This window comes from Limnohabitans sp. INBF003, assembly GCF_055396645.1.
The window spans coordinates 2,764,340-2,877,880 of the sequence record NZ_AP029222.1; the positions used below are offsets into that span (position 1 = coordinate 2,764,340).

105 protein-coding genes, 5 tRNA genes, 1 pseudogene and 1 riboswitch (2 of these 112 only partly in view) are annotated in these 113,541 nt (G+C 59.9%); of the genes and pseudogenes, 36 read left to right on the plus strand and 75 right to left on the minus strand.

Features of this window, described 5'->3' with window-relative positions; all coding sequences use genetic code 11:
* The 17 genes from ACZ5VE_RS12725 to ACZ5VE_RS12805 form a co-directional block, all read left to right on the plus strand.
* A protein-coding gene (locus ACZ5VE_RS12725; RefSeq protein WP_464457500.1) for an aromatic ring-hydroxylating dioxygenase subunit alpha crosses the window boundary here: on the plus strand, positions 1-285 show its final stretch. Its footprint begins 1,002 nt before the window's first position; only the last 285 of its 1,287 coding nucleotides appear in the window; its start codon lies beyond the left edge, outside the window; the stop codon is at positions 283-285.
* Entirely contained in the window at positions 285-767 is a 483-nt protein-coding gene (locus tag ACZ5VE_RS12730; RefSeq protein WP_464455524.1) for an aromatic-ring-hydroxylating dioxygenase subunit beta, read from the plus strand. The genes ACZ5VE_RS12725 and ACZ5VE_RS12730 overlap by 1 nt, the downstream gene beginning before the upstream one ends.
* A 28-nt stretch (positions 768-795) precedes the next feature.
* Positions 796-2,442 (plus strand): AMP-binding protein, encoded by a 1,647-nt coding sequence (locus tag ACZ5VE_RS12735; RefSeq protein WP_464455525.1) that lies wholly within the window; start codon positions 796-798, stop codon positions 2,440-2,442.
* Positions 2,443-2,444: 2 nt separating this feature from the next.
* Positions 2,445-3,617 carry a thiolase family protein gene (locus ACZ5VE_RS12740; RefSeq protein ID WP_464455526.1) on the plus strand — a complete coding sequence of 391 codons (1,173 nt, stop codon included), beginning with the start codon at positions 2,445-2,447 and terminating at the stop codon, positions 3,615-3,617.
* Positions 3,614-4,867, plus strand: coding sequence for an SDR family NAD(P)-dependent oxidoreductase (locus ACZ5VE_RS12745; protein WP_464455527.1), 1,254 nt, complete (start codon positions 3,614-3,616; stop codon positions 4,865-4,867). Before ACZ5VE_RS12740 ends, ACZ5VE_RS12745 begins: the two co-directional genes overlap by 4 nt.
* A gap of 16 nt (positions 4,868-4,883) precedes the next feature.
* Positions 4,884-5,681: a cyclase family protein gene (locus ACZ5VE_RS12750; RefSeq protein WP_464455528.1), complete on the plus strand. Its 798-nt coding sequence runs from the start codon at positions 4,884-4,886 to the stop codon at positions 5,679-5,681.
* Positions 5,678-6,421 (plus strand): SDR family NAD(P)-dependent oxidoreductase, encoded by a 744-nt coding sequence (locus ACZ5VE_RS12755; protein WP_464455529.1) that lies wholly within the window; start codon positions 5,678-5,680, stop codon positions 6,419-6,421. Before ACZ5VE_RS12750 ends, ACZ5VE_RS12755 begins: the two co-directional genes overlap by 4 nt.
* Positions 6,422-6,432: 11 nt before the next feature.
* Positions 6,433-7,764: an aromatic ring-hydroxylating dioxygenase subunit alpha gene (locus ACZ5VE_RS12760; RefSeq protein WP_464455530.1), complete on the plus strand. Its 1,332-nt coding sequence runs from the start codon at positions 6,433-6,435 to the stop codon at positions 7,762-7,764.
* Positions 7,761-8,249 (plus strand): aromatic-ring-hydroxylating dioxygenase subunit beta, encoded by a 489-nt coding sequence (locus ACZ5VE_RS12765; protein ID WP_464455531.1) that lies wholly within the window; start codon positions 7,761-7,763, stop codon positions 8,247-8,249. Before ACZ5VE_RS12760 ends, ACZ5VE_RS12765 begins: the two co-directional genes overlap by 4 nt.
* A gap of 14 nt (positions 8,250-8,263) precedes the next feature.
* A complete protein-coding gene (locus ACZ5VE_RS12770) occupies positions 8,264-8,815 on the plus strand; it encodes a V4R domain-containing protein (protein ID WP_464455532.1) in 552 nt (183 codons plus the stop codon).
* Between the two features lie 23 nt (positions 8,816-8,838).
* On the plus strand, positions 8,839-9,990 hold the full coding sequence (locus ACZ5VE_RS12775; RefSeq protein WP_464455533.1) for an ABC transporter substrate-binding protein: 1,152 nt from the start codon (positions 8,839-8,841) through the stop codon (positions 9,988-9,990).
* A gap of 68 nt (positions 9,991-10,058) precedes the next feature.
* Positions 10,059-11,114: a branched-chain amino acid ABC transporter permease gene (locus ACZ5VE_RS12780; RefSeq protein WP_464455534.1), complete on the plus strand. Its 1,056-nt coding sequence runs from the start codon at positions 10,059-10,061 to the stop codon at positions 11,112-11,114.
* Complete coding sequence (locus ACZ5VE_RS12785) at positions 11,111-12,901, plus strand: branched-chain amino acid ABC transporter ATP-binding protein/permease (protein ID WP_464455535.1); 1,791 nt, start codon at positions 11,111-11,113, stop codon at positions 12,899-12,901. The genes ACZ5VE_RS12780 and ACZ5VE_RS12785 overlap by 4 nt, the downstream gene beginning before the upstream one ends.
* On the plus strand, positions 12,898-13,632 hold the full coding sequence (locus tag ACZ5VE_RS12790; protein WP_464455536.1) for an ABC transporter ATP-binding protein: 735 nt from the start codon (positions 12,898-12,900) through the stop codon (positions 13,630-13,632). Before ACZ5VE_RS12785 ends, ACZ5VE_RS12790 begins: the two co-directional genes overlap by 4 nt.
* On the plus strand, positions 13,625-15,277 hold the full coding sequence (locus tag ACZ5VE_RS12795) for an ATP-dependent acyl-CoA ligase (protein WP_464455537.1): 1,653 nt from the start codon (positions 13,625-13,627) through the stop codon (positions 15,275-15,277). Before ACZ5VE_RS12790 ends, ACZ5VE_RS12795 begins: the two co-directional genes overlap by 8 nt.
* A gap of 29 nt (positions 15,278-15,306) precedes the next feature.
* Complete coding sequence (locus ACZ5VE_RS12800; RefSeq protein ID WP_464455538.1) at positions 15,307-16,380, plus strand: NAD/NADP-dependent octopine/nopaline dehydrogenase family protein; 1,074 nt, start codon at positions 15,307-15,309, stop codon at positions 16,378-16,380.
* Positions 16,381-16,382: 2 nt separating this feature from the next.
* Positions 16,383-17,384: a 3-hydroxybutyryl-CoA dehydrogenase gene (locus ACZ5VE_RS12805; protein ID WP_464455539.1), complete on the plus strand. Its 1,002-nt coding sequence runs from the start codon at positions 16,383-16,385 to the stop codon at positions 17,382-17,384.
* A gap of 107 nt (positions 17,385-17,491) precedes the next feature.
* Here the strand turns inward: ACZ5VE_RS12805 and rpsI are convergent, their stop codons facing one another.
* Entirely contained in the window at positions 17,492-17,884 is a 393-nt protein-coding gene (gene rpsI, locus ACZ5VE_RS12810) for a 30S ribosomal protein S9 (protein WP_464455540.1), read from the minus strand.
* An 11-nt stretch (positions 17,885-17,895) separates the two neighbouring features.
* Positions 17,896-18,327 carry a 50S ribosomal protein L13 gene (gene rplM, locus ACZ5VE_RS12815; protein WP_089953382.1) on the minus strand — a complete coding sequence of 144 codons (432 nt, stop codon included), beginning with the start codon at positions 18,325-18,327 and terminating at the stop codon, positions 17,896-17,898.
* 211 nt (positions 18,328-18,538) lie between these two features.
* Between rplM and ACZ5VE_RS12820 the strand changes: the two genes are divergently transcribed.
* The 6 genes from ACZ5VE_RS12820 (at position 18,539) to paaE (ending at position 23,415) form a co-directional block, all read left to right on the plus strand.
* The gene (locus tag ACZ5VE_RS12820) at positions 18,539-19,426 is read left to right on the plus strand and encodes a 23S rRNA (adenine(2030)-N(6))-methyltransferase RlmJ (protein WP_464455541.1); all 888 of its coding nucleotides are present in this window, start codon (positions 18,539-18,541) and stop codon (positions 19,424-19,426) included.
* A 175-nt stretch (positions 19,427-19,601) separates the two neighbouring features.
* Positions 19,602-20,633 carry a 1,2-phenylacetyl-CoA epoxidase subunit PaaA gene (paaA, locus tag ACZ5VE_RS12825; RefSeq protein ID WP_464455542.1) on the plus strand — a complete coding sequence of 344 codons (1,032 nt, stop codon included), beginning with the start codon at positions 19,602-19,604 and terminating at the stop codon, positions 20,631-20,633.
* Positions 20,630-20,938, plus strand: a complete 309-nt coding sequence (paaB, locus tag ACZ5VE_RS12830) for a 1,2-phenylacetyl-CoA epoxidase subunit PaaB (RefSeq protein ID WP_464455543.1) — start codon at positions 20,630-20,632, stop codon at positions 20,936-20,938. The genes paaA and paaB overlap by 4 nt, the downstream gene beginning before the upstream one ends.
* An 8-nt stretch (positions 20,939-20,946) precedes the next feature.
* Positions 20,947-21,741 (plus strand): 1,2-phenylacetyl-CoA epoxidase subunit PaaC, encoded by a 795-nt coding sequence (gene paaC, locus ACZ5VE_RS12835; protein ID WP_464455544.1) that lies wholly within the window; start codon positions 20,947-20,949, stop codon positions 21,739-21,741.
* A gap of 9 nt (positions 21,742-21,750) precedes the next feature.
* The gene (gene paaD, locus ACZ5VE_RS12840) at positions 21,751-22,287 is read left to right on the plus strand and encodes a 1,2-phenylacetyl-CoA epoxidase subunit PaaD (protein ID WP_464455545.1); all 537 of its coding nucleotides are present in this window, start codon (positions 21,751-21,753) and stop codon (positions 22,285-22,287) included.
* 24 nt (positions 22,288-22,311) lie between these two features.
* A complete protein-coding gene (gene paaE, locus ACZ5VE_RS12845) occupies positions 22,312-23,415 on the plus strand; it encodes a 1,2-phenylacetyl-CoA epoxidase subunit PaaE (RefSeq protein WP_464455546.1) in 1,104 nt (367 codons plus the stop codon).
* Positions 23,416-23,498: 83 nt separating this feature from the next.
* On the opposite strand, the gene ACZ5VE_RS12850 is transcribed toward paaE, so the two are convergent.
* The 4 genes from ACZ5VE_RS12850 to ahcY form a co-directional block, all read right to left on the minus strand.
* Entirely contained in the window at positions 23,499-24,098 is a 600-nt protein-coding gene (locus ACZ5VE_RS12850; RefSeq protein ID WP_464455547.1) for an OmpW/AlkL family protein, read from the minus strand.
* 173 nt (positions 24,099-24,271) lie between these two features.
* Positions 24,272-25,102, minus strand: a complete 831-nt coding sequence (gene metF, locus ACZ5VE_RS12855) for a methylenetetrahydrofolate reductase [NAD(P)H] (RefSeq protein WP_464455548.1) — start codon at positions 25,100-25,102, stop codon at positions 24,272-24,274.
* Positions 25,103-25,118: 16 nt separating this feature from the next.
* Positions 25,119-25,967, minus strand: a complete 849-nt coding sequence (locus ACZ5VE_RS12860; protein WP_464455549.1) for a TlyA family RNA methyltransferase — start codon at positions 25,965-25,967, stop codon at positions 25,119-25,121.
* A 181-nt stretch (positions 25,968-26,148) separates the two neighbouring features.
* Complete coding sequence (gene ahcY, locus ACZ5VE_RS12865) at positions 26,149-27,582, minus strand: adenosylhomocysteinase (protein ID WP_464455550.1); 1,434 nt, start codon at positions 27,580-27,582, stop codon at positions 26,149-26,151.
* Between the two features lie 82 nt (positions 27,583-27,664).
* A riboswitch (S-adenosyl-L-homocysteine riboswitch) is annotated at positions 27,665-27,762 on the minus strand.
* 79 nt (positions 27,763-27,841) lie between these two features.
* Here ahcY and ACZ5VE_RS12870 point away from each other — a divergent pair.
* The 5 genes from ACZ5VE_RS12870 (at position 27,842) to ACZ5VE_RS12890 (ending at position 33,319) form a co-directional block, all read left to right on the plus strand.
* Positions 27,842-28,810: a hypothetical protein gene (locus ACZ5VE_RS12870; protein WP_464455551.1), complete on the plus strand. Its 969-nt coding sequence runs from the start codon at positions 27,842-27,844 to the stop codon at positions 28,808-28,810.
* On the plus strand, positions 28,807-29,556 hold the full coding sequence (locus tag ACZ5VE_RS12875; RefSeq protein ID WP_464455552.1) for a flagellar motor protein MotB: 750 nt from the start codon (positions 28,807-28,809) through the stop codon (positions 29,554-29,556). The genes ACZ5VE_RS12870 and ACZ5VE_RS12875 overlap by 4 nt, the downstream gene beginning before the upstream one ends.
* A 117-nt stretch (positions 29,557-29,673) precedes the next feature.
* On the plus strand, positions 29,674-31,302 hold the full coding sequence (locus ACZ5VE_RS12880; protein ID WP_464455553.1) for a peptide chain release factor 3: 1,629 nt from the start codon (positions 29,674-29,676) through the stop codon (positions 31,300-31,302).
* Between the two features lie 8 nt (positions 31,303-31,310).
* Entirely contained in the window at positions 31,311-32,093 is a 783-nt protein-coding gene (locus ACZ5VE_RS12885; RefSeq protein WP_464455554.1) for an HAD-IIB family hydrolase, read from the plus strand.
* A 62-nt stretch (positions 32,094-32,155) separates the two neighbouring features.
* Positions 32,156-33,319 (plus strand): 50S ribosomal protein L11 methyltransferase, encoded by a 1,164-nt coding sequence (locus tag ACZ5VE_RS12890; protein ID WP_464455555.1) that lies wholly within the window; start codon positions 32,156-32,158, stop codon positions 33,317-33,319.
* On the opposite strand, the gene ACZ5VE_RS12895 is transcribed toward ACZ5VE_RS12890, so the two are convergent.
* The 3 genes from ACZ5VE_RS12895 to ACZ5VE_RS12905 form a co-directional block, all read right to left on the minus strand.
* Entirely contained in the window at positions 33,320-39,565 is a 6,246-nt protein-coding gene (locus ACZ5VE_RS12895) for an excinuclease ABC subunit UvrA (protein WP_464455556.1), read from the minus strand.
* A 135-nt stretch (positions 39,566-39,700) separates the two neighbouring features.
* A complete protein-coding gene (locus ACZ5VE_RS12900; protein WP_464455557.1) occupies positions 39,701-39,889 on the minus strand; it encodes a hypothetical protein in 189 nt (62 codons plus the stop codon).
* Between the two features lie 89 nt (positions 39,890-39,978).
* A complete protein-coding gene (locus tag ACZ5VE_RS12905) occupies positions 39,979-41,739 on the minus strand; it encodes an MFS transporter (RefSeq protein ID WP_464455558.1) in 1,761 nt (586 codons plus the stop codon).
* 29 nt (positions 41,740-41,768) lie between these two features.
* Here ACZ5VE_RS12905 and ACZ5VE_RS12910 point away from each other — a divergent pair, with 29 nt between their 5' ends.
* Positions 41,769-42,236, plus strand: a complete 468-nt coding sequence (locus ACZ5VE_RS12910) for a DUF4212 domain-containing protein (RefSeq protein ID WP_464455559.1) — start codon at positions 41,769-41,771, stop codon at positions 42,234-42,236.
* A gap of 6 nt (positions 42,237-42,242) precedes the next feature.
* On the opposite strand, the gene ACZ5VE_RS12915 is transcribed toward ACZ5VE_RS12910, so the two are convergent.
* From ACZ5VE_RS12915 to ACZ5VE_RS12985, 15 genes and pseudogenes are all read right to left on the minus strand, one after another.
* A complete protein-coding gene (locus ACZ5VE_RS12915; protein ID WP_464455560.1) occupies positions 42,243-43,688 on the minus strand; it encodes a serine/threonine protein kinase in 1,446 nt (481 codons plus the stop codon).
* Positions 43,685-44,446 carry a metallophosphoesterase family protein gene (locus ACZ5VE_RS12920; RefSeq protein ID WP_464455561.1) on the minus strand — a complete coding sequence of 254 codons (762 nt, stop codon included), beginning with the start codon at positions 44,444-44,446 and terminating at the stop codon, positions 43,685-43,687. The genes ACZ5VE_RS12915 and ACZ5VE_RS12920 overlap by 4 nt, the downstream gene beginning before the upstream one ends.
* A 13-nt stretch (positions 44,447-44,459) precedes the next feature.
* Complete coding sequence (locus ACZ5VE_RS12925) at positions 44,460-45,101, minus strand: 2-hydroxychromene-2-carboxylate isomerase (RefSeq protein ID WP_464455562.1); 642 nt, start codon at positions 45,099-45,101, stop codon at positions 44,460-44,462.
* A gap of 16 nt (positions 45,102-45,117) precedes the next feature.
* Positions 45,118-45,375 carry a DUF1289 domain-containing protein gene (locus tag ACZ5VE_RS12930; protein ID WP_464455563.1) on the minus strand — a complete coding sequence of 86 codons (258 nt, stop codon included), beginning with the start codon at positions 45,373-45,375 and terminating at the stop codon, positions 45,118-45,120.
* On the minus strand, positions 45,372-45,884 hold the full coding sequence (locus tag ACZ5VE_RS12935) for a YbaK/EbsC family protein (protein ID WP_464455564.1): 513 nt from the start codon (positions 45,882-45,884) through the stop codon (positions 45,372-45,374). The genes ACZ5VE_RS12930 and ACZ5VE_RS12935 overlap by 4 nt, the downstream gene beginning before the upstream one ends.
* Before the next feature lie 3 nt (positions 45,885-45,887).
* The gene (locus tag ACZ5VE_RS12940; RefSeq protein WP_464455565.1) at positions 45,888-46,805 is read right to left on the minus strand and encodes a hydroxymethylglutaryl-CoA lyase; all 918 of its coding nucleotides are present in this window, start codon (positions 46,803-46,805) and stop codon (positions 45,888-45,890) included.
* Between the two features lie 112 nt (positions 46,806-46,917).
* Positions 46,918-47,913 carry an Abi family protein gene (locus ACZ5VE_RS12945; RefSeq protein ID WP_464455566.1) on the minus strand — a complete coding sequence of 332 codons (996 nt, stop codon included), beginning with the start codon at positions 47,911-47,913 and terminating at the stop codon, positions 46,918-46,920.
* Positions 47,910-48,641: a hypothetical protein gene (locus tag ACZ5VE_RS12950; RefSeq protein ID WP_464455567.1), complete on the minus strand. Its 732-nt coding sequence runs from the start codon at positions 48,639-48,641 to the stop codon at positions 47,910-47,912. The genes ACZ5VE_RS12945 and ACZ5VE_RS12950 overlap by 4 nt, the downstream gene beginning before the upstream one ends.
* Positions 48,638-50,953 (minus strand): N-6 DNA methylase, encoded by a 2,316-nt coding sequence (locus ACZ5VE_RS12955; RefSeq protein WP_464455568.1) that lies wholly within the window; start codon positions 50,951-50,953, stop codon positions 48,638-48,640. Before ACZ5VE_RS12955 ends, ACZ5VE_RS12950 begins: the two co-directional genes overlap by 4 nt.
* A gap of 123 nt (positions 50,954-51,076) precedes the next feature.
* Positions 51,077-53,176 (minus strand): DEAD/DEAH box helicase family protein, encoded by a 2,100-nt coding sequence (locus ACZ5VE_RS12960; protein ID WP_464457501.1) that lies wholly within the window; start codon positions 53,174-53,176, stop codon positions 51,077-51,079.
* 129 nt (positions 53,177-53,305) lie between these two features.
* Positions 53,306-53,659, minus strand: a pseudogene (locus ACZ5VE_RS12965) (type I restriction endonuclease); the annotation flags it as partial.
* 18 nt (positions 53,660-53,677) lie between these two features.
* Positions 53,678-54,598: a 2-hydroxyacid dehydrogenase gene (locus ACZ5VE_RS12970; protein WP_464455569.1), complete on the minus strand. Its 921-nt coding sequence runs from the start codon at positions 54,596-54,598 to the stop codon at positions 53,678-53,680.
* A 62-nt stretch (positions 54,599-54,660) separates the two neighbouring features.
* The gene (locus ACZ5VE_RS12975; protein WP_464455570.1) at positions 54,661-56,673 is read right to left on the minus strand and encodes an acetyl/propionyl/methylcrotonyl-CoA carboxylase subunit alpha; all 2,013 of its coding nucleotides are present in this window, start codon (positions 56,671-56,673) and stop codon (positions 54,661-54,663) included.
* Positions 56,674-56,683: 10 nt separating this feature from the next.
* Entirely contained in the window at positions 56,684-57,463 is a 780-nt protein-coding gene (locus tag ACZ5VE_RS12980) for an enoyl-CoA hydratase/isomerase family protein (protein WP_464455571.1), read from the minus strand.
* 10 nt (positions 57,464-57,473) lie between these two features.
* Positions 57,474-59,081: a carboxyl transferase domain-containing protein gene (locus ACZ5VE_RS12985; protein ID WP_464455572.1), complete on the minus strand. Its 1,608-nt coding sequence runs from the start codon at positions 59,079-59,081 to the stop codon at positions 57,474-57,476.
* 133 nt (positions 59,082-59,214) lie between these two features.
* On the opposite strand from ACZ5VE_RS12985, the gene ACZ5VE_RS12990 reads away from it, so the two are divergent.
* Positions 59,215-60,252 carry an AraC family transcriptional regulator gene (locus ACZ5VE_RS12990; protein WP_464455573.1) on the plus strand — a complete coding sequence of 346 codons (1,038 nt, stop codon included), beginning with the start codon at positions 59,215-59,217 and terminating at the stop codon, positions 60,250-60,252.
* Positions 60,253-60,266: 14 nt separating this feature from the next.
* Here the strand turns inward: ACZ5VE_RS12990 and ACZ5VE_RS12995 are convergent, their stop codons facing one another.
* The 11 genes from ACZ5VE_RS12995 to ACZ5VE_RS13045 form a co-directional block, all read right to left on the minus strand.
* Positions 60,267-61,475: an MFS transporter gene (locus tag ACZ5VE_RS12995; RefSeq protein ID WP_464455574.1), complete on the minus strand. Its 1,209-nt coding sequence runs from the start codon at positions 61,473-61,475 to the stop codon at positions 60,267-60,269.
* A gap of 4 nt (positions 61,476-61,479) precedes the next feature.
* Positions 61,480-62,127, minus strand: a complete 648-nt coding sequence (locus ACZ5VE_RS13000) for an HAD family hydrolase (protein WP_464455575.1) — start codon at positions 62,125-62,127, stop codon at positions 61,480-61,482.
* Between the two features lie 18 nt (positions 62,128-62,145).
* Positions 62,146-62,535, minus strand: a complete 390-nt coding sequence (locus tag ACZ5VE_RS13005) for a YchJ family protein (RefSeq protein ID WP_464455576.1) — start codon at positions 62,533-62,535, stop codon at positions 62,146-62,148.
* Entirely contained in the window at positions 62,535-62,966 is a 432-nt protein-coding gene (locus ACZ5VE_RS13010; RefSeq protein WP_464455577.1) for a rhodanese-like domain-containing protein, read from the minus strand. Before ACZ5VE_RS13010 ends, ACZ5VE_RS13005 begins: the two co-directional genes overlap by 1 nt.
* 13 nt (positions 62,967-62,979) lie before the next feature.
* On the minus strand, positions 62,980-64,107 hold the full coding sequence (locus tag ACZ5VE_RS13015; RefSeq protein ID WP_464455578.1) for an acyl-CoA dehydrogenase family protein: 1,128 nt from the start codon (positions 64,105-64,107) through the stop codon (positions 62,980-62,982).
* Positions 64,108-64,127: 20 nt separating this feature from the next.
* Positions 64,128-64,805, minus strand: a complete 678-nt coding sequence (locus tag ACZ5VE_RS13020; RefSeq protein WP_464455579.1) for an SDR family oxidoreductase — start codon at positions 64,803-64,805, stop codon at positions 64,128-64,130.
* Between the two features lie 103 nt (positions 64,806-64,908).
* Complete coding sequence (locus ACZ5VE_RS13025; RefSeq protein WP_464455580.1) at positions 64,909-66,090, minus strand: acetyl-CoA C-acyltransferase; 1,182 nt, start codon at positions 66,088-66,090, stop codon at positions 64,909-64,911.
* Between the two features lie 52 nt (positions 66,091-66,142).
* Positions 66,143-66,811 (minus strand): carbonate dehydratase, encoded by a 669-nt coding sequence (can, locus tag ACZ5VE_RS13030; protein WP_464455581.1) that lies wholly within the window; start codon positions 66,809-66,811, stop codon positions 66,143-66,145.
* Positions 66,812-66,857: 46 nt separating this feature from the next.
* The gene (locus ACZ5VE_RS13035; protein ID WP_464455582.1) at positions 66,858-68,039 is read right to left on the minus strand and encodes an isovaleryl-CoA dehydrogenase; all 1,182 of its coding nucleotides are present in this window, start codon (positions 68,037-68,039) and stop codon (positions 66,858-66,860) included.
* Positions 68,040-68,101: 62 nt separating this feature from the next.
* A complete protein-coding gene (locus tag ACZ5VE_RS13040) occupies positions 68,102-68,536 on the minus strand; it encodes a PaaI family thioesterase (protein ID WP_464455583.1) in 435 nt (144 codons plus the stop codon).
* A gap of 98 nt (positions 68,537-68,634) precedes the next feature.
* Positions 68,635-69,039, minus strand: a complete 405-nt coding sequence (locus tag ACZ5VE_RS13045) for a MerR family transcriptional regulator (RefSeq protein ID WP_464455584.1) — start codon at positions 69,037-69,039, stop codon at positions 68,635-68,637.
* A 130-nt stretch (positions 69,040-69,169) separates the two neighbouring features.
* Here ACZ5VE_RS13045 and ACZ5VE_RS13050 point away from each other — a divergent pair, with 130 nt between their 5' ends.
* Positions 69,170-70,294, plus strand: coding sequence for an MBL fold metallo-hydrolase (locus ACZ5VE_RS13050; RefSeq protein WP_464455585.1), 1,125 nt, complete (start codon positions 69,170-69,172; stop codon positions 70,292-70,294).
* Here the strand turns inward: ACZ5VE_RS13050 and ACZ5VE_RS13055 are convergent.
* The 8 genes from ACZ5VE_RS13055 to ACZ5VE_RS13090 form a co-directional block, all read right to left on the minus strand.
* Positions 70,285-71,202 (minus strand): M48 family metallopeptidase, encoded by a 918-nt coding sequence (locus tag ACZ5VE_RS13055; RefSeq protein ID WP_464455586.1) that lies wholly within the window; start codon positions 71,200-71,202, stop codon positions 70,285-70,287. The genes ACZ5VE_RS13050 and ACZ5VE_RS13055 overlap by 10 nt on opposite strands.
* 18 nt (positions 71,203-71,220) lie before the next feature.
* Positions 71,221-71,970: a lysophospholipid acyltransferase family protein gene (locus ACZ5VE_RS13060; RefSeq protein ID WP_464455587.1), complete on the minus strand. Its 750-nt coding sequence runs from the start codon at positions 71,968-71,970 to the stop codon at positions 71,221-71,223.
* 14 nt (positions 71,971-71,984) lie between these two features.
* Entirely contained in the window at positions 71,985-72,557 is a 573-nt protein-coding gene (gene gmhB, locus ACZ5VE_RS13065) for a D-glycero-beta-D-manno-heptose 1,7-bisphosphate 7-phosphatase (protein WP_464455588.1), read from the minus strand.
* Between the two features lie 13 nt (positions 72,558-72,570).
* Positions 72,571-74,772: a glycine--tRNA ligase subunit beta gene (gene glyS, locus ACZ5VE_RS13070; RefSeq protein ID WP_464455589.1), complete on the minus strand. Its 2,202-nt coding sequence runs from the start codon at positions 74,770-74,772 to the stop codon at positions 72,571-72,573.
* A 12-nt stretch (positions 74,773-74,784) separates the two neighbouring features.
* On the minus strand, positions 74,785-75,690 hold the full coding sequence (gene glyQ, locus ACZ5VE_RS13075; protein ID WP_464455590.1) for a glycine--tRNA ligase subunit alpha: 906 nt from the start codon (positions 75,688-75,690) through the stop codon (positions 74,785-74,787).
* Positions 75,691-75,758: 68 nt separating this feature from the next.
* Complete coding sequence (gene lnt / locus ACZ5VE_RS13080; protein WP_464455591.1) at positions 75,759-77,342, minus strand: apolipoprotein N-acyltransferase; 1,584 nt, start codon at positions 77,340-77,342, stop codon at positions 75,759-75,761.
* Positions 77,339-78,232, minus strand: a complete 894-nt coding sequence (locus tag ACZ5VE_RS13085) for an HlyC/CorC family transporter (protein WP_464455592.1) — start codon at positions 78,230-78,232, stop codon at positions 77,339-77,341. Before ACZ5VE_RS13085 ends, lnt begins: the two co-directional genes overlap by 4 nt.
* Positions 78,233-78,304: 72 nt before the next feature.
* Positions 78,305-78,985 (minus strand): N-acetyltransferase family protein, encoded by a 681-nt coding sequence (locus ACZ5VE_RS13090; RefSeq protein ID WP_464457502.1) that lies wholly within the window; start codon positions 78,983-78,985, stop codon positions 78,305-78,307.
* A 232-nt stretch (positions 78,986-79,217) separates the two neighbouring features.
* On the opposite strand from ACZ5VE_RS13090, the gene ACZ5VE_RS13095 reads away from it, so the two are divergent.
* On the plus strand, positions 79,218-80,903 hold the full coding sequence (locus ACZ5VE_RS13095) for an AMP-binding protein (RefSeq protein WP_464455593.1): 1,686 nt from the start codon (positions 79,218-79,220) through the stop codon (positions 80,901-80,903).
* A 15-nt stretch (positions 80,904-80,918) separates the two neighbouring features.
* A complete protein-coding gene (locus tag ACZ5VE_RS13100) occupies positions 80,919-81,842 on the plus strand; it encodes an MBL fold metallo-hydrolase (RefSeq protein ID WP_464455594.1) in 924 nt (307 codons plus the stop codon).
* A 75-nt stretch (positions 81,843-81,917) separates the two neighbouring features.
* On the opposite strand, the gene ACZ5VE_RS13105 is transcribed toward ACZ5VE_RS13100, so the two are convergent.
* Positions 81,918-82,247 (minus strand): high-potential iron-sulfur protein, encoded by a 330-nt coding sequence (locus tag ACZ5VE_RS13105; protein WP_464455595.1) that lies wholly within the window; start codon positions 82,245-82,247, stop codon positions 81,918-81,920.
* 425 nt (positions 82,248-82,672) lie between these two features.
* Here ACZ5VE_RS13105 and ACZ5VE_RS13110 point away from each other — a divergent pair, with 425 nt between their 5' ends.
* A complete protein-coding gene (locus ACZ5VE_RS13110; protein ID WP_108285888.1) occupies positions 82,673-82,966 on the plus strand; it encodes an RNA recognition motif domain-containing protein in 294 nt (97 codons plus the stop codon).
* A 68-nt stretch (positions 82,967-83,034) separates the two neighbouring features.
* Here ACZ5VE_RS13110 and ACZ5VE_RS13115 read toward each other — a convergent pair whose 3' ends face one another.
* From ACZ5VE_RS13115 to rpe, 31 genes are all read right to left on the minus strand, one after another.
* Positions 83,035-84,786: an ABC transporter transmembrane domain-containing protein gene (locus ACZ5VE_RS13115; RefSeq protein ID WP_464455596.1), complete on the minus strand. Its 1,752-nt coding sequence runs from the start codon at positions 84,784-84,786 to the stop codon at positions 83,035-83,037.
* Positions 84,787-84,875: 89 nt separating this feature from the next.
* Positions 84,876-84,951 (minus strand) — tRNA-Phe (locus tag ACZ5VE_RS13120).
* 53 nt (positions 84,952-85,004) lie between these two features.
* Positions 85,005-85,667, minus strand: a complete 663-nt coding sequence (locus ACZ5VE_RS13125; RefSeq protein ID WP_464455597.1) for a response regulator — start codon at positions 85,665-85,667, stop codon at positions 85,005-85,007.
* Between the two features lie 19 nt (positions 85,668-85,686).
* Positions 85,687-87,984, minus strand: a complete 2,298-nt coding sequence (locus ACZ5VE_RS13130; RefSeq protein WP_464455598.1) for a sensor histidine kinase — start codon at positions 87,982-87,984, stop codon at positions 85,687-85,689.
* 1 nt (position 87,985) lies between these two features.
* The gene (locus ACZ5VE_RS13135) at positions 87,986-88,624 is read right to left on the minus strand and encodes a DUF4390 domain-containing protein (RefSeq protein WP_464455599.1); all 639 of its coding nucleotides are present in this window, start codon (positions 88,622-88,624) and stop codon (positions 87,986-87,988) included.
* The gene (rsmB, locus tag ACZ5VE_RS13140; protein WP_464455600.1) at positions 88,581-89,936 is read right to left on the minus strand and encodes a 16S rRNA (cytosine(967)-C(5))-methyltransferase RsmB; all 1,356 of its coding nucleotides are present in this window, start codon (positions 89,934-89,936) and stop codon (positions 88,581-88,583) included. Before rsmB ends, ACZ5VE_RS13135 begins: the two co-directional genes overlap by 44 nt.
* 8 nt (positions 89,937-89,944) lie before the next feature.
* Positions 89,945-90,487, minus strand: a complete 543-nt coding sequence (locus tag ACZ5VE_RS13145; protein ID WP_464455601.1) for a LemA family protein — start codon at positions 90,485-90,487, stop codon at positions 89,945-89,947.
* Positions 90,488-90,587: 100 nt separating this feature from the next.
* Positions 90,588-94,802 carry a DNA-directed RNA polymerase subunit beta' gene (gene rpoC, locus ACZ5VE_RS13150; protein ID WP_464455602.1) on the minus strand — a complete coding sequence of 1,405 codons (4,215 nt, stop codon included), beginning with the start codon at positions 94,800-94,802 and terminating at the stop codon, positions 90,588-90,590.
* A gap of 23 nt (positions 94,803-94,825) precedes the next feature.
* On the minus strand, positions 94,826-98,950 hold the full coding sequence (gene rpoB / locus ACZ5VE_RS13155; protein WP_464455603.1) for a DNA-directed RNA polymerase subunit beta: 4,125 nt from the start codon (positions 98,948-98,950) through the stop codon (positions 94,826-94,828).
* Between the two features lie 300 nt (positions 98,951-99,250).
* The gene (rplL, locus tag ACZ5VE_RS13160; RefSeq protein WP_019428453.1) at positions 99,251-99,625 is read right to left on the minus strand and encodes a 50S ribosomal protein L7/L12; all 375 of its coding nucleotides are present in this window, start codon (positions 99,623-99,625) and stop codon (positions 99,251-99,253) included.
* Positions 99,626-99,665: 40 nt separating this feature from the next.
* The gene (rplJ, locus tag ACZ5VE_RS13165) at positions 99,666-100,172 is read right to left on the minus strand and encodes a 50S ribosomal protein L10 (RefSeq protein WP_464455604.1); all 507 of its coding nucleotides are present in this window, start codon (positions 100,170-100,172) and stop codon (positions 99,666-99,668) included.
* Positions 100,173-100,430: 258 nt separating this feature from the next.
* On the minus strand, positions 100,431-101,126 hold the full coding sequence (rplA, locus tag ACZ5VE_RS13170; protein WP_464455605.1) for a 50S ribosomal protein L1: 696 nt from the start codon (positions 101,124-101,126) through the stop codon (positions 100,431-100,433).
* Complete coding sequence (gene rplK, locus ACZ5VE_RS13175; RefSeq protein ID WP_019430860.1) at positions 101,127-101,558, minus strand: 50S ribosomal protein L11; 432 nt, start codon at positions 101,556-101,558, stop codon at positions 101,127-101,129.
* Positions 101,559-101,681: 123 nt separating this feature from the next.
* Complete coding sequence (gene nusG / locus ACZ5VE_RS13180) at positions 101,682-102,263, minus strand: transcription termination/antitermination protein NusG (protein WP_464455606.1); 582 nt, start codon at positions 102,261-102,263, stop codon at positions 101,682-101,684.
* On the minus strand, positions 102,263-102,646 hold the full coding sequence (gene secE / locus ACZ5VE_RS13185) for a preprotein translocase subunit SecE (RefSeq protein WP_464455607.1): 384 nt from the start codon (positions 102,644-102,646) through the stop codon (positions 102,263-102,265). Before secE ends, nusG begins: the two co-directional genes overlap by 1 nt.
* Before the next feature lie 98 nt (positions 102,647-102,744).
* A tRNA-Trp gene (locus tag ACZ5VE_RS13190) sits at positions 102,745-102,820 on the minus strand.
* 12 nt (positions 102,821-102,832) lie between these two features.
* Positions 102,833-104,023, minus strand: a complete 1,191-nt coding sequence (gene tuf / locus ACZ5VE_RS13195; RefSeq protein WP_100174243.1) for an elongation factor Tu — start codon at positions 104,021-104,023, stop codon at positions 102,833-102,835.
* Between the two features lie 78 nt (positions 104,024-104,101).
* Positions 104,102-104,176: transfer RNA gene (locus tag ACZ5VE_RS13200), tRNA-Thr, on the minus strand.
* 30 nt (positions 104,177-104,206) lie between these two features.
* Positions 104,207-104,280, minus strand: a tRNA-Gly gene (locus ACZ5VE_RS13205).
* Positions 104,281-104,366: 86 nt separating this feature from the next.
* A tRNA-Tyr gene (locus ACZ5VE_RS13210) sits at positions 104,367-104,452 on the minus strand.
* Positions 104,453-104,514: 62 nt separating this feature from the next.
* Positions 104,515-105,228, minus strand: coding sequence for a uracil-DNA glycosylase (locus ACZ5VE_RS13215; protein ID WP_464457503.1), 714 nt, complete (start codon positions 105,226-105,228; stop codon positions 104,515-104,517).
* 47 nt (positions 105,229-105,275) lie between these two features.
* Positions 105,276-106,064, minus strand: coding sequence for an indole-3-glycerol phosphate synthase TrpC (gene trpC, locus ACZ5VE_RS13220; protein WP_464455608.1), 789 nt, complete (start codon positions 106,062-106,064; stop codon positions 105,276-105,278).
* On the minus strand, positions 106,057-106,197 hold the full coding sequence (locus ACZ5VE_RS13225; RefSeq protein WP_464455609.1) for a hypothetical protein: 141 nt from the start codon (positions 106,195-106,197) through the stop codon (positions 106,057-106,059). The genes trpC and ACZ5VE_RS13225 overlap by 8 nt, the downstream gene beginning before the upstream one ends.
* Before the next feature lie 3 nt (positions 106,198-106,200).
* Positions 106,201-107,229 (minus strand): anthranilate phosphoribosyltransferase, encoded by a 1,029-nt coding sequence (gene trpD / locus ACZ5VE_RS13230; RefSeq protein WP_464455610.1) that lies wholly within the window; start codon positions 107,227-107,229, stop codon positions 106,201-106,203.
* 37 nt (positions 107,230-107,266) lie between these two features.
* Positions 107,267-107,947, minus strand: coding sequence for a LysE family translocator (locus tag ACZ5VE_RS13235; protein WP_464455611.1), 681 nt, complete (start codon positions 107,945-107,947; stop codon positions 107,267-107,269).
* A gap of 12 nt (positions 107,948-107,959) precedes the next feature.
* The gene (gene ltaE / locus ACZ5VE_RS13240; protein ID WP_464455612.1) at positions 107,960-109,027 is read right to left on the minus strand and encodes a low-specificity L-threonine aldolase; all 1,068 of its coding nucleotides are present in this window, start codon (positions 109,025-109,027) and stop codon (positions 107,960-107,962) included.
* Complete coding sequence (locus ACZ5VE_RS13245) at positions 109,024-109,605, minus strand: aminodeoxychorismate/anthranilate synthase component II (protein ID WP_464455613.1); 582 nt, start codon at positions 109,603-109,605, stop codon at positions 109,024-109,026. Before ACZ5VE_RS13245 ends, ltaE begins: the two co-directional genes overlap by 4 nt.
* A 2-nt stretch (positions 109,606-109,607) precedes the next feature.
* Positions 109,608-111,107 (minus strand): anthranilate synthase component I, encoded by a 1,500-nt coding sequence (trpE, locus tag ACZ5VE_RS13250; RefSeq protein ID WP_464455614.1) that lies wholly within the window; start codon positions 111,105-111,107, stop codon positions 109,608-109,610.
* Positions 111,108-111,128: 21 nt separating this feature from the next.
* Entirely contained in the window at positions 111,129-111,263 is a 135-nt protein-coding gene (locus ACZ5VE_RS13255; RefSeq protein ID WP_464455615.1) for a hypothetical protein, read from the minus strand.
* A 107-nt stretch (positions 111,264-111,370) separates the two neighbouring features.
* Entirely contained in the window at positions 111,371-112,105 is a 735-nt protein-coding gene (locus ACZ5VE_RS13260; protein WP_464455616.1) for an HAD family hydrolase, read from the minus strand.
* Between the two features lie 2 nt (positions 112,106-112,107).
* Entirely contained in the window at positions 112,108-112,788 is a 681-nt protein-coding gene (rpe, locus tag ACZ5VE_RS13265; RefSeq protein ID WP_312262140.1) for a ribulose-phosphate 3-epimerase, read from the minus strand.
* Between the two features lie 29 nt (positions 112,789-112,817).
* On the opposite strand from rpe, the gene apaG reads away from it, so the two are divergent.
* Together apaG and thiL are read left to right on the plus strand one after the other, a co-directional pair.
* Positions 112,818-113,210: a Co2+/Mg2+ efflux protein ApaG gene (apaG, locus tag ACZ5VE_RS13270; RefSeq protein ID WP_464455617.1), complete on the plus strand. Its 393-nt coding sequence runs from the start codon at positions 112,818-112,820 to the stop codon at positions 113,208-113,210.
* 27 nt (positions 113,211-113,237) lie between these two features.
* On the plus strand, positions 113,238-113,541 hold the 5' portion of the coding sequence (gene thiL, locus ACZ5VE_RS13275) for a thiamine-phosphate kinase (protein ID WP_464455618.1). 656 nt of this gene lie beyond the right edge of the window; only the first 304 of its 960 coding nucleotides appear in the window; it begins with the start codon at positions 113,238-113,240; the stop codon falls past the right edge of the window.

The window sequence follows — 113,541 nt, forward strand, 5'->3', positions numbered from 1 at the left end:
TGGACCTTTCGCCTCGTCGGGGCACCCGACATCCTGCTGGAGCGCACGCTCATGTACAACCGCCTGATCAACGCCCCCACTTCGGTCGTCGGGCACGATGATCTGGAAATGTACGAACGGGCACAAGAGGGCCTGCAATCCATGGGCCGCGACTGGGTCAATGTGGCCCGCCTGTTCGATCCGGCAGAAAAAGAGCAAGCCACCGCCGTGACCAATGGCACCAGCGAATGGCAGATGCGCAACCAGTTTCGCGCGTGGGTCAAGTACATGAGGAGCGACGCGTGATGACCTTCACCCACGAACAACTCATCGACTTTGTGGTCAACGAAGCGCGCATGCTCGACGAGCAGCGTTACGAGGAGTGGCTTGATCTTTTTACCGAAGACGGGCATTACTGGATGCCGCTCACACCGGGACAAACCGATCCACGGCTGCAGACCTCCCTGATGTACGAAGACAAGCTGCTGCTGCGTGTGCGCGTGGAGCGGCTCAGCGGCATCCGCACTTTTTCACAGCAACCGCGCAGCCGCTGTCACCACCTGCTACAGCGCCCCACCGTGGAATCCGTGGCATCGGCCGAAGACGGCCGCTGGGTGCTGCGCACGGCCTTCCATTACATCGAGACCCGGCTGGACCAGCAGACCTTGTTTGTGGGCTGGTTCCACCACGAGCTGGTGGCCATCGACGGTGCTTTGCGCATGGCCCTCAAACGTGTCGACCTGGTCAACAGCGATGCGGCTTTCGGCAACATCAACCTGTTCATGTGAAGCAGGCATGACCCACACCCACACCCCCATGCGCGCGCATTCCCGCTACCCATTCACCACCGTGGCCGCGACATTCAGCGATGCCGCTGCACGCTGGTCAGACCACAGCTTCCTGTGTGTCTTGCCCGAAACCGCCCAGTTGTACGGCATTGACACAGGTGAGCTGACCTATGCGCAGGCTCAGGCGCGCATCTTGGCCCTGCGCCAGCAATACGCCGATGCAGGCTATGGCCACGGCCACCGCGTGGGTTTGCTGCTGGAAAACCGGCCGGCTTTCTTTTTGCACTGGTTTGCGCTCAATGGCCTGGGCGTGTCGGTGGTGCCGATCAACCTGGACCTGCGTGCGGCCGAGCTTGAATACCTGGTCGAACATTCCGAAATCATTCTGGCGGTGGCCTTGCCCGAACGCCACGCCAGCCTGCTGGCGGCAGCGCACGTCAGCGGGCAAGCGCTGGCCGTGATGGCCGACGGGGAGGTGCCCCCTGCCGCACTGCAGTCCGCACCACAAGCCGACACCGCCCCCGGCGAATTGAGCGAGTGCGCGCTGCTCTACACCTCGGGCACCACCGGACGCCCCAAGGGTTGCATCCTGCCCAACCGTTACTTCCTCGAAGCCGGACACTGGTACGCGCAGGCAGGTGGCCTGGCCGCGCTGCAGCCTGGTCGCGAACGCATGATCACGCCCCTGCCGCTGGTCCACATGAACGCCATGGCCTATTCGGCACTGGCCATGGTCGTGACCGGAGGCTGCCTGATTTCGCTGGACCGCTTCCATCCGGGCAGCTGGTGGGACAGCGTGCGCACAGCGCGCGCGACCGTGGTGCACTACCTCGGCGTGATGCCGGCCATGCTGATGAAAGCCGCGGCCACAGCACAGGATACGGCACACCAAGTGCGCTTCGGTTTTGGTGCCGGAGTGGACCGCAGTCTGCACGCCCCGTTTGAGGCCCGTTTTGGCTTTCCCTTGCTGGAAGCCTGGGCCATGACCGAAACCGGTGCAGGGGCCGTGGTCATCGCCAACCATGAGCCCCGGCAAGTCGGCACCAGTTGCTTTGGCATGGAACGCGGCGGCGTGCAAGTTCGACTGCTGGCCGACGATGGCAGCGAGCCCGCCCCTGATCAGCCCGGTGAATTGCTGGTGCGCCATGCTGGCCCCGACCCGCGTTATGGTTTCTTTGCAGGCTACCTCAAGGACCCGGTGGCCACCGAAGAAGCCTGGGCTGGTGGCTGGTTCCATACCGGTGACATCGTGCAGCGTGACCACCAGGGGCAACTGCATTTCATTGACCGACGCAAAAACGTGATCCGTCGCAGCGGTGAAAACATCTCCTCGGTCGAGGTCGAAAGCGTGCTGCTGCAACACCCCCTGGTGCGCAGCGCAGCGGTGGCCCCGGTGCCCGATGCGGTGCGTGGCGATGAGGTTCTGGCCTGTGTGGTTGCCCCCGATGTGGCTGCCGATCCGGCCGCACGCCAGGCGGCCGCCGAGGAACTGGTGCGCTGGTGCCTGACACGTCTGGCCTACTACAAGGCTCCGGGCCATGTGGCCTTTGTCGACGCCTTGCCACTGACCACCTCGCAAAAAATACAGCGTGGCGAACTGCGCCAATTGGCTGTGGCCATGCAAGGCCAAGCCAACTGCGTGGACACCACCGCACTCAAAAAGCGGAGCCACTGAGCATGGGCCAACGACGACAATCCTACGAAGGCGTGGCGGTGGCAGTTCCCGTCACCGTGCCTTACCAGCGCTACGCCACCCAGGGGGCGCACTGGTTCATTGGACAGGCGCTGAATGCGCTGGTGCAGCAAAGCGGCATCGACAAATCACAGATCGATGGCCTCACCGTGAGCAGCTTTTCGCTGGCGCCAGACACCGCCGTCGGCATCACGCAACACCTGGGTCTGTCCCCACGCTGGCTGGACCACATCCCCACCGGCGGCGCTTCGGGGGTGATGGCCTTGCGCCGCGCCGCGCGTGCCGTGCAGGCGGGCGATGCCGACATCGTCGCCTGCATTGGTGCCGACACCAACCATGTCAACTCCTTTCGCCAGACGCTGGGGGCGTTCAGCGACTTTGCCCGTGATGCCACCTACCCCTATGGCGCTGGCGGCCCCAACTCCATGTTCGCCTTCATCACGGCCAACTACATGCAGACCTACGGCGCACAACGCGAGGACTTTGGCCGCATTGCCGTCTCACAACGCAGCAACGCACTGAAAAATCCGAACGCCTTGATGAAAAAACCGTTGACGCTCGATGAATACATGGCGGCCAAGGCGATCAGCGAACCCATCCACCTGTTCGACTGCGTGATGCCCTGCGCCGGGGCCGATGCCTTTCTGGTCATGAGCGAAGAGCGCGCCCGCGACCTGGGCCTCAAGCATGTGCTCATGCGCGGGGCCATCGAACGGCACAACGCTTTTGCCGCCGACCCCATCATGGTGCGCGGGGGCTGGCGCATGGACCGCGACGACCTGTATGCCCAGGCCGGCGTGACACCGGCGGACATCGACTTCGTTCAGACCTACGACGACTACCCGGTGATCGTGATGATGCAGTTTGAAGATCTGGGCTTTTGCGACAAAGGCGAGGGGCCGGCATTTGTGCGCCAGCACAGCCTGACCCATGACGGCAGCTTCCCGAACAACACCAGCGGCGGCCAGCTCTCCGTCGGTCAAGCCGGTGCGGCGGGTGGCTTTATTGGCATGGTGGAAACCATCCGCCAACTCACCGACAGTGCCGATGCCCGCGCCGTGCTCGGTGCCCAACTGGGTCTGGTGGCCGGCTTTGGCATGGTCACCTACGACCGCTGCCTGTGCACGGGTGCCGTCATTTTGGGGAGGACAGCATGAGCCCCCCTTTCATGAAACCCGCACGCAAGAATCCGGTGCTGCGCACGCCGCAGCTGAACCTGCCGCCGAGTGCGCGTGGCCGGGTGGCGCTGGGCTTGACCGCTGCCGCTGCACACGGTCAATTTGCCTTGCAGGTCTGCGCCGAATGCCAGGCGGTGCAGTACCCCCCTCGCGAAGCTTGCCTGCACTGCCTCTCGCCCAAGCTGAAATGGCGGACGCAGTCTGGCACGGGCCAATTGCTGGCCACCACCACGCTGCACCACAGCAACGACTTGTATTTCCGCGAGCGCCTGCCCTGGCGGTTGGGCATGGTGCAGCTCGACGCAGGCCCATCGGTGATGGTGCACTTGCACGGTGATGTGGGCCCTGCCCTCCAGCCCGTGCGTGTGACGGCACGGATTGACCGCACCGGACAAGCGGTGCTGATTGGATTGCCTTTTGAGGAGACAGAACACATGGCTGACGACAAATTGCTACGCGAAATGGGCAGTGACCCCAAACACCGCAAGGTGCTGGTGACCGATGGCAAAAGCCAGGTCGGGCAGGCCCTGGTTCGCAGCCTCATCAAGGCCGGGGCCGACATCGTCTGGGTGGGCCATGCCGAGCCCTGGAAAAAACTCGGTGGACTGGACGCCATCGCTGCCTTGCCGCAGGTCACGCTGGTGCCACTGGACTTGAGCAATGAACGCTCGGTCACCGAGCTGGCCGGACAGATCGGCGGCAAAGTGGACATCGTGATCAACAACGCCGAGGTGCATCGCACCCATGGCATCAGCAGTCGCCGCGGCACCGACGTGGCCAAGCTGGAAATGGAGATCAACTATTTCGGTCTGTTGCGCCTGGCCCAGGCGTTTGGCCCCGCGCTCAAGGGGCGCTCGGACGATGGGGCCACACACGCCACCGCCTGGGTCAACCTGCTGTCGATATACGCGCTGGCCAACTTTCCTGCGCAAGGCACATTTTCGGCGTCCAAAGCGGCGGCTTTTTCGTTGGCGCAGTGCTTGCGCGCCGAAATGCGCCCGGCCGGCATCCGCGTGGTCAACGTGTTTCCCGGCCCCATCGACGACGAATGGCAACAGCAAATGCCACCACCCAAGCTGGCACCCGACGCACTGGCCTCGACCATCGTCAAGGCACTGCGTGAGGGCCTCGAAGATGTCTACCCCGGCGACATTGCGCAGGAATGGCTGCAACGCTGGCAAGAAAACCCCAAGGTGCTCGAGCGCGAACTCGCCGCCGGTGGCAGCTGATCCCAAAGGTCTTTTCATGAACCCCAACACCCACCTCCTCACCAGCCTGGTCGGCGCTCTGGCCAATGGCGGCCTGCGCGTGATCGACCTGACACAAACGCTGACGCCTGATTTCCCACAGATCGCCCTGCCCCCCGAAATGGGCCAGTGCTCACCTTTTCGCATCGAAGAAATTTCGCACTACGACGAGCGTGGCCCCGGCTGGTACTGGAACAACTTTTCATGTGGCGAGCACACAGGCACCCACTTTGATGCGCCGATCCACTGGATTTCGGGTCGCGATTTGCCCAACAACTCGGTGGACACGATCCCGGTCGAGCACTTCATGGCGCCCGCCTGCGTGATCGACTGTTCAGAACAAGTCAAAAGCAATGCCGACTACCTCTTGACCGTGGAAGACATTGAAGCCTTCGAAGCCAAGCACGGTCGCATCCCGGCCGGGGCCTGGCTGTTGATGCGCACCGACTGGTCCAAACGGCAAGACCCCGAGGCCTATCAGAACTTTGACGCCACCGGCCAGCACACACCGGGCCCAAGTGCCGAAGCGGTGCGCTTTCTGGTGGAGCAGCGCAACGTGCTGGGCTTTGGCTCGGAGGCCATCGGCACCGATGCCGGTCAGGGCTACCACTTGCGTCCGCCGTACCCCTGTCACTCGCTGATGCACGGCGCGGGCAAATACGGTTTGCAGTGCCTGTGCAACCTCGACCAATTGTCCCCCACAGGCTCGGTGCTGATTTGCCCGCCCCTGAAAATCCAGAAAGGCAGTGGCAGCCCCTTGCGCGTGCTGGCCCTGGTGACAGGAGCCGCAGCATGACTGACCAACAAGCCCAGCACCCCCGCGTGGCTGCCGTGACCGGTGGCAGCGTCGGCATCGGCAAGGTGGTCTGCGAACACCTGCTGGCCGAAGGTTGCGAGGTGATCTCGCTGGCCCGCCGACGGGGTGACAACACCCACCCACGGCTGCACCACATCGAGGTCGACCTGGCCGACCGCGTGGCCACCGAACAGGCGGTGCGTGAGCTGACACAACGCTTTGAGGTCAACACCCTGATCCACAACGCGGGCGTGATCCGACCCGCTCTGCTGGAGAACGTGGCCCTGGCGGACCTGGACATGCTGGTCAACATCCACCTCGGCTCGGCCATCCAGCTCATGCAAGGTGTTTTGCCCCACATGCGCGCGCAAGGCTTTGGCCGTGTGGTGATGCTGTCATCGCGCGGCGCATTGGGTCTGGCCACACGCACCAGTTACGCCGCCACCAAGGCCGGCATCATGGGCATGGCCCGCACCTGGGCCCTGGAGCTGGCCCCCCAAGGCATCACCGTGAACGTGGTGGCCCCCGGGCCGATCCACACCGACATGTACCACGAGGTGATCCCTCAGGGCAGCGACAAAGACCGACAGCTGGCCCAAAGCATCCCGGTTCGACGGGTCGGCGAATCCGACGATGTAGCACGGGCCGTGAGCTTTTTTGCAAGCCCAGCCAACAGTTTTGTCACCGGCCAGGTGCTTTATGTGTGCGGTGGCACCAGCATCGGTAGTTTGACTTTGTAAGCGCACACGCCATGACTGTCCCGACTTACCGCAACAACCCGCAAGCCCTGCGTGCATTGGTGCGTGAATCCCAGATTCACCGTGACCTCTACATCGACCCCGATTTGTTTGCACTCGAGCAGGAGCAGTTTTATGGCCACACCTGGAATTTCGCAGGTCATGCCAGCCAGATCCCGACACCTGGCGACTACATCACCTTGACGCTGGCTGGACGGCCATTGATCCTGTTGCGGCAGGCCGATGGCAGCGTGCGCGGCTTCTTTAACCGGTGTGCGCACAAGGGGGCCAAACTGCTGAACGAGTCTTGTGGGAACACCGGTAAATTTTTGCGCTGTCCCTACCATGCCTGGTCGTTCAAGACCGATGGGGCCTTGCTCAGCATGCCGCTCAAAGCCGGTTACGAAGACACTGGACTGGCTTCCTGTGAAAACGGCCAGGGCCTGACGCCCATCCCGCACCTGCAGGTATACCGAGACTTCATCTTTATCAAGCTCAAACCCGGAGGTATGGACCTTGCCACCTACTTCGGCGAGGCCCTGGGTGCCATTGACAGCATGGTAGACCGCTCTCCCACCGGGCAACTGCGTGTGGCTGGCGGCGTGCTGCGCAATGTGATGAACTGCAACTGGAAGATGTACCTGGAAAACATCAACGACACAGTGCACCCGGTGTCCACCCACGAATCGGTGGTCAAGGCGGCGCAATCGGTATGGCAGGATCACGACCCGGACGAGCCCAAACCCATGGCCATCGAACAGGTGCTGCCGTTTGGCAATGGCTACAACTTCTTTGACGACATGGGCGGCCAGGTCTACCCGAACGGCCACAGCCTGCTGGGCATCAACTTCAGTATCCACTCGGGCTATCAGGTACCGCCCGACTACGAGGCGGCCCTCATCGCCGCACATGGAGAAGTGCGTACCCGCGAAGTGCTCGGGCGTTCACCCCAGAACGCTGTGCTCTACCCCAGCATCGCCGTCAAAGGCTCGCCCCAGACCATGCGCGTGATCCGCCCCCTGGCGGTGGACCGCACACTGGTGGAGGCCTGGAGCTTCGAGACAGTGGGCGCGCCCGATCTGTTGCTGGAGCGCGCCATGACCTACAACCGCCTGGTGTTCTCACCCATGTCGGTGGTGGCGCACGACGACATCCATCTGTTCGAAACCATCCAGCAAGGCCTGCGTTCTCCCGGCAACGAATGGGTCAGCCTGCACCGCGGTTTCCGCACCGACGAAATGACCACGCCCAGCGCCACCGTCAGTGGCACCAACGAATGGTTGATGCGCAACCAATACCGTGCCTGGCTGCATTTCATGACACAGAACATGGAGGCCGAGGCATGAGCACACTGCCCGACCACGACAGCCTCGTGCGCTTCGTCCTGAACGAGTCGCGTCTGCTCAACGACGGCCGCTACGCCGACTGGTTGGCCTTGTTCGCACAAAACGGCCGATACTGGATCCCGTTGCAAGGTGCACAGCAAAGTGAACACGACCGCCACAATGCACTGGCCGATGAAGACCGTTTGCTGCTCAGTCTGCGCGTGGACCGGCTGGGCAACGCACGAGCGTTTTCTCAGCAGCCACGCAGCCGCAGCCAGCACATGCTGCAAACCCCTCAGGTGGATGCGGTGGACCCCAGCACAGCACAATTCATGCTTTACACACCCTTCATCTATGTGGAGGCACGCGGTGACGAACAAATCATCCTCTCTGGCCACTGGCTGCACCGCTTGGTGCTGGAAGACGGTACTTTGCGCATCGCACTCAAACGGGTGAACTTGCTGAACGCGAACGCACAGTTACCCATGATTCAGTTGTTCCCCTGAATACACCGGACACCATGACTCTCCCAGCCCTTCATCAACGTTTGCAGTTCGATCTGGCCCAGGGTCAAGTACTGGATCAGACACGCCGCTATGTGCTGATGCGTGCCGATGTGCTGATGGGCTTGTTCGATGAACTCCCGAGCAGTGCCCGCGACTCAGCTCGCCTGGCCCTGGCCCGCTCGGTGGCCCGACACGGCGCGGGCAGTGTGCGCGCTTATGCGAGCCAGCCCGGCACCACGGCGGAGCAGCTGTTGCAAACCATGCAAGACAGCGCCGCCTCACTGGGTTGGGGAGTCTGGCAATTCAGGGGCTTGCCCAAGGGTGGCGGTTTACAACTGACTGTCAGCAACAGTCCGTTTGCAGCTCACGCCAGTCCCTCTGAAGAACCTGTATGCGCGGCCATTGTCGGCATGCTCGAAGCCCTGGGGACCGCACTCTGGAAAGCGCCTTGCCAGACCAAAGAAATGCATTGCTTTGCCCAAGGCCAGCATGCAGACTGTGGTTTCACAGTACGCCCTGTGGACCCTGCCAATTTCTCGCCCGATGGTCTTGACCATCTTTTTTAAAACCATGAACCGGAGACATTCCCATGAAACTTTTTTCTGGATTTTTAGCGTGCGGCGTGGCCAGTCTAGCCCTGAGTCTTTCTGCACAGGCAGCCGAAGTCAGAGTCGGCTTCATTTCCACCCTGTCAGGCCCCGTGTCCTCGCTCGGCATTCCTTATGCCAAGGGCATGGAAACCGGAGCCAGCTACAAAGGCGAAGTCGCGGGACACAAAATCAAGCTCATCTCGCTGGACGATGCCTCTGACCCATCGACCGCAGCGCGCAATGCGCGCAAACTGGTGGACGAAGACAAAGTGGACGTACTGATTGGCGTGGCCAGCACCCCCAGCACCATGGCCGTGGCCGGGGTGTCTCGCGAAACCAAGACGCCAATGATCGCCTTCTCGCCTGTGAGCCTGCCCGGTGACCAAGGTGCATGGGCGGTGACCACGGCCCAGCCCGTCGAGCTGATGATCGATGCGCTGGTGGCCGACATGAAAAAACGCAACTTCAAGCAAGTGGCCTACATTGGCTTCTCGGATTCCTGGGGCGACCTGGTGTACGACGGCCTGATGAAGAGCGCTGCAGGCGCAGGCATCAAGGTGCTGACCAACGAGCGGTACGCCCGTGCCGACCAGTCGGTGGCGGGGCAAATCCTGAAAGTGATCGCCTCTCGCCCTGATGCCGTGGTGACCGGCGTTTCAGGCACCCCTGGCGCCTTGCCCTTCCTGTCGCTCGCCGAGCGCGGCTACAAAGGTCAGATCTATGGCCTGCATTCCATGATCAATCCTGACTTTGTGCGTGTGGCCGGGGCCTCTGCCCAGGGCCTGATCGCCCCTGCAGGCCCCGTGATCGTGGCCGAGCAATTGCCCGAAAACTTCGTGACCCGCAAGATGTCGATGGACTTCCGTGCCGCCTTCCAGCGCCAGCACAACGCACCGACCACAGACGCTTTCTCGGCCTATGCGTTTGATGCGATGCTGGTCCTGGCCAACGCCATGGAGCGCGTGCCTGCTGCCCTCAAACCCGGCACCGCCGAGTACCGCACAGCGCTGCGGGACGCCATCTACAGCACGAAAAACCTGACCGGTACCCATGGCGTTTACAGCTTCAAACCCGGCAACACCTATGGCGTGGACGATCGTGCCCGCGTGCTGGTGAAGCTGGACAAAGGTGCCTGGGTGCTGCAGCACTGAGCGCGGTTGGCCTGCCCATCTGGGCAGGCCATTTCTCACATCACGCATCCCTGCATGACGGAATCCCCATGACAGCTGATATTTTTTTCATCCTGGGCATTGATGGTCTGGCCAATGGCGCGGTTTACCTCCTCGCAGGCCTGGGTCTGGTGCTCATCTTTTCCGTCACGCGGGTGGTGTTTGTGCCCTTCGGTGACATCGCCGCCTTTGCGGCACTGACACTGGCCGTGTTTGAAAACGGCAAACTGCCGCCCACCATTGCACTGATCGGGCTGTTGGCGGTCGTGGCGGTGTGTGTCGATACCGGCGCACTGATCCGCCGCAAGGAATGGTCACGCATCCCGCGTTCGCTGCTGGTATGGGGCGTTTTGCCTGCATTGCCATGCCTGGCGGCCTGGGCCATTGCCGGCCAAGCTCTGCCACCCGGCGTGACTGTGCTGGTGTCGGTTTTGCTGGTGGTGCCACTGGCCCCACTGGTCGCACGCATTGCCTTGCAGCCCATTGCCGATGCCTCGACCCTGGTGCTGCTCATGGTCTCACTGGCCTTGCACTTTCTGCTGTCCACGCTGGGCCTGCTGTTTTTCGGACCGGAAGGCAACCGAACCAGTGCGCTGGTGGACGGCGCACTGTCCCTGCCGTATGGCATCACCGTGAGTGGGCAAATTTTGCTCATGGTGGGTTCGGCCCTGGCGCTGTCGGGTCTGCTGTACCTGCTGTTCGAACACACCCTGACCGGCAAAGCCCTGCGCGCCACTGCGGTCAACCGTGTGGGGGCGCGTCTGGTGGGCGTTCGACCGGCCCGCACGGCCCTGCTCTCCTACACGCTGGCCTCCTTGATGGCTGGCCTGATCGGTGTGCTGATTGCCCCAGTCAACACGCTGTATTACGACTCGGGTTTCATCATTGGACTCAAAGCCTTTGTCGCAGCCATCATTGGCGGCCTGATCAGCTTCCCACTCACGGCGATCGGTGCACTGGCCGTGGGCGTGGTCGAAAGCTTTGCTTCATTCTGGAGCGGTGCCCTGAAAGACGTGATCGTCTTCAGCCTGTTGATTCCTGTGCTGTTGGTGCGGTCCTGGATGACCCACCACTCCGAAGAAGATGAAGAGGAGATGGACCAATGAACGCCTCTGGACGCCAACTTTGGACCTGGCTGGTGGTCGTCACCTTGATGGCCGCTGTCCCCTTGCTGTTTGGGCGCTTTACCGTGGCCTTGATGAACGACATCGGCATTGGCGCACTGGTCGCGCTTGGTCTGGTGCTGTTGACCGGGGTGGGCGGGGCAACCTCGTTTGGCCAGGCGGCTTTTGTCGGCATTGCCGCTTACGCCACCGGCTGGCTGACCACCACCCAGGCCACCTCGCCCTGGATCGGCCTGCTGTTTGCTCTGGCGCTCACGGGTGGATCGGCTTTGCTGATCGGCGCCCTCACCTTGCGCCTCAATGGCCATTTCTTGCCCCTGAGCACCATCGCCTGGGGTCTGTCGATCGCCATGCTGTTTGGCAACCTCGATGCCTTGGGACGTCACTCTGGTTTGGCCAATATTCCGGCCATTCATGTCGGCCCTTGGTCACTGCAGGACTCCAGCGCCATCTACTACCTGATCTGGACCCTTGTGGGGCTGACCTTCTGGTTCAGCCGCAACTTGCTGAACTCCCGCGCGGGTCGAGCCATTCGCAGCCTGCGCGGCGGGGGCATTTTGCTGGCCAGCGTGGGCGCAGATGCTTTTCGCATCCGTCTGGGCCTGTTTGTCGTGGCCGCACTCTACGCGGGCTTTGCCGGTTGGCTGTATGCCCACATGAACCGCTTTGTCAGCCCCTCTCCCTTTGATGTGCGAGCCAGCATCGAATACCTGCTCATGGGGGTTTCGGGCGGTCTGGCCTACCTGGGTGGTGCCTTGATGGGTTCAGGACTCGTGCTGGTGCTCAAGAACGTCTTGCAAGACGTCTTGCCCAATTTCACGTCACGCGGCGGTCAGGTTGAGGGCGTGGTGTTCAGTGCCCTCTTCATCGCCTTGCTGCACTTTGCGCGAGGAGGCTTGGTCAGTTATGTGCGGCGCTGGCGCCTTGGGCGTGCTGCGGGCTCTGCCCAAGCGCCAAGGCGTCCAGCAGCGCCGGACCAGCTGCTGCCTCGCCGCACCCCACCTAAGCCGGGCGAGCGGGTTCTGTCCGTGCACGGTGTGACCAAGCGGTTTGGTGGCCTGGTGGCCGTCAGCGATGTGAGTTTCGAGGTGCAAGCGGGCGAGATCGTGGGCTTGATCGGCCCCAACGGTGCGGGAAAATCCACCATGTTCAATCTGCTGACGGGTGTGCTGGACAAGTCAGCGGGTCAGGTTGAATTCCTCGGGCGTGACATCACCCACCTGGCGCAAAGCGCAATTGCCCGCCTGGGCATGGCCCGCACGTTCCAGCACGTCAAGCTGCGTCCACAAATGACCTTGCTGGACAACGTGGCCCTGGGTGCTCACCTGCGCACGCGCCACGGCATGCTGGCCTCCGGTCTGGCGCTGAACCGCCTGGAAGAAGCCCAGATTTTTGAAGAAGCCTACCGCCAGCTCGAACGCATCGGCCTGGCCGGGCGCGAGCATGAGTTGGCTGGCAACCTGCCACTCGGCACACAACGTGTCCTTGAGATAGCCCGCTCCTTGGCCTCCGACCCAGCGCTGTTGATCCTGGACGAACCGGCGGCAGGTTTACGCCGCAAGGAAAAACAGGCGCTGGCCGAATTGCTGCGCAAGTTGCGCGAAGAAGGCCTCACCATTTTGATCGTGGAGCACGACATGGATTTTGTGATGAACCTGGTTGACCGTCTGGTGGTCATGAATTTCGGTGCCAAGCTGCTCGAAGGTGCCCCTGCCACTGTGCGCGCGGACACGCGCGTGCAAGCAGCCTACCTGGGGAGCGTGGCATGAGCACGACCACCCCCATGCTGGAAATATCCGACCTGCACGTCGCCTACGGCCATGTCGAAGCCGTTCGCGGCGTTTCGCTGAAGCTGGGCAAAGGGCAAATCGTCTCGGTGATCGGCCCCAACGGGGCAGGCAAGACCACCTTGCTGTCGGCGGCCATGGGCTTGCTGCCCTCACAAGGGGGCTTGCGCTTTGAAGGCGAAGACCTGCATGCGCTCGATGTGGAAGACCGTGTCGAACGCGGCCTGTGTCTGGTCCCCGAAAAACGTGAATTATTTGGCGAACTGAGCGTGGTCGACAACTTGCGTCTGGGCGCTTATTCGCGCCGCGCCCGGGGTGATGCCTATAAACGCCAACTGGACGCGGTGTATGCGCGCTTTCCGCGCCTGGCCGAGCGCCGCACACAACGCGCCGACACCTTGTCGGGTGGCGAGCGGCAGATGCTGGCCTTGGGCCGCGCCCTGATGTCCGAACCCCGGCTCCTGATGCTGGACGAACCCAGTCTGGGCCTGGCTCCCTTGATTGTTCGCGAAATTTTGCAAATTGTGCGCAGCCTGCGCGACGATGGTGTGTCGATCCTGCTGGTTGAACAAAACGCCCGCGCCGCACTCGAATCGTCCGACCGCGGCTATGTGATCGAAACCGGTGAAATCGCGCTCGAAGGCGAATCACAGGCGTTGGCCACCGATCCGCGTGTGCAGCACACCTATCTCGGCGGCGGAGCCGATGCCTGAGTCTGGCGCACAGGCCAAGGCCTTCACTGCACTGGCGCAAACCTTGCCAGCACACCAGCGCACGCTGCCCGCCATGCTGGAGCGACAAGCCGCCTTGTTCGGGACACGCCCTTTCTTACAGATCAACGGCGTTCACTGGACCCACTCAGACGCACGCGACGCAGCAGCCCGCCATGCCGCCGCATTGCAAGCAGCCGGAGTGGTGCGTGGCGAAGCCGTGGCCCTGTTGCTGGGCAACCGGATCGAGTTTCTTCAGGCCTTTCTCGGCTGCGGCTGGATAGGGGCCATGGCGGTACCGATCAACACAGCCTCCATGGGGCCACAGATCGGCTATTACCTGCGCAACAGCCACACGCGCTTGCTGGTGATCGAGGCCCAATACCTGCGACGGCTTGCCGACATTGACCTGAAGTCGATTGGCTTGCTCGCCATCTGGGTGGTCCCTGACACAGCGTCCGAGCACGCCACCCCTGCGCCAGCAGAACTGGGTGGCGTGCCCTGCTTGCCCTTCCCAGCGCGACAGAACTTGCCGGCCCATGTGTCCGCTGCGGCAATGGACGCGGGCGACACCTTGGCCGTGCTCTACACCTCGGGCACGACTGGCCCAGCCAAAGGGGTGACCTGCCCACACGCCCAGTACTACTGGTGGGGTATTCACAGCGCCGATGTTCTTGGCATCCATCAGGAAGATGTGCTGTGCACCACACTGCCCTTGTTTCACATCAACGCCTTGAACACCTTCGCACAGGCCGTGCTGTGCGGCTGCCAGTTGGTGTACGAAGGACGCTTTTCGGCTTCAGGCTTCTGGTCGCGCATGAACGCACACCAGACCACCGTGGTGTACCTGCTCGGCGCCATGGTGCCCATGTTGCTGGCGCAAGCACCATCGCCGCAAGAGCGCACACACCGCATACGCACAGGTCTCGGGCCAGGCGTGCCTGCCGCGGCCGGTGACGCCTTTGCAGTCCGCAGTGGTGTGCGCCTGCTTGAAGGCTATGGCTCCACCGAAACGAACTTCACCATTGCCACACGGCCCAATGCACCCCGGCAAGGCACCATGGGATGGTTGCGCCCCGGCTTTGCCGCGCGCGTGGTCGACGCCCATGATGTGCCGGTGGCGACGGGCGAAGCGGGCGAACTGCTGCTGCGCGCCGACGAGCCATTTGTGTTTGCCACCGGCTACCTGGGCATGCCCGAAAAAACCGTAGAGGCCTGGCGCAACCTGTGGTTTCACACGGGTGACCGTGTGGTGCAAGAGGCTGATGGCGCATTCCGCTTCATCGACCGCATCAAGGACGCGATCCGTCGACGTGGCGAAAACATTTCATCGTATGAGGTCGAGCAGGTGCTGCAAAGCCACCCGGCCGTGGCTACGGTGGCGGTTTATCCGGTGCGCTCCGAACTGGCCGAAGACGAGGTCATGGCCTCGGTGGTACTCAAACCCGAAGTCCTGCCTGTCACTGCTGACCTGCATCGGCAACTGCTGACGCACTGTGAAACGCGTTTGCCCTACTTTGCTGTGCCGCGCTACCTGGATCTGGTGAACGACTTGCCCCGCACCGCCAACGGCAAAGTACAAAAGTTCAAGCTGCGCGAGCAGGGCGTGACCGCCAGCACCTGGGACCGCACACGCGTTCAAGCCTGATATTTCTGAAAACACCAACGGAGTCATTCATGAAAATTGCGATTTTGGGTGGCGGCCACGGCTGTTACGCCGCTGCAGCCGACTTGTCCGAACAAGGTCATGAAGTGCGCTTCTGGCGTCGTGATGCCGCTGCACTTCAACCAGTCATCGACACCGGCACCATTGCCCTCAAGGACGCTGCAGGTACGCGAGACGTGCCGATCGCGCTGGCCACGGCTGACATGGGCCAAGCGTTGCAAGGGTCACAACTCATCTTGCTGCCATCACCGGCCACGGCACAAGCCGACATCGCGCGTCAGATGGCGGCGCACCTGGTGGACGGTCAGGTGGTGTTCCTGGCACCAGGCACCTTTGGCAGTTTTGTCATGGCCGAGCAAGTCAAGGCCATGGGCAACCACGCCGACATCGGTTGGGCAGAAACCGGCACACTGCCCTATCTGGCCCGCAAGCACGGCGAGCGCGAAGTCAACGTCACGGTGCGCGCAGTGCGTCTGCCCACCGGGGTGTACCCGGCACGGCGCGAAGCCGAAGTGATCACCGTCATCCAGCAGGCCTACCCCAGCGTCCACGGCTGTGGCGATGCTTTGTCAGGCGCACTCATGAATGCCGGCCCCATCATCCATCCGCCATTGATGGTGATGAACGCCGCACCGCTGCAACACTTTGAGCGCTGGGACATCCACAACGAAGGGACACAGCCAGCCGTGCGCGCGGTCACCGACCGGCTGGACCTGGAGCGCATCGCGGTGCGCGAAGCCTTGGGCTATGGTGGACCGCATTACCCACTGGCCGACCACTACCTGAACGACCGCTGGATGTACGGCGATGCGCAGAAAAAACTGGTCAAGTCGGGCGACTGGCGCGAAAACATCGACCTGCACGCGCACCGCTACATCACCGAAGACACCGAACTGGGTCTGGCCTTCCTGGCATCGGTGGCGCGCTGGGTTCAATGCGACGCCCCCATCGCCCACGGCCTGTTGGCCATCGTGGGGGGATTTTTGGGGCGTGATCTGCGGCAAGGACCGCGCACGCTCGAAACACTGGGGCTCGCAGCACTGAGCCGCGACGCCTTGCGTCAACGCCTGCATCAAGGAAGCTGAGCATGAACACCCCTGTCCGTTTTGCCGCTGTGGGAGCGGGGCGCATGGGGCGAGGCATCGGCATCGCCTTTGCCTACGCCGGCCACCCCATCCACCTGATCGACTTGCGCGAACGCAGCGCCGAAGACTGGGCCCGCCTGGCAGGCGAGGCACGCGCAGAAATCCTGGCCAGCCTGACGGCTTTGGCCGAACTCGGTGCTTTGCCGCTGGGCGAAGTGCCCCGCATCGCCGAGCGTGTGACGTTGGTCAACGCGTCCGGTGCGGCTGCGGCGTTGGCACAAGCAGATATTGTGTTCGAGGGCGTGCCTGAAACCCTGCAGGCCAAACGCGAAGCGTTTGCCGTCATCAACCGCTGCTGCCGCGAAGACGCGATCCTGACCTCCACGACCAGCAGCATTCTGGTCACGCAGCTGGTGGATGCGGTGCACCGTCCCGAACGGTTTTTGAACATGCATTGGCTCAATCCGGCGTACTTGATTCCGGTGGTCGAGTTGAGCACGCACGCAGGGACCGACCCGGCCGTGGTGGCTCGCTTGCGCGCCCAAATGGAAGCCATTGGCAAGCTCCCCGTGCTGTGCGGTGCCACACCGGGGTACATCGTGCCCCGCTTGCAAGCGCTCATCATGAACGAGGCGGCTCGCATGATCGAAGAAGGTGCGGCCACTGCCGAAGAAATCGACAAAGCCACACGTTACGGACTGGGCCTTCGGTTTTCCGCCATCGGGGTGGTGGAGTTCATCGACTTTGGCGGCAGCGACATCCTGCACCACGCCAGCCGTGAAATGTCGAGCACGATCAACCCGGATCGCTATGCAGCACCGGCCATCGTAGGCGAGATGGTGGCCCAAGGCCACCTGGGACTGAAAACCGGCAGCGGTTTTTACGACTACGCTGGCAAAGACGTGGCCGCCTACCGCAAAGACGTACTGGCTCGCACGCTGGCCCAATTGCAACACGCAGGACTGTGGCGAGCACCTGCGCAGGCCAACTCGCCAGCGGACTGATTGCGCACCATTTGGCACGGTGCAACGGCCACACCTTTTGCCGACAAAAATGCAAAAAGCCGCCACGGCGAACCGTTGCGGCTTTTTGACGAAGCAGAAAAAGCGGATTAACGCTTGGAGAACTGCTTGCGGCGGCGGGCTGAGTGGAAGCCGACCTTTTTACGCTCGACTTCACGGGCGTCACGAGTGACAAAACCGGCTTGGCTCAGCACAGGCTTGAGCGTTGGGTCGTAGTCAATCAGGGCGCGGGTGATGCCGTGGCGCGATGCACCAGCTTGACCGGACTCACCACCACCGTGCACGTTGATCATGATGTCGAAAGTTTCGGCATGGTTGGTCAACATGAGGGGTTGCTTGGCGATCATGATCGAAGTTTCGCGGCCGAAGTAGGCTTGGATGTCCTTGCCGTTGACCGTGATCTTGCCAGTGCCTTTTTTCAGAAACACGCGGGCGACGCTGGATTTGCGACGGCCTGTGCCATTGTTCCATTCACCAATCATCTCAAGGCTCCTTAGATGTCCAGCACTTTAGGCTGTTGGGCGGTGTGTGGGTGCTCAGCGCCACCGTACACCTTGAGTTTTTTGATCATGGCGTAACCGAGTGGGCCTTTGGGCAGCATGCCCTTGACAGCCTTCTCGAGTGCGCGGCCAGGGTGTTTGGCTTGCATGTCGCGGAAGTTGGTTGCAGTGATACCGCCGGGATAGCCCGAGTGACGGTAATACACTTTGTCGATGGTCTTGGTGCCAGTCACTTTGAGCTGGGCAGCATTGATGATGACGATGAAGTCACCGGTGTCGACGTGAGGCGTGTAAATGGCCTTGTGTTTGCCGCGCAAACGGAGAGCAACTTCGCTGGCTACTCGTCCGAGGACCTTGTCGGTCGCGTCAATCACAAACCACTCGTGCACGACCTCAGCGGGTTTTGCGCTGAAAGTTGTTGTCATGAGTTTTCTCTTTGAAGAAAGGTTTGTCGGGCCCTTTTCCACGGTCGGTGTTCCTCTGTTGAGAACCTCTTAGGTGGGAGATTGCTTTGACCCGCAAGGGTCTGGGCGTCTTCGCCGCGGGGCCACAAAATCGCTGCGAAGCCTGCCATTATACGAAAAATCAAGGACTTGCGGGGCAGTTATTGTTGGCCTTAGTGGTTACCATCGGAGCATGTTCAGTTATCGACACGCTTTCCACGCCGGCAACCATGCGGATGTGCTCAAACACATCACCTTGCTGGCCACCATGCGCCACCTCATGCAAAAAGAGGCCGGCATCACCCTCATTGACACCCACGCCGGAGCCGGTTTGTACCGACTGGATGGCGACTATTCCCAAAAAGGGGCCGAAGCCGAAGACGGCCTGTTCAAGCTGCTGGAGGCGGCAGAAAAGCTCGACGCACTGCCCGAACCGGTGCAGGACTACCTGGAACAGATCGCCAGCTTCAACCCTAACGGGCAAGCCAAGATTTACCCTGGCTCGCCCTTTTTGATGCACAAACTGATGCGCCACGAGTCGCGAGACCGCTTGCGCCTGTTTGAACTGCACCCGACAGACAGCAAATCCCTGATGTCCAACATCGCCCAGCTGGATGCCGGGCGCACCATCACTGTCAGCCGCGAAGACGGTTTTGAAGCCCTCAAAAAGCTGTTGCCGCCCCCAGCATCGGCCACGGGCTCCAAGCGGGCCATGGTGCTGATCGACCCCAGCTACGAAATCAAATCGGATTACGCCAAGGTCGCCTCCGTCATCCAGGAGTACCTGAAGCGCTTTTCCACCGGTACTTACTTGGTCTGGTACCCGATCATCCCGCGCCCGGAAGCCCACGACCTGCCCAAACGCCTGCGCACCCTGGCCAACCAAGCCCAAAAACCTTGGCTCAATGCCACCTTGGCCATTGGCCGGGGCCCCGGTGACGAAGGTGGCTTGGTGGCCAGCGGCATGTTCGTCATCAACCCGCCCTTCACCTTAAAAGACCAGATCCGGAAAGCACTGGATGTGGTCGGTCCCGCCTTGGCGCGGGGGTCCGGCAAAAACTGGGCCGTTGAATCGTCCTGAACGGCGCTGGATGCGCGAGGCACTCGCCTCGGGCGCCTGACGTTTCAGGTCAAAAACAGCATCAGGGAAATACCTGATCCCAGAACTTCAAAATTAACCGACCGCACGGTCGGCTAATTGATATACTGGCACCCGCGCCGCGATCATCCCATCCTGTTTGGCGCAGGAGAAGCCCATGTACACGCAATCTTTCAGCGTCCCGGACGGATCCGACGACGCCAAGTCGGCCGGCCTGAAGGCCGTTCCTAAAGCCCTGAGCTCACAAGACGCCGCACTGCAGGCGCAGTTTGACGCCCGCATCGACGCCGATGGCCGCATCGAGCCACGCGAGTGGATGCCAGAGGCCTACCGCAAGACCCTGGTGCGCCAGATCAGCCAACATGCGCACAGCGAAATCGTCGGCATGCTGCCCGAAGGCAACTGGATCAGCCGCGCGCCCAGCCTCAAACGCAAAGCCATCCTGATCGCCAAAGTGCAAGACGAAGGCGGCCACGGCCTTTACCTTTACAGCGCGGCCGAAACCCTGGGCACCAGCCGCGATCAGATGCTGGACGCCCTGCACACCGGCAAAGCCAAATACAGCTCCATCTTCAATTACCCCACGCTCAACTGGGCCGATGTGGGCGTGGTCGGCTGGTTGGTCGATGGCGCGGCCATCATGAACCAAGTGCCGCTGTGCCGCTGCTCTTACGGCCCTTACGCCCGCGCCATGGTGCGCGTGTGCAAGGAAGAAAGCTTCCACCAGCGCCAGGGCTACGAAGCCCTCTTGGTGATGATGCAAGGCACGGCCGAGCAAAAGGCCATGGTGCAAGACGCCGTGAACCGCTGGTGGTGGAAGTGCCTGGCCATGTTCGGGCCACCGGACGCCGACAGCCCCAACAGCGCGCAAGGCATGCGCTGGGGCATCAAACGCATCAGCAACGACGACCTGCGCCAGAAGTTTGTGGACGCCACCGTGCCCCAAGCCAAAGTGCTGGGCGTGACCCTGCCTGACCCTGATTTGAAGTGGAACGAAGCACGCCAAGCCCACGACTACGGCCAGATCGACTGGGACGAATTTTGGGCCACCGTCAACGGCAACGGCCCTTGCAACAAGGAACGCCTGGGCACCCGCGTCAAGGCCTGGAACGACGGCGCCTGGGTACGCGAAGCCGCCCTGGCCCACGCCCGCAAACAACAAGCGCGTCAAATGAAGGAAGCAGCATGAACGCCACCACCAACACACCCGCACTCAAAGAATGGCCCCTGTGGGAAGTTTTTGTTCGCAGCAAGCAAGGCCTGGAGCACAAGCATTGCGGTAGCCTGCACGCGTCGGATTCCGAGCACGCACTGCAAATGGCGCGTGATGTGTACACCCGCCGCCAAGAAGGCGTGAGCATCTGGGTCGTGCCCTCGGCCAGCATCTCGGCCAGCGAACCCAACGACAAGCCCGAGTTCTTCGATCCGGCCAGCGACAAGGTGTACCGCCATCCGACTTTCTACGTCATCCCCGACGAAGTCGGACACATGTGAGCGCGAACATGAGTGCCCACATGAACGCCCCCATCGATTACCTGTTGCACCTCGCCGACAACGCGCTGATCCTCGGTCAACGCAACGCCGAATGGTGCGGCCACGGCCCTATCCTCGAAGAGGACATCGCGCTGTCCAACAACAGCCTGGACCTGATCGGTCAAGCCCGCATGCTGTACCAACGTGCGGCCGAACTGCAAGGCGGCGGTGCCACCGAAGACACGCTGGCGTACTTCCGCGATGTGCCCGACTTCAAAAACTACACGCTCTGCGAGTTGCCCCATATGCCACTCATGGCAGCAACTTCTGCAGGCGACCGCGACTTTGCCACGACCATCGTGCGCAACTTTTTGTACAGCAGCCTGATGGTGCTGGTGTGGGACCAGCTGCAAAACTCCCAAGACGCGCAACTGGCCGCAATCGCTGCGAAGTCGCTCAAGGAAGTGCGTTACCACCTGCGCCATTCGCGCGACTGGCTGGTGCGCATGGGTGATGGCACCGATGCCTCGCACGCCAAGGCACAGGCTGCGCTGGACCAATTCATGTTCTACACACAAGAGTTCTGGACCACCAGCCCCGCGGAAGCCGCGGCACTGGCCAATGGCACAGGCATCGACATGGCGGGCTTGCAAAACGACTGGAACCAGATCGTCGATGCCGCGTTGCAGGAGGCCACACTCAAGCGCCCTTCCGATGGCGGCTTTGTGCCCACGGGCAAGCAAGGCATCCACTCGGAACACCTGGGCTTTGTGCTGGCCGAAATGCAAAGCCTGGCCCGCGCGCACCCCGAGGCGACTTGGTAATTCATGCCAATGGCCTCGACTTCTTCGTCATCCAGCACAGCCGATGTGGCCCGCGCTTGGGATCTTCTCGACGCACTGACCGACCCGGAAATTCCGGTCGTCACGCTGCGCGAGCTGGGCATCTTGCGCGATGTGCGCGAAGGCGCAGCAGGGCTCGAAGTGGTCATCACCCCGACTTACAGTGGCTGCCCCGCCATGGGCCAGATCGAGGACGACGTCAAAGCATTGCTGCAAGCCAATGGCCTGCAAGGCCGCGTGGTCACACAACTGGCCCCGGCATGGACCACCGACTGGATGACCGAGGCCGCCAAGGACAAACTGCGTGCCTATGGCATTGCCCCACCGCACGCCTGCGCCAACACGCCATCGGGCAGCGCCAACGTGGTGCAGTTTGCAGCGCGCGGCGCCAAACCCGAGGTGGTGAACTGCCCTCAATGCGGCTCGGCCAACACCACAGAAACCTCCCATTTCGGCTCGACTGCCTGCAAGGCCCTTTACCGGTGCCTGGCCTGCATGGAGCCCTTCGATTACTTCAAACCTTACTGAGCTGCCTTGCCGCAGTGAAGCACCATGTCCGCACCCCGCTTTCATGACCTCCAAGTTGCACACGTCACGCCCGAAGCTGCAGGCGCCGTCGCCATCTCGCTGACGGTTCCACAAGACCTGCGCAGCAGCTTTGACTTTCAACCCGGCCAGTTCCTGACCTTGCGCGCCAGCATCGGGGGTGACGATGTACGCCGCAGCTACTCCATCAGTTCGGCACGCAGCCTGTTGCACAAGCAAGGCGTGCTCGAAGTGGGCATCCGCCCAGTCGAAGGCGGTGTGTTCTCCAACTGGGCCGCCACACAGCTCAAAGCCGGTGACACGCTGCGCGTGATGGCACCCGATGGCCGATTTGTGGTGCAGCGCCCCCGTGCCATCCACCGTGTGGGTTTTGCGGCAGGTTCGGGCATCACGCCCATTCTGTCCATCTTGTCGAGCACCCTCGAAGAACAGCCCGAGAGCAAATTCACCTTGGTCTACGGCAACCGCCGCATGGACAGCGTCATGTTCAACGAAGCGCTGCAAGACCTGAAAGACCGCTACCCGGACCGCCTGACGCTGATCCACATCCTGTCGCGCCAGGCGCAAGAAGTGCCTTTGCTTGAAGGCCGCATCGATGCCGCCAAAGTGCAAGCCATCATCGACGCATTTTTGCCCGTGGGCAGCATGGACGAAGTGTTCATTTGTGGCCCAGAAGCCATGATCGAAGCCACCGAGCACGCGCTGCTGAGCGCAGGTGCGAAAGCCGAGCGCATCCGCACAGAACGGTTCAGCTCGCCCACGCTCGATGCGCTCACCCCGGAGCAACGCAGTCAAGCCGTGTTGGGCCAGCAAGCCACGCGCGGCACCGGCGAAGTCCAGCTCACCGTGGTGCTGGACGGCAAGCCCTACGACATGCCCATGAACCGGAACGAAAAAATACTCGACATCGCCTTGTCACTGGGCCTGGACCTGCCCTACTCGTGCAAAGCGGGTGTCTGCTGCACCTGCCGCTGCAAAGTGGTGGAAGGCACGACCGAGATGGAGAAAAACTTCACACTCGAAAAGCCCGAAGTCGAGCAGGGCTTCATCCTGTCCTGCCAGGCACGGCCCACCAGCAACCGGGTGGTGGTGAGCTTCGACGAACGTTGATGAGCGTCGAGCACCTGACAATTGCCCTAACGAAAACGCCCTGCAATGCAGGGCGTTTTTTATGAGTCAAAGCCTTGCATCCATCAAAAACGGTAACCAACCCCGACGCCCACCAGAACCGGATCCAGCTTCAAAGCGCCCTGATTGGCCGTGCCGACAAAAACATCGGAACGGATGTAAACCTTCTTCAGATCAAAGTTCAAGGACCAGTTCTTATCCAAAGGGATGTCCAAGCCCACTTGCAAAGCACCGCCCCAGCTGTGGTCTTCCAATGTCGCCCCACCATCGAGCAGATTGACGCTGGTGATCTTGGTGTAATTCACGCCCGCACCGACATAAGGCTTGTAGCCATTCAGCCCCGTGAAATGGTATTGCAACAGCAAACTGGGTGGCAGATGTTTGAACGTGCCAATCGAAGCCCCTGCCATGGACACGGTTTGCTTTTGCGGCACGGTCAAAACCAGTTCAGCAGCGAGATTCGGGGTGAAGAAGTAACTGACATCGACTTCTGGAATGGTCTTGTTGTTGACCGACAAACCCAAAGCCGTACCGTCTTTGTTGGCCATGTCCAAATGCACAGCACGCGCCCGAACGAGCCATGGGCCTTCACCAGAAGCTTGTGCCATGGCCGTCGTGACCGAGCAAGCCGCCAACACAGCGGCAACGATGGTTTGTTTTTTCATTTTGACTTTCCTTATGAACGAAGAGGGAAGAGCTTTTTGCTCAAGTTCATTGGATGCCGAAAAAACCACCGTTCATTTGAGGCGCATCAAACACCTCGACGCCATGCGTCAGCACGTTCAATGCGCTTGCGTCATGTCAAGCCAACCCGTCAAAGCCGCACGCTGTGTGCGTTTCACAACCGACGCAAAATGTCCGTCGTGGCTGCGCTCTGGTTCATCGTGTAGAAGTGCAAGGCTGGCACCCCACCGTTGATGAGTTGCTCACACAAATCGGCCACCACATCGAGACCAAACGCCTTGATGGAGGCGATGTCATCGCCATAGCCTTGCAATCGCAAACGGATCCAGCGGGGAATCTCGGCACCGCAGGCATCAGAGAAACGCAGCAACTGCGACGAGCTGGTGATCGGCATGATGCCGGGCACCACCGGCACATCCACACCCAGCTTGTACGCGTCGTCCACAAAACGGAAATACGCGTCGCTGTTGTAGAAGTATTGCGTGATGGCCGAGTTGGCACCGGCTTTCACCTTGGTGGCAAAGGCCTGCAAATCCGACTCCGGCGATTTGGCTTGCGGATGAATTTCCGGGTAAGCCGCCACTTCGATGTGGAAGTCATCACCGGTCTCTGCCCGAATGAAGGCCACCAGATCGCTGGCGTAATGAAACTCGCCCCCTGCGCCATAACCGCTGGGCAAATCACCGCGCAAGGCCACCAGGCGTTTGACGCCCATGGCCTTGAGCGTGGCCAGCTCTTCACGCACCGAGGCTTTGGTGGCACCAATGCACGAGAAGTGCGAAGCAGCAGCCACCCCTTCGCTCAGGATCGCGCCCACGGTGGCAAAAGTGCCCTCTTGCGTGGAGCCACCGGCACCGTAGGTGACCGAGCAAAACTCGGGCTTCAAGCCATAAAGCTGCTGGCGCACCGCGCGCAGCTTCTCTGAGCCTTCTGGCGTTTTGGGTGGAAAAAATTCCAGACTGATGGGCAATTTCAAACCAGACATCACAACACCTTCAAATTCAATAATCGTTGGCCTTGGCATACGCCTTGGCGGCCAGATCGGCCTCATGAGCCACGCGCGTTTTCTCACGCGCGGGCAACACGGCTGCCGGGTCAGGCCAGCAGGCCTGCACAAAAAATTCACGGTTGCCGTCACCGCCCTCAATCGGGCTGTTCAGCCAAGCCGTCACGTGCATGCCCAGATCGGTCAAGGCCGTGCGCACACGGTTTTCGATGAAAACGTACAAGCTCTCGTCTTTCACAATGCCGCCCTTGCCCACTTGACCGGGCTGCAATTCAAACTGGGGCTTCACCAGCATCAGCAACTGTCCTGTGGGCTTGAGCAAATGAGCCACCCCCGGCAACACCAGGGTGAGCGAAATGAAGGACACATCACCCACCATCAGGTCAAAGCCGTCCAGTGCCTCGGGAATGCGCTCATCACCGGGCTCCAGCTCACGCGCGTTCACCCCTTCGATGCACACCACACGTTCGTCTTCGCGAATGCGGGGGTGCACCTGGGCATGGCCTACGTCAATCCCCACCACCTGCGCAGCACCTTGCTGCAGCAGGCAATCGGTAAAGCCCCCCGTGCTTTGGCCCACGTCCAGACAACGCAGCCCCTCGACCTTGACGCCTGTGACCTTCAACGCCCCTTCGAGCTTGAGCCCGCCACGCGACACATAGCGCGACTCGGCGTCGTCGAGCAACTCCAAGGCCGCACTTTCGGGCACCTCGTCGCGGTTTTTCACGATGGCGCGCCACGTCCCGTCGGGCTGCTGCCACTGAACGCCTCCGGCGATCAGTCGCTGAGCCTGAGAACGAGAAGCGGCCAGGCCGCGCTCGACGAGAAGTTGATCAATGCGCATGAAGTGTGGTTCTGACGAAGAGGTTCAAGTGAACAAGAGGCGTGATGGGAGGAAGCAGTTCGTTGCGCATGTGGGAGGCCGCCCCTGCGGGCGAATGCTGGCCGGGTTACGGCTGGCATTCGCGAGCGGGGGCTCGCTCACACAGGAAAAACAGCCATTGCTCGCAATGGCATCACACCACTCAATAACGGTAAGTGTCTGCCTTGTAAGGGCCGTTTTTGGACACGCCGATGTAAGCGGCTTGTTCGTCGCTCAACTCGGACAACATGGCGCCGACTTTCTTCAGGTGCAGGCGGGCCACTTTTTCGTCCAGGTGCTTGGGCAACACATAGACCTTGCCGGCTTCGTACTGGTCTTGTTTGGTGAACAGCTCGATCTGGGCGATGGTCTGGTTGGCAAACGACGACGACATCACGAAGCTGGGGTGGCCGGTGGCGCAACCCAGGTTCACCAAGCGGCCTTTGGCCAACAAAGTGATCTTCTTGCCATCGGGGAAGATGACGTGGTCAACCTGGGGCTTGATCTCGTCCCACTCCAGCTTTTCCAGCGAAGCAACGTCGATTTCGTTGTCGAAGTGACCAATGTTGCAAACAATGGCTTCGTCCTTCATGGCGGCCATGTGCTCGTAGCGGATCACGTTCTTGTTGCCGGTGGCCGACACGAAGATGTCGCACTTGTCGGCGGCGTATTCCATGGTCACGACCTTGAAGCCTTCCATGGCAGCCTGCAGCGCGTTGATCGGGTCGATCTCGGTCACCCAGACTTGGGCGCTCAAAGCGCGCAGGGCTTGGGCCGAGCCCTTGCCCACGTCACCGTAACCGGCGACCACGGCCACTTTGCCCGCGATCATCACGTCGGTGGCGCGCTTGATCGAATCGACCAAGGATTCACGGCAGCCATACAGGTTGTCGAACTTGCTCTTGGTCACCGAGTCGTTCACGTTGATGGCGCGGAACATCAAGCTGCCCTTGGCGGCCATTTCGTTCAGGCGCAACACGCCGGTGGTGGTCTCTTCGGTCACGCCGATGATGTGCGCGCCCTTGCGGCTGTACCAGGTCGGGTCCACGGCCAGCTTGGCCTTGATGGCATTGAACAGGCAAGTCTCTTCTTCGCTGGTGGGGTTGGCGATCAAAGACGCGTCGGTTTCGGCGCGCTTGCCCAGGTGCATCAGCAGCGTGGCATCGCCGCCGTCGTCCAGGATCATGTTGGGGCCTTCGCCTTCGGTGCCTGCAGCGCCGAAGTCAAAAATGCGGTGGGTGTAGTCCCAGTAATCGGCCAATGTTTCGCCCTTGATGGCGAACACGGGCGTGCCCTTGGCGGCAATGGCCGCTGCAGCGTGGTCTTGTGTCGAGAAAATGTTGCAAGAGGCCCAGCGCACATCAGCACCCAGGGCTTGCAAGGTTTCGATCAGCACAGCCGTTTGAATGGTCATATGCAGCGAGCCGGTGATGCGTGCGCCCTTCAAAGGCTGGGCCTTGTTGAACTCTTCACGGATGGCCATCAGGCCGGGCATTTCGGTCTCGGCGATTTTGATTTCTTTGCGGCCCCAATCGGCCAGGCCGATGTCGGCGATCACGCAGTCGGCGTTGATGGCGGTGTTCAAACGTGCATTCATGTGTTCAGCTCCAAAGCAATGTGAATGAGCCACACGCGTGGATGAAAGCACTGAGGGGGAAAAACAGGCTCACCGCACGTCGAGTGGATGAGCGTCGTTGCTGTTGAAGTGTTCCGAGCCTCACGCCCCGCTGCCGACTTGTTTGGCAAGTCAGGGGGCGCTGCAACGCTCCTCGGAAGGCCGCATTCTACCGCAGCTGGCGATTCCGCTAGACTGAGCCGGTTTGCAGCCACCCAGCACCCCACCCATGTCAGACCTGATGCTTCACCTCCCCGATTACTGGCATTTATGGGCCGTTGCGGTCGTGATTGGCCTCATTGCCCTGAATTACGGCACCCAATTTGTGGTCCCCGCCCTTCAGCTCAAAACCCAACTGTCTCAGGTCAATGCCCATTTGGCAGGGCTGTCTCAACAAGCACCAGGCACCCACATCGACTTGGCCCTGTTAAAAGACGAGGTGATGACCTCACCTGAGCTGCAACATGCCTGGCAGCAATACGCCAGCACCCTGCAACCCCAATGGCAAGCTGCCGACTCTGGCCCCCTTGGGGCCGCAAGGCAACGGGTAAGCCACCTGTCCCGGGCATTTTTTGCGCACATGGACGCGGCCTCCAACGGCCACCGGCTCGACCTGTCCAACCTCGAACAACTGGCGCAAAACGACCCCAGCCTGGGCAAACTCTGGACCGAATACAACCAAGCACTGGAAGCGCTCCAGCAACTCGAGGTTTCGGCACAAAACACCACTGGCCAATGGCAAGCCAACAGCCATGCCGAAAACTACTTCACCGAGCAAGCCCTGGTGGACTCGCCACTTCAATCGAATTTCTACAAACACATCCCCGGCATCCTGACCGGTGTGGGCATCATTGGCACGTTCACAGGCCTGATTGCCGGGCTCATCCACTTTGATGTCTCCCATCCGGAACGGGTGCAGACCGCGCTGAGCCAGCTGGTTCAAACCGTGGGCCATGCATTCCTAGTCTCGGCCTTGGCCATCACCTTGGCGATGGTGTTCACCTGGATCGAGAAATCGCTGCTCACGGGGCGTTACCGGCAGGTAGAGCAACTTCAGCAAGGGCTGGACACGCTGTTCAACCCCCAAGGTGGCGCCCAGTACATGGAACGACTGAGCTTGGCAGCCGAGATGCAAGCCGCGCTGTCATTCAAAATTTTGAGCCAACTGCGCGAATCGTCCACACACACCCAGACACGTCCAGCGCCATGATCGGCTCCAGAAAAGCGCCCAAACCCAAGCGCGCCGACGATGCAGAAAAACCCTTCTGGATTTCGTTTTCCGATCTGATGACCGCTCTCATGGTGCTGTTTCTGGTGGCCATGGCGGTTGCCTTGATGAGCGTCACGCAAGGCTTGCGCAAGATGGACGAAAGCCGAATGACGCGCGACCAAGCCATCTCCAGCTGCCTGGCCGATATCCAGCAACTGACCCGGCAAACCGAATACGCTGGCGTGAAACTGCGGGGACAAACCCTGGAGTTGGGGGCCTTGGCCGAATTCAAAAAAGACGGCAACGAACTGGAACCCCAACGCATGGCTTTTCTGCGCAGCTTCGTGCCGCAAATGCTCCGCGTGGCCCACACGCCAGGCTGCCAGGACTGGCTCAAGCGCTTTGTGCTCGAAGGCTATGCCAGCCCTGAGGGCTCTTACCTGTACAACCTGAACCTCAGCCTGGAAAGATCCCAGCGCGTGCTCTGCGTGCTGCTCGATGCCAAAGCGCCCGATGCCCCCAGCCTGGCAGACCGCAAAGCGATCCGCGAAATGTTCTTTGTGGGGGGCTCGTCTTTCAACTCGGCCATCCTGAACCAGCCCGAAAAAAGCCGACGCGTCGAACTGCGGCTGGAATTCAAGGACCTGCGCAAAACCTGCGAACCCCAAAGCCCCGGCTGCGAAGCCGATGAAGTGCGCCCCATTCCCTGGGATGACGACTTCAAATGTCCGGTGGCCACACGCTGAGCGCCCGCGAGGGCGTTTCCGCCGTGCAGGCCCGGTAAAATCATGCTTTTGCCAACCCGCACAGGGCTTGGCCACCTCGGGGGCAGTTTTGCCACCCGCACGACCTCAGGACCCCTTGTGACCTACGCCAACGAGACCCGGCGCCGCCGGACTTTTGCCATCATTTCCCACCCCGATGCGGGTAAAACCACGCTGACGGAAAAGCTGCTGCTGTTCTCGGGCGCGATCCAGATTGCCGGCTCGGTCAAGGCCCGCAAGGCCTCGCGCCACGCCACATCGGACTGGATGGAAATCGAAAAGCAGCGCGGCATCTCGGTGGCCTCGTCGGTCATGCAGATGCTCTACCGCGACCACGTCATCAACCTGCTCGACACGCCCGGCCACAAAGACTTCTCCGAAGACACCTACCGCGTGCTCACCGCCGTGGACTCGGCACTCATGGTCATTGACGCTGCCAACGGTGTGGAAGCACAAACCCGCCGCCTGATCGAGGTCTGCCGTCAGCGCGACACGCCCATCATCACCTTTGTCAACAAGATGGACCGCGAAGTGCGCGACCCGCTCGACATTCTCGATGAAGTCGAGCGCGAGCTGGGCATGCCCTGCGTGCCCATGACCTGGCCTGTGGGCCAGGGCAAATCGTTTGGCGGCATCGTCAACCTGCGCACGCAGGCCATGACGGTGTTCGACTCTGGCTCTGAACGCCTGCCGCAAGACTTTGAAACCATCCCGCTGACAGAGCAAGCCCAACTGGCCGAGCGCTTTGGCCTGGAATGGCAGACCGCCATGGACAGCATGGAGCTGGCCACCGGCGCATCACCCGCATTTGACGAAGCGGCATTTTTGGCGGGCAAGCAAACGCCCGTGTTCTTTGGCTCCGGTGTGAACAACTTCGGCGTGATGGAGGTGCTCGACGCCCTGGTCGACCTGGCCCCCGCGCCCAAGCCCCGCACCAGCAACCTGCTGGTCAACAAGCAGCCCGTGGTCAAAGAAATCCAGCCCGAAGACAGTGCGTTCTCGGGCGTGGTGTTCAAGGTGCAAGCCAATATGGACGCCAACCACCGCGACCGCATCGCCTTTGTGCGCATGGCGTCCGGCAAATACACACCCGGCATGAAGCTCAAGGTGCAACGCACCGGCAAAGAGCTGCGCCCCACCAGCGTGGTGACCTTCCTGTCGCAACGGCGTGAAGCTGTGGACGAAGCCTACGCGGGCGACATCATCGGCTTCACCACCCACGGCGGCGTGCAGCTGGGCGACACCATCACCGACGGGGCCAACCTGCAATTCACCGGCCTGCCATTTTTTGCGCCCGAACTCTTCATGACCGTGATCCTGAAGAACCCGCTGCGCACCAAGCAGCTGCAAACCGGCCTGGACCAACTCGGCGAAGAAGGTGCGATCCAGGTCTTCAAACCCGAAATCGGCGGCCCCATGCTGCTGGGTGCGGTCGGTCAATTGCAGTTCGAGGTGGTGCAGCACCGCCTCAAAGCCGAATACGACTGCGATGTGCGCCTCGAAGGCTGTCAGTACACCGGTGCCCGCTGGATCACTGCCGACACCCCGGCCGAGTTGCGCGAGTTCACCAACGCCTACCCACAGCGCATGTCACTCGACGCGGCTGGCACACTGGCCTATCTGTGCACCAGCCCCTACGACGTGCGGTTGGCGCAAGAACGCTTCCCCAAAATCCACTTCCATCCGCTGCGCGAACACGCGGGGCTGGCATTGGGCAGCGCGGGCTGACCACAGACATGCAGCTGCTGCGCCACTGGCCACCCAGCCACATCGTCGGTGTCTTCACCGACATCGACGACACGCTGACCACCGACGGGGCGATCACGCCCGACGCCCTGCAAGCGCTGGCTGATCTGAAAGCGGCTGGCCTGCAGGTGGTGCCGATCACCGGGCGGCCTGTGGGCTGGAGCGAGCCCTTTGCGGCCAGTTGGCCGGTGGACGCCATCGTGGCCGAAAACGGTGCCGTGGGGCTGCAACATTCGGCCACACAAGGCCTGCGCAAGCTGTACCAGCAAGACGCTGCCACGCGCAGCACCAACTTCAAGCGCATGCAGGCGGTCCTTGCGCAGATTGAACGCAGCGTGCCGGGCGCTTGCCGTTCACAAGACAGCGCCGGGCGCGAAACCGACATCGCCATCGACCACAGCGAGTTCACGCATCTGCCGCAACACGCCATCGACGAAGTGGTGCGCCTGATGCAAGCCGCAGGCATGACCGCCACGGTCAGCAGCATCCACATCAACGGTTGGTTTGGCACACACAGCAAGCTCACCGGGGCGCGCTGGATCGTGCGTGAGCTGTGGGGCCGTGATCTGGATGCCGAAATCGACCGCTGGGTTTATGTGGGAGACTCGACCAATGACCAAGTGATGTTTGAACACTTTCCGCACAGTGTGGGCGTGGCCAACATCCGGCGCTTCGAGGCGCAACTCACGCACCCGCCGCGCTTCATCACCCCCAGCGAACGCGGTGCAGGCTTTGCCGAACTGGCCCGCCACCTGCTGACGGGTCTGACCTGAACAACTCCACCTTCGTGGCAACCTGCGCGAAACCGACAAACGAACACCGACTGGACCTGCGCATGACTGCACCCACCCTTTTGACTTGGTCTGAAAAAGACACCCCACGCTCCGTCCTCTGGCGCTCCGACCAAGTGCTGCCCAAAACCGTGGTGTTGGCCGACGACACCATGACGGCCGACACGGCTTACCGCCTGGCCTGTGCGGGCACCGGTTTGCTCTGGCGCAGCGATTTTCAGAACGCACGGCAAATGCTGCAAGCACTGACACGGCGCATCGACAAGCCCAAAAAGGTTCGCGCCAAAAAGCAAGACCCGGATGCGCCCGTGATCCCCGGTGCGGCATTCCACACCCACCGCCAGGCACAAGCCCAGCGCACCCGCATCCTGAGTCAGGTCTTGATTGAGCTGAATGGCGACTATGGCATTGACCTGCGCCGGGCACCCGACGCCAAAGCGGCCTGCATGCAAGCCTTTGGCCCGGCCAACGGACAGGCCTCGGTGATCTCGCTGCGCAGCCTGCAAGGGGTGATTGGCGCGTTTGAGTGGCGCAAAAACGGCGTCGAAGTGCCTGCCATGGGTGAGGCCTTGCGCATTTACCCGCACTACGGCGTGTTCTCGCCGGTGCGGGGTGAATATGTGGAACTGGTGGCCAACGCCCCGGTGCCCGAAGCTTTAAAAACCCACTCTGTGGCTTTTGACATCGGGGTGGGCACCGGCGTTTTGTCAGCGGTGTTGGCCCGGCGCGGTGCAGCGCAAGTGGTGGGCACCGACATGTCTGAGCGCGCCTTGGCTTGCGCCCTGGACAACCTGCAACGCCTGGGCCTGCAAAACCAAGTGCAACTCCAGCCAGCCAACCTGTTCCCGGAAGGCCGGGCAGCGATAGTGGTTTGCAACCCGCCTTGGCTGCCTGCACGCCCCACCACCTTGCTGGAGCAAGCGGTTTACGACGAAGGCAGCCAAATGCTCAAGGGCTTCTTGACAGGTTTGCCCGCACACTTGTGCGAAGGCGGCGAAGGCTGGCTGATCTTGTCTGACTTGGCCGAACACCTGGGCCTGCGCACACGCGAAGCCCTGCTGGGCTGGATCGCAGACGCAGGCCTCGAAGTGTTGGACCGCATGGATGTGAAGCCCGTACACGCCAAAGCCCAGGATGCCACCGACCCGCTGCATGCGGCGCGATCAGCAGAAGTCACATCGCTTTGGCGCTTGGGCGTGGCGGGCTGATCACACCCGCGCCAGGACAGGCCCCAAGGCCACACCGGTGTGCGTGCCCAAGAGCACCAGCGCCTCGGGCGTCATGGCCGCCACAATGCGGCCTCCGGCGTTACCGCCTTCGGGGCCGAGGTCGATCACCCAGTCGGCCTCCGCGATCACATCGAGGTCGTGCTCGATCACGATCACGCTGTGACCTGCATTCACCAAACGGTGCAACACGCTGATGAGCTTGTCCACATCGGCCATGTGCAGGCCCACCGTGGGTTCGTCCAGCACATAGAGCGTGTGCGGCGCCTTGTTGCCGCGCTTGCCCACTTCGTCGCGCACCTTGGTGAGTTCGGTCACCAGCTTGATGCGCTGCGCCTCGCCACCGCTGAGCGTCGGTGAAGGCTGGCCCAGCGTGAGGTAGCCCAGGCCCACATCCTTGAGCAGTTGCAGCGGGTGCGCAATGCTGGGCATGGTGGCGAAAAAGCTCACCGCTTCATCGACCTCCATCTGCAGCACATCGCCAATGCTCTTGCCGCGCCAGGTGACGGCCAGCGTCTCGGGGTTGAAGCGGGCGCCACGGCAGGTTTCGCAAGGCACTTTCACATCGGGCAAAAAGCTCATCTCGATGGTGCGCATGCCCTGGCCTTCGCAGCTGGGGCAACGGCCTTCACCAGTGTTGAAGCTGAAACGCCCAGCCGCATAGCCACGCGCCTTGGCCTCCAGCGTTTCCGCAAACAGTTTGCGGATTGTGTCCCAAAAGCCGATGTAAGTGGCCGGGCAGGAGCGCGGTGTTTTGCCGATCGGGGTTTGGTCGACCTCGAGCACGCGGTCGATGGTTTCAAAGCCTTGCACATCGCTGCACGCCGACAGAGGCACGCGTTGGCCTGCGTCTTGCGCGGTGCGGCCTGCAAAGGTGGACCGCTGGCTGACCAGCGCCTGCACGTTGGCCAGCAAGACATCGCGGGCCAGGGTGGATTTACCGGAGCCACTGACGCCGGTGACGGCCACCAGCCGCTTGAGCGGCACTTGCACATCGACTTGACGCAGGTTGTGCAGATTGGCACCTGTCAAGGTGAGCCATTGCAAATCCACGCCACCCGCAGCTTCTTTGTGGGGCGGTGGTGTGGGCGCCGATTTTGGCGTACCCCCGCCGTATGAGGCGCCCGCGCCAGCGCCCCGCAAAGAAGCATCCACGAAACGACGCAACTGCATCGGGTGCTTCATCGCATGCAGCAAATAACGCCCGGTCTGCGAATCGGGCGAGGCCGTGATGTCGGCCACCGAGCCTTCGGCCACCAGACGGCCACCGCGCTTGCCCGCACTGGGGCCAATGTCGATGATGTGGTCGGCACGGCGGATGGTGTCTTCGTCATGCTCCACCACCACCAGCGTGTTGCCCTTGTCGCCCAGCTTGTGCAGGGCATTGAGCAAAATCTGGTTGTCACGGGCGTGCAGACCGATGGTGGGCTCGTCCAGCACATAGCACACGCCTTGCAGGTTGCTGCCCAACTGGGCCGCCAAGCGGATGCGTTGCGCCTCGCCGCCCGACAGCGTGGGCGCGCCCCGATCGAGCGTGAGGTAGCCCAAGCCCACTTCTTCCAAAAATTCGAGGCGGCTCTTGATCTCGGGCACAAGATCGCGGGCGATGTCGGCATCGCGTCCGGTGAGCTGCAGTTTCTCCACCCATTGGCGCACATCGCTGACCGACAAGCTGGCGATGTCGGTGATGCGCCAGCCTTGGCCAGGTGCAGCACCCAGGCGCACGGCACGCGCCGTGGCGTTCAGGCGGGTGCCCTCGCAACTCGGGCAAGCCACATCGGCCAGGTCTTCGATTTCCGGCTCGGCAAAGGTTTGCTCGCGGCCTTTGTCCTTGTCGTCCTGCACCGAATCGTCAAACACCTTGCGCTCGTCCTTGCTGAGCTTGACGCCCGTGCCCACGCAGTCGGGGCACCAGCCGTGCTTGCTGTTGTAAGAGAACAGGCGCGGGTCGAGTTCGGCATAAGACGTGGCGCAAGCGGGGCAAGCGCGCAAGGTCGAAAACACGCGGTGCTGGCCAATGCGGGCGGTGGATTCACCGTTGAACATGGCTTCGCGCAAATTTCCCAAATCACTCAGCACATGCACCACGCCTTTGCCGTGCTCCAGCGCCTTGGTCAAAGCCTGGCGCAACGCAGTCTCATTGCTGGGCAACACATCCAGGCTGGCCACCGGCAGTTCGATGTTGTGCTCTTTGAAGCGGTCGATGCGCGGAAAACCCTGCGTGGGCAAAAAGTCGCCATCCACGCGCAGGTGGGTGTAGCCACGCGGGCGCGCCCAGTCGGCCAACTCGGTGTAAACACCTTTGCGGTTGGTGACCAGAGGGGCCAGCAGGCCAATGTGCTGATCGCGGAACTGCGTCATGAGCTGCGCCACGATGCTGTCGGGCGTTTGCGGCTGTACAGGCGTGTTGTCGTGCGTGCAGTGCTGGATGCCCAGCTTGACGTACAGCAGGCGCAAGAAGTGCCAGACCTCGGTGGTGGTGCCCACGGTGGATTTACGACCGCCACGCGACAGACGCTGCTCAATCGCCACGGTGGGCGGGATGCCGTAGACCGCATCGACCTCGGGGCGGCCTGCGGGCTGCACGATGCTTCGCGCATAGGCGTTCAGGCTTTCCAGATAGCGGCGCTGGCCTTCGTTGAACAGGATGTCAAAAGCCAGCGTGGACTTGCCGGAACCACTGACGCCCGTGACCACGTTGAATTTCCCACGCGGAATGTCCACACTCAGGTTCTTGAGGTTGTGCTCTTTGGCGTTGACGATCTGGATGTTGTTGTTCAACACAGGTGCACGCCGTTGCTGGGTCAAGCCAGCTGCGCGGCCCTGACCTCGAACTTTCGCCAGCGAGGCTGCGGTGTCAGAGGGTGACGATTTTGGCGTACCCCCGCCGTATGAGGAGCCCTCTGACACCGCAGCCTCGCCCCCATAAACATTCAAACGCTCAGCCACACCGAACACCTCGCCCATGGACTCGGCGTACTCGCGCAGCGCCAGCCCCGTGTGCGAAGTGGCGTGCTGGCGCACGTCTTCGGGTGTGCCCTCGGCCACGATCAGGCCACCGGCGTAGCCACCTTCCGGGCCCAAATCGATCAGCCAGTCGCTAGCGCGGATCACGTCCAAGTTGTGTTCGATGACGATGAGCGAATGCCCGGCTTCGAGCAGCTTGCGCAAAGCGCGCATGAGCTTGGCGATGTCGTCAAAGTGCAGGCCGGTGGTCGGCTCGTCAAACAAAAACAACGTGCCTTTGCGCGCCAGACTCTGGCGGCTTTTGGACGCGCTTTTGGCGGCTTCGGCCAAGAAGCCCGCCAGCTTGAGGCGCTGCGCCTCGCCGCCCGACAAGGTGGGCACAGGCTGACCCAGGCGCACATACTCCAAGCCCACATCGACGATGGGCTGCAGGGCGCGGATCACATCGCGGTCTTGCGCGAAAAGGGCTACGGCCTCGCTCACGGTCAGTTGCAGGATGTCGGCCACATTCATGAAACGCGGCTGACCGCCCACGGACTGGCGCTCGACCGTAATCTCCAGAATCTCGGGGCGGTAGCGTTTGCCATCGCAATCGGGGCAGCGCAGATACACATCGCTCAAAAACTGCATCTCGACGTGCTCAAAGCCCGAACCGCCGCAGGTGGGGCAACGGCCATCGCCGCCGTTGAAGCTGAACTTGCTGGCGGTGTAGCCGCGCTGGCGCGACAGCGGTGCGGTGGCAAAAATCTCGCGGATCGCGTCCCACGCGCCCACATAGCTGACGGGGTTCGACCGCGCCGTTTTGCCGATGGGCGATTGGTCCACAAACACCACATCACTCAAGTGGTCAGCCCCCAGCAGACGGTCGTGTGCGCCGGGCGTTTCCGTGGCTTTGCCAAAGTGGCGCATCAGCGCCGGGGCCAGCACGTTCTGGATCAAACTCGACTTGCCTGAGCCGCTGACGCCGGTGATGGTGACCAGGCGCTGCAGCGGAAATTCCACGCTGATGTTTTGCAGGTTGTGCTCGCGTGCGCCTTCAAGAATCAGGCGCGGCGTGCTGTCGGTGACCAGGCGCTTGAAGCCCAGCCCCACTTGCTTGCGACCGCCCAGGTAAGCGCCCGTGAGCGTGTCGGCGTTGCGCAGGTCGGCGGTGGTGCCATCGAACACGATCTGCCCCCCACGCTCGCCAGGGCCGGGCCCCATGTCGATCATGCGGTCGGCCGCCAGCATCACGGCCGGGTCGTGCTCGACCACCACCAGCGTGTTGCCCGCGTCGCGCAGGCGGTGCATGGCTTGGGTGATGCGGTGCATGTCTCGGGGGTGCAAGCCGATGCTGGGTTCGTCCAGCACAAACAAGGTGTTGACCAGCGAGGTGCCCAGGGCGGTGGTGAGGTTGATGCGCTGCACCTCGCCGCCACTGAGCGTGCGGCTTTGGCGGTCGAGTGTGAGGTAACCAATGCCCACGTCGCACAGGTATTTCAGGCGGGTGGTGATTTCTTCGAGCAGCAGTTGCAGGGCTTTTTGTTCGGCGCTTTTGCCTTGGTTTTTTGCCTGGCTTGCTTCGGTGGTTTCTTCGGAGTGGCGGTCTGCATCAGAGCGGGGGGCGGGCTCCTCATGAGGCGGGGGTACGCCAAAATCGTCACCCGCCCCCCGCTCTGACGCAGACCTTGTGGTGGATCGGGCGCTCAGTGCCCTCTCTGTCGCTGTCGCTGTCGCTGCCTGTGCCTGTGCTTGTGCGCCCCCTACGGCTTCGGCCGGGGATGGGCTGGGTGACGATTTTGGCGTACCCCCGCCGTATGAGGAGCCCAGCCCATCCCCGGCCGGAGCCTCCCCTAAATGACCCGACGCCGACAGCCGGTCAAAAAACAAACGCAAACGGTCCAGCGGCATGATCATCATGTCGTGCAAGCTCAGGCCCGGCAGCGCCTCCAGCTGAGCACGCGACCACTTCACACCTGCGGGCATGAATCGCTTCTCAACAGGCAACACCCCGTCGGCGTCAGAGTGACTGCCAATACGCCAGAGCAGACTTTCGGTTTTAAGGCGTGCGCCCTGGCAGCTGGGGCACTCGGTGTAGCTGCGGTATTTGGACAAGAGCACACGGATGTGCATCTTGTAGGCTTTGCTCTCCAGGTACTCGAAGAAGCGCTTGATGCCGTACCACTGCTGGTTCCACTTGCCCTTGTATTCGGGTGAGCCCTTGATCACCCAATCCTTTTGGGCCTGGGTCAGCTTGTCCCAAGCCGTGTCGCGCGGGATGCCCGCCGTCTCGGCGTGGCGCATCAGGTCGTCCTGGCACTCTTTCCAGGCCGGGGTCTGGATGGTCTTGATGGCACCGGCGCGCAGCGTGAGTTTTTCGTTGGGAATGACCAGACCGTAATCGACGCCGATCACACGGCCAAAACCACGGCAGATTTCGCACGCGCCCACCGCCGAGTTGAAGGAGAACATCGACGGGATCGGATCGGTATAACGCAAGTCACTGTCGGGGCAATGCAGGCCTGTAGAAAAGCGCCAGATGTCAAAGGCCGAATCGGCGGTGTCTGAGCCCGTGGGTTGTTCAACGTAAACATTGAGGCGGCCACCCCGTTTCAAGGCAACCTCAATGGCTTCGACCACGCGGGCTTTTTCGGCATTGCCCAAGCGAAAGCGGTCGGCGATCACATCCAGCACCTTGCGCGGGCCGGTGGGCGTGGCCACTTCACGCTCGGCCTGCACCTTGGTGAAGCCGCTGGCCGAGAGCCATTGCTCGACCTGCTCGGCACTGGTGTTGGCGGGCAGCTCGACCGGAAAAGTCAGGTACAGGCGCGGGTCTTGCGCCTGCGCGGCACGCAGGGCCAGTTCGGCATAGATGGTTTCTGGCGTGTCATGCCGCACGGCTTGCGCGGTGTCCTTGTCAAACAACTGGCCCAAACGTGCGAACAACAACTTGAGGTGGTCGTTCAACTCGGTCATGGTGCCCACGGTGGAGCGCGAGCTGCGCACCGGGTTGGTCTGGTCAATCGCAATCGCCGGGGGCACGCCCTCCACCTTGTCCACGGCGGGTTTGTCCATGCGGTCGAGAAACTGACGGGCGTAGGCGCTGAAGGTTTCTACATAGCGGCGCTGGCCTTCTGCATAGAGCGTGTCGAACACCAGACTCGACTTGCCCGAGCCGCTGGGGCCGGTGACCACCGTGAGTTCGCCGGTACGGATGTCCAAGTCAAGATTTTTGAGGTTGTGCTGACGGGCACCACGGATGCGGATGAGACCTTGGGACATGGGTTGGCTTTATTCGGTGAAGGCCAAACATTCTAGGGCGCAGGCCGTGACATTTCTGGCGCCCAAAAGAAAAGCCACGCGGCTGCGTGGCTTTGGGTCGGTCGCCAGGTCAAAAGCCCGGCGATAGCTGAGCGTTTATTTGGCAGCGCTGGCGTCAGCAGCAGGGGCTGCAGCGGGCGCAGAAGCATCGGCCTTGGCAGGCTCGGTGTGCACAGCGTCAGCGCCGTGTTTTTCACCGCTCATGTCCAGGCTGTCGCCGCCTTTGCCGATCACGTACAAAGCCAAGGCAGCAAAGATCGCGAATCCAACAGCAATTTTCCACATAGTTCATCTCCAATAATGAAAAAGGCCCTCCACAGAGGGAAGGCCCAGAATGTAGCACCCGAGTCACCCCGGGATGCTTACAAGATCAATCAGTCGTCGGCGTAGATATCGACGTCTTTGGTTTCCTTGATGAACAAGCCACCGATCACGACGGTTGCACCGGCGATGATGATCGGATACCACAAGCCGTTGTACATGTTGCCGGTCTGCGCCACGATCGCGAAAGCGGTCGTAGGCAACAGGCCACCAAACCAGCCGTTACCAATGTGGTAAGGCAAGGACATGGAGGTGTAACGGATGCGGGTGGGGAACATCTCGACCAGCATGGCAGCGATAGGACCGTAAACCATGGTCACCAGGATCACCAGGTAGGTGAGGATGATGATGACGGTGGTCTTGTCGAACTTGGCCATGTCGGCTTTGACGGGGTAGTTGGCCGCCTTCAAAGCAGCGCCCAGGTTGGAACCCAGCAAAGTCGCACCAGCGGTTTTCTCGTTGCTCAGGTCTTTGACCGACTTGGTGGCAGCTTCGATGGCCTTGGCATCTTTGGGTTCAGCCGCGTTCAGGGCAGCCAGCTTTTCCTCGGCCTTGGCCTTGGCAGCAGCCACGTCTTCAGCGCTGTACTTGACATTCACGACGGTGTCGCCCACCTTGATGATGGCCGGTGTACCTGCAGGTGCCACTTCGTTGGAGTAGCTCACCGAAGCGCCAGCCAAACGTTGCTTGGCGATGTCGCAAGAAGAAGTGAACTTCTTGGTGCCTGTGGGGTTGAACTGGAACGAGCACTCGGCTGGATCAGCGATCACAACCACTTGCGATGCGGCTTGCGCAGCGAACAAGTCTGGGTTAGCCGCTTTGGTCAGTGCCTTGAACACAGGGAAGTAAGTCAACGCAGCCAACAAGCAACCGGCCAAGATGATCGGCTTGCGGCCAATCTTGTCGGACAGGGCGCCGAAAACCACGAAGAAAGGTGTACCGATGATCAGCGAGATCGCGACCATGATGTTGGCGGTAGCGCCGTCCACCTTCAGGGCTTGTGTCAAGAAGAACAAAGCGTAGAACTGACCCGAGTACCAGACCACAGCTTGACCAGCGGTCAAACCGATCAGGGCCAAGATCACGATTTTCAGGTTTTTCCATTGACCGAAAGACTCGGCCAAAGGTGCCTTGGAAGTCTTGCCTTCGGCTTTCATTTTCACGAAAGCAGGCGATTCGTTCATGCTCAAACGGATGAACACCGAGATGATCAGCATGATGATCGAGACGATGAACGGAACGCGCCAGCCCCACTCGGCGAAAGCTTCTTCACCGATGATGGTGCGGGTGCCCAGAATCACCATCAGCGACAGGAACAGGCCCAAAGTCGCGGTGGTCTGGATCCAGGCGGTGTAAGCACCGCGCTTGCCTTGAGGCGCGTGCTCGGCCACATAAGTGGCAGCACCACCGTACTCACCACCCAAAGCCAAGCCTTGCAACAAGCGCAGGCAGATCAGGATGACGGGAGCGGCCACGCCAATGCTGGCGTAGTTGGGCAGCACGCCCACGATGAAGGTGGAGGCACCCATGATCAGGATGGTGACCAGGAAGGTGTACTTGCGGCCGATCATGTCGCCCAGACGACCGAAGAAGATCGCACCAAAAGGACGCACGATGAAGCCGGCAGCAAACGCCAACAACGCGAAGATGAAGGCAGAACCTTCATCCAAGCCGCTGAAGAATTGCTTGGCAATGATCGCGGCCAACGAGCCGTACAGATAGAAGTCGTACCATTCGAAAACGGTACCCAGAGAAGAGGCAAAAATCACCTTCTTCTCTTCCGCCGACATCGGACGGGGTTCAGTTGTAGCCATAAAGCTGTCTCCAAAAAAGAGTCTCCAACATGGAAACTTGGGGCGATTCTTGGACTTGCCACTTGCCCTCGTCTGACAGCGAACCAACAGATACTTACAGCCCAAGTAGAAACCCTTGGTATTTTTTTTGTAATGCAAAAATTAACCGGTTTACAGGGGTAATCCCTAGCGCGATGGGACACGATAATCGGTGGCCTCTTTCCTCATTTCACCGCTCCTTGTTTGTGGCCACACCCCAATCTCAGTCCATTCGCCGAAAAATTCGCCTTTTGACAGGCGGACTCTTGCTGGCATGGGCTCTGGTCGGCTTTGGGTGGGTCTGGTTTGCAAGGGCCCTGGACTTCACCATCGGTGACTGGACCTTCAACTTCTGGATGGCCGCGCAGGGCAGCGTTTTGTTTTTTTTGCTGATCACCGTGGTGAATGCATGGCTTGTTAACCGCTGGGAAAAAGAGACGCCCGATGAAGAGGTACAAACGTCCTCTTCTCCGCCTTGAGCCCATTCAAACGACGACTTCGGCCAGACGCTCAAAAGGCAGGCTCTGCTTGACCAAAATCACCGTGCAGGATGCCTGCATCGCCACCTTGATCGGGACCGTGGCCAACACGCGTTGCATCTGCAAGCCATGCGTCGCAGCCCCCATGATGACCATGTTGACCTGGTTGCCTTCGGCATAGCGCAGCAAGGCATCTGCCACATCGCCTGACTCCAGCACATGAAAAGAGGTCTGGTGCCCCTCCACATCCAGCGGTTGCGCCCACTGCTGCAAGCGGCTCAAATGCCAACGGTGCACTTGGGTTTCGCCTTTTTCTGATTCGGTGCTGCTGGTCAGGCCTGATGAAATCACCGTCACGCAAGCCAGGCGGGCACCCGGGCGAATGCCCAGCGAACGGGCCACCGCTTCGCGCAGGGAATACAGCGTGGCGTCGCTCACATCGTGGTGCGGCACGGCCACCATGATGATCGGCACTTGCTCGATCTGCTGAGCGGGTATGGGGCTAGGCCGGTATGCCATGCCGCTGGCGCGGACCCAGCGCTTGAAATGCGTCCAAAAGCCCGTGCCCTCGATTTTGCGCCCCCGTTCGGTCACTTTGACCTGATCTGGATGGCTCAGGTCAAACGCCAGATGCGATGCCGACGGGTAACGTGAAGCCGCCACGGGCTCCAGACAACGCAAGATCACCTCTTGCAACCACTCCGGCAAATCAGGGCGGTGTTTGCGCGGTGGGGGTGGGTCCATCCACAAACGCTGGCGCATGCCTGCAGCGGTCGCGGGCTCCCCAAAAGGCAGCTCGCCCGTGGCCAACTCGTAAAGCATCACCCCGATGGCAAAAATGTCGCTGCGTGGATCACCGCGCACGCCCACCACCTGCTCAGGCGAAATCCACACAGGCGACCCAACGGCTTTGCGCAACTCTTCTGCGAGCAAGTCGGGGTATTGCGCATGGCAAGACAATCCAAAGTCGAGCATGACCGCAGAACCATCGGGGCGGATCAGTACATTGGCGGGCTTCAAGTCGAGGTGACACACGTTTTGCTGGTGCAGGCTGTGGACAGCACGCGCCATGGCCGCCCCCAAGGCCGCCATCTCGGGCACCGTCACCGTGTCACGGTGGTCCAGCCAGTGCTGCAGGGTTTGGCCTTCGACATATTCCATCACCAGATAAGGCAGCCGTGACAAATCACCGGCGGCCACGAAACGCGGCACATGCCTGCCTTTGAGCGCTGACAGTATCTGTTGCTCAATCTCAAAGCTCACAATGTTTTCTGCGCCATCGGAAGCCGTCATGCGCGGGATTTTCATGGCCATCGGAAACTCGGCGGCCCGGCGGGTGCCGTCAGCCGACGGGGCGTACACCACTTTGTAAATGTGGGCCATGCCACCGGCATGCAAACAGGCCTCCACCTCAAAGCCATCGATCAGGTGTCCAGGATTCAAGAGCTTCAACGTCCACGCTCCAATCGTTGTGAAAAATGTTCCGGCAAACCGGCCTGCCGAATCGCAGCCGCCGCCTCGGCATGGTTGTAGGGGACCCGGTGAAACGTCATCTTTTGAAGCGTGCGGTCGTAAACCGCGTACATGGCACGGGCATCGCCATCGCGCGGCTGACCGCATGAACCAACACAGCCCACCAAGGGTCGGTGCAAGGGTGTGGGCACAGGGGTGCCGGGCGTCGGATCAAACCGCATCAGGTTGCGGCCAGCCCCCCGGTAATACAGGGTCTGATGGTGCACATGCCCCACCAGAACGTGTGGTCCTTGTTGCTGCGCCAAGGCCTGGTCCAAGCATCGCCCTGCAGCGCCCTCGCCATCCACATACCGCCAGGACGCCGGACGATCGGCACTGGCATGAACCAGCAGCAAGCCCTCCTGCGACAAAGTGAGTGGCAAATGAGACAAGAATTCCAGGTGCGAAGCACTCAACTGGTCGTGTGTCCACTGGGCAGTCTGTGAGCCTGTGGTGGCCTCTGCGCCATGGGCCGAGGGAGGACGCAAAGCCATTTCATCGTGGTTGCCAAGCAGCACCAGCGCCCCTTGCGCAGCCAAATCCATCACCTCGTCGAGTACGGCCACAGGGTCTGCGCCGTAACCCACCATGTCGCCCAAAAAGGCCCATTGGTCCACCCCCTGCTGGCGCGCATGGGCCAGGCAAGCCTGCAAGGCTTGCCGGTTGGCATGGATGTCCGAAATCAGGGCCAGTTTCATGGGGGTACGCGCTTCAAACTTTGCGCTGCACGCCCACAGGCAGCTGAGCCACCCCGGCCCATTCGGATGAATGGAACCACGGATCGTCCTGCAAAAAGGCTCGCAACATGGGCAAAGCGTCGTTGCCCCAGAACACCTGTCCATCCACCACGAAACTCGGCACACCAAACAGGTTCAATGCCAGCGCTTCGTCGGTGTTGTCTTTGAGGCGCTGTTTGACTTCTGCGCTGAGTACATCAGCAGCTGGCGCTAACTCGGCGGTCAAAGCCGCCAGGCGCTCAGCGTCTGCCGCCTCCAGGCCAGTGCACCAGACGTGCTGAAAAATTTTCTCGCACACATAACGGTTGGGCTCGCCTGCGGCATCGCAAGCCGTGGCCAGACGCAACAAACCCAGCGAATTGAAAGGGTGACTGGCAGGCAGCTGCAAAGGCGTGGCTTGCGCACGGGCTTGCCACTGAGCCTGGCGATAAGTCCAGTCGCGCTTGGCCGGAATCTCGGCCGGACCCAACTGACCATGGTGCTTCAGCATGGCCCCAAACACCACCGGTTTGTGCACCACACGGTAGCTGATACCCTCCAGCGCCCGGGGCAAGGCGTCAAAAGCCAGCCAGGCATAGGGTGAGATGAAGTCCAGGTAAAAGGTGATGGTTTTCATGGCGCAGGTCGGGTGTTCAGTTCGGGGATGCTCGGCGCTTTTGCAGACGCTCGGGAATCTGCGCCCAGACCTGGCGCTTTTCTTCGTCGGTGGCGCGGCTCCAGCCACCGATCTCAGGCAGCGTGCGCAGGCACCCCTCGCACCAGCCGCCACTGGGGTGCATCAGGCACAGCGACACACAAGGCGAAGGCACCGAATTGGGGGCCGGGGGCGTGGCCTCAGCCAGCACCTGCTCGGCGCGTTCGCCCAGTTTTTCCCAATAGTGCTCGCTCATGCCTGCGCCTCTTGCGTGGCTTGCACCACATCGGCCACCGGCGCACCGGTCAGGCGCTTCAGGTCTTCGGGCTGCAGGCGGAACACGCCGTGCGGATGCCCGGCGGCGGCCCAGACTTCAGCAAAGCGCCACAGGTCCTGGTCGAGCAGGGTCACGGGTGCATTGAGGTGCGCCACGGGCGAGACGCCGCCAATGGTGAAACCGGTCTGCGCTTTGACGAAGTCGGCATCGGCGCGGCCGATTTTGCCGACCAGCGCCGAGACTTTTTTCTCGTCCACCCGGCGGTCGCCCGAGGCCACCACCAGCACGGCCACACCGTCTTCCTTGCGCTTGAAGATCACGCTCTTGGCGATCTGGCCCAACTGCACACCGAGACCATCGGCGGCCTCTTGTGCGGTGCGGGCAGCGCCATCGAGCATGACCGGGGCGTGGGGGTGATGGGCGTCTTGCAAAGCACGCGCCACGCGTTGCACGCCGTCAGGCAATGCATGGAGTTCAGCACCGCACATGGTTCAGCCCGCCCGCTTGTTGAGAATGGCCTTGGCCACGTTGGAGTTGGGTTTGCGCCCCAGAAAGTCGCTGATGAAAACACCCGCGTCGACCAGTTTGTCCAGATCGATGCCGGTTTCAATGCCCATGCCGTGCAGCATGTAGACCACGTCTTCGGTGGACACATTGCCGGTGGCACCCTTGGCGTAAGGGCAACCGCCCAGGCCCGCCACGGAAGACTGGAAATTCCACACGCCCATTTGCAACGCGGCCAGCGTGTTGGAGAGGGCTTGACCGTAGGTGTCGTGGAAGTGGCCGCAGACGTGGTCCACATCGAAATGCTGCAGCGTGGCCTCGATGGCCTTTTGCACCTTGAGCGGTGTGCCTACGCCGATGGTGTCGGCCACATCCACGCGCTGCACACCGATCTGCTTCATCAAGCCGGCCAGATAGGCCACGCGTTCGGGCGCGACATCGCCCTCGTAAGGGCAGCCCACGGTGCAGCTCATTGCGCCGCGCACCGCGATGCCCGCCGCCAGCGCCGCCTGCACCACGGGGGCAAAGCGCGCGATGCTCTCGGCGATCGAGCAGTTGATGTTTTTCTGGCTGAAGGCTTCGCTGGCGGCACCAAACACCACGATCTCGTCGGGCCGTGTTTTGAGGGCCGCTTCAAAACCCTGCAGGTTGGGTGTGAGCACCGAGTAGCGCACGCCTGCCTGACGCTGAATGCCCGCCATCACTTCGGCGTTGTCGGCCATTTGCGGCACCCACTTGGGGCTGACGAAGCTGGTGACTTCAATCTCGGCGAGGCCAGCGGCCTGCAGGCGGTGCACCAACTCGATCTTGACGGCTGCGGGCACCGGTTGTTTTTCGTTTTGCAGACCGTCGCGGGGGCCGACGTCGATGAGTTGAACACGTGAGGGCAGGTTAAAAAAACTCATTTTTGTTTACTCCGTCAACATTTTCTATACAATCGCGTGCAACACGGCCCCCTTCAACGTAACTGCCTCGGCAGCCAAGTTGCTTGGGGGTTTTTTATTGCTGCTTTAGTTTTCAAGACCATTCGTCGGCCAAGTTAGTTGGGGCGCCCATACCCAAATGGTTGAGCCCTAAGTGACTCAAATCCGGGAACTTCAACAAGTGCTGCTTCATGCGGTCAGGCCAAGACGAGGTAGGGTTGATCACCCCCAGCAAGTGCCGCAAAAGGCGTATGAGCAAAAAGCAACGGGCCAATGCGTGAGGGTTGTTCGCAAATGAATTGACCCACGGCATGTCTGCCGCAGGTGGCAATTTGGGCTGATCCACAATGTTGCGATTCCACAAACGGCTGTGGTGCGCACACACATTGCGCAGGTAGTTCAGGCTGCGAAGCCACGAGGCAAATACACGCCCGTTGCGCACGCCATACTTGGCCGAAATCGCATCTTGATCCACCTCATGCATGCCGCCAAACAACGTGGACAAGGTACCAAAGTCCCACACTTCACACGCCACCCAAATGGCCAAAGGTAAGCCATATTTGGTTTTGTTGTGGGTCACAAACTCTTCTTTGGAGCGTGAAATCAGTTGCGCGTGCTTGGCCAACCACTCGTGATGGCGAATCAATCCCGTATCTTTGTTCAGCACTTGGCTGAAGTTGGCATGAAACAAGTCACCGCGCAGGTAAGCAAACTTGTCTTGAAGCCCCAGGGTGTGTGCCACATCCACACGCAGCGCAATTTCCACGCGCTCCAATGCATCCATGACCAACAAGCGCAATTGCTTGTCAAACACATACAGGTCCACCGCATTTTGGAAAGTAGCGCCGAGCTTGAAACTGTCCAACGCAATCGTTTCACCCTTGGTCTGAACCTTTGCCACTCGCGGCTTGTCAATAGAACAGCAAGGCCCAGAGCGCTCACGAAACGCAAACCAATAGCCGCTCAGCCGGTAGTAGCCAATGCGGTGCAAATAGTCCAAGGCCTTGGCACGATCAGAGACCTGCAAGCCACGCGCTTGCAGCTGGTCCAGTTGTTGCTCGATGTTGAGCCAAGGTTTGGGGTAACTCATTCGGCGAATTCTGACGAGTAAAGATCCACAAACTCCTGAAACAAAACCGCCATGAAAGGAAAGTTTGATTCAGCACTCAAAGTTTGGATATCAAAAGAACGACAAGCCTCTATGTCCTTCTTCGAAAAATAGTGTTTGTGCACCAGCATCTCTCGAATCTGATCCACTGGGTCCTCATATTCGCGATCTTCCTGAGGAACCGCACTGTCAATCAAGAAGCTTCGCAAACACTGATACAACAAAGGGGTCATGTGCGCCTGAATTGCGGCAACTTGGTCCAGAATGGCATCAATTTTTTGATCTGCGTCCTGCTGGCCGCTGCAGACGATCAACCCGTTGGCATGGGCTAACTTATTACGTTCACCAACAAGCTCAGCAAACGTGCGCGTCTGCCCTTCATCACAACCAATGATGCGAAGAAATTTGAAGACCTCACCTTCTGCAACCTTGTGAAAGGTAAACGGTGATGGGGCAGCATTCACCTGTCTTTCATTTTTCTGAAAAATAGTGGCGTGCAAAAAATCTACAGGGCGCATGAGCTTTATTTGCCAAATTGAGAAGTACACAAAGCTCATATAAAGCATGTGATATGGCAAGAGGGCCATCTGGTACTGGCCATGCTCATAGTTGAAATCAAATGCATCCCAAAGGAACGTGATGTACTCCCGCTCTCCAGGCTCCTTGAATGTGCTTGGTAAAAAATCCAGCATGGCAAAAGGTTCGCTCATACTTTCACTCCATCGCCCCACACCCGATCAATGGCCGTTTTTATCTTGGACTCCATTCGGCGAATAAGCTCATGGTTCGCATTGACCAAGGCTTGTTCGGCGTTGATCTCAGCGACGATGGTGCGTTGAGCATCTAAGTCTGGCAGCGTAATTTTCACATCACGAATCAACTGTGCGTTCAGGTTGCTTTGATTCCCGCCTCGCGCATCGCTGATAGCGCGCAGCTCTTCATATTTGCCCACCAACGACCAATACAGGAAATCCCGGTCGACTTCCTGTGAAGTCACTTCAATGGCAGCACAAGCCTGATTAGTCGTCGCATCAATACCCAAAATTGCGACACGTCCACGGGTTACACCCTGACCATACATCGCCATCAAAATGGTACCGGCTGGAAACATGCGAGCAGCTGAGTTTTTCAACCCAGCCTCGGTAATGAATTCCTCGGCTGCATCGATCACGTTGAAATCGATTTGGCCTGTTTTGATCCACGGAATCGTGCCGCCCCAGTACGCCGCATTGTTGCGGTCGGGCGTGCCACCAGATCGAATTGTGGCGAGATCTCCCACCGTAACAATCGAACAATCGGCGGGCGTCACGATCTGCGACTTATAGCTCTCAACCACCTGACGAGCACCGTCGATCACTTTTTGGTAGCCCTCGATTTTGGCAACGATTTGGTGCTGGACTTCGAGAGGCGGAAGTGGAACCGTCTTCAACTTCAAATCACTAAAGTGTCGCTTGTACCCATCGGACTCAAGTGGGTACATCTTGAGGAAGAAGTACAGAAACCGTGGCGCGAGCAAATCGCTAGTTCGCAGAATTTTGATCCCGTCTGCGCCTTGCGCAAAGGGTCGGTCCATCAACTTCACCACGCATGTGTGATCACCAAAAACTAGCAATGGCTTGTCCATCTTCACTAATGCATCTTTGTCATCAGTCCAGCCCGCGATGGCGTCCTGGGATTGATCGATGATGGGAAAGCCGCCGACTTCTAGGTAATCGGTCTTCTGGATCTTTGCTGGAGGGGTCAAAGCGGTAACCAAATCGCCTATTGCAACTTGTGGAAAATGACTTGCAGTTACAGCCACATCAATGTATCGATCTCCACTCAAATTGAAGTCTCCGCCCTGCGCTATTCGATCCCGCGCCACCGCTTGCGCAATCGCCCCCCCCTCAAACGCATCAGGCGCAGTCACCCAACCGCGCAGCAAGCGCGTGACCTCAGGTAAATCACTGTTAGCCACCGCCCGGCGTTGCGCCCCCAAGTTGAACCCATCGTTTTGCACTTTCACAAACAGCACCTTGTCGGTTTGCTTGTGCACGCGTTTGTCCAAAATGAGGATACTGGTCTTCACGCCGCTGTAGGGGTTGAACACGCCTGCGGGCAGGCTGACCACGGCCACCAAGCTGGCATCCACCAGCATCTTGCGCAGCGCTTTGTAGGCCGTGCCACTTTGAAAAATGATGCCTTCGGGCACCACGATGGCGGCACGGCCCGTGGCGGTCAAATGCTCGGCCATGTAGTCCACAAACAGTACTTCGCTACGGCTCGCCTGCACGGTGAAGCGCTTGTGCGGTTTGATGCCACCCTTGGGCGACATGAAGGGCGGGTTGGCCAAAATCACATCGGCCAGCTCGTTCCATTTGTCGTCTTGCGTGAGGGTGTCGTACTCCACCACATCGGGGTCAGCAAAGCCGTGCAGATACAGGTTGACCAAACTCAGGCGCACCATGTCCGGTGAGATGTCGTAGCCCTTGATATTGCGTGCTAGGCGGCTGCGTTCGTCAGGGGTGAGTTGGTCGCCCGCCACTTTGGCCGCGGCCGAGGTGTTGGCCGCCAAGATGTGCTTCCAAGCCGAGATCAAGAAGCCTGCTGTGCCGCAGGCGGGATCAAGAATGGTCTCGTGTTTTTGCGGGGCCATGACTTCGACCATGAAGTCGATGATGTGGCGCGGGGTGCGGAACTGCCCGGCATCGCCCTGGCTGCCCAGCACGCTGAGCAGGTATTCAAACGCATCACCCAACCGCTCAGAGTGGTCGTAGCTGAAGGTGTTGATTTCCTTCAAAAAGCTCTTGAGCGTTTCGGGGTCACGGTATGGCAGATAAGCGTTTTTGAAAATATCGCGAAACAACTCCGGCACACCGGGGTTTTCGTTCATCTTGCTGATGGCTTCAGAGTACAGCGCCAGCACTTCAAAGCCCCCCAAACTCGGGGCCATGAGTTTCGGCCAGCCAAAACGCGCGAACGGGCCTGCAAAAAATTTGCGCTCGCCGCCCAGCTCTTCCGACTCAGCATCCATGTCGTCCATGAATTTGTAGATGAGCGCAATGGTGATTTGCTCAACCTGGCTTTTGGGATCAGGCACTTTGCCGACCAGGATATTGCGGCAGTTGTCGATGCGGGATTTGGTTTCGGAGTCGAGCATGAAGGCTTACATGAATTGATTGAGCGAGACGTAGTCTTTGACGTACTCGGGGATGCGAGTGCGCCATGCGGGCGGCACCGCCTTGAAGTCGCTCATGCCAAATGCGGGGTACACATTGAGTGAGGTGAGTTGCTTGGTTTCAATGATGTCGCGCAGGTGGTGATCTGTAGCATAGGCCTTGAAGTAGTACTTCATGGCTTGCACTGCGCTGGCTGTGGAGTCTGCACTGAAACCTGTGGCGTTTTGTTGGTCCAGCAGGAATTTTTCAAACTCTTCTTCCAGCAAATCATCTTTGCTTTTGAAGCCAGGGATGAGGCCAAAGGCTTTTTCAAGAATTTCACGCAAACCCAAACGGCGGTCTACGCCCGCAGCGCGCCGCAGTTTGTCAAGGTTGAAGTATTCGTTGGGCTTGTCAAACAGCTCGGTGCTGATGTAGTTGATGGCTTGGTCCCACTGGCCATCACTGACTTGCTGGACCACGACAGGGTCGGCTTTGACCGTGTCTTCAAATTTCTCGAAGAACATGCGGTCCACCTTCATGCCTTGAAACCCGATTTGGGTTTCTTCGTGCACGGCAATGGTGTCTGGTGCGGTGTGGTGGTAGTGGCCGTCTTCTGTCAGGCCGCCACCTCCACCCGTGCCTTGGCCGTCTCCTGCATCGTCACCGCCAACGTGACCAGGGCGAGGCAGCTTTAGCACTTCGTCATAGTCAAATTTTTCTTCAAAGAATTCGCAGGTTGCAAAAAAGTCAAACAACTTGTAGGCCGTTTTATGCGGCTGCGCCACTTGCGCCTTGAGTGCTTCGTCTTGCAACTGCTCACGAAAATCATGCTTGCGTGTGCCACGCCCTTTGATCTGCACAAACTCAGAAGGCGAAAACACAGGCCGCATCAGCGCCAAGTTCAGCAAATCGGGGCAGTCATAGCCCGTGGTCATCATGCCCACGGTCACACAAACACGCGCCTTGCTGGTTTTGTAGGTGGGCATACCGTTGGCCGAACCCAGCAAATTGTTATTAGTAAAGTTGATCGTGAATTGCTGTGCATCCGGAATCAGCGAAGTGACTTGCACCGCAAAATCCGACTGGTAGCGACCGGGGAACATCTTGTCGGCCAGGTCATTGATGATTTGAGTGAGCTTGGTGGCGTGCGCCTGACTAACGGCGAAGACAATCGTTTTGCCAAACTCTGCACTGATGGGGTCACGTAAGCCGTGCTCGAGCAAGGTTTCGCAAAACAACCGGTTGGTCGGCTCTGAGAAAAACTTTTTTTCAAAGCTCTTTTGCTTGAAGCGCTGCTCACTGGTTTGCTCACCCGAATCGCCTTCGTTGATGGTCACGGCGGCATAGCCCTGATCTGACAGCAATTGCGTGGTGACTTCCGTGCGGGCATCCACCACCAAAGGATTGATCAAAAACCCGTCTTTCACACCATCGAGCAAGGAATAGCGGAATGTTGGTTCACCGGACTCGCAACCAAAGGTGCGATAAGTGTCCAGCAACAAACGGCGCTCTGCTTCGCGGGGGTCTTTGGTGGTGGGCTTTGCCGCGTCGAACTTCTTGATGTAGTCCTTGGGCGTGGCCGTCAGGCCAAGCTTGTAACCAACGAAGTATTCAAAGACTGCGCGGGCGTTGCCGCCAATGGAGCGGTGTGCTTCGTCCGAAATCACCAGGTCGAAGTCGGTGGGCGAAAACTGTTTGTACTTGGCATTGAACAGCAAGCTTTGTACCGTGGTGACCACGATTTCAGCTTTTCGCCAATCGTCACGATTTTCTTTGTAGATGGTCGATTTGTAGTCGTTCTTGAGCAAGAAAACGAACGCCTTGTTAGCTTGGTCTTCCAACTCCAAACGGTCTACCAAGAACAACACCCGACGAGCATTGCCCGTTCGCAAAAACAATTTGATGACGGCGGCAGAAGTAAGCGTCTTGCCTGTGCCTGTGGCCATCTCAAATAGAAAACGAGTTTTACCCTCTTTGACGGCCGCTTGTATGGACTGAGCCGCTTGCTGCTGGTAGGCACGCATGAACCGCAAGCGGTTCTTTTGAATGAACTCAACTCGTTGAGCTTCTGTCTTCCAACCGGCTTCCGCGTCATACGCGGGCATCTGCGTGCGAGCGATGTAATCCAGCGGGACGTCTTCAGTCACCAAGCGCTGTGCATCAGGCTTGAACTGTGTGTAACCCTTGATGGAGTCAGGAGCCGGAAAAGTGGTGATGACTTGCGGGTTACCTTGATTCAGATCCCAAAAGTAATGCAAGTTGCCATTGCTCAAAATAACAAATCTGCAATTTTGAGACTTGGCGTATTTGCGCGCCTGTTCTTTTCCGATGAGTGGGTTTTTGCTTTCAGCTTTCGCTTCCAAAACGACAAGAGGAAAGCCTTTGTCGTCCAGTAGCAAAAAATCAATGAAACCGTTGCTGCTCGTTTCAAAGTCATTGCCCAACGCGTCGACCTGCGTTTGCGTGAGCTTGACGTTCGGCTCTAGGGCGATATTGGCTTTCCCGCCTGGAGAATCAAAAAACCGCCACCCGGAATCTTCGAGCAGCTTGTTAATTTTGATGCGGGCTTTGGCTTCTTTGGCAGACATACGCGTATTGTGCTGCCTTTAGTAGCCTCTTTGGTGGTCCACGATGCCGTTGATCGGCTCACCGCACTGCAAGGCCTGGATTTTGCCTACGATTTGCGCGATGCTTTCTTCGCGCAGGGTGCGGGCGGAGGTGTGTGGCGTGACCGTGATCTTCGGGTGTTTCCAGAACACATGGTCGGCAGGCAGGGGCTCGGTGCGGAACACATCGAGCGTGGCCCCGGCCATGTGACCGCTGTCGACCAGGGCGATCAGGTCTTCTTCAACCAGGTGCTTGCCGCGCGCCACATTGACGAGGTAGCCGCCCGGTTGCAACTGCGAGAGCGTGTCTTTGTTCAGGATGTTTTCGGTCTCGGGCGTGAGCGGCATCAGGTTGACCAGCACGCGCGTGGCCGCCAAAAACTCAGGCAAACCCTGCGCGCCGCTGAAGCTGCGGATGCCGGGCAGGTTTTTGGCGCTGCGGCTGTAACCGTTGACCGGGAACTCGAACACTTGCAGCGCTTTGGCCACGCGTTCACCCAACACGCCCAAGCCCATGACGCCCACGGCAAAGTCGGCGCGGCTGCGTGGCTTGCGGTAAGACCATTTGCCCGCCCCGGTGTCGGCGTCGTAACCATCGAACTCCCTGAAGTGCCGGATCACCGCATGGCACACGTATTCGGCCATCTGCACCGACATGCCGGCATCGTCCAAGCGAACCACCTTCAGTGAGGGCGGCAGCTTGAGCTGGAGCAAGGCATCCACACCCGCGCCGATGTTGAACAGGGTTTGCAGACCCGCTTGTTCGTCGATGAACTGCTGGGGCGGCGCCCAGACAATGGCATGGTCGGCCTGCGCTGCGCCGGGGGTCCAGGCGGATACAGAGGCCTGCGGAAAAGCTTGTTGCAGGCCCTGCACCCAAGGTTCAGGCGATAGACCTGCGAAAAAGATGGTGATGTTCATGGTCTGATTTTGTCAGCAAGCGCCTGACCAGGGTGTCACCAAGGACAAGAATGGCCTGAGCCTCACACCGCCAGCTTGAGCAGCTCGGCCCCATCGGCCACTTGGTCGCCGGGTGCGTACAAAAGCTCAGCCACCACGCCGTCTTTGGGCGCACTGATGGTGTGCTCCATCTTCATGGCTTCCATCACGGCCAGCGGCTGACCGGCCTTGACACTGTCACCCGCCTTGACGGCAAACGACACCACCTTGCCCGGCATCGGTGCCGTCAGGCGGCCGCCTTCTTGTGCGGCCTCACCAGCATGGGCCAGCGGGTCGAGCACGGTGATGCGGGTCGCACCCTGAGGCGTGAACAGGTGTGCTGTCTCGCCTTGCCAGTCCAGCTGACTGAAGAGGCGGGGCGTGCTGCCCCACTGCACCCACAGGCCTGCACCATCGCCGGTAAAACCCAACACGCCGGATACAGCTTCCTCGCCCTCCAGCGACAGGCTCACAGCACCGTCGTGCAAGTAATTCAGACGGGCCGAGCGAGGCTGGTCTTGCCACAGGAATTCAAAGCGCCGTTGCGCCAGACCGTGTGACTGCCAGCCATCGCGGCGGCTGAAAGGGTCTGTGCCTTGCAAGGCTTTTTCGGCATGCAGGGTGTGCGCCACCACAGCGGCCACGGCCGCAGGCAAGCCCACGGTTTCTTGTTTGAACAGGGTGGCGGCTTCACGCTGAATGAGCGCGGTGTCGAGTTGTGCGTTGGCAAAGGCCGACGAGCGCACCACATGGCGCAGGAACTGCACGTTGGTGTTCAGGCCCACGATGTGGGTTTGTGCCAATGCGGTGTCGAGTCGGGCCAATGCCTGCTCGCGGGTATCGCCATGCACGATGAGCTTGGCCACCATCGAGTCGTAAAACGGGCTGATGGTGTCGCCCTCGCGCACGCCGTCGTCCACACGCACCGTGCCGCGCTCGAAGCTGGTGGCTTGCGGCTTGCGGTAGACGTGCAGCGTGCCGGTGGCGGGCAAGAAGTTGTTGTCGGGGTTCTCGGCGCAAATGCGCGCCTCGATGGCATGGCCCTGGATGCGCAACTCGTCCTGACGCAGCGGCAGCGGCTCGCCACTGGCCACGCGCAGTTGCCACTCGACCAGATCCAGGCCCGTAATGGCTTCGGTCACCGGGTGCTCCACCTGCAAGCGGGTGTTCATCTCCATGAAGAAGAACTTCATGGACTCGGGCTGGTCGTATGCGGTTTGCTCCACGATGAATTCCACCGTGCCTGCACCCACATAGTTCACGGCCTTGGCTGCGGCCACAGCGGCTGCGCCCATTTCCGCACGCAGGGCCTCGGTCATGCCGGGGGCCGGGGCTTCTTCGAGCACCTTCTGGTGGCGGCGCTGCACCGAGCAATCGCGCTCAAACAGGTACACGCAATTGCCCTGCGTGTCACCAAACACCTGGATCTCGATGTGGCGTGGGCGTTGCACGTACTTTTCAATCAGCACCGCATCGCTGCCAAAGCTGTTGATGGCTTCGCGTTTGCAACTCGCGAGCGCTGCGGCAAAGTCTTCCGACTTTTCCACCACGCGCATGCCCTTGCCACCGCCACCCGCGCTGGCTTTGATGAGCGCGGGGTAACCGATGCGGTCGGCCTCGCGCTGCAGCAGCGCCGAGTCCTGGTCGGCCCCGTGGTAACCAGGCACCAGCGGCACACCGGCCGACTCCATCAGGCGTTTGGACTCGGCTTTGAGGCCCATCGCCAAAATGGCCGATGCGGGCGGGCCGATGAACACCAAACCGGCGGCGGCGCAGGCCTTGGCGAAGTCTTCGTTCTCGCTCAAAAAACCGTAGCCGGGGTGCACGGCCTCGGCCCCGGTGGCCTTGGCGGCATCGAGGATGCGCTGCCACTGCAAATAACTGTCTTTGGGCGCAGAGCCGCCCACATGCACGGCTTCGTCGCAGGCCTGCACATGCTTGGCCCCGGCATCGGCGTCCGAATAAACGGCCACGGTTTGGATGCCCATCCGACGAGCGGTGGCCGCAACGCGGCAGGCGATTTCGCCACGGTTGGCGATCAGTATTTTTTTGAACATGGTTACTTCCTCAAGCCATCCAATGGGGTTTGCGCTTTTGCAAAAAGGACTGCACACCCTCCTTGCCTTCGCTGCTGGCGCGGATGTCGGCAATGCCTTCCACCGTCTGGCGCACCAGCGCGTCGTTGATCTCACGTTCGGCCACATCCTGCACCAGCTTTTTGCAGGCGCGCACGGCGTGGGGGCTGGCGCTCACCAGCGCCTGCGTCAGCTCGGCCATTTTGGCGTCCAGCGCATCGGCACTGACCACTTCGTGCACCAGACCGATGCGGTGCGCTTCGGCCGCGCCGAAGCGCTCGGCCGTCAAAAAATAGCGGTGCGCTGCGCGTGCGCCCATGGCACGGATCACATACGGGCTGATGGTGGCCGGGATCAGGCCCAGCTTGACTTCGCTCAGACAGTAGTTCGCCGTGTCCACGCTGACGGCCATGTCGCACGCGGCCACCAGGCCCATGCCACCGGCGTACACATCGCCTTGCACACGGGCGATGGTCGGCTGGGGGCATTCGTAAATGGCGCGCAGCATGGCGGCCAGCTCGCCCGCATCGGCCAAATTCTCGGCGCGGGTGTAGTCGGCCATGCGGCGCATCCAGTTCAGGTCTGCGCCTGCACAAAACGCGGGGCCCTCGGCGGTCAGCACCACGCAACGCAAGGCGCTGTCTTGGGCCACCGCCAGAAAAGCGTTTTTCAACTCGGCAATGACCTCGTCATTGAAGGCGTTGCGCACATCGGGGCGCGACAGCGTGATCGTGTGCACGCCACCTTGGGTGGAAATGTTCAAGGCACTCATGTGGTCCCCTTCACATCCGGAACAGGCCGAACTTGGTTTCAGGGATCGGCGCGTTCAGCGAGGCCGACAGGCCCAGCGCCAGCACGCGGCGGGTGTCGGCCGGGTCGATCACGCCGTCGTCCCAGATGCGGGCGGTGGCGTAATACGGGTGACCCTGGTCTTCGTATTGCTGCTTGATCGGGGCTTTGAAGGCTTCTTCTTCCTCCATGCTCCACTGGCCGCCTTTGCCCTCGATGCCGTCACGCTTGACTGTGGCCAAGACGCTCGCTGCCTGCTCGCCGCCCATGACGGAGATGCGGGCGTTGGGCCACATCCAGAGGAAACGCGGCGAGTAGGCACGGCCGCACATGCCGTAATTGCCCGCGCCAAAGCTGCCGCCGATGATGATGGTGAACTTGGGCACCGCCGCCGTGGCCACGGCCGTGACCATCTTCGCGCCGTTGCGGGCAATGCCTTCGTTTTCGTATTTGCGGCCGACCATGAAGCCGGTGATGTTCTGCAAAAACACCAACGGAATCTTGCGTTGGCAGCAGAGTTCAATGAAGTGCGCACCCTTGAGGGCCGACTCGCTGAACAAAATGCCGTTGTTGGCAATGATGCCCACCGGCATGCCTTCGATGCGGGCAAAGCCGCAAATCAAGGTGGTGCCAAAACGCGATTTGAATTCATCGAACTCAGAACCGTCGACGATGCGGGCGATGATTTCGCGCACGTCAAACGGCTTGCGGGTATCCGTGGGAATCACGCCATACAGCTCTTGCGCGTCGAACTTGGGCGGCACGGGTTCGTGCGTGGCGATGTTGGGCGTTTTTTGCGCATTGAGGTTTTTCACGGCTTGGCGCGCCAGCGCCAGCGCATGCACATCGTTTTGCGCCAGGTGGTCGGCCACGCCCGACAAGCGGGTGTGCACGTCGCCCCCCCCTAAGTCTTCGGCGGTGACCACTTCGCCCGTGGCCGCCTTGACCAAGGGTGGGCCGCCCAAAAAGATGGTGCCCTGGTTTTTGACGATGATGGTTTCGTCGCTCATGGCGGGCACATAAGCGCCACCCGCCGTGCAGCTGCCCATGACCACCGCGATCTGGGCAATGCCCAAAGCGCTCATGTTGGCCTGGTTGAAGAAGATGCGGCCAAAGTGGTCGCGGTCGGGGAAGACCTCGTCCTGGTTAGGCAGGTTGGCACCGCCCGAATCCACCAGATAGATACAGGGCAGGCGGTTTTGCTGCGCGATCTCTTGCGCCCGCAAATGCTTCTTCACGGTCATGGGGTAATAGGTGCCACCCTTCACCGTGGCGTCGTTGCACACGATCATGCAGTCCACCCCGCTCACGCGTCCAATGCCCACGATCACGCCCGCGCTGGGTGCGTCGTTGTTGTACATGTTCAGAGCCGCCAGTGGTGCGACTTCGAGGAAAGGCGTGCCGGGGTCAAGCAGCATCTGAACCCGGTCACGCGGCAGCAACTTGCCACGGGCGGTGTGCTTGGCGCGGGGGGCCTCGCCACCGCCTTGGGCCACGCGCTCCAAGTGGGCGCGCAGATCATCGACCAAGCCACGCATGGCAGCAGCGTTGTGCTGGAAATCGGCAGAACGCGGGTTCAGTTGGGAGTGCAAAACGGTCATGGTGCTTCCTTGGCAGCGCGCCACCCGGCCAAGCCCAGCGGCGCATCAAACGGCAATGCTCGCCAGCTTACCGCCTGGATGCGTCTTGCGTGGCGCCAACAAGGTTGCAAATCGTGCCACAATCGCCGCCATCATGAACACCGCCATCAGCGCCCTCCCCAGCCCAAACACCACTGGCCGCGCCGAGACGCCCATGGCTTTCGTCAAAGCCATTGTGGAGGCCTACACACAGCGTGGCATGGACGCGTTGACAGCACTGAACGAGGCACAAATTGCGCCAAATTTACTGAGCCAGGCTGACGCACGCATCACCGCCACGCAAATGGAATGGCTGTCCGCCACCGCCATGAAAGCGCTGGACGACGAAGCCCTGGGCTGGTTCAGCCGCCGCCTGCCCTGGGGCAGCTACGGCATGCTGGTGCGCGCATCCCTGACCGCCCCCACCTTGGGTGTGGCCTTGCGACGCTGGTGTCGCCACCACGGCCTGTTGACCGACGACATCCATTTACAAATCACCCAGGAACAGGGCGTGGCACGTCTTGAACTGCACGAACAACGCGACTTGGGCGCACTGCAGGAGTTTTGTGTGGTGTCGGTGCTGCGCAACGCGCTGGGCGTGGCTTGCTGGCTGACGGATTCGCGCATTCCGCTGATGCAAACCACCTTGCGCTTTGCATCACCGCCCCATGCGAACAGTTACCGCGTGCTGTTTGACGGGCCAAGCCAATTCAACGCGTCCCTGCACAGCCTGCAGTTCGATGCGGGCTACCTGAACCTGCCGGTGCGCCGTGACGAGGCGGCCTTGCAGCGCATGCTCAAACGCGCACTGCTGCTGACTGTGCGTCCCTACCGACGCGACCGCCTGCTGGTCGAAAAAGTGCGCCAAACCCTGGCCGAGCACCCCGAACACAGCCGCAATGCCGATGACCTGGCCGCTTGGCTGAACCTGTCGGCCCGGACCCTGCACCGGCAACTGAAAGAAGAAGGGGCCAGCCTGCAACAACTGAAAGACGCCGTGCGTCGGGATCTGGCCAAGGACCTGTTGTTGCGCACACCGCGTGCCATCAAACAGATCGCTTCAGAAGTGGGGTTTCAAAACGAAAAAAGCTTCATGCGGGCGTTCAAGACCTGGACAGGGCAAACGCCCGACGAGTTCAGGTCAGGGCATTGACCCGCTTGGCGCAATCACCCCGCGCGGGGCGCAGGCGGGCTGTCGGCCGGGCTGCGGATCAGGCCCAGCAAAGCGATGATGCAAAACACCGCACCCGCATAAAAGGTGAATGAGGCGCCCAGCCGGTCCCACAGCCACCCCGCCAGCAGGCTGGCCAGCAGCATGGCCACTCCGCTGACCAGATTGAAAAACCCATACGCGGTTCCGCGCAAATCAGAAGGTGCCGTGTCGGCCACCATCGCCGCCAGCAAGCCCTGGGTCATGCCCATGTGCACACCCCACAGCATCACACCCACCAGCACACGGCTCCAGTGGTGGCCACTGGCCAACACCAGATCGGCCGTCACCAGCACCACCAAACCCCAACCCAACAGTGCCCGGTGGCTCATGCGGTCAGACAGCTTGCCAAAGGGATAAGCCGTGGCCGCGTACACCAGGTTCATGGCCACCATGACCAAGGGCACCCAGGCCAGGGCCATGCCGGTTTGCTCGGCCCGCAGCACCAGAAAAGCCTCGCTGAAACGGGCCAGCGTGAACACCGCACCCACCACCACAACCCACCAATAGGCTCCACTCAAACGCTTCAGGTTGTCGCGCCGGATCGGATTGCGTTTGGGCTCACCTTCATGCCGGGTAGGTTCTTGCACACCCAACACCAGCAAGACCACCGCCAATGCAGCGGGCACCACCGCCACCCAGAACACGGCCCGGAAATCGTTGGCCCAAAGCAGCATCAAGCCCACGCCCAGCAAAGGCCCGAGGAAAGCCCCGACGGTGTCCAGCGACTGCCGCAAACCAAATGCGGCTCCACGCACTTCCGGTGGCGCGATGTCGGCCACCAAGGCATCGCGTGGTGCACCCCGAATGCCTTTGCCAATACGGTCGACAAACCGCGCCGTCAGCACCCAACCCATGGTCGGCGCCACGGCAAAGAGGGGCTTGCTCAATGCGCCCATGGTGTAGCCGATGACCGCCAAAGCTTTGCGCTTGCCGAGGTAGTCACTGATCACCCCGGAGAAGACCTTGACGATCAGGGCTGTGGCTTCTGCGATGCCTTCAACCCCCCCCACTGTCAGGGCACTGGCCCCCAACACGCCCACCATGAAAAGCGGCAACAGGCTGTGAATCATTTCCGAGGAAATGTCCATCAACAAGCTGACAAAACCCAGAGCCCAAACACCCGGTGGAATCTTGCGCAGGGCAGTAGAAGGGATCTGCGTCAAAGCTTCAACCCAGACGCAATTCGTGCATGCCGGCAAACACCCGTTGTGCTCCTGCCTGCAGCAAGGGCGCATGCGCTGCCGGAGGCGCAGCATAGGCCCACACCGTCGCGCCCGCTGCTACACCAGCCGTGATGCCCACGGTGGTGTCTTCGATCACCAGACAGCGCGCAGGATCGATCTGCAAATGAGCCGCAGCGGCCAGATACACATCCGGGTGCGGTTTGCTGCGGGGCATCTCATGCCCGCTGAAAATGCGGCCGTCAAAGAAGTGGTGCAGCCCCACCTGCCTGAGCATCATCTCGACCTTGAAGCGGTCTGCGCCCGAAGCCACGGCGATGCGGCCCTGGCAGTGGTCATGCAGGTGCGCCACGGCCTCGTGCACGCCATTGATGGCGGTGATGCTTTCCTGTAAGCGCACATTGCGGCGCTCAAAAAACTGCTGCAACCAGGCGTCAGTCAGCGGCTGACCGGTGTTCGCCTCGATGGTGTCGCGCTGGCTTTTGACGGTATGCCCGACAAAGCGCTGCATGCACTCGGCCAGCGTCATGCCCCAGCCTTGTTCTTCGAACATGTCACGCAGCACGCCGCAGGTGATGGCTTCGCTGTCCACCAGCACGCCGTCACAGTCAAAAAGGATGGCTTCAAAGTTCATGTTGGGCATCATACAAACTCAGAGCACATCGCCATCCCCATAAAACCAGCGACCGTCTTCGCGCACAAAGCGGCTGCGTTCATGCTGGCGGATGGCCTTGCCTCCGACGCGAAAGCGCGCCACGAATTCGACTTCGGCGGTATCGGCCCCGGTCATGCGGTGATTTTTGATGTCCAGACCCAGCCATTTGGCCCCGGCTTCCAATTCCAGCGTGGCGGGCCGCTGGCTGCTGTGCCAAGTGGCCAACAGGTAGGGCACATCGCCCAGCACAAAAGCGCTGTAACGCGAGCGCATCAGGCTCTCGGCATCGGCTGCGTTCTGGTGGGTGTGGTACGGGCCGCAGCAGGCGTCTAGCGTCAGGGGCTGTCCTTTGGCGTTGGTGCGTCCACAGGGGCAAGGGGCGGACATCAGTGGCTTTTGCGCGAAGCGCTTTCGGCCTTGTGCTGCTCCAGCGTGACCATGGGCGCGTGGGCTTTTTTCCAAGCTGCGTAGCCACCGTCGATGTGGGCCACGTTGGTCATGCCCATGTCTTGCAGGGTTTTGGTGGCCAGCGCGCTGCGCCAGCCTGCACCGCAAAACAGGATGAACTCCTTGCTTTCGTCGACGAACACGGGCTTGAAGTAAGGCGATGCCGGGTCTACCCAGAATTCGAGCATGCCACGCGGCGCGAGCAAAGCACCAGGCACTGTGCCTGCGCCCTCCAGCTCACGCACATCGCGGATGTCGACGATCTGCACGCTCGGATCGTCCAGACGGGCACGAACCTCGTCCACGCTGTAGGTCGTGACCTGGGCCATGGCTTCGTCAACCAGCGCCTGGAATCCTTTGGTGATGGGCATGCGTAGCCTCCTGTCAGAGTGCGCGTTGGATGATGATTTTTTGCACGTCGCTCGTGCCTTCGTAGATCTGGCACACGCGCACATCGCGGTAGATGCGCTCGACCGGGAAGTCACTCACATAGCCATAGCCGCCCAGGGTCTGGATGGCGGCGGAACAGACTTTTTCGGCCACCTCGCTGGCAAACAGCTTGGCCATGGCGGCTTCTTTGAGGCAAGGGCGGCATGCATCGCGCAGGCTGGCCGCGTGCCAAATCAGCTGGCGTGCGGCTTCGAGCTGCGTGGCACATTCAGCCAAACGGAAACCCACGGCCTGGTGATTGAAGATGGGCGTGCCAAAGCTTTCGCGCTGCTTGGCGTAGTCGATGGCGACTTCGAGCGCGCTGCGGGCCATGCCCAGGCTTTGCGCAGCGATGCCGATGCGCCCGCCTTCGAGGCCGCCCAAGGCAATGCCATAGCCCTCGCCTTCTTTGCCAATCAGGTTCTCGGCCGGGATGCGGCAGTTGTCAAAGTTAATCTGCGCGGTGTCGCTGGAATGTTGGCCCAGCTTGTCTTCCAGGCGCGCCACCACATAGCCCGGGGCGTTGGTGGGCACGAGGAAGGCGCTCATGCCCTTTTTGCCTGCGCCCTTGTCCGTCACGGCGATGACAATGGCCACGTCACCGTTCTTGCCACTGGTGATGAACTGCTTGACGCCGTTGATGACGTAGCTGTCGCCGTCTTTCACTGCCGTCGTGCGCAAAGACGAAGCATCGCTGCCCACATGCGGCTCGGTCAGGCAAAACGCGCCCAGCATTTCGCCGCGCGCCAAAGGTTCAAGCCACTGCTTCTTTTGCTGCGCGTTGCCAAACTTCATCAGGATGGCGTTCACCGGGCAGTTGGTCACGCTGATCACGGTGCTGGTGCCGCCGTCACCGGCCGCGATCTCTTCGAGCACCAGCGCCAGCGTCACATAGTCCAGGCCCGCGCCGCCCAGTTCTTCGGGCACGCAAATGCCATAAGCCCCCAGCTCGGCCAGGCCCTTGTGCACGTCTTTCGGGAAGTGGTGCTTTTTGTCCCATTCAGCCGCGCGGGGCCACAGCTCGCGCTGGGCGAAGTCGCGCACGGCGTCACGGATCATTTCCTGGTCGGGGGTCAACAGCATAGGTCTCTCTCTTTATGGGGTCACCAGGGCAGTGTGCTGCCGTCGTGGTTCAAAAATGCGCCACGGTGTTTTGGGTCGCGTTGTTCAAGCACTTGGCTCAGCGTCTGGCGCAGGCTGGCTGCGCTTTGCTCGGGCGTGAGGGGTGCTTGTTCGCCACCCATCTCGGTCTGCACCCAGCCGGGGTGGATGGCCAGCACGGTGATGTCCGCTTGCTCGGTCTGGGCACAGCGCACCACCATGTTGAGGGCCGCCTTGCTCACGCGGTACAGCGCTGCGTTGCCGCTGGTCGTCTCTTGCAGGCTGCCCATGACGGAACTGATGCAGGCGATGACACCCTGCGTCTCTTGCACCATGGGCACGATCTGGGGAATGATCTGCATCGCGCCCATCACGTTGGTGTGCATCACTGCATCAAAACTGTCGCGGGTGGGCGGCGTGCTGGCACTGGCGCGGTCCATCGCACCTGCCACGTAAATGGCCAGGTCAATTTTTTCGCCATCGAGTTGCCACGACAGCCCGGAGTTGCTGGCAGGGTTGGCCACATCCAGGCGCAGGGTTTGCACGCCCAGGGCCTTGAGCCGTTGCAGGCCCTCGTCCGACCGGGCTGTGGCGATCACGCGCCAGCCGTCTTCGACGTACTGACGGGCCAGTTCAAAGCCGATGCCACGGGAGGCACCGATGAGGAGGACGGTGGTCATGACTGTTGGATATTGCGTAGGAGCGAGCCCCTGCTCGCGAATGTGTGCCGTGGCACCTCAGGTATTCGGCCGCAGGGGCGGACTCCCACACACGCCTGCAGGATCACACCAATTCCAGCGCCACCGCCGTGCCTTCGCCACCGCCGATGCACAGCGTGGCCAGGCCTTTTTTCAAACCACGGGCTTTGAGCGCGTGAATCAGGGTGACCATGATGCGGGCGCCGGACGCGCCAATGGGGTGGCCCAGTGCGCAGGCACCGCCATTCACATTGACCTTGTCGTGCGACACGTTCAGCTCTTTCATGAGCGCCATGGGCACCACGGCAAAGGCTTCGTTGACTTCCCACAAGTCGACGTCTTCAACTTTCCAGCCGGCCTTGGCCAGCGCTTTTTGGGTCGCACCCACCGGGGCGGTGGCGAACCACTCGGGCTCTTGGGCGTGTGTGGCGTGACTGACGATGCGGGCCAAGGGTTTGCAGCCGAGCTTGGCGGCTGTGCTCTCGCGCATCAACACCATCGCGGCCGCGCCGTCGTTGATGGACGAGCTGCTGGCGGCGGTGATGGTGCCGTCTTTCTTGAAGGCCGGCTTGAGGCTGGTGATCTTGTCGAGTTTGACTTTGCCGGGGCCTTCGTCGATGGACACCACGCGTTCACCGCTGCGGTCTTTCACGGTGACGGACGTGATCTCGGTGGCGAAGGCACCCGACTCGGTGGCGGCCTTGGCGCGCTGAACGCTGGTGGTGGCAAAGTGGTCTTGCTCAGCGCGGGTGAAGCTGTATTTGGCGGCGCAGTCTTCGCCAAAGGTGCCCATGCTGCGACCGGCTTCGTAGGCGTCTTCCAAGCCGTCGAGCATCATGTGGTCATAAATCTTGTCGTGGCCCATGCGGTAGCCGCCACGGCCCTTGAGCATCAGGTACGGCGCGTTGGTCATGCTCTCCATGCCACCGGCCACCAGCATGTCGTGCGTGCCTGCGACCAGCATGTCGTGCGCAAACATGGCCGCACGCATGCCGGAGCCGCACATTTTGGACAAGGTGACCGCGCCCGCGCTCTTGGGCAGACCGCCCTTGAAGCCCGCCTGGCGCGCCGGGGCCTGGCCTTGACCGGCCATCAGGCAGTTGCCAAACAGCACTTCGGTGACCAGTTCAGGGCTGATGCCAGCGCGCTCCACTGCGGCTTTGATGGCAACGCCGCCCAGGTCGTGGGCGGCCAATGTGGAAAAGTCGCCCTGAAAGCTGCCCATGGGGGTGCGGGCAGCGCTGACGATGACGATGGGGTCGGACATGGTTTTCTCCAATCGATGACAAGTTAAACAGTCGCCACGTCACCCCACAGGGTCACGCAGCAGGGTGCACACCCCCGCGCGGGTAGCGCTTGAGGGCGTTGCGAAACACTTCCATGACCTCGCCGGGCTGGCTCATGCTCACCCCCAGGTCTTTGGCCAGGCCATCCTTGAGGCCATAGCACCAGCCGTGCACGGCCACTTTCTGACCCCGCGCCCAGGCATCCTGGATGACGTTGGTCAGGGCCACATTGCCGACCTGCTCGATCACGTTCATCTCGCACAGCACATCTTCCTGCACAGACACAGGCAAATGGTCGAGGCGGCGGCGGTGACGCACCTTCACATCGTGCACATGGCGCAGCCAGTTGTCGGCCAGGCCCACCCGGGCACCGCGCAAGGTGGCCAGCACGCCGCCACAGCCGTAATGGCCCACGACCAGAATGTGCTCGACCTTGAGGAAATCGACTGCGTACTGGATCACAGACAGGGCGTTCAGGTCGGAGTGCACCACCACGTTGGCCACGTTGCGGTGCACAAACACCTCGCCCGGGTCCAGCCCGGTGATCTGGTTGGCGGGCACGCGGCTGTCCGAGCAGCCGATCCACAAATATTTGGGATTCTGCTGGCTGGCCAGGCGGGTGAAATACGCCGGGTTCTCGCTGACCATGCGTTCGGCCCAGGCCCGGTTGTTGTCAAAAAGGTGCTGTAGTGATGTGCTCATGCGGCCATTGTCGCAGTGCAGCAATACCGTTTTGTGTCCGCGGGTTTCAGCAAGTTTCGGCAAACAGTTCGCGGCCGATCAGCATGCGGCGGATTTCGCTGGTGCCCGCGCCGATTTCGTACAGTTTGGCATCGCGCCACAAGCGGCCCAGCGGGTATTCGTTGATGTAGCCGTTGCCACCGAAGATCTGCACGCCTTCGCCCGCCATCCAGGTGGCTTTTTCGGCGGTCCAGAGGATGACCGAGGCGCAGTCCTTGCGCACCTGGCGCACGTGCTCGGCGCCCAGCAGGTCCAGGTTCTTGGCCACGGTATAGGCAAAGCTGCGACCGGCTTGCAGCACGGTGTACATGTCGGCCACTTTGCCCTGGATCAGCTGGAACTCGCCGATGCTCTGGCCAAACTGCTTGCGGTCGTGGATGTAGGGGATCACGTTGTCCATGACCGACTGCATGATGCCCAGCGGGCCGCCGGTCAGCACCGCACGCTCGTAGTCCAGGCCGCTCATCAGCACCTTGGCGCCGTTGTTCAGGCCGCCCAGGATGTTTTCGACGGGCACTTCCACGTTGTTGAACACCAGCTCACCAGTGTGGCTGCCGCGCATGCCCAGCTTGTCGAGCTTTTGCGCAATGGAAAAGCCCTTCATGCCCTTTTCAATCAAAAAGGCCGTCACGCCGCGTGCACCCAGCTCAGGTTCGCTCTTGGCATAGACCACCAGGGTGTCAGCGTCGGGGCCGTTGGTGATCCACATCTTGGAGCCGTTGAGCAGGTAGTAACCGCCCTTGTCTTCGGCTTTGAGCTTCATGCTCAGCACGTCCGAACCCGCGCCGGGCTCAGACATGGCCAAGGCACCTACGTGCTCGCCGGAAATCAGTTTGGGCAGGTATTTGGCGCGCTGCTCGGGTGTGCCGTTGCGCTTGATCTGGTTGACGCACAAGTTGCTGTGCGCGCCATAGCTCAGGCCGACGCTGGCCGAAGCGCGGGAGATTTCTTCCATGGCGATCATGTGCGCCAGATAGCCCATGTTGGCGCCGCCGTATTCTTCGCCCACGGTGATGCCCAGCACGCCCAGGTCGCCCATCTTGCGCCACAGGTCCATCGGGAACTGGTCATCGTGGTCAATCTGTGCGGCGCGAGGAGCGATTTCGGCTTGGGCAAAGTCACGCACCGCATCGCGCAGGGCGTCGATGTCTTCACCGAGTTGGAAGTTCAGGCCGGGCAAGTTGTTCATGGGGTCTCCTTGTGAGGGGGCTTTTGAGGTTCAGCGCGCTGCGCTGCGTCTGAAAACAGGGGTTAATACGTTTGGGGAACGGGTGCCACGGTCTGCTGCATCACCGCGCAGGGCGATGTTTTGCCATCGGCATCGATGTGCACCACTTCTGCCGACGTGACGATGACGCGGCGACCCGCTTTGACCACTTTGCCAATGGCGCGGATTTCGCCACCTTGCAAACTGTTCAGGAAATTGATTTTGTATTCCACGGTGACCACTTCCATGCCCTCAGGCGCGACCGTGAGGGCGGCGTAGCCACCCGCAATGTCAGCCAGTGCACCAATGGCACCGCCATGGAAGCCCCCTTGCTGCTGGGTGAGTTTGTCGCCGTAGGACAAGGCCAGCTCGACCTGCCCTGGCGTGGCCGACACCAAGCGCACACCCAAGTGGGTCATCATGCCTTGACGGGCCAGGCTAAGGGCTACGCGTTCATGAGGAGATGGGGCTGTGGTCACGTGGAATCCTGAAAGCAGTTCAGGCCAAGACTTTAATTGACGTTTACGTAAACGTCAATCAGAAAAACACCTGAATGCACGCCATGTCGGCACCGGCTTCAACTGGTAATTGGGGCTTTTGAGGCCTTGTTCAGCAAACTGCGGGTTTCTTTTTCGTGGGTTTTGACCTCGTCCAGCGTCGCCTCGAGGTCGGCCAGCTGCGACTCGAGCTGTCGGCGGTGTTCGGCCAACACCACCAGAAACTTTTTGAGCTGAGGGCCCGTGTCACGCGGGCTGTCGTACATGTCGATCAGGTCCTTGGCCTCGGTGAGCGACAAGCCCAGGCGTTTGGCCCGCAGGGTCAGCTTCAGGCGGGTGCGGTCTCTGGCCGAATAAACCCGGTTGCGCCCACCCGGGCCGGAGCGCTCGGGCTCCAGCAAGCCCATGTCTTCGTAAAAACGGATGGCGCGGGTGGTCAGGTCAAATTCCTGAGCCAAATCGCTGATCGTGTACGTGTTCGCCATGGCGTGGGGTCCTTACCTTGCTTGCGCAACGGGGACAGCCTTGGGAAAAACAGCCCCCTAGAATGCAAATTCATGTTTGACGTTAACGTTAACGTCAATGATCCGAATGCTAACCCAAACCATCAGACGCATGTCCACATTGCCCACAGCCCCCGTGATGCCAATGCCAGAGGCACGCGCCACCCCTTTGCCCCTGAAGTACCCACTCGATGAGCAGCTGCCTGCTGTGGGCTCGGCCATCGAAGTCGCACCCGGCATTTTCTGGCTGCGCATGGGCCTGCCCTTTGCCTTGAACCACATCAACCTGTGGCTGCTGCGCGACCGCCTGCCGCACCCCACCCAAGCGGGCGTGGTGCAAGAAGGCTGGACGGCGGTGGACTGCGGCATCGACAACCCGGCCACCCGCGAGGCGTGGCTGCAAGTCGAACAACAGGTGCTGCAAGGTCTGCCCATCCTGCGCGTACTGGCGACCCACATGCATCCGGACCACATGGGTCTGGCGCACTGGTTGTGTGAACGCTGGCAAGCGCCTTTGTGGATGAGCACCAGCGAATACCAATCGGCCTTGCTGGCATGCACCGGCCTGTCCAACTTTGGCGGCGATGCCACCGTGCAGTTTTTTGCCGCCCATGGCTGGAACAAACCCGAAGAGTTGGCGGTGGTCAAGTCACGCGTGGGCTACTACCCCAGCATGGTGCCCAAGATACCGCCGACTTATGTTCGCTTGATGGCGGGTGCATCGGTCCACATTGGCGAGCGAACCTGGCAATGCATCAGCGGCTTTGGCCATTCGCCCGAGCACATGGCGCTGCACGATGCCCAAAACCAGCTGCTGATCAGCGGCGACATGTTGCTGCCCGCCATCTCGACCAACGTCAGCGTGTACGCCATGGAGCCCGACAGCAACCCGCTGCAGTTGTTTCTGGATTCGCTAGGCAAAATGGCCCACCTGCCGGATGAGACGCTGATCCTGCCCTCGCACGGACGGCCATTCAAAGGTGCGGCCAGCCGCATTGCGCAATTGCGTGCCCACCATGACGAGCGCTTGAGCGAATTGCTGGAAGCCTGCAGCCAGCAGGCACTCAGCGCGCACGATGCACTGCCCCTGATTTTCAGACGCGCTCTGGATGTCCACCAAACCACCTTTGCCATGGGCGAAGCCGTGGCCCACCTGAATTTGCTCTGGCTGGCTGGCCGACTGGTGCGCCATCGCGGCACCGACGGCATTTACCGCTTCAGGACCGCTCAATCCTGAGCCAAGTCCACAGGCGCTTGCCGAAGGGCTTTGCGCCGCTGGGCGTAGTCGGGCATGACCTCGCCCACGGTTTCCCAAAAACGAGGGCTGTGGTTCATCTCGCGCAAATGCGCCAACTCATGCACCACCACATAGTCGATTTGGCTGATGGGCAAGTGAATGAGCCGCCAGTTCAGGCGGATGTGGCCATCGGTGCGGGCACTGCCCCAGCGCGTGCTGGCACTCGACAGGCTGAGCTTTTGCCAGCGCACCCCCAACAAAGGCGCGAAGTGGTGCAAGCGCTGCTCAAACAAAACCTTGGCCTGCTTTTTCAGCCACACCTGCGCGGCATCGCGCACCTGGGTGACTGAAGCCCCGGGCGGCACCGTGACAGGCAGTACCTGATCCGGAGGAATGTCTTGCCCCAAGACCCGGCCCACACCACGCTCCAGAACACACAGCTGCACGGTGCGCCCCAAAAACGGCACTTCGGCACCATGACGCCATTCGATGGCTTTTTGAAATTGCTCGGTTTGCCGCTCTTTGAACTGCTGCAGCTTGGCCACGATCCAGGGGCCTTTTTCCTGCACAGCGGCATCCACCTCGCGCAGCGTCACCCAGTTGGGGGCACGCACCACCAAGCCATCGGCCCCCACCATGAAGCCGATGCTCTTGCGGCGTGAGCGCTCAAAACGGAAAGACACGGTCACGCCCTGTAACTGCGCGTGGCGATTGGCTGCGGGGTGGGTGAAGCCAACCGGCGCATGGTGTTCAGCAAGAGGGCTTTGCGGGGTGTGCTGCGCAGGCAGTGGCGTGACCTGGGGCGTGACCTGGGGCGTGACCCGAGGTGCCACCACAGGGGCGGTCACAGGCATCACGGGATCACCCCCCGTGAAAAAATCCAGCACAAACTGCAAAGGCGCGCGCATGGTTCGCCCCGTGTCGGCTCAGGGGCCAGTGACGGCGGGGTACGCCTCGGGGTCCAGGCGGTGCATTTCGGACTCGATCCAGGTCTCGACTTCGAGCATCAGTTCTTCAGCGCTGCGGCCCTCGCTGGGGATGGCCTTGCCGATCGAAATGTCGACCACGCCAGGCGTCTTGATGAAGGCACGGGTCGGCCAGCAACGCGCCGATGTGACGGCGATCGGGATGACCGGAACCCCGGCCGCAATGGCCAGGCGGGCACCACCGCTTTTGTACTCGCCCTTTTGGCCGCGCGGGATGCGTGTGCCTTCCGGGAACATGATCACCCAGACGCCCTCTTCCATCAGTCGGCGGCCTTGTTGAACCACTTTGGCAAAGGCCCGCGAGCGCTGCTTGCGGTCAATGTGGATCATGTCCAGACGGCCCATGGCCCAGCCAAAAAACGGCACGCTGAGCAACTCTTTCTTGAACACATAGGCCAACGGGTGCGGCATGATCGCGGGCATCACAAAGGTCTCCCAGGTGGACTGGTGCTTGACCAGCAACACCGCCGGGTCTTTGCTGCCTTGCGGCAGGTTTTCCATGCCCTGAATGCGGTTTTCAATGCCCAAAATCCAGGTGCCGCTGTTCACGGCCAGGCGCAGCCATGCGGCACAAATCCAGTACAAGCGGGTGCTGCTGATGAAGTAAGAGACCACGACCACGAACAGCGCCCAGGGGATGACCGTGATGGTCATCCACACAACATGGGCGATCGAGCGAAGAAAATTCATGGTTTTGGGGCGACTCAAGTCGGGGTCGATGAAGAAACGTCACCCAAGAGGTGATCGACAAAGGCAGCCAAGTCGGTGTGCACCCGTGTGTTGACCGGGAAATTGGGGGGCAAAGCCTGGCCCTGCATGTCGGGATGGCGTCCCGTCAGCACAAGGTGTGGCGCGCACCCTGCTGCCTGTGCTGCCTCCATGTCACGCAAGCTGTCCCCCACATAAGGCACACCCGCCAAATCGATGCCGTAACGCTCCTGAATTTGCATCAACAAACCGGGTGCGGGCTTGCGGCAAGCGCAAGCCTCGTCGGGCGCGTGGGGGCAATAAAAAATAGCGTCGATGCGCCCGCCCGCAGCAGCCAGCGTTTTCAGCATGTGCCCATGCACCGCATTCAAAGCCGCCATGTCAAACAAACCACGCCCCAGCCCCGACTGGTTGGTGGCCAAGACCACATGAAAACCGGCATGGTTCAAGCGACTGATGGCCTCCAGCGCGCCGGGCAGCGGATGCCACTCCTCGGGCGACTTGACGAACTCGTCACTGGCCCGGTTGATGGTGCCATCGCGGTCCAGAATGACGAGTTTGATGTGCATGGCTGTGGCTGGATCAGGCGGCCAAGCGCGACAAATCGGCCACGCGGTTCATCGCCACATGCAGGCTTTTGAGCAGGCCCTGGCGGTTCAGGCGCAGGTCCATTTCTTCGGCGTTGACCATCACATCGTCAAAGAAGGCGTCCACCGGGGCACGCAGCGCGGCCAGGGTTTGCAGGCTGGCGGTGTAGTCGCCCGCATTGAATTGCGCCTCGGATTCGGGCAGCAGCTTTTGCATGACGGCGTAGAGGTTTTTCTCGGCGTCTTCCTGCAGCAAAGCGGTGTTCACATGCGCGTCCACCTCACCGGCTTTTTTCAGAATGTTGCCGATGCGCTTGTTGGCCGCGGCCAAGGCCGGACTTTCGGGCAGGGCCGCAAAGGCGCGCACGGCCGACAGGAACTGGCCGACCTGACCCAGACGCGCCGGGCGCAAGGCCATGACGGCATCGACCTCTTGAGCGCTGAAGCCCTGCTCGCGCAAGCTGCCGGAGAGGCGATCGTAGATGAACTCGGCAACTAACTCGCTGGCATTTGCATTGAAAGAAACACCAACTTCTGCTTTTAAGCCATTCGTCTTTTGAGAAGATTCCACTCCAGCAGAAAAAACGCGGTCACCGAATACACCAACAACCATTTTCAGCAACTCGGGCAAGCCCAAGGCCAGGTCTTTCTCGATCAGCATGCGAATCACGCCCAGGGCATGGCGGCGCAGCGCAAACGGGTCTTTGTCGCCGGTGGGCACGTTGCCGATGCCGAACATGCCAACCAGGGTTTCGAGCTTGTCGGCCAGCGCCACCACCAGGCCCACGTTGTTGCGTGGCAACTCGTCGCCGGCAAAGCGGGGCTTGTAGTGGTCTTCAACCGCTTCGGCCACCTCGTTGCTCAGGCCATCGTGGCGGGCGTAGTAGCCACCCATGATGCCTTGCAGCTCGGGGAACTCGCCCACCATGTCGGTCAGCAAATCGGTCTTGGCCAGGCGTGCCGCCTGCTCGGCTTGCGCGGCCAGGGCATCGCCGCCCACTTGCTGTCCGATCGCTTTGGCGATGGCGCAAACCCGCGCCATGCGCTCGCCTTGCGTGCCCAGCTTGTTGTGGTACACCACCTTGGACAGGCCTTCGACACGCGATTCGAGCGTCTTTTTGCGGTCCTGGTCAAAGAAGAATTTGGCGTCGGCCAGGCGCGGGCGCACCACGCGCTCGTTGCCGCCGATCACATACGAAGCGTCGTCGGGGTTGATGTTGCTCACCACCAAAAACCGGTTCGTCAGCTTGCCCGATGCATCGATCAAAGGGAAGTACTTCTGGTTGGCCTTCATCGTGAGGATCAGGCACTCCTGCGGCACATCCAGGAACTCGGTCTCGAACTGGCAGGTCAGCACGTTGGGGCGCTCGACCAAGGCGGTCACTTCGTCGAGCAGTGCGTCGTCTTCGATCGGGCGCGCACCACCGCCGACTTTGGCGGCTGCGGCTTGCAGTTGGCGCACGATCTCGGCGCGGCGCTCGGCAAAGCTGGCGATCACCGAGCCATCGCGCTTGAGCACTTCGTCGTATTGGTCGGCATGCTGCAGCACCACGGGCGAGACCCGGGCTTCAAAGCGGTGGCCTTGCGTGCTGTGTCCCGCCGTCAGGCCCAGCGCCTTGACCGGCACCACCGTGCTGCCGTGCAGGGCGATCAGGCTGTGCGCGGGGCGCACAAAGTTCACGCTGCTCCAGCCCGGAAGCTCACAGTCGGTTTCCAGCTGGTACTGCATGACTTTGGGAATCGGCAATTTGGCCAGCGCTTCTTCCAAGGCCTTTTGCAGACCGGCTTGCAAGGATGCGCCCTTGACCACGCTGTCGTAAAACAGGGCTTCGGCCTTGCCATCTGGAGCGCGCTTCAAAGCCGCCACGGCGGCGGCCGGGTCGCTCACGTCAGCGCCCAGGGCTTGCAATTTTTTGAGCAAGGCGGGGGTGGCGTTGCCCGCTGCATCCAGGCCCACGGCCACGGGCATGAGCTTTTGCTGCACCGCCTTGTCGGCCGCTTGCGCGGCCACGCCCGTAACATGGGCGGCCAGGCGGCGGGGCGAGGCAAAAGCCGTCACCACCGCATCGGCCGCAGCCAGGCCCTGGGCCTTCAGTTGTTCGGCCAGCACGCCCGAAAAAGCAGCCCCCAGTTTGTTGAGCGCCTTGGGCGGCAGCTCTTCCACAAACAGTTCAACCAGCAGATTTTGTGTCGTCATGTCGTTTCTCCCTCACGCGGCTTTCTTGGGCATTTGGGCAACCCATTCACGCGGGGCCATCGGGAAGTCCAGACGTTCGCGGCTTTCGTAATAACTCTGCGCCACGCTGCGGGCCAGGTTGCGGATGCGGCCGATGTAGGCGGCGCGCTCGGTCACGCTGATCGCGCCACGCGCGTCCAGCAGGTTGAAGGTGTGGGCGGCCTTGAGCACTTGCTCGTAGGCGGGCAGCGCCAGCTGCTGCACGATCAGGTTTTGCGCCTGTTTCTCGTGGGCGCTGAAAGCCACAAACAGGAAATCGGCATCCGAGTGCTCGAAGTTGTAGGTGGACTGCTCGACCTCGTTCTGGTGGTACACATCGCCATAGCTCAGGGTGTCGGTCCACTTCAGGTTGTAAACGTTGTCCACGCCCTGCAGGTACATGGCCAGGCGCTCCAGGCCGTAGGTGATCTCGCCCGTGATCGGCTTGCAGTCGATGCCGCCCACTTGCTGGAAATAGGTGAACTGGGTCACTTCCATGCCGTTCAACCACACCTCCCAGCCCAGACCCCAAGCGCCGAGCGTGGGGTTTTCCCAGTCGTCTTCGACAAAGCGGATGTCGTTCTTTTTCAGGTCAAAGCCCAAAGCTTCCAGGCTGCCCAGATACAGCTCCAGGATGTTGGCCGGTGCGGGCTTCAAAACCACCTGGTACTGGTAGTAGTGCTGCAGGCGGTTGGGGTTTTCGCCGTAGCGGCCGTCTTTGGGGCGGCGGCTGGGCTGCACATAGGCGGCTTTCCAGGGCTCGGGGCCAATGGCGCGCAAGAAAGTGGCGGTGTGGCTGGTGCCCGCGCCGACTTCCATGTCGTAGGGCTGGAGCAAGGCGCAGCCCTGGGCGTCCCAGTATTGCTGCAGTTTCAAAATGATTTGCTGGAAGGTCAACATGGCCCGAGCAGGCCAGCAGCGAGCTGGCGGAGGTTAGATGGGCGCAAACTTTGCGCGAACCCTTGATTTTACGGTCTTTGTCGCCGCCAAAACGCCCAACCCACCACCGCACAACACAGCCCCCAAAGCGGCCACAAACCCCAGGCCGAAGCCCAACGGGCAAAGGGCGTGAGGCCATGACGCCCCTCGTAACGACCGACCAAACTCCCCCGTGTGAAACGCGGCAACTGGTCGGTCACACGGCCCTGATGGTCAATGATGGCCGTGGCCCCGGTGTTGGTGGCGCGCAGCATGGGCCTGCCCAGCTCCATGGCCCGCAGGCGCGAGATATTCAGGTGCTGGTCGACCGCCAAGGTGTCGCCAAACCAGGCGATGTTGCTCACGTTCACCAGGGCGGTGGGGGCGGTGGCCGGATCTTTGAAGCGGATGGCCAGCTCTTCACCAAACAGGTCTTCGTAGCAAACATTGGGGGCCAGGCGCTGGCCTTGCCACGGCACCGAAGGCTGGTCCCAGCCACCCGAACTGAAGTCACCCAAGGGAATGTTCATCATGCGAATGAACCAGACAAAGCCCGGTGGCATGAATTCGCCAAAGGGCACCAGATGCGACTTGTCGTAACGGTAATCTGGCAAACCCGCGGGCTGAAGCGCCACCACCGAGTTGGTATAGCCCTCGGCCAAACTGCCCAGAGGCACGCCCACCAGCGCCAGCGGTCCACCGGGGCGAGAAAAGTGCTGCCGCAAACCAGCCCAATAGCCTTCGGGCAAATGACGGGGCAGCAAAGGCACAGCCGTTTCCGGGGCCACCACCAAGGCTTGCTGGCTGCTGCGCAAGCGGGCGTTGTACCACTGCAGCGCATCACGGATGCCGCTGCTCGCGTCAAACTTGGCATTTTGGGAGATATTGGCCTGCAACAACTCCACCTGTCCGAACCCGGCCGAGGTGGTCAAAGTTGGGCCAAAAACCTGCAGCCCCCAAGAGACCGCCAACACGCCAACCAAGGGCTTGAGCGCGCGCAGCCGCCAACCCGCCAAGGCCAAACGCATGGCCAGCCAAGCGGCGAGTGCGCCCATGCCGTACACCCCGACCCAAGGTGCCCAAGCAGACAGCACACCGTCGACATGCGCATAACCGCCCGCGCCCCACGGAAAACCCGTCAGCCAACGCCCCCGCATGAGTTCGGCCAAAGTCCACAAGGCGGCAAACAAGGCACTGGCCAAACCTGGCCGCTGCACCAAAAGGCCGCGCCGAGACAAGGCAACCCAGACGGCGGCGGCTGCCGCGTAATACAGCGCCAAGGCCGCAGCCAAAGCCACCACCGCCAGCACCGCCAAAGGCGCAGGCAATCCACCCACATCGTGCATGGACACGTACAGCCACCAAAAGCACCCTGCGAGCCAGGCGGTGGCAAAAATGCCCCCCAGCCAGGCGGCTTGCTGGATTGAGAAACTTGAAAAACTTGAGAAATGGGCTTGACTCGAGGAATGGGCGATGCGCACCAGGCCGGCCGCCAACACGGTCAAACTCAAGACCTGCAACCAGCCCTGCGCCTGGCCACTGCCGGGCATGGCCATCGACGCGGCCTGCGCGGCACCGGCCAAAGCGGGCCACACGGTCTGCAGGCCGCGCGCTCGCTCAGGGCCGAAGTTCATGCCTTGGGCTCTGGGGCAGTTACCGCAGAAACAGGCGACACCTTGAACCAGCGCACAGCGCCAGCCCGGGTATGCAAGACCACAAACTGCAGGCCCGCCAGAATGTATTTTTCGCCCCGACGCGGCACATGGCCCATTTCGTGGGCGATCAGCCCCCCGATGGTGTCGAAATCCGGCCCCTCGGCATCTTCGCGGGCCTCTTGCAAGTTCACACCAAAAGCCTCGCTGACCCGGTCAAGCGAGGTGTCCCCACTCACGCGGAAACTGCGGTCCGGCAAGCCAAAAATATCCCCCTCGTCATCGGCGATGTCGAACTCGTCCTCGATCTCGCCCACGATTTGCTCCAGCACATCCTCGATGGTGATGAGCCCCGCAGTGCGGCCAAACTCGTCGATGACGATGGCCAGGTGGTTGCGGTTGTCACGGAACTGGCGCAGCAAATCGTTCAGGCCCTTGCTCTCGGGCACAAAAACGGCCGGGCGCAGCAAGGCACGGAGGTTCAACTCCGGGGCCCGCTGCAGTTTGAGCAAGTCTTTGGCCAACAAGATGCCGATGATGTTTTCTTTTTCGCCCTCAAAGACCGGAAAGCGCGAGTGCGCAGTCTCAATGACCTGGTGCAACAACTGGTCAAACGGGTCTTCAATGTTCAGCAAATCCATCCGGGGGGCTGCCACCATCACATCGCCCGCAGTCATGTCGGCCATGCGGATCACGCCTTCGAGCATCAGGCGGCTCTCGGCATTGATGATGTGGTTGTCCTCGGCCTCAGCCAAAGTTTCGATCAACTCGTCGGTCGAGTCAGGGCCCGGATGGATGAACTCGGCGAGCTTGCGCAGAAAACTGCGCTTGTCTTCGCGTTCAACAGAACGCGCAGGGTGAGGGTCGGACACGGTCAGGGGATGCAGGACATGCGGTTATGGCGAAGCCTCTAGGATAGCGGATTCAGATGACAAACCGCCCAACTAAGGCTTGTGCGCGCTGTGGCGTGCTTCACGCACCCCTTGGCGAATCTCTTGCACCGTGGCCAGCCATTCGCGAAATTGATGGGCCTGGTTTTTCAACTGGTAGTCCAGCTCGGCCATCTGCTCTTGCATGAGGCCACTCAGCTGGCTGTCCAGTGTGGCCTCGGGCAAGCTCAGGTAAGCCTCGCTTTCGCTGCCATCGCGCTGCACCTTGGCACCGGCGTGGCGGGCGATTTTGAGCATGGCCACGTTTTCACTCAAGGCGTGGATGAAGATCATGCTCACCCCTTGGTTGCGGGCGTGCATCACGGCGTGTTTGAAAAGACGGGCGCCCAAGCCTTTGCCGCGCTGATGCGACGCGACCGACACACCGAACTCGGCGCAAGTAGCCCACTGCGGGTCCACAGAAAATGCCAAATGCGCCATGGCCACCAAGTCCAGACGGCGGTTGAACACCCCGAAAATTTCATCGCGGTCAAAGTTCAAGCCCAGCACATAGCGCTCGATCTGCTCATCGGTCGCGGGATAGCCAAAACGCAAATAACGGTCTTCGGATGCCAACGACAACAAATGCTTGAGGATGCGCGGCTTGTGGCGCGGCGATAAAGAGCGGATGGGAATCCAGCCTCCGAAAGACCGTGGAGCACCCGGACCTGCCTGACCACCCATGTTGACGCCCATGTCGACGCCCGCAATCCAGCGTCGCCAAAGTCGGCGCCAGAATCCGGGGCGAGAGGGTGCGGGGGTGGTCATGGCATGGCTCGGGTTTTCCCTGATTTTGCACCCAATCTCCCGTTCTTGTCTGTACAGGTTATTTGTCGCCTGAGAGACCTTATCCAGCCTCCATGGGGAATTGCCCGATCACACTGTGGCGAACAGATGGCCACAATGTATGGATCTAGGAGATCAAGCGATGGAACGTATTTGGCTGAAGAATTACCCCCCCGGTGTCCCGCACGACATCGACCCCAACCAATACAGCAGCTTGACGGACTTGCTGGAGACGGCTTTCCGTGAGCACGGCAACAGCCCGTTTTCGGTCTGCATGGACCGCTGGATGAGCTACAAAGAGCTGGATGAACTGTCCAAAGCCCTGGGCGCATGGTTACAAAACAAAGGTTTGGCACCGGGCAGCCGGGTGGCGATCATGCTGCCCAATTTGCCCCAGTTTGCCGTGACCATGGCCGCGATCTTGCGGGCCGGCTACACCTGCGTGAACGTCAACCCGCTCTACACCGCCCGGGAACTGCAGCACCAACTCAAAGACTCTGGCGCCACGACCATTGTCATTTTGGAGAACTTTGCTGCCACCTTGCAGGAAGTGATTGAGCACTCCGCCATTCAGCATGTGGTGATGGCCTCGATTGGCGATTTGTTGGGCCCCTGGTATGGCCGCTGGATGACCTTTGCCGTGCGCCACTTGGCCAAAATGGTGCCCGAATATGAACTGCCATTGGAAGGTGGCCGCACGGTCACCCCCTTCAAGAAAGCGATTGCCCAGGGCAAGCACCTGAACCTGAAAGCCACGCCCCAAACCCTGGATGACATCGCCTTCTTGCAATACACCGGCGGCACAACCGGACTGTCCAAGGGTGCGGTGTTGACGCACCGCAACATCGTGGCGGCCATTTTGCAAGCCGAAGGCTGGTTCACCCCGGCGCTGGCCAGCATTGGTGACCTGCGCAAAGTCAACAGCATTGCCGCCTTGCCGCTGTACCACATCTTCGCGTTGACACTGTGTTTGTTGGCCATCCGCCAAGGCTCCCACCTGACGCTGGTGCCCAATCCTCGTGACTTTGGCAAGTTCATCGATGTTCTTAAGCAGCGGCCGTTCCACATGCTGCCGGGCGTCAACACCTTGTTCAACGCCTTGATGCAACACCCGATGTTCAAGACGATTGATTTCTCTTCGCTGCGCTTGACGCAAGCTGGCGGCATGGCGGCCTCGGAGGGAACGGCCAAGCATTGGCAAGCCGCCACGGGCAGCGCCATGATCGAAGGTTGGGGCATGAGCGAAACCTGCGCCATCGGCACCAACAACCCCGTCACACAAACCCACTTCAGCGGGAACATCGGTTTGCCGCTGCCCAGCATCGACATCGCCATCAAGGACGACGCCGACCAAACCCTGCCCGTGGGCAGTTCGGGCGAAATCTGCATTCGCGGTCCGAACGTGATGACGGGCTACTTCAACCAGCCCGAAGAAAATGCCAAAACCTTCACGGCCGATGGTTTCATGCGCACGGGCGACGTCGGCATCATGGACCAAGAGGGCTTCACACGCATCGTTGACCGCAAGAAGGACATGATCATCGTGAGCGGTTTCAATGTCTTTCCGAGCGAGCTGGAAAACGTCATCTCAACCTGCCCCGGCGTCGTGGAGTGTGCGGTTGTGGGCATTGCCGACACCATGCAAGGCGAAACCATCAAGGTGTTTGTGGTCCGCAACGACCCGTTGCTGACAGAAGAAGCCGTGTCACGCTTCTGCCATGAAAACCTGACCGGTTACAAGCGCCCCAAATACATCGAGTTCCGCGATGAATTGCCCAAATCCAACGTCGGGAAAATTCTGCGCCGTGAATTGCGCAGCAACAAATAAAACACCCCAACCCGCATGCCTTCACTCGTTTCTTTGCCTGCAGGCGTGACCGTATTGGAGCGCGGGTGGCTATCGGCCAACAACGTTTTGCTGTGCGACGCAGACAACGCCACACTGGTGGACAGTGGTTACGTCACCCACCAGGCGCAAACCCTGGCTTTGGTGGCGCAAGCCTTGCAAGGCCGCACCCTGGACCAATTGGCGAACACGCACCTGCACAGCGACCACTGCGGCGGCAACCAAGCCTTGCAAGCGCGCTACCCAGCGCTCAAAACCTGGATACCTCCAGGCTTGGCACCCGCCATTCAGACCTGGCGCGAAGACGAGTTGAGCTACAAGCCCACAGGGCAAAATTGCCCCCCCTTCACCTTCACCGGCTTGCTCCAGCCAGGCGCCAGCCACCGCTGGGCAAATATGGAATGGGAAGTGCATGCAGCCCCTGGGCATGACCCGCACTCCGTCATCTTGTTCGCCCCCGAGCATCGCTTGCTGATGTCTGCCGATGCGCTTTGGCAAAACGGTTTTGGCGTGGTGTTCCCTGAATTGGTCGGGGTCGATGCATTTGACGAAGTGGGGCAAACCCTCGACCTGATTGAACGGCTCCAACCCGCCACCATCATTCCCGGGCATGGCGCCGTGTTCACCGAAGTCGCCCCCGCCTTGGCACTGGCCCGCAGCAAGCTGGAGGGCTTTGCCAAAAACCCCGAGCGCCATGCGCGCTACGGCACCAAAGTGTTGCTCAAGTTCAAACTGCTGGAATGGGGACAAATCTCCAAAGCTGAATTTTGCGCCTGGGCTTTGGGCGTGCCTTACATGAATGACTTGCACCACCGGTTTGGCCAAGGCCACGATGTGAACACTTGGCTGAACATGATGCTCGCCGAGCTGGAGCGCAGTGGCGCCCTGGAAGTTCACGGCGACACATTGCACGACGCTTGAGCCACCTCAGGGCACAAAAAAACCGCCCGAAGGCGGTTTGAATCCACTGGATGCCTTTTCAGGCACCGTGGATGGTCAGGCCTTTTTGGCCCAAGCAGAGCACCAGGCCTTGGCCGACACTTGCTTGCCTGCAAACAACGGGCACGCACCTGCGGCAGCGCCGGCTTTTGCTTGAAACAACGCACAGTTGGCGCAATTCGAACCCGCAACAAACTTGGGGTTCTTCGCCTTGTCCACTTTGGTGCCATCGGCTTTATAGGCCAAACCTGCGGCTTGAGGGTCTTTTTCGTCCACCATGGCTTGGGCAGAAGCCTCGCTGGCCACCACCAAAGCGCTGGCGGCTGTAGCCACTTGCATCATGAAGACACGGCGGCTGGAATTGGAAGACATGAAACGTGAAGACATAGGGCACTCCTTAGCGCAATTTGCCAGAACATACTGGATGCCGAATTGTGAGCCATGCCAGCAGCACTGTCAGCAAGAGACCGATAGTTGAGCGTTTTGCATGGCGAATGGTCTGCCACCACCACCTGCCACACTTAGAACCAGCAAGAATAAAGAAATTCTTCAATATTTAATTCAGGAATATAATTAGCTTTGCTTGTGACATCAGCAGTTGCAAAGTGCGAGGGCCCGGCAAAGTCCCACCGCACAACCCGCAAGTCACCGCGCCATGGCCCGACGCCACAGCTTGCCCTAACACCCCAACAAAGGTGCCCTGCCTGCAAGGCAAGGTACTTTTCCCGGCGGAATCCATCAGGAAACCGCCATTCCCTGCGGACAGGTTGATTCAAATACACCTGCACGCCACCTCTCTGAAAGGCTCAACCATGAGCAGCAAAATTTACGTGGGCAATTTGCCTTACACCATCGACGACGCCAGCTTGCGTCAAAACTTCTCTGAATTTGGCGGCGTCCTGTCGGCCAAAGTCATGATGGACCGCGACACCGGTCGCTCCAAAGGCTTCGCATTTGTCGAAATGTCCAGCGCTGAAGAAGCCCAAGCCGCCATCACCGGTCTGAACGGCATGTCGGTCAGCGGTCGCTCGATCGTGGTGAACATCTCCAAGCCCAAAGAGCCCACCACCGGCTACGGCAGCGGTTACCGCGACAACCGCAACTGATCACGTTCAGTTGACCCATGAAAAAGCCGCTGTAAAGCGGCTTTTTCTTTGGCAAAAAGTCCAGCAACTCAGCTCACCGCATTGAACTGCAGCGCCGCCAAGCTCGCGTACAGCCCCCCTTTGGCTTGCAACTCGGCGTGAGTGCCCTGCTCTATCAAGTGCCCACGCTCCATCACCCAGATCACATCGGCGCGCTGCACTGTGGCCAGCCGGTGCGCAATCACCAGCGTGGTGCGGCCCACCATGGCTTTGTCCAAAGCGGCTTGCACCATTTTTTCGCTTTGCGCATCGAGGGCACTGGTGGCTTCGTCCAGCAACAAAAGCGGCGGGTTTTTCAAAATCGCACGCGCAATGGCAATCCGCTGACGCTGCCCGCCCGACAAGCGCACACCCCGATCACCCAGATAAGTGTCAAAGCCCTCAGGCAACTCACGGATGAACTCTTGCGCGTAAGCCGTTTCAGCAGCAGCGTGCACCTCGTCAAGACTCGCCTCCGGGCGACCATAACGGATGTTCTCGATCACCGTGCCCGAAAAAATCACCGGCTCCTGCGGCACGATGGCCATGCGTTCGCGCAGGTCGTGCAGGGCCATCTGGTCGATCTGCACCCCATCGAGCACGATGCGGCCCGACTGCGGGTCGTGAAAGCGCATCAGCAAATCAAACAAGGTGGTTTTGCCCGCACCACTGGGGCCGACCACGGCCACTGTCTGCCCTGATTGGATCTGTCCGCTCAACTGGTCCAGCGCCCAAGTGTCGGGTCGCGAAGGGTAATGAAACTGAACCAACTCCAGCTGCAAGGACGAGCCGCCTTGAGGCCAAGGGGCTTTTTGCGGATCGGGCGCGATCTTCAAATTCGATTCGGTGTGCAGCAACTCCATCAGGCGCTCTGTGGCACCGGCTGCACGCAACATGTCGCCATAGACCTCGCCCAGCACGGCAAAAGCGCTGGCCAGCAAGATCACATAAAACACCGCCTCACCCAACTGGCCCGCCGTGCTGGTGCCCGCACGCACCGCCAGCGTGCCCATGTACAAGCCCCACAGCAAGACGGCACTGGACGCCATGATGATGAACCCCACCAGCACCGCCCGAGCACGGATGCGCCCCAATGCTGTACCCAAGGCACGCGCCGTCGACTCGATGAAACGACGTGTCTCACGGCCTTCGGCCGTGTAGCTTTGCACCACGGTGATGGCGTTCAGCACCTCGGACGCGATGGCACTGGAGTCGGCCACCCGGTCCTGACTGGCGCGCGACAAACGACGCACCCGGCGACCCAAGTAAACGCTGGGGAAAATTACCGCCACCAACACGGCAACCACCTGCAACATGAGCACCGGATTGGTCCACACCAACATCAACAGCGCGCCCGCACCCATAACCAAGTTGCGCAAGCCCATCGAAAACGACGAGCCCACCACGGTTTGCACCAGCGTGGTGTCGTTGGTCAAGCGAGACAGCACTTCGCCCGACTGCGTGGTTTCAAAAAAAGCGGGACTTTGCTGAAGCACATGGCCATAGACCGCATTGCGCAGGTCGCCGGTGATGCGCTCCCCCAACCAGCTCACGGTGTAGTAACGCCCCGAGGAAAACACCGCCAATGCCGCCGCCACACCAAACAACTGCAAAAAATTGCCTGACAACTGCTCAGCCGAAGCCCCGGTCGACAGCCCTTGGTCAATCAACTGGCGCAAGACCCAGGGAAACGCCAGCGTGGTGCCCGCAGCCAACAGCAAAAACAAGCCCGCCAAGACCAGCGCCCACCGATAAGGCTTCAAAAATGGAACAAGCCCTGTGAGCGATTGAGGAGATGCCATGTGTATACCCAGCAAGCACCGCGTAGGCGCAGTGTATTGACACCAGAAATAGAAAAACCGTCAGCACTTTCGCACTGACGGTTCTTGTTTGGTGGCCTGGGACGGAATCGAACCATCGACACGCGGATTTTCAATCCGCTGCTCTACCAACTGAGCTACCGGGCCGGAAGCAAAATTATAGCAGAGGAAAAAGCGGATTCAGGCAAATCGAAGACAAATCAGCCATTGCGTTTGCTGCGGGACAAATCCACGCCCAGTTGCTTGAGCTTTCGGTACAGGTGTGTTCGCTCCAGACCCGTTTTCTCCGCCACTTTGGTCATGGAGCCGGCTTCATGGGCCAGGTGAAATTCAAAATAGGCTTTTTCGAAAGCATCGCGCGCCTCTCGCAGAGGTCGATCCAAATCGAAACTTTGCTGAACCTCCAGCACCACACTGCCGAGATCGCTGCCCACCAACGCGGTCGACATCAAGCTGGTGGTTTGCGTGGCCATCAAAGAGCTCACCGCCTGTTTGGCTTGCTCTCTGGCCAAGCCCTGCTCAACGGCTTTGAGCAGTTTTTGCAAGGTGATGGGCTTTTCCAAAAAAGCTTGCGCACCGATCTTGACGGCCTCCACTGCGGTATCAATGGTTGCGTGCCCGCTCATCATGATCACAGGCATGTTGAGCAAGCCTGCTGTGGCCCATTCTTTCAAGAGGCTCACGCCATCGGTATCGGGCATCCAGATGTCGAGCAAGACCAAGTCGGGACGCATGCGCAAGCGCGCTTCGCGCGCCCTGGCGGCATTTTCAGCAAGCTCGACTTGATGTCCTTCATCAAACAGGATTTCAGAGAGCAGATCACGTATTCCCAGCTCATCGTCAACGACCAAAATATTTGCCATATTGTCTGCGTGTCTCTGTTCAATAAGCGGGCGGATTCAGTTTGCCCTTGGTTGTTTCTTGTGCGAATGATAGCGAGACTTGCGCGCCTTTGATTTCGCCGTCTTGCATCACATTGCTCAGTTCAATTTTGGCGCCATGTTCATCGGCGATTTTTTTCACAACGGCCAAGCCCAAGCCGGTGCCTTTGGCCTTGGTGGTGACGTAGGGCTCAAATGCCCTCTTGAGGATATTGGGCTCAAACCCGGGCCCCGTATCGGACACGATCAGACGAACCCGGCTGCGCGAGGCGTTCCATTCGGTGCGCACGCCAACGCGTGCATCCTGAGCAAGTTCGCCTTTGGACTCACAGGCATCCTGTGCGTTTTGAATCAGGTTATGAATCACCTGCCGGAGCTGCTGTTCATCGCCCAGTATCAGGGGGCATGTGGGGTCCAGTTCAGCAACGACCATGGCGCGATGGATCTGGTCTGCAGGCTCATTCGCATACAGCACCATCAAGTCAGAAATCAAGGCATTGAGCTGGACTGGTTTCAAATCGGCCGAGGGCAATCGGGCATAGTCACGAAACTCATTGACCAATCGCTTCATGGCATCAACCTGGTCCACGATGGTCTTCACAGACTTGGCCAACACCGCGTCGTCTTGGGCATCCAGCTTGCCGATGAGTTTTCTTTGCAATCTTTCAGCCGACAACTGAATGGGGGTAAGCGGATTTTTGATTTCATGGGCCAAACGCCTGGCCACCTCACCCCAAGCCTGGGCGCGCTCAGCAGACACGATTTCAGAAATGTCGTCGAACACCAAAAGTCGCATGCCATCGGGCAGCACTGCACCACGGGCCAACAAGGTCACGGCGGTCTCGGACAAGCCTTGACCCGTTGCGTGGATTTCAAAAGATTTTTGCCAATGGTCCAACTCGTGGGCGCCACTGACAGAACGCAGCATCGCAAATTGTTCAATGACGCCTTGGGCAAACCCTTCGAGCTCAGGCAAACTGAGCAGAGACAAGCCGTTGTGCACCGCGACCGGCACCCGCAAGATGCGCGTCGCGCCCGGATTGGCCGACTGTATGACGCCTTGCGCATCGAACACCATGACACCGGCGGTCAAGTTGTCCAGAATGGTTTGCAAATTGCCCCGGGCTGTGTCCAGCTGAACCAGGCTGCGCTGCACATTGGACCGGGCATCCGACAACTGTTGCGTCATGTCGGCAAACGAACGCGTCAGCCCCCCAAGTTCATCGTTGCCTTGCAATGCCAGCTTGGGCGTCAAATCACCCGCAGCCACTTGACGCATGCCATGCGCCAGCAACAACAAAGGCCGGGCCAACTGATTGCCCAACACCACGGCCAGCAAGATGGCCCCGAGAACAGCCAGAAACAAACTCAAGGTCAGCGTGCCGATGTACATGCGCCGAAGGCCCTCCCGAGCCAAGGCACGCTCTTGGTATTCGCGGTAAGCTGACTGCACCTCCAGTGCGTTGTTGACCAGCGTTGGCGGCAGGTCTTGTGTCACTTGCAACAAGCGACGGTCTTCATCGAAGGCCAGGCCTGATTGGGGCAACAAGACCAAGGCCTTGATGCGCCCTTTGTCACCTCCGGGGATGGCTTCGTCGAAGCCTTCTACCCATTCAATGCTGCCTTTCTGCCGTGCTTCTTTGATTTGTGAACTCGGAGGAAGCTCTGGTCGGATCTGGAACCGCGACTGGCCTGCGCTGGCCACCATGCGGCCGCTGGTTGTCCACAACACCGCATCACTGACACCGAGCTGTTCGCGTATTTTTTCCAAAGCAACACCGGCACTCACATCGGCAACATCGCTCAGTTGAGCGGCTGCAACACGCGATTGCTTGGCCAGGTCCGTGCTCAGCGTGTCCAGTGTGGCTCGCCCCAAATTCAATCCGGCCACCAGTGCAGCTTCGACCTTGACGTCAAACCAGCTTTCAATCGAACGTGAAACGAACTGGTAGGACACCACATAAATCAACACACCGGGAATGACGCCCACCAAGGCGAAGATGCCGGCCAACTTGACCAGCAAACGGGAGCCGAATTGCCCACGGCGCAGTCGCAGCAACAGCCGCACGGCCCCCCACAAAATGGTGATCAAGAGCCCGCTGGCCACGATGGCGTTGATCAGCGTGAGCCATTCGTAGTTCTGGTTGTACCGCTCGCGGTTGCCCGTGGCTTGGGTCATCAAGACCAGCAAGCCCAAACCGATCACCACCATCGCCAAAGCGCCTAAGCCCAAAAGCCAGCGGCTGGTGCGCGACGCTTGCAACACTTGCTTCTCGGATCGACGGACAGACAGGCCCACGTCAGCGCACCATGTCTGCTGTCAAACGCAATTGCCGACTCGCCACCAAAGTCCATTCGGCTTGGTTACCCGCGGCAATCTGGAAGGGGCGCGGCAGCTGCGAGATATCCAATCGGAAGCGATAGGCGATGTATTGCCGGGCCTCCAGATCCAGATCGGCCATGTCGGCCACTTTCCAGCCGGATTGACGTCGAATAACGTCCAATGCATCAGGCAGTGTTTCAAAATTTTGTGAAATGCTGCCCGCCAAGCCTGCGCCCGAAATGGGCTCATTCGAGACGTTCAACCGCCAACGGCGGGTGAGCGGCTGAAAGGCCAGCCGGTAATAGCGCGTGGTCATTCCGATTTTTCGGTCATACCAATACCAACGGTCACGCATGACCTCTGCCTCGGCCACAAAGTGAACCGCCAGGCCTTTGACCAAGGCATCCTCTACGGCCGGACCCAACTCAAGCTTCAACTGTGCGGTCACGAACAAGGCTGCGTCCCGACGCTCGGCGCGCAGCTCTGTCAACTCCGCCACCGAGGTTTGAGCCCAGGCGCATGACGCGACAAGCAGCCAGGCCCCCAGGGCCCAGCGAACCAAGCGCCACAGCTCAGTTGTGGCGCTTTTCCAGCAGTGCGTAATAAAACCCATCATGTTCACCCAATGGATTGTGCTCGACGGGCAGCCCACTTGGGGGCTGTCCGGGTATCAAATGCCCTGGAGAGGGCTGCAACAGGGCATCGGTGTTGCGCTGAAGAAACGCTTGCACCGTCTCATCCCCCTCGGCCTTGAAAACTGAACAGGTGCAATAAAGCAAGCGCCCGCCTGGCTTCACCAAAGGCCAAAGGGTTTTGAGCAAGGTGGCCTGAATTTGGGCCAATTGTCCACTGTCTGTCGGTCGGCGCAGCCAGCGCACATCCGGGTGCCGTCTCACAATGCCCGAGGCCGTACAAGGCGCATCCAGCAAAATCGCGTCAAACAGCTCGCCATCCCACCACCGTGCAGGTTGCCCAGCGTCTGCGGCCCGCACTTGAGCTTGTTGACCCAAGCGCTGCAAATTTTGATGAATCCGCTCACAACGGGATTCGTCTACATCCAGGGCCAGCACATTGGCATGGGGGTAAAGCTCCAGCAGATGTCCGGTTTTTCCACCGGGGGCAGCACACGCATCCAGGACTCTCCAGGACTTGGTCGTGTCCAGCCCTTGCATGAGCAGCGGTGCAGCCACTTGCGCGGCGGCATCTTGCACAGACACATGACCCGCAGAAAAGCCGGGCAACAAGTGCACGGGCAAAGCCTTGCTCAATTGCAGCCCCTGCAAACCCACCGCCTGGGATGACACGCCAATCGCTTCCAGCTGTTGCTGGTAAGCGGTCACATGGTGGTGCTGGCTGTTCACGCGCAGCGTCATCGGGGCGGGCTTTTGCGCCATGTGCAGCAGCGATTGCCAATGCTGGGGGTGATCCGCTTGCAGACGCTCGATCCACCAGCGTGGATGATTCCATTGCGCCTGAAGGTTGCCATCGGTCTGTTGCACCAAGTCATCACGCTCCCGCATGAACCGGCGCAGACAGGCATTGATGAACCCGCTTTGGGCTTGGGTTTGCCGCTGCTTGCGTGCGGCCTCGACCGTTTGATTGACCAGGGTATGAACAGGGTACGGGGCGTCCGCATCGTTCCAGCACAAAGCCAGTGCCGTGCAGAGCAAGGCGTCCACCGCAGGCGGTGGTGTTTTGGACGCCAGCAGCTCACGCAATGCAATGGCCCGGCCCAGTTGCCTCAGCACCTGAAAACTCAAGGCTTGAACCCCTGGCCGCAGCTCATGGGGAACACTCTCCATCTGTGCGGTCAGTGAGCGACCCTGGCGTGTGGCCTGTACGGCTGCCGCCGTTGCTTGCAGCAAACGCCATAAAGGCGGGGACTGGCCTGATGAGGTCTGTCCGGTCAATGGGGCCGTGGGTGTCATGGTCTGCTTCAAGCCGTACTCATGGACAAATCCATGCGCATGGCGGGTTTGAGATTCAAGCGTCTGGCCAACCAGGAGGCCGGCCGCATGGCCAGCGCATCGTTGTAAGCGGCCACAGCCACATGGTAAGGAATGAGTGCCGCAGGCAGCGTTTGCCGCATCCGATTCAGTGCGATGTCCAAGTCGGGCTTGACGGCATCGTTGGGCGTTTGAAGCATCGAACGGATTTCTGCAAGCACCTTCAGATGCTGCGCCACCACTTGTTTTTGACTTTCACCATCCAGGGGTTGCAAGCGCGCCTGTGACAAGGCCTCCAACAACTCGTCACAAGCCATCTGCAAGGCTTGCAATTCATCTTCGCCCGCGTCACCTGTCAGTGACTGGCGCGCAGCGATACCGCCTTGCATGCGAACCAGCAAACGAAGCCATACCGCGTCCACGCTGCTCCACTGGCGAACGACCTCAGCGCGCAAACGCACCAGACGGTTGTGCGCCCCGACAGCCCAAAACAGGGTGATCGCCAGCAGCAAGCCAAAGATCAATGCACCCATGGTTTCACCTCCGTGGAATCCTCGCCATAAAAACAGCCCCTGACCGCGAAACGGTGCAGGGGCTGATCCGTGTTCACCCGATGAAAGGTGAACCCCTCACTCAGGCGGCTTCGCCTGCGTCGGTGACGGCGTCTTCAGCCGACTGACCGGCCAAGTCCGCAGCCTCGGCGTCGGCAATGGCACGGCGCTCTGCGTCGTCCATCGCGTCCTTGACGGCGCGGGCCTTGTGATAGGCCAAGCCGGTACCTGCAGGAATCAAGCGACCCACGATCACGTTTTCCTTCAGACCACGCAGCTCGTCGCGCTTGCCCATGATGGCCGCCTCGGTCAACACACGGGTCGTTTCCTGGAAGGAAGCGGCCGAGATGAACGAGTCGGTCGACAAAGACGCCTTGGTGATACCCAGCAACAAGTTGCTGAATGTCGCAGGGATCTTGCCTTCACGTTGCAATGCATCGTTGGTGTTGAGCATTTCGGAACGCTCCACCTGCTCACCAGAGATGTAGGTGGAGTCACCAATGTTCTCCACCACCACGCGGCGCAGCATCTGACGAACAATCACTTCGATGTGCTTGTCGTTGATCTTCACGCCTTGCAGGCGGTAAACGTCCTGCACTTCGTCCACGATGTAGCGGGCCAGCTCTTCGATGCCCAACAGGCGCAAGATGTCTTGTGGGTCGGCTGGGCCGTCCACAATGCTTTCGCCCTTGTTGACCACTTGGCCTTCGTGCACCAGGATGTTCTTCTCTTTGGGGATCAGTTCATCCCAGACCTTGCCTTCAGGATCGGTGATCTGCAAGCGGACCTTGCCTTTGGTTTCCTTACCGAAAGACACGGTACCGGTGATCTCGGCCAACATGCCTTTGTCTTTGGGCGTACGGGCTTCAAACAGTTCGGCCACACGGGGCAAACCGCCGGTAATGTCTCGGGTCTTTTGACCTTCGACCGGGATACGGGCCAGCACTTCGCCAGGGCCCACATCCATGCCGTCGCGCACCTGGATCAGCGAGCCGATCTGGAAGCCAATCGTCACCGAGTGGTCGGTGCCGGGGATCTTGACTTCTTTGCCTTGCGCGTCGATCAGTTTGACCTGAGGACGGATGACCTTGGCGGCACCACGGCGCTTGGGGTCAATGACCACCAAGGTGGACAAACCGGTCACTTCATCAAGCTGCTTGGCAACCGTCATGCCTTCTTCGACGTTCTCGAATTTCACCTGACCGGCGAATTCGGTGATGATCGGGCGGGTCAATGGATCCCAGTTGGCCAAGATAGTGCCAGCCTTGATGGTCTGGTCTGCCTTGATCGCCAGGATCGCACCGTAAGGCACTTTGTGACGCTCGCGCTCACGGCCGTGCTCACTGATCACGATTTCGCCAGAGCGGGAAATCACCACCAGCTCACCTTTGGTGTTGGTCACATAACGCATCGTGGCATTGAAGCCGATGGTGCCGTTGGACTTGGCTTCCACGCTGGAGGCCACCGCCGCACGCGAAGCCGCGCCACCAATGTGGAACGTCCGCATGGTCAGCTGGGTACCGGGTTCACCGATGGACTGGGCAGCGATCACACCAACCGCTTCGCCGTTGTTGACCAAACCACCACGGCCCAGATCGCGGCCATAGCACTTGGCGCACAGACCAAAGCGGGTTTCGCAGGTCAGTGCCGTGCGGACCTTGACTTCGTCGACACCAGCGGCTTCGAGTTCGTCGATCAGGTCTTCGTCGAGCATCACGCCAGCAGCAGCCAGCACAGCGCGGTTTTCAGGGTGCAACACATCTTCGGCCACGGTGCGGCCCAGGATACGGTCACGCAGCGATTCGATCACTTCACCGCCTTCAACGATGGCGCGCATCAACGAGCCGTCAGAGGTGCCGCAATCGAGTTCGGTCACGACCAAGTCTTGGGTCACGTCCACCAGACGACGGGTCAGGTAACCCGAGTTGGCGGTCTTCAAAGCCGTGTCGGCCAGACCTTTACGTGCACCGTGTGTCGAGATGAAGTACTGCAACACGTTCAGACCTTCACGGAAGTTCGCCGTGATAGGGGTTTCAATGATCGAGCCGTCTGGCTTGGCCATCAGGCCACGCATACCGGCCAGCTGGCGAATCTGCGCTGCAGAGCCGCGGGCGCCGGAGTCGGCCATCATGTAAATCGAGTTGAACGATTCCTGATCGACTTCATTGCCATGGCGGTCAATGGTCTTCTCTTTACGAAGTTGGTCCATCATCACCTTGGACACGACGTCACCGGCCTTGCCCCAGATGTCCACCACCTTGTTGTAGCGCTCGCCAGCGGTCACGAGACCGGAGACGTATTGCTGCTCGATGTCTTTGACTTCTTTTTCGGCGGCTTCTATGATGGCGGGCTTCTCTGGTGGCACCAACATGTCGTCGATACCGATCGAGATGCCTGCACGTGTGGCCAGACGGAAACCGTTTTGCAACAGCTTGTCGGCAAACACCACGGTCTCTTTCAAGCCGCACTTGCGGAAAGACGTGTTGATCAGCTTGGAAATTTCTTTCTTCTTGAGGGCCTTGTTCAGGTTCGAGAAAGGCAAGCCTTTGGGCAGGATTTCCGACAGCAATGCACGGCCAACGGTGGTTTCGACCATCGACACAGCTGAAGTGAATTCACCTGTAACTTTGTCCTTGGTCCACTCGGTCATGCGCACGTTGATCTTGGCGGTCAACTCGACGGCATCCGCATCCAATGCGCGCTGCACTTCACCGATGTCGGAGAAGATCAGGCCTTCGCCCTTGGCGTTGATGCGGTCACGCGTGGCGTAGTACAGACCCAGCACCACGTCTTGCGACGGCACGATGGAGGGTTCGCCCGAAGCAGGGAACAGGATGTTGTTCGAGGCCAGCATCAAGGTGCGAGCTTCCATCTGGGCTTCCACCGACAAAGGCACGTGAACGGCCATCTGGTCACCGTCGAAGTCGGCGTTGAAGGCCGCGCAAACGAGGGGGTGCAACTGAATGGCTTTGCCTTCGATCAGCAGGGGCTCAAACGCCTGGATACCCAAACGGTGCAGCGTAGGCGCACGGTTCAGCATCACGGGGTGCTCTTTGATGACCTCTTCCAGGATGTCCCACACCACTGGGGTGCCGGCTTCAACTTCTTTCTTGGCCGCCTTGATGGTGGTCGCGATGCCCATGGCTTCGAGACGCGCAAAGATGAACGGCTTGAACAACTCGATGGCCATCAACTTGGGCAAACCGCACTGGTGCAGCTTGAGGGTTGGGCCCACGGTGATGACGGAACGACCCGAGTAGTCGACGCGCTTGCCCAGCAAGTTCTGACGGAAACGACCGCTCTTGCCTTTGATCATGTCGGCCAAAGACTTCAGGGCGCGCTTATTGGCACCGGTCATGGCCTTGCCGCGACGACCGTTGTCCAGCAAGCTGTCCACGGCTTCTTGCAACATGCGCTTTTCGTTGCGGGCGATGATCTCGGGGGCCTTCAATTCCAGCAGACGGCGCAGACGGCTATTGCGGTTGATGACGCGACGGTACAAGTCGTTCAGATCGGAAGTCGCAAAGCGACCGCCGTCCAGCGGCACCAGCGGACGCAGGTCCGGTGGCAACACAGGCAGCACTTCGAGCACCATCCAGCCGGGCTTGATGCCGGACTTCTTGAAGGCTTCCAGCACTTTGAGGCGCTTGGAGTTCTTCTTGACTTTGAGTTCGGAGCCGGTCAAGTCACCACGCAGGCGCTCAATTTCGCTTTCGATGTCAATGCCTTCGAGCAACTCGCGAATGCCTTCAGCGCCCATCTTGGCCGTGAATTCGTCGCCGTATTCCTTGACTTTGGCATCGTAGTCGTCTTCGGACATGATGCCGAACTTCTTCAGCGGGGTCATGCCAGGATCGGTCACGACATACGCTTCAAAATACAGCACACGTTCGATGTCGCGCAGCGTCATGTCGAGCACCAGGCCCAAACGCGATGGCAACGACTTCAGGAACCAGATGTGGGCGCAAGGCGCGGCCAGATCGATGTGACCCATGCGTTCGCGACGCACTTTGGTCTGTGTGACTTCAACGCCGCACTTCTCGCAGATCACGCCGCGGTGCTTGAGGCGCTTGTACTTGCCGCACAAGCATTCGTAGTCTTTGATGGGGCCAAAGATTTTGGCGCAAAACAGACCATCGCGCTCGGGCTTGAAGGTGCGGTAGTTGATGGTTTCCGGCTTTTTCACTTCGCCGAAAGACCACGAACGGATCTTCTCGGGCGATGCCAGGCCGATGCGGATCGCATCGAAGTGGTCATCGGGCGTGAACTGCTTGAACAGGTCGAGTAGTGATTTCATGGTTTAAATCCTTTGCCTGTGAATTAAGAACGCTCGAGCTCGATGTCAAGGCCCAGCGAACGGATTTCCTTGACCAGCACGTTGAACGACTCGGGCATGCCCGCTTCGATGGAGTGTTCGCCCTTGACGATGCTCTCGTACACCTTGGTACGACCCTGCACGTCATCGGACTTCACGGTGAGCATCTCTTGCAGAACGTAAGAGGCGCCATAGGCTTCCAACGCCCACACTTCCATCTCACCGAAACGCTGACCACCGAACTGCGCCTTACCACCCAGCGGCTGCTGCGTGACCAAGCTGTAAGGACCGGTCGAACGGGCGTGCATCTTGTCGTCCACCAAGTGGTGCAGTTTCAAGAAGTGCATGTAGCCAATGGTGGTTGGACGGTCAAAGGCATCGCCTGTGCGGCCGTCAAACAAGTTGGCTTGTGTGCGTGTCGCGGTCAAACCTTTGGCCTTGGCCAGGTCTTCCGGATACGCCAGATGCAGCATGGCGCGAATTTCTTCTTCGGCCGCACCGTCGAACACGGGCGTGGCGAATGGGAAACCTTCTTTGAGATTGCCAGCCATGGCCAGCACTTCGTCGTCGGTCAGTTGCGACAGGTCTTCCTTGCGGCCCATGCTGTTGTACAACTGCTCGAACAGCTTGCGCAGCTCGGCAATCTTTTCCAGACGTTGGGTTTCCGCTTGCAGCATGTTGCCAATGCGCTGGCCAATGCCTTTACCGGCCCAACCCAAGTGGACTTCCAGCACCTGACCCACGTTCATACGCGAAGGAACGCCCAGAGGGTTCAACACGATGTCTGCGGGTGTACCGTCGGCCATGTAAGGCATGTCTTCAACAGGCACGATCTTGGAGACCACACCCTTGTTACCGTGACGGCCGGCCATCTTGTCACCCGGCTGCAAGCGGCGCTTGACGGCCAAGTAGACCTTGACCATTTTGAGCACGCCTGCTGGCAACTCGTCGCCCTGGGTGAGCTTCTTGCGCTTTTCTTCAAAAGACAAGTCGAAGCTGTGGCGGGTTTGCTCCAGCGAGTTCTTGATGGACTCGAGTTGCATGGCCACATCGTCTTCCGCTGGGCGAATGTCGAACCAGTGGAACTTCTCGACCGACTCCATGTAGGCTTTGTCGAGCTTGGTGCCTTTGGCCAGCTTTTGAGGGCCACCGTTGGCCACTCGGCCAATCAGCAATTTCTCGATACGGTCAAATGCATCGGCTTCCACAATGCGCAGCTGGTCGTTCAGGTCCAGACGGAAACGCTTGAGTTCGTCGTCAATGATCTGCTGGGCACGCTTGTCGCGCACGATGCCTTCACGGGTGAAGACCTGCACGTCGATCACGGTGCCGGAGCTGCCCTGGTCCACGCGCAGTGAGGTGTCTTTCACATCGCTGGCTTTTTCGCCGAAGATGGCGCGCAGCAGTTTTTCTTCTGGCGTGAGGGTGGTCTCGCCTTTTGGCGTGACCTTGCCCACCAGCACATCACCGGGTTGCACTTCTGCGCCCACGTAGATGATGCCGGAGTCGTCCAGACGACCCAGTTGCTGCTCGGACAAGTTGGGGATGTCGCGCGAAATTTCTTCGGCGCCCAACTTGGTGTCACGGGCCATGACCACGAGTTCTTCGATGTGGATCGAGGTGTAGCGGTCTTCCGACACAACACGCTCGGAGATCAAGATCGAATCTTCGAAGTTGTAGCCGTTCCAAGGCATGAAGGCGATCAGCATGTTCTGACCAATGGCGATTTCGCCCAGGTCGGTCGATGCACCGTCGGCAATCACATCACCCTTGGCCAGCTTGTCGCCACGCTTGACGATCGGGCGCTGGTGGATGTTGGTGTTCTGGTTGGAACGCTGGTACTTGATCAGGTTGTAGATGTCCACACCCACTTCACCGGCCAGGGCTTCAGCGTCGTTCACGCGGATCACGATGCGGGTTGCATCCACGTAATCCACGATACCGCCACGGGTGGCGGTCACCACGGTGCCGGAGTCGACCGCTGCGACGCGTTCGATACCGGTACCGACCATGGGCTTTTCAGGACGCAGCACAGGCACGGCCTGACGCGACATGTTGGCACCCATCAAAGCGCGGTTGGCGTCATCGTGCTCCAAGAAAGGAACCAGCGATGCGGCGACCGACACGATCTGGGCAGGCGACACGTCCATGTACTGGATGCGCTCGGCACCGCACAGGATGGATTCGCCTTTTTCACGGGCAGAAACCAGGTCACCGGTCAGCTTGCCGTCTTTGTCCAATGTGGCGTTGGCCTGGGCGATAACATACTTGCCTTCTTCGATGGCGGACAGGTAGTCGATGTTCATCGTGACTTTGCCGTCGATCACTTGGCGGTACGGGGTTTCAATGAAACCGTACTCGTTCAAGCGGGCGTACAAAGCCAGCGAGTTGATCAGACCAATGTTTGGACCTTCAGGCGTCTCAATAGGGCAAACGCGACCGTAGTGGGTCACGTGCACGTCACGCACTTCAAAGCCGGCACGTTCGCGGGTCAAACCACCTGGACCAAGAGCCGAAACACGGCGCTTGTGGGTGATCTCGGCCAGCGGGTTGGTCTGGTCCATGAACTGCGACAACTGCGATGCGCCGAAGAATTCCTTCAAAGCAGCAGAGATCGGCTTGGAGTTGATCAGGTCGTGAGGCATCAGGGGCTCTTGCTCGGCCTGACCCAGACGCTCTTTCACGGCTTTTTCGATACGCGCCAAACCGGTACGGTACTGGTTTTCGGCCAATTCACCCACGCAACGCACGCGGCGGTTGCCCAAGTGATCGATGTCATCGACTTCGCCATTGCCGTTGCGCAAGTCCACCAGGATCTTGACCACAGCCAAGATGTCTTCGTTGGTCAGCACCATCGGGCCAGTGGAGTCAGGACGACCCACACGGGCGTTGAACTTCATGCGACCGACACGCGACAAGTCGTAAGTGTCAGGGTTGTAGAACAAGCGCTGGAACAGGGCTTGCACAGCGTCTTCTGTTGGCGGCTCGCCAGGACGCATCATGCGGTAGATGGCCACGCGCGCAGCAAACTCATCAACGGTTTCGTCGATGCGCAGGGTCTGCGAAATGTACGCGCCCTGATCGAGTTCGTTCGTATAGATGCACGGCAGGTCCTGGATACCCGATGTGCGCAGCTTTTTCAGCAGGGCTTCGGTCAACTCTTCGTTGGCCTTGGCAATGATCTCGCCAGTGTCCGCTTCGACAATGCTGCGTGCCACGACACGACCCAGCAAGTAATCTTCTGGCACGCTGATGTGCGTTGTGCCCGATTGCTCGAGTTCGCGTGTGTGGCGAACGGTGATGCGCTTGTCTTTGGCCACCACCACTTTGCCGGACTTGTCGGTGATGTCAAAACGGGCGACTTCACCGCGCAGACGTTCGGCCACAAATTCCATTTGCGCACCGCTGTCCATCAGACGGAAGTTGTCGTTGACGAAGAAGTTGGCCAGAATGGATTCAGGGTTCAGGCCGATGGCCTTGAGCAGAATCGACACGGGCATCTTGCGACGGCGGTCGACGCGGAAATACAAGATGTCTTTCGGGTCGAATTCAAAGTCGAGCCACGAACCACGGTAAGGGATGATGCGGGCGGAAAACAGCAATTTGCCCGAGCTGTGTGTCTTGCCCTTGTCGTGTTCAAAGAACACGCCGGGGGAACGGTGCAGCTGAGACACGATCACGCGCTCAGTGCCGTTGATGATGAAGGAGCCTTTGTCGGTCATCAAAGGCACTTCGCCCATGTAGACCTCTTGCTCTTTGACTTCCTTGACCACTTTGGACTGCGATGTCGAAGAGTCGCGGTCATAAATGATGAGCTGGACACGCGCACGCACAGCCGAGGAGAAAGTCAGACCACGGGTCTGGCACTCACGCACGTCAAACGCTGGCTTGGCCAGGTTGTACTCGACAAATTTCATCTCCACAAAACCATTGTGGGACACGATCGGGAAGGCCGATTCGAATGCGGCTTGCAGGCCTTCGTGGGTGCGTTTGGATGAAACAACACCTGCTTGCAAGAAGGACGTGTAAGCGTCTTTTTGCATTTGCAGCAGGTAAGGAACTTCGAGCACGCTTTCGCGGCTGCCGAAACTTTTGCGGATTCGCTTGCGTTCGGTGTATGAATAGGCCATGAGATCTCCGGGCTTGATCTTTCAGAACTGTGTGTTGAACGAGTTTTAGACTCGTTCAACGGGCTTGGCGGCTGGCCTCTACCAGCGTTGGCGGACGATTGCGCATTGCACGCAACCCGAACCAAGGGTTTTCTGCAGTCGGGTCAGAAAACACGGGAAAGAGGACTTTGTCAAATCCTCTTTCCGGTGTTTCACCAAAACATTGAAAAGCAGCTCTTGCAGCGCTGTTTTTCCTTGTGCTCTTCAAGCACCAAAGGCTGGAGGCCCTTGCGGGCACTCCAGCCTTGGAACAAAACCGAATTACTTGAGTTCGGCCTTGGCGCCAGCTTCTTCCAGCTTCTTCTTTGCAGCTTCAGCGTCAGCTTTTGGCAGACCTTCTTTAACCGCTTTAGGAGCGCCGTCCACCAAGTCTTTGGCTTCTTTCAAGCCCAGACCTGTGATTTCGCGCACAGCTTTAATCACGGACACTTTGTTTGCGCCGGCTTCCAACAACATCACGTTGAAGTCAGTCTTCTCTTCAGCAGCAGCAGCGGCACCGCCACCAGCAGCAGCAGGAGCAGCCATAGCGGCAGCGCTCACGCCAAATTTCTCTTCGATGGCTTTCACCAGGTCGTTGAGTTCCATGACCGTCATGCTGTCCAGCGCGGTCAAAAATGCGTCTTTATCGAATGCCATTTTTATTTCCTAACAATTGGTTAAAACACGAACGCTGGCCTTAAGCGGCAACAGCTTCGCCTTCGCCTTTTTTGGCCGCCAGAGCACCCAACACCACAGCGGTGCGGGACATTGGCGACATCAGCAAGCCACACAACTGAGCCAACAAAACTTCTTTCGAAGGGATGTTTGCCAATTGCTTAACGCCATTGACGTCCAGGGCTTTACCTGCAAATGCACCTGCACGAATCACCAACTTGTCGTTGGTTTTCGCGAAGTCCGCTACCACTTTGGCGGCAGCGACTGCATCTTCAGAGAAGCCATAGATCAGCGGGCCAGTCATCTGATCGGCGACAACTTCAAACTGCGTACCTGTCACAGCACGGCGAGCCAAGGTGTTTTTCAACACCGTCAGCGAAACGCCGAGGCTGCGAGCTTTGACGCGCAAGTTTGTCATGTCAGCGACCGTGATACCACGGTATTCCGCCATCACAAGCGTTTGAGCTTTAGCGGCGAGGTCGGTCACTTCGGAAATGACCGCTTCTTTCTCACTGCGATTCAGACTCAAGGTCTACTCCTTTATATGTGTTCTTCGGGTCGCCCCTGAAACACGCCTATTTGCAGCGACCAACTGTTCAGGATATTCATCCATCTGCAGCGGGATCGCCATCTGCGTTGGCCCAAACATTCAAGCGAACTTGTTTGTCTGTTGATTAAGCACAACCATGTGTGCACCAACGGTCTTGGATGGCCTGACTTCTTTTTGCAAAGGAATCAGCCCACCACATTGAGCAGGCTTTACAGTCTGCTCAAATTTTTATCGCAATCAAGCTGCGATGGATTGTGTGTCGACGCGAACGCCCACACCCATGGTCGAAGACACAGCCACTTTGCGCAGGTAAACACCTTTGCTGGTTGCTGGCTTGGCTTTCACCAAGGCTTCGATCAATGCGGCCAAGTTGCCTTGCAACTTGTCAGTGTCAAACGAACGGCGGCCAATGGTGCCGTGCACGATACCGGCTTTGTCAACGCGGAACTGGACTTGACCAGCCTTGGCATTGCGCACAGCGGTAGCGACGTCAGGGGTGACGGTGCCGACTTTGGGGTTAGGCATCAAGCCACGTGGGCCCAAAATCTGACCCAAAGTACCCACAACGCGCATCGCGTCAGGGGCGGCAATCACCACGTCGAAAGGCATGTCACCCGCTTTCACGCGCGCAGCCAGATCATCCATACCGACCACGTCAGCACCAGCAGCGCGGGCTTCATCGGCCTTGGCACCTTGTGCGAACACAGCGACACGGGCAGTTTTGCCGGTACCGTTAGGCAACACGACAGCGCCACGCACCACTTGGTCGGATTTCTTGGCATCAATGCCGAGCTGCACGGCCACGTCGATGGATTCATCGAATTTGGCAGTTGCGCACTCTTTGACCATGGTCAAGGCATCGGCCAATGCGTACAGCTTCAAGCTGTCCACTTTGCCAACGAGGGCTTTTTGTTTTTTGGTGAGCTTGGACATTTACACGCCCTCCACATTCACGCCCATGGAGCGGGCAGTACCAGCGATGGTGCGAACGGCTGCATCCATATCGGCGGCAGTCAGATCTTTCATCTTGGTTTTGGCGATTTCTTCCAGCTGAGCGCGGGTGATCTTGCCAACCTTTTCCAGACCTGGCTTGGTCGAAGCCTTGTCGATCTTGATGGACTTCTTGATCAAGGTCGCTGCAGGCGGCGTCTTGATGATGAAGGTGAAGGATTTGTCTGCAAACGCAGTGATGACCACTGGCAATGGCAGGCCCGGCTCAACGCCTTGGGTCTGGGCGTTGAACGCCTTGCAGAATTCCATGATGTTCAAACCACGTTGACCCAATGCTGGACCAATAGGTGGTGATGGATTGGCTTTACCAGCTGGCACTTGCAGCTTGATGAAGCCGACGATTTTTTTCGCCATGCTTTTCTCCTTGCGGGTTTTAACGCTCAAGACTTTGTGGCCTTGGGCTCCCCGGGGTTAACGACTCTGAAATATTGCCAGGCACCGAGTCGGTAAGCACCTGACAGAATTTTTTAAACCCAATCAGGTTTTTTCGACTTGACCGAACTCCAGCTCAACGGGCGTTGCGCGACCAAAAATGGTCACAGAAACACGCATCTTGTTTCGCTCGTAATTGACTTCTTCAACCGTACCATTGAAATCGGTGAATGGACCTTCTTTGACGCGGATGTACTCACCCACTTCAAACTCGACCTTGTGGCGAGGCTTGTCGGTACCTTCTTGCATCTGGCTCACAATTTTCTGAACGTCTGCTTCAGAAATGGGCGCAGGACGGTTTTTGGCACCACCCACAAAACCCGTCACCTTGTTGGTGTGCTTGACCAAGTGCCAAGTTTCGTCGTCCATCACCATTTCCACCAGCACGTAGCCGGGGAAAAATTTGCGTTCAGTGGTGCGTTTCTGACCGTTTTTGACTTCAACCACTTCTTCTGTGGGCACCAAAATACGACCAAACTTGGACTCCATGCCCGAGCGCGTAATGCGCTCAATGATGTTGCGCTCGACCGCTTTTTCCATGCCCGAGTAGGCATGAACCACATACCATTTCAGGTCTGGGTTGGTTGAAGAGCCCGCCATCGGCGCGTTGACTACAGCATCGTTCATTATTTTTTCCACCCAAGAATCAGATCGTAGAAAACCCATTCCAGAGTTTTGTCGGTGAGCCACAAAAACAGGGCCATCACCACCACAAAGGCAAAGACATAAGCCGTGATCTGCATGGCTTCCTTGCGCTCAGGCCAGACCACTTTTTTGACTTCGCGAACAGCATCGCGGCCAAATGCGATCAATTGACGACCCGACTCGGAAGTGAAGAACACCACAACACTGGCAACCAAGCCCACCAGCAGGCCAGCCCACTGCGCCAAGCTGCCACTGCCGGCCAGCATGTAGTAGGCCACCAATGCCGCAATGACCAAGACGCCAGCCAACGCCAGACGCATCTTGTCACCCACAGCACTCACAGTTTGAACTTCGGACGTTGCCATACGGCTTGAAACCTTTGTTGAGCCTCAATTCACGAGGACTCTTATCAGACAAGGAAGCCCGCTAGGGTCTAGCGGGCTTGAAAATCCACCTTTTCAGGTGGCAGGGGCAGTAGGAATCGAACCTACAACCTTCGGTTTTGGAGACCGACGCTCTGCCAATTGAGCTATACCCCTACTTGAACCTCTTTAGGCGATGATCTTGGCAACGACGCCAGCACCAACCGTGCGGCCACCTTCGCGGATGGCGAAGCGCAAGCCTTCTTCCATCGCGATGGGGTTGATCAACTTCACAGTGATCGACACGTTGTCACCCGGCATCACCATCTCTTTGCCTTCTGGCAATTCGATCGCGCCGGTCACGTCAGTCGTACGGAAGTAGAACTGGGGACGGTAGTTGTTGAAGAAAGGCGTGTGACGGCCACCTTCGTCTTTGGACAAGACATAGATCTCGCCCGTGAAGTGGGTGTGTGGCTTGATCGAGCCTGGCTTGCACAGCACTTGGCCGCGCTCGACGTCTTCGCGCTTGGTGCCGCGCAGCAAGATACCGACGTTGTCGCCAGCTTGACCTTGGTCCAGCAGCTTGCGGAACATCTCGACGCCTGTGCAAGTGGTCTTGACAGTGTCTTTGATACCGACGATTTCGATTTCTTCGCCGACTTTGACGATGCCGCGCTCGATACGGCCAGTCACCACAGTGCCGCGGCCAGAGATGGAGAACACGTCTTCCACGGGCATCAGGAATGCGCCGTCCACTGCGCGGTCAGGCGTAGGGATGTAGGTGTCCAGAGCAGCGGCCAGCTTCATGATGGCTTCTTCGCCCAATGGGCCTTTGTCGCCTTCAAGGGCCAGCTTGGCGGAACCTTGGATGATCGGTGTGTCGTCGCCTGGGAAGTCGTACTTGGACAACAACTCGCGCACTTCCATCTCGACCAGCTCCAACAACTCAGCGTCGTCGACCATGTCGCACTTGTTCAGGAACACGATGATGTAAGGCACGCCAACCTGACGGGCCAACAAGATGTGCTCACGGGTCTGAGGCATTGGGCCGTCAGCAGCGGAGCAAACCAGGATCGCGCCGTCCATCTGGGCAGCACCGGTGATCATGTTTTTCACATAGTCAGCGTGGCCTGGGCAGTCAACGTGAGCGTAGTGACGGTTTTCTGTCTCGTACTCAACGTGTGCGGTGTTGATCGTGATACCACGGGCTTTTTCTTCGGGCGCGGCGTCGATCTGGTCGTACGCTTTGGCTGCACCGCCGAACTTGGCTGCCAACACGGTGGTGATGGCGGCTGTCAGTGTGGTTTTGCCGTGGTCAACGTGACCGATGGTGCCCACGTTCACGTGGGGTTTGGTCCGTTCAAATTTCTCTTTTGCCATATCTTCGACTCCGAAAAGTAGTGGTCAACAAAACAACCAAGACAGAGGGCGCCCAACTTTCGTTGCGCGCCCCAAAACTGGTGCCCTTGGCGGGAATCGGACCCGCGACCTCTCCCTTACCAAGGGAGTGCTCTACCACTGAGCCACAAGGGCAAAATCTTCTTACAAACTCAACCGAATGATTGGAGCGGGAAACGGGAATCGAACCCGTGTCATTAGCTTGGAAGGCTAAGGTTCTACCATTAAACTACTCCCGCACTGATTGCACCGCACGAGTGGATGCGATGCCAATGCTTGGAAACCATTTCCAATTGCTCAAATCAACCGGCATAAGCCAGTTTGCTGGTGGAGGAGACTGGATTCGAACCAGTGTAGGCGTAAGCCAACAGATTTACAGTCTGCCCCCTTTAGCCACTCGGGCACCCCTCCAGAAGCGAGTCTTAGATTATGCCATCCTTTTGTGACACCTCGCAAGTTGGATCACAACTTTTTCACCATTCAACCGGTTTTTCTCCAATTTGCAGCCAAAACTGGTTGGCTTGCGCAAAATGCCCACAACCCAAAAACGGCACAGGCGGCCGCATCGCAGACAAAGGCGAAGGGTGATTGGCCTGCAAAATCAAATGACGCTCGGAGCCACCAACAGCATCGATCAACTGCTTTTTGGCTTGCGCATGGGCCCCCCACAGCATGAACACAACAGGGCGCGGACTTTTCGCTACCGCAGCAACCAGTGCGTCGGTCAATATCTCCCAACCCCAACGCGCATGGCTGGCAGGCTGCCCCGCCTCCACCGTCAAGCAAGTGTTCAGCAAAAGCACGCCTTGCTTGGCCCAAGGCACCAACGACCCTTGGGTCGGCACAGGCGTGTGCAGACTTTGCTGCAACTCTTTGAAGATGTTGCGCAAACTCGGCGGCACACGCACCCCGGGCGCAACCGAAAAGGCCAAGCCTTCGGCTTGACCCGGCCCGTGATAAGGGTCTTGCCCCAAAATCACCGCACGCACTTGGTTCAGCGGCGTCAACGCGAGCGCCCTGAACGGCGCTGAGGGATACACGGTTTTGCCAGCCTTCAGCTCATCCGCCAAACGCACAGACAAGGATTGCCCCGCAGAAGAGGCCAAAAAGTCCCGCACCAAAGGCGCCCAGCCCCCATCCAGATCACGCAGATCGGGCGGCCACTGCCTCAAACAGTCGGCATCCATGGCGTTATCGCCAAAACCCAAGGTCTGCTGAGCCCCGTCGTTTGACATCAGGCAAAGAGTTTCGCCAGCGCCTCACCAGGCTCATTGGCGCGCATGAACGCTTCGCCAACCAGAAATGCGTTGACATGGGCTTCGCGCATGCGCTTGACATCGTCAACAGACAAAATACCGCTCTCGGTGACCAACAAACGGTCTGCCGGAACTGCGGGGAGCATGTCCAGGGTGGTCTGCAACGACACTTCAAATGTTTTCAGATTGCGGTTGTTGATGCCGATCAACCTGGTTTTCAACTTCAGTGCACGGTCCAATTCGGCCCGGTCATGCACCTCCACCAACACCGCCATGTCCAGACTGCTGGCCACGGCTTCCATTTCGGCCATTTGCGTGTCGTCCAGACAAGCGGCAATCAGCAAAATGGCGTCAGCGCCCATCGCGCGCGCTTCGTAGACCTGGTAAACATCGATCAGAAAGTCTTTGCGCAGCACAGGCAAGTCGCAGCTGGCGCGGGCTTGCTTCAGGAAATCCACACTGCCTTGAAAGAACTGCTTGTCCGTCAAGACGGACAAGCAGGCGGCACCGTGTTCGGCGTAGCTTTGAGCGATGTCAGCGGGAATGAATTCCTGCCGCAGAACACCTTTGGATGGACTGGCCTTTTTGATTTCAGCAATCACAGCAGCCTGCCCTGCCGCAATTTTGGCGCGCAAGGCGCCTTCAAAGTCGCGTGTCAGCACGCGGCTTTCAGCATCTGCCCGAACCATCGCCAAAGATTTTTTGGCCAAGGCGGCCGCGACTTCTTCGCGTTTGACTGCGACGATTTTGTCGAGGATGTCACTCATGGTTTTTTTCCTGTGCGTGCTCAGTGGCACCGTTTTTCAAAATTCGAATAAAAATGCGGTGCATCAGCAGGCCGACCACCACTAACAAAACCGAAACGCCCACAGCGATCCAGGCGCCTTCGTCATGCCACATGGCTCAAATAGCCGATTGGCCAAAGGCCACAAACTGCGCCAGCTTGGCCTTGGCCGCGCCAGATTCGACGGCCACACGAGCACGCTCCAGACCATCCGCGATGCTGCTGGCCACATTGGCCGCGTACAAGGCGGCTGCGGCATTGATCAAGACAATGTCCCGCGCCGCACCGGGCTGATTGTCCAGCACACCGCGCAACATGGCCATGGACTGCTCGGGCGTGTCCACTTTCAAGGCACGGTTGCTGGCCATGGTCAAGCCGAAATCCTCCGGATGAATTTCGTATTCGGTGATCTGGCCATTTTTGAGCTCGCCCACCAGCGTGGCTGCACCCAGGCTGATTTCGTCCATGCCATCCCGGCCATAAACCACGACAGCGTGTTCAGCGCCCAAGCGCTGCAAGGCACGCACCTGAATGCCCACCAAATCCGAGTGGAACACACCCATCAGGATATTGGGGGCGCTGGCCGGGTTGGTCAATGGGCCCAGGATGTTGAAAATGGTGCGCACGCCCAACTCCTTGCGCACAGGGGCCACGTTTTTCATGGCAGGATGGTGGTTGGGCGCGAACATGAAGCCGATGCCCACCTCCTCAATGGAGCGCGCGATCTGCTCGGGCTTGAGGTTGATGTTGCCCCCGAGCGCCTCGACCACATCGGCACTGCCTGATTTGCTGCTGACGCTGCGTCCGCCATGCTTGGCGGTTTTGGCACCCGCTGCAGCCGCCACAAACATGGCGCAGGTCGAGATGTTGAAGGTATGGGCACCATCCCCGCCTGTGCCCACAATGTCCACCAGATGCGTGGGGTCAGCCACATGCACCTTGGTCGAAAACTCGCGCATGACCTGTGCAGCAGCAGTGATCTCGCCAATGGTCTCCTTCTTCACGCGCAGGCCAGTGATCAGCGCTGCTGTCATGACCGGCGACAGCTCGCCATTCATGATCATGCGCATGATCTTGAGCATCTCGTCATGGAAGATTTCACGGTGCTCGATGGTGCGTTGCAACGCTTCCTGAGGGGTAATGGGCATGAGGGGTCCTTGCGATGAATCGAAGAGGTTAAAAGCGTCAATGCGCGGGAGCGTCCGTCAGGGCCAGTTTGAGTCCGAAGCCCACAAACATGCAACCCGCCAAAAAGTCCAGGTGTTGCAGCCCACGCTGCAGCAAGCGGGCGCGCTGGGACAGCCAGGAGGCCGCCAGCGCCCAGGCCATGCAAATGAGCAGGCCGTTGAAATTGAACAGGCACCCGAGCCACACAAAAGTCCAGGCTGGATCTGGCGCGTTGACCGGAATGAACTGCGGCACGAAGGCCAGAAAAAACAAGGCCACTTTGGGGTTCAAGGCATTGGTGGCAAACGCCTTGAAGAAGACCCAACGCAAACCGGGTGCTTCAGGCGCGTTTTCGCGCTCATCTTGGGCAGACAAGGCATTGGGGGCATCCCCTGCCCCGCCCCCCGACTTGGCAGTGGACCACAGCAAACGCACACCGATCCACATCAGGTAGGCCGCGCCCAGCCATTTGACGGCATTGAAAGCGGCGGCAGAAGTAGCCAGCAATGCGCCCACACCCAAGGCCGCTGCCGCCACATGCACAAAACACCCGGCCGTGATGCCCCATGCGGCCACCAAGCCTGCACGCCGACCGCCACGCAGAGACTGGCTGACGATGAAAAGCACATCCGGCCCTGGCGTGAGGTTGAGCAGCACACCTGCCACCATGAACATCCAAAGTTGCTGAGCATCAGGCATGGTTTAAAGAATTCAGTAAACGCCAGAACGCGTGAGACCTTGCGCCGCATCCGGTGCCTGGTTTTGCATGAAACGGCGAATGCAAGCCAGCGCATGGTCAATGCCTGCAGCGTCCACATTCAGGTGCGTGACAAAGCGCAAACCGATGAGCCCCGTGGCCAGAACACCCTGGGCCTTTAAAGCCTCCAGCAGCGCCGGTCCCCGGCCGTCGGCCACATCCACAAAAACGATGTTGGTCTGCGCAGAGCGCACGCTCAAGCCTGCAATGCCCTGCAGGCCTTGCGCCAAGCGCTGAGCCAAAGCATGGTCATCGGCCAGTCGCGCCACATGGTGGTCCAGTGCATGCAAAGCCGCGGCAGCCAACACGCCAGACTGGCGCAAGCCGCCACCCAAAGCCTTGCGCCAGCGCAGCGCCTTGGCAATCAGTTCACGCGAGCCGCACAAGGCCGAGCCCACTGGTGCACCCAAGCCTTTACTGAAGCACACGGACACGCAGTCAAAGTGGTCCACGATGCGGCGAACGCTGTCGGTCACAGCGCTGCCTTGGGCATCGGCCACCGCCGCATTGAACAGCCGGGCACCATCCAGATGCGTGGCCAGACCATGCTGCCTGGCCAGATCGGTGGCTTGCGCCAGATAGTCTTGCGACATGACGTGGCCATTCCAGGTGTTCTCCAGCGCCAGCAAACGTGTGCGCGCAAAGTGGCAATCGATCGGTTTGATGGCTGCCGCAATGTCAGCCAGCGCCATTTCGCCTTGCACGTTTTGCGCCAACGGCTGCGGCTGAATGCTGCCCAACACGGCCGCACCACCGCCTTCATATCGGTAGGTATGGGCGTTCTGACCCACGATGTACTCGTCGCCCCGCTCGCAATGCGCCATCAAGGCACACAGGTTGCTCTGTGTGCCCGAGGGCATGAACAAGGCCGCTTCTTTGCCCGTGATCTGGGCCATGCGTTCTTGCAAGGCATTGACCGTGGGGTCGTCGCCAAACACATCGTCACCCAAAGGGGCGTTCAACATGGCCGCACGCATCGCCGCCGTGGGCTGCGTAACGGTGTCGCTGCGCAAATCGATCATGGCCGCTCCAGAAAATTCTTGAGCATGGCATGGCCGTGCTCGGTGAGGATGGATTCAGGATGGAACTGCACGCCCTCGATGTCCAGCTCGGTGTGGCGCACGCCCATGATTTCGCCGTCATCGGTCCAGGCCGTCACCTTCAGGCAAGGCGGGCATGTGGCGCGCTCGATGGCCAGCGAGTGGTAACGGTTGACGGTGAATTTTTCCGGCAAGCCGGCGAACACACCCTCTTGCGTGGTGGTGATGACGCTGGTCTTGCCGTGCATCAGCTCTTGTGCCCGAACAATCTTGCCGCCAAAAGCAGCGCCAATGCTTTGGTGGCCCAGGCACACGCCCAGGATAGGCAGCTTGCCTGCGAAGTGTTGAATCGCCGCCACCGAAATGCCCGCCTCAGCAGGCGAACAAGGGCCCGGCGAGATGACCAAACGGTCAGGCTGGCGGGCAGCGATGCCTTCGAGGATAACTTCGTCGTTGCGAAACACCTCGACCTCAGCACCCAGTTCACCAAAGTACTGCACGATATTGAAGGTGAAGGAGTCGTAGTTGTCGACCATCAGGAGTTTGATTTTTTTCGCCATGATCACTCCAGCCCTTCTTCCACCAACTCACTGGCCCGCAACAAGGCACGGGCCTTGTGCTCGGTTTCGCGCCATTCCATTTCGGGCACCGAGTCGGCCACCACACCGGCAGCAGCCTGCACATACAGGGTCTGATCCTTGATGACGGCGGTGCGAATGGCAATGGCCACGTCCATGTCGCCGGCATAGCTGATGTAGCCGCAAGCGCCGCCATAGATGCCACGCTTGACGGGCTCGAACTGGTCGATCAGCTCCATGGCATGCACCTTGGGCGCACCCGTCAGCGTGCCTGCCGGGAAAGTGGCCTTGAGCACATCCATATTGGTCATACCTTCATTGAGTACGCCCTCGACGTTGCTCACGATGTGCATGACATGGCTGTAGCGCTCGACCACAAAGGCCTCGGTCACCTTGACCGAGCCAATCTGGGCAATTCGGCCAATGTCGTTGCGCGCCAGATCAATCAGCATCACATGCTCGGCCCGCTCTTTGGGGTCGTTGATCAGCTCCAGCTCGGCGGCCTTGTCTTTTTCGGGCGTTGCGCCCCGTGGGCGTGTGCCCGCCAAGGGTCGAATGATGACTTTGGCGCCCTCTTCGGTTTGCTCCTGGCGCACCAGAATCTCGGGGCTGGCCCCAACCACATGGAAGTCACCAAAGTTGTAGAAATACATGTAGGGGCTGGGGTTGAGCGAACGCAGCGCACGGTACAGCGAGAGCGGACTCTCGGTGTAGCGCTTCTTGATCCGCTGCCCCACTTGCACCTGCATGAAGTCGCCGCCCGCGATCAGCTCTTTCGCTTTTTCAACCGCAGCGATGTAATCGGCCTTGGCAAAGTCGCGCTCGGCTGGATAGGACTGGCTGGCTTTGACCACGGGCGCACTGACCGAGTATTTGAGTTGCTCCTTCAGGTCGCGCAAGCGCTTTTTGGCGCCCACATAGGCTTCGGACTTGGCCGGGTCGGCATACACGATCAGGTACAGCTTGCCTGACAGGTTGTCGATGACGGCCAGCTCTTCGCATTGCAGCAGCAAGATGTCGGGGGTGCCCAGGGTGTCGGGTGGGCAGGAGTTTTCGAGTTTTTTCTCGATGTACCGCACCGCGTCGTAACCGAAATAGCCCGCCAAACCGCCACAGAACCTGGGCAGGCCGGGGCGCAAGGCGACCTTGAAGCGCTTTTGGTACTGCTCAATAAAGTCCAGCGGGTTGCCCGTCGCGGTTTCGATGACCGCGCCATCGCGCACCACTTCGGTTTTGGCATCAGCCCCAAAGCCGCTGGCGCGCAGCAGGGTGCGGGCGGGCAGGCCAATGAAGCTGTAGCGCCCAAAGCGCTCGCCGCCCACCACCGATTCGAGCAAAAAACTGTACTTGCCGTTGTCCTTGGTGTGGGCCAGCTTCAGGTACAGCGACAGAGGGGTTTCCAGGTCCGCAAAGGCTTCCAGCATGAGTGGAATGCGGTTGTAGCCTTGACTGGCCAGGCTTTTGAATTCAAGTTCGGTGATCACGGGCAAGAGCCTCCAAAGCGCTCAGCGACCTCGGGTGAGGTGCTTTTCATTCATCCAGGTGCCCAGCCGATGCTGGGCGCGGGTGGCGGGCAAGGCCGCACGGTCGATGGTGTCAGGCTGGCTGACGCCAGGGCCAGGCTCCCCGGCCTTCCGCATGGGAATGGCTCGGCAGGCAGGCTGCGCTGGAGTGACGGATGAGAATGAACATGATGAGACAAGTGTAGCAAAGCTGACGAGCAGTTTTTAAACCGCCTGCATCGCACTCATTGCACGGCTGGGCGCAAGCAATCGGGCAGCTGGGCCAGCGAATCCAGCCAGGCTGCTGCGGGTGTGTCTTGTACCCGTTGGCCATGGTTGTAGCCATAAGTCACCAGCACGACGGGGCACCCTGCGGCATGGGCGGCTTGGGCATCGTTGCTGGAATCGCCCACCATCAAGGTTCTGGCTGCTACCGAGCCCAAGGCCTCGCAGGTTTTTTGAATGGGCAAGGGATCGGGTTTTTTGCGTTCAAAGCTGTCGCCGCCAAAGACGTGAGTAAAAAAATGGTCCAGCGACTTTTCTTTCAACAACGCCACCGCAAACGACAAGGGCTTGTTGGTCAAACACGCCATGGGCAAGCCCCGCTCCGCAAAGGCAAGCAAAGCCTCCAACACTCCAGGGTAGACATCGGCAAATTGACCATTGATCTGAAGGTAATGGTGCTGGTAGCGCAGCCAGGCCCGCTCAAACAAGGCATCGACCGAGAGCGCAGGACAGGCTTGACCCACGCCCTTGACCTCGGGCCGAGCAATCTGGTGTGCCAGCAAGGTTCGAATCAGGTGCTCTGAACCTTTGCCAATGGTCTGCTCGATCAGGGCGTTGGAGACCGGTGGCAAGTCCAGATCAGCCATGGTGCGGTGCAAGGCCACCTGAAAATCACCCAGGGTGTGCACCATGGTGCCGTCCAGGTCAAAAATGACCGCTTCGATTTGCGTCAAATCATGGGCGACGACGGTCATGCTCAACCCAAAGCCACGCGCATCTGGTCGATCACGGCTTTGTAATCGGGTTTGCCAAAAATGGCACTGCCGGCCACAAAGGTGTCGGCACCTGCATCGGCCACACGGCGGATGTTGTCGACTTTGATACCGCCATCCACTTCCAAGCGGATGTCACGGCCACTGGCGTCGATCAATTTGCGCGCCTGCTCGATCTTGCGCAAAGCCGAGTCAATGAAACTCTGACCACCAAAACCGGGGTTGACGCTCATGATGAGGATCAAGTCGATCTCGTCAATGGTCCACTCCAGCACATCCAATGGCTCCGCCGGGTTGAACACCAGGCCCGCTTTCACGCCCTTGCTTTTGATGGCCTGCACACTGCGGTGCACATGGCCGCTGGCATCGGGGTGAAAGCTGATCAGATCGGCACCGGCTTCCGCAAAGGATGCAGCCAAGGCATCCACAGGGGAAATCATCAAATGCACATCGATTGGAACCGCCACACCGGCTGCGGTTTTCGCATGCGGCTTCAAGGCCTGACAAATCATCGGGCCAAATGTGAGGTTGGGCACGTAATGGTTGTCCATCACGTCAAAGTGGATCCAGTCGGCCCCCGCGTCGATGACGCTTTTGACTTCTTCGCCCAAGCGTGCGAAATCGGCCGAGAGGATGGAAGGGGCAATTCGGTAGGTCGTCGTCATCCTTGAATTGTCGCAGTTAACATGCGCGAATGTCTTCTTACACCATTCAAATTGATGTGCAGCCCCAATACGTGGCTGAGCAAAGTGACCCTCTTCAAAAGGTTTTTGCTTTTGCGTACACCATCACCGTGACCAACACCGGCACTGTCACTGCGCAACTGATTTCAAGACACTGGCTCATTCAGGACGAAAGCGGCCACACGGACGAGGTCAAAGGTTTAGGCGTTGTCGGGCAGCAGCCCTTGCTGCGTCCGGGCGAGTCTTTTCAGTACACCAGTGGCTGTCGCCTGCATGCGCCCAGCGGCACCATGCATGGCAGTTACTTTTTTGTCGCCGAAGACGGCCATCGCTTTGATGCCCCCATTGCCACTTTTGTGCTCGAGTCTTCGGGTTCAGGCCTGACAGGTCGTACGCTTCATTGAGGTCGCCTTGCGGTTAAGCTCTTGGCCATGGGTGAATTTGACCTGATTGAACGCTTTTTCAAGCGCCCGCCACAAAAGGCGGATGTGGGCATTGGGGACGACTGCGCGGTGTGGTCACCTCGTGCCGGGCATCAGCTGGCTTTCTCTGCCGACATGCTCGTCGAAGGGCGGCACTTTTTATCGACCGTTGAGCCATCCCGGCTGGGCCACAAAGCATTGGCCGTGAATTTGAGCGATCTGGCAGCTTGCGGCGCCACGCCACAAGCCTTCTTGCTCTCCTTATCTTTGCCCCGAGCAGATGAGGCTTGGTTGTCCGGCTTCTCTCAAGGCC

Excerpts from the sequence above, each read along its gene's own strand:
- ACZ5VE_RS12950 (WP_464455567.1), bottom strand. The coding sequence starts at position 48,641 with ATGAGCGAACCTTTTGCCATGCTGGATTTTTTACCAAGCACATTCAAG.
- rplM (WP_089953382.1), bottom strand. The coding sequence starts at position 18,327 with ATGACAACAACTTTCAGCGCAAAACCCGCTGAGGTCGTGCACGAGTGG.
- ACZ5VE_RS12800 (WP_464455538.1), top strand. The coding sequence starts at position 15,307 with ATGAAAATTGCGATTTTGGGTGGCGGCCACGGCTGTTACGCCGCTGCA.
- rpoC (WP_464455602.1), bottom strand. The coding sequence starts at position 94,802 with ATGAAATCACTACTCGACCTGTTCAAGCAGTTCACGCCCGATGACCAC.
- rsmB (WP_464455600.1), bottom strand. The coding sequence starts at position 89,936 with ATGACACCCACGGCCCCATTGACCGGACAGACCTCATCAGGCCAGTCC.
- ACZ5VE_RS12740 (WP_464455526.1), top strand. The coding sequence starts at position 2,445 with ATGGGCCAACGACGACAATCCTACGAAGGCGTGGCGGTGGCAGTTCCC.
- ACZ5VE_RS12885 (WP_464455554.1), top strand. The coding sequence starts at position 31,311 with ATGCAGCTGCTGCGCCACTGGCCACCCAGCCACATCGTCGGTGTCTTC.
- paaC (WP_464455544.1), top strand. The coding sequence starts at position 20,947 with ATGAGTGCCCACATGAACGCCCCCATCGATTACCTGTTGCACCTCGCC.
- ACZ5VE_RS12805 (WP_464455539.1), top strand. The coding sequence starts at position 16,383 with ATGAACACCCCTGTCCGTTTTGCCGCTGTGGGAGCGGGGCGCATGGGG.
- nusG (WP_464455606.1), bottom strand. The coding sequence starts at position 102,263 with ATGAACGATGCTGTAGTCAACGCGCCGATGGCGGGCTCTTCAACCAAC.
- ACZ5VE_RS12870 (WP_464455551.1), top strand. The coding sequence starts at position 27,842 with ATGCTTCACCTCCCCGATTACTGGCATTTATGGGCCGTTGCGGTCGTG.
- ACZ5VE_RS12970 (WP_464455569.1), bottom strand. The coding sequence starts at position 54,598 with ATGAACATCACCATCTTTTTCGCAGGTCTATCGCCTGAACCTTGGGTG.
- rplA (WP_464455605.1), bottom strand. The coding sequence starts at position 101,126 with ATGTCCAAGCTCACCAAAAAACAAAAAGCCCTCGTTGGCAAAGTGGAC.
- ACZ5VE_RS12930 (WP_464455563.1), bottom strand. The coding sequence starts at position 45,375 with ATGAGCGAGCACTATTGGGAAAAACTGGGCGAACGCGCCGAGCAGGTG.
- ACZ5VE_RS13090 (WP_464457502.1), bottom strand. The coding sequence starts at position 78,985 with ATGGGCGTCAACATGGGTGGTCAGGCAGGTCCGGGTGCTCCACGGTCT.
- ACZ5VE_RS12940 (WP_464455565.1), bottom strand. The coding sequence starts at position 46,805 with ATGAGTTTTTTTAACCTGCCCTCACGTGTTCAACTCATCGACGTCGGC.
- paaA (WP_464455542.1), top strand. The coding sequence starts at position 19,602 with ATGTACACGCAATCTTTCAGCGTCCCGGACGGATCCGACGACGCCAAG.
- trpD (WP_464455610.1), bottom strand. The coding sequence starts at position 107,229 with ATGCCCATTACCCCTCAGGAAGCGTTGCAACGCACCATCGAGCACCGT.
- ACZ5VE_RS13110 (WP_108285888.1), top strand. The coding sequence starts at position 82,673 with ATGAGCAGCAAAATTTACGTGGGCAATTTGCCTTACACCATCGACGAC.
- ACZ5VE_RS12975 (WP_464455570.1), bottom strand. The coding sequence starts at position 56,673 with ATGTTCAAAAAAATACTGATCGCCAACCGTGGCGAAATCGCCTGCCGC.
- glyQ (WP_464455590.1), bottom strand. The coding sequence starts at position 75,690 with ATGTTGACCTTCCAGCAAATCATTTTGAAACTGCAGCAATACTGGGAC.
- ACZ5VE_RS13095 (WP_464455593.1), top strand. The coding sequence starts at position 79,218 with ATGGAACGTATTTGGCTGAAGAATTACCCCCCCGGTGTCCCGCACGAC.
- ahcY (WP_464455550.1), bottom strand. The coding sequence starts at position 27,582 with ATGAATGCACGTTTGAACACCGCCATCAACGCCGACTGCGTGATCGCC.
- rplK (WP_019430860.1), bottom strand. The coding sequence starts at position 101,558 with ATGGCGAAAAAAATCGTCGGCTTCATCAAGCTGCAAGTGCCAGCTGGT.
- ACZ5VE_RS13225 (WP_464455609.1), bottom strand. The coding sequence starts at position 106,197 with ATGTGGCATGACGAAGGCGCCTGGATCGCTGTGGGCGTTTCGGTTTTG.
- glyS (WP_464455589.1), bottom strand. The coding sequence starts at position 74,772 with ATGACGACACAAAATCTGCTGGTTGAACTGTTTGTGGAAGAGCTGCCG.
- ACZ5VE_RS12770 (WP_464455532.1), top strand. The coding sequence starts at position 8,264 with ATGACTCTCCCAGCCCTTCATCAACGTTTGCAGTTCGATCTGGCCCAG.
- ACZ5VE_RS12860 (WP_464455549.1), bottom strand. The coding sequence starts at position 25,967 with ATGCGCATTGATCAACTTCTCGTCGAGCGCGGCCTGGCCGCTTCTCGT.
- ACZ5VE_RS12820 (WP_464455541.1), top strand. The coding sequence starts at position 18,539 with ATGTTCAGTTATCGACACGCTTTCCACGCCGGCAACCATGCGGATGTG.
- ACZ5VE_RS12910 (WP_464455559.1), top strand. The coding sequence starts at position 41,769 with ATGGAAACTTGGGGCGATTCTTGGACTTGCCACTTGCCCTCGTCTGAC.
- ACZ5VE_RS12895 (WP_464455556.1), bottom strand. The coding sequence starts at position 39,565 with ATGTCCCAAGGTCTCATCCGCATCCGTGGTGCCCGTCAGCACAACCTC.
- ACZ5VE_RS12960 (WP_464457501.1), bottom strand. The coding sequence starts at position 53,176 with ATGCCCGCGTATGACGCGGAAGCCGGTTGGAAGACAGAAGCTCAACGA.
- ACZ5VE_RS12900 (WP_464455557.1), bottom strand. The coding sequence starts at position 39,889 with ATGTGGAAAATTGCTGTTGGATTCGCGATCTTTGCTGCCTTGGCTTTG.
- rpsI (WP_464455540.1), bottom strand. The coding sequence starts at position 17,884 with ATGATTGGTGAATGGAACAATGGCACAGGCCGTCGCAAATCCAGCGTC.
- ACZ5VE_RS12890 (WP_464455555.1), top strand. The coding sequence starts at position 32,156 with ATGACTGCACCCACCCTTTTGACTTGGTCTGAAAAAGACACCCCACGC.
- ACZ5VE_RS12765 (WP_464455531.1), top strand. The coding sequence starts at position 7,761 with ATGAGCACACTGCCCGACCACGACAGCCTCGTGCGCTTCGTCCTGAAC.
- tuf (WP_100174243.1), bottom strand. The coding sequence starts at position 104,023 with ATGGCAAAAGAGAAATTTGAACGGACCAAACCCCACGTGAACGTGGGC.
- ACZ5VE_RS13255 (WP_464455615.1), bottom strand. The coding sequence starts at position 111,263 with ATGCGGAAGGCCGGGGAGCCTGGCCCTGGCGTCAGCCAGCCTGACACC.
- ACZ5VE_RS12780 (WP_464455534.1), top strand. The coding sequence starts at position 10,059 with ATGACAGCTGATATTTTTTTCATCCTGGGCATTGATGGTCTGGCCAAT.
- lnt (WP_464455591.1), bottom strand. The coding sequence starts at position 77,342 with ATGAACTTCGGCCCTGAGCGAGCGCGCGGCCTGCAGACCGTGTGGCCC.
- ACZ5VE_RS13020 (WP_464455579.1), bottom strand. The coding sequence starts at position 64,805 with ATGACCACCGTCCTCCTCATCGGTGCCTCCCGTGGCATCGGCTTTGAA.
- ACZ5VE_RS13145 (WP_464455601.1), bottom strand. The coding sequence starts at position 90,487 with ATGGGTGCATTGATCTTTGGCTTGCTGCTGGCGATCACCCTGTTTTGG.
- ACZ5VE_RS13100 (WP_464455594.1), top strand. The coding sequence starts at position 80,919 with ATGCCTTCACTCGTTTCTTTGCCTGCAGGCGTGACCGTATTGGAGCGC.
- rpoB (WP_464455603.1), bottom strand. The coding sequence starts at position 98,950 with ATGGCCTATTCATACACCGAACGCAAGCGAATCCGCAAAAGTTTCGGC.
- ACZ5VE_RS13045 (WP_464455584.1), bottom strand. The coding sequence starts at position 69,039 with ATGGCGAACACGTACACGATCAGCGATTTGGCTCAGGAATTTGACCTG.
- ACZ5VE_RS13135 (WP_464455599.1), bottom strand. The coding sequence starts at position 88,624 with ATGATGGGTTTTATTACGCACTGCTGGAAAAGCGCCACAACTGAGCTG.
- trpC (WP_464455608.1), bottom strand. The coding sequence starts at position 106,064 with ATGAGTGACATCCTCGACAAAATCGTCGCAGTCAAACGCGAAGAAGTC.
- ACZ5VE_RS12905 (WP_464455558.1), bottom strand. The coding sequence starts at position 41,739 with ATGGCTACAACTGAACCCCGTCCGATGTCGGCGGAAGAGAAGAAGGTG.
- ACZ5VE_RS12795 (WP_464455537.1), top strand. The coding sequence starts at position 13,625 with ATGCCTGAGTCTGGCGCACAGGCCAAGGCCTTCACTGCACTGGCGCAA.
- ACZ5VE_RS13010 (WP_464455577.1), bottom strand. The coding sequence starts at position 62,966 with ATGCCCATCACCAAAGGATTCCAGGCGCTGGTTGACGAAGCCATGGCC.
- ACZ5VE_RS13015 (WP_464455578.1), bottom strand. The coding sequence starts at position 64,107 with ATGCTGTTGACCCCCGACCAGGAAATGATCCGTGACGCCGTGCGCGAC.
- ACZ5VE_RS12785 (WP_464455535.1), top strand. The coding sequence starts at position 11,111 with ATGAACGCCTCTGGACGCCAACTTTGGACCTGGCTGGTGGTCGTCACC.
- ACZ5VE_RS12990 (WP_464455573.1), top strand. The coding sequence starts at position 59,215 with ATGAACACCGCCATCAGCGCCCTCCCCAGCCCAAACACCACTGGCCGC.
- can (WP_464455581.1), bottom strand. The coding sequence starts at position 66,811 with ATGAGCACATCACTACAGCACCTTTTTGACAACAACCGGGCCTGGGCC.
- ACZ5VE_RS12750 (WP_464455528.1), top strand. The coding sequence starts at position 4,884 with ATGAACCCCAACACCCACCTCCTCACCAGCCTGGTCGGCGCTCTGGCC.
- paaD (WP_464455545.1), top strand. The coding sequence starts at position 21,751 with ATGGCCTCGACTTCTTCGTCATCCAGCACAGCCGATGTGGCCCGCGCT.
- ACZ5VE_RS13235 (WP_464455611.1), bottom strand. The coding sequence starts at position 107,947 with ATGCCTGATGCTCAGCAACTTTGGATGTTCATGGTGGCAGGTGTGCTG.
- ACZ5VE_RS12760 (WP_464455530.1), top strand. The coding sequence starts at position 6,433 with ATGACTGTCCCGACTTACCGCAACAACCCGCAAGCCCTGCGTGCATTG.
- gmhB (WP_464455588.1), bottom strand. The coding sequence starts at position 72,557 with ATGCACATCAAACTCGTCATTCTGGACCGCGATGGCACCATCAACCGG.
- ACZ5VE_RS13050 (WP_464455585.1), top strand. The coding sequence starts at position 69,170 with ATGTCCACATTGCCCACAGCCCCCGTGATGCCAATGCCAGAGGCACGC.
- apaG (WP_464455617.1), top strand. The coding sequence starts at position 112,818 with ATGTCTTCTTACACCATTCAAATTGATGTGCAGCCCCAATACGTGGCT.
- ACZ5VE_RS12925 (WP_464455562.1), bottom strand. The coding sequence starts at position 45,101 with ATGAAAACCATCACCTTTTACCTGGACTTCATCTCACCCTATGCCTGG.
- ACZ5VE_RS13115 (WP_464455596.1), bottom strand. The coding sequence starts at position 84,786 with ATGGCATCTCCTCAATCGCTCACAGGGCTTGTTCCATTTTTGAAGCCT.
- ACZ5VE_RS12745 (WP_464455527.1), top strand. The coding sequence starts at position 3,614 with ATGAGCCCCCCTTTCATGAAACCCGCACGCAAGAATCCGGTGCTGCGC.
- ACZ5VE_RS12875 (WP_464455552.1), top strand. The coding sequence starts at position 28,807 with ATGATCGGCTCCAGAAAAGCGCCCAAACCCAAGCGCGCCGACGATGCA.
- ACZ5VE_RS13025 (WP_464455580.1), bottom strand. The coding sequence starts at position 66,090 with ATGTCCGACCCCATCGTCATCGTCAGCGCTGCCCGCACCCCCATGGGC.
- metF (WP_464455548.1), bottom strand. The coding sequence starts at position 25,102 with ATGTCTGGTTTGAAATTGCCCATCAGTCTGGAATTTTTTCCACCCAAA.
- ACZ5VE_RS13105 (WP_464455595.1), bottom strand. The coding sequence starts at position 82,247 with ATGTCTTCACGTTTCATGTCTTCCAATTCCAGCCGCCGTGTCTTCATG.
- ACZ5VE_RS13055 (WP_464455586.1), bottom strand. The coding sequence starts at position 71,202 with ATGCGCGCGCCTTTGCAGTTTGTGCTGGATTTTTTCACGGGGGGTGAT.
- ACZ5VE_RS12945 (WP_464455566.1), bottom strand. The coding sequence starts at position 47,913 with ATGAGTTACCCCAAACCTTGGCTCAACATCGAGCAACAACTGGACCAG.
- ACZ5VE_RS12775 (WP_464455533.1), top strand. The coding sequence starts at position 8,839 with ATGAAACTTTTTTCTGGATTTTTAGCGTGCGGCGTGGCCAGTCTAGCC.
- ACZ5VE_RS13125 (WP_464455597.1), bottom strand. The coding sequence starts at position 85,667 with ATGGCAAATATTTTGGTCGTTGACGATGAGCTGGGAATACGTGATCTG.
- ACZ5VE_RS12735 (WP_464455525.1), top strand. The coding sequence starts at position 796 with ATGCGCGCGCATTCCCGCTACCCATTCACCACCGTGGCCGCGACATTC.
- ACZ5VE_RS12955 (WP_464455568.1), bottom strand. The coding sequence starts at position 50,953 with ATGGACGACATGGATGCTGAGTCGGAAGAGCTGGGCGGCGAGCGCAAA.
- ACZ5VE_RS13035 (WP_464455582.1), bottom strand. The coding sequence starts at position 68,039 with ATGAACAACTTGCCCGGCCTGAACTTCCAACTCGGTGAAGACATCGAC.
- ACZ5VE_RS12980 (WP_464455571.1), bottom strand. The coding sequence starts at position 57,463 with ATGAGTGCCTTGAACATTTCCACCCAAGGTGGCGTGCACACGATCACG.
- ACZ5VE_RS12790 (WP_464455536.1), top strand. The coding sequence starts at position 12,898 with ATGAGCACGACCACCCCCATGCTGGAAATATCCGACCTGCACGTCGCC.
- ACZ5VE_RS13060 (WP_464455587.1), bottom strand. The coding sequence starts at position 71,970 with ATGAATTTTCTTCGCTCGATCGCCCATGTTGTGTGGATGACCATCACG.
- ACZ5VE_RS13005 (WP_464455576.1), bottom strand. The coding sequence starts at position 62,535 with ATGTCCGCCCCTTGCCCCTGTGGACGCACCAACGCCAAAGGACAGCCC.
- ACZ5VE_RS12850 (WP_464455547.1), bottom strand. The coding sequence starts at position 24,098 with ATGAAAAAACAAACCATCGTTGCCGCTGTGTTGGCGGCTTGCTCGGTC.
- paaE (WP_464455546.1), top strand. The coding sequence starts at position 22,312 with ATGTCCGCACCCCGCTTTCATGACCTCCAAGTTGCACACGTCACGCCC.
- ACZ5VE_RS12935 (WP_464455564.1), bottom strand. The coding sequence starts at position 45,884 with ATGTGCGGTGCTGAACTCCATGCATTGCCTGACGGCGTGCAACGCGTG.
- ACZ5VE_RS13215 (WP_464457503.1), bottom strand. The coding sequence starts at position 105,228 with ATGGATGCCGACTGTTTGAGGCAGTGGCCGCCCGATCTGCGTGATCTG.
- paaB (WP_464455543.1), top strand. The coding sequence starts at position 20,630 with ATGAACGCCACCACCAACACACCCGCACTCAAAGAATGGCCCCTGTGG.
- ACZ5VE_RS12730 (WP_464455524.1), top strand. The coding sequence starts at position 285 with ATGACCTTCACCCACGAACAACTCATCGACTTTGTGGTCAACGAAGCG.
- secE (WP_464455607.1), bottom strand. The coding sequence starts at position 102,646 with ATGGCAACGTCCGAAGTTCAAACTGTGAGTGCTGTGGGTGACAAGATG.
- ACZ5VE_RS12755 (WP_464455529.1), top strand. The coding sequence starts at position 5,678 with ATGACTGACCAACAAGCCCAGCACCCCCGCGTGGCTGCCGTGACCGGT.
- ACZ5VE_RS13245 (WP_464455613.1), bottom strand. The coding sequence starts at position 109,605 with ATGGCGAAAAAAATCAAACTCCTGATGGTCGACAACTACGACTCCTTC.
- ACZ5VE_RS13260 (WP_464455616.1), bottom strand. The coding sequence starts at position 112,105 with ATGACCGTCGTCGCCCATGATTTGACGCAAATCGAAGCGGTCATTTTT.
- ACZ5VE_RS13000 (WP_464455575.1), bottom strand. The coding sequence starts at position 62,127 with ATGAACTTTGAAGCCATCCTTTTTGACTGTGACGGCGTGCTGGTGGAC.
- ACZ5VE_RS12920 (WP_464455561.1), bottom strand. The coding sequence starts at position 44,446 with ATGAAACTGGCCCTGATTTCGGACATCCATGCCAACCGGCAAGCCTTG.
- ACZ5VE_RS12985 (WP_464455572.1), bottom strand. The coding sequence starts at position 59,081 with ATGACCGTTTTGCACTCCCAACTGAACCCGCGTTCTGCCGATTTCCAG.
- rpe (WP_312262140.1), bottom strand. The coding sequence starts at position 112,788 with ATGACGACGACCTACCGAATTGCCCCTTCCATCCTCTCGGCCGATTTC.
- ltaE (WP_464455612.1), bottom strand. The coding sequence starts at position 109,027 with ATGATCGATTTGCGCAGCGACACCGTTACGCAGCCCACGGCGGCGATG.
- rplL (WP_019428453.1), bottom strand. The coding sequence starts at position 99,625 with ATGGCATTCGATAAAGACGCATTTTTGACCGCGCTGGACAGCATGACG.